At 43.1% G+C, this 114,584-nt stretch carries 128 protein-coding genes, 1 other RNA gene and 2 riboswitches (2 of these 131 cut by a window edge); of the genes, 15 read left to right on the top strand and 114 right to left on the bottom strand.

Going from position 1 to position 114,584, the window contains the following annotated elements; genetic code table 11:
• Positions 1–200, bottom strand: the 5' portion of a protein-coding gene (locus BFW96_RS09270; RefSeq protein WP_069839259.1) for a ribonuclease H family protein. It extends 481 nt beyond the left edge of the window; only the first 200 of its 681 coding nucleotides appear in the window; it begins with the start codon at positions 198–200; its stop codon lies off the left edge, out of view.
• Positions 201–282: 82 nt separating this feature from the next.
• Between BFW96_RS09270 and BFW96_RS09265 the strand changes: the two genes are divergently transcribed.
• The 3 genes from BFW96_RS09265 to sspL are packed head-to-tail and all read left to right on the top strand — an operon-like array spanning position 283 to position 1,540.
• The gene (locus BFW96_RS09265; protein ID WP_069839258.1) at positions 283–972 is read left to right on the top strand and encodes a queuosine precursor transporter; all 690 of its coding nucleotides are present in this window, start codon (positions 283–285) and stop codon (positions 970–972) included.
• Positions 972–1,370, top strand: a complete 399-nt coding sequence (locus BFW96_RS09260) for a reverse transcriptase-like protein (protein WP_069839257.1) — start codon at positions 972–974, stop codon at positions 1,368–1,370. Before BFW96_RS09265 ends, BFW96_RS09260 begins: the two co-directional genes overlap by 1 nt.
• Positions 1,371–1,411: 41 nt before the next feature.
• Complete coding sequence (gene sspL, locus BFW96_RS09255; RefSeq protein WP_003218255.1) at positions 1,412–1,540, top strand: small, acid-soluble spore protein L; 129 nt, start codon at positions 1,412–1,414, stop codon at positions 1,538–1,540.
• Between the two features lie 7 nt (positions 1,541–1,547).
• Here sspL and exnP read toward each other — a convergent pair whose 3' ends face one another.
• The 14 genes from exnP to kdgR all read right to left on the bottom strand — a co-directional run bounded on the left by exnP (position 1,548) and on the right by kdgR (position 16,184).
• Positions 1,548–2,438, bottom strand: a complete 891-nt coding sequence (exnP, locus tag BFW96_RS09250; protein WP_014664347.1) for a 5'-3' exonuclease ExnP — start codon at positions 2,436–2,438, stop codon at positions 1,548–1,550.
• Positions 2,439–2,537: 99 nt separating this feature from the next.
• Positions 2,538–2,684: a hypothetical protein gene (locus BFW96_RS09240; protein WP_003230761.1), complete on the bottom strand. Its 147-nt coding sequence runs from the start codon at positions 2,682–2,684 to the stop codon at positions 2,538–2,540.
• Positions 2,685–2,758: 74 nt separating this feature from the next.
• Positions 2,759–3,016: a YpbS family protein gene (locus BFW96_RS09235; protein WP_014664348.1), complete on the bottom strand. Its 258-nt coding sequence runs from the start codon at positions 3,014–3,016 to the stop codon at positions 2,759–2,761.
• A gap of 64 nt (positions 3,017–3,080) precedes the next feature.
• On the bottom strand, positions 3,081–6,662 hold the full coding sequence (gene dynA / locus BFW96_RS09230; RefSeq protein ID WP_069839256.1) for a dynamin GTPase: 3,582 nt from the start codon (positions 6,660–6,662) through the stop codon (positions 3,081–3,083).
• A gap of 175 nt (positions 6,663–6,837) precedes the next feature.
• Positions 6,838–6,927 (bottom strand): Fur-regulated basic protein FbpC, encoded by a 90-nt coding sequence (fbpC, locus tag BFW96_RS21010; protein WP_100069434.1) that lies wholly within the window; start codon positions 6,925–6,927, stop codon positions 6,838–6,840.
• Between the two features lie 70 nt (positions 6,928–6,997).
• Entirely contained in the window at positions 6,998–7,504 is a 507-nt protein-coding gene (gene bpsB, locus BFW96_RS09225) for an alkylpyrone methyltransferase (protein WP_069839255.1), read from the bottom strand.
• 3 nt (positions 7,505–7,507) lie between these two features.
• A complete protein-coding gene (gene bpsA, locus BFW96_RS09220; RefSeq protein WP_069839254.1) occupies positions 7,508–8,605 on the bottom strand; it encodes a type III polyketide synthase BpsA in 1,098 nt (365 codons plus the stop codon).
• A 72-nt stretch (positions 8,606–8,677) separates the two neighbouring features.
• Positions 8,678–9,994 carry a xanthine permease PbuX gene (gene pbuX, locus BFW96_RS09215; RefSeq protein WP_014664352.1) on the bottom strand — a complete coding sequence of 439 codons (1,317 nt, stop codon included), beginning with the start codon at positions 9,992–9,994 and terminating at the stop codon, positions 8,678–8,680.
• Positions 9,991–10,575: a xanthine phosphoribosyltransferase gene (gene xpt / locus BFW96_RS09210; protein WP_014664353.1), complete on the bottom strand. Its 585-nt coding sequence runs from the start codon at positions 10,573–10,575 to the stop codon at positions 9,991–9,993. The genes pbuX and xpt overlap by 4 nt, the downstream gene beginning before the upstream one ends.
• Before the next feature lie 90 nt (positions 10,576–10,665).
• Positions 10,666–10,766: riboswitch (purine riboswitch) on the bottom strand.
• Between the two features lie 140 nt (positions 10,767–10,906).
• On the bottom strand, positions 10,907–12,412 hold the full coding sequence (gene ypwA / locus BFW96_RS09205) for a carboxypeptidase (protein WP_069839253.1): 1,506 nt from the start codon (positions 12,410–12,412) through the stop codon (positions 10,907–10,909).
• A 111-nt stretch (positions 12,413–12,523) separates the two neighbouring features.
• On the bottom strand, positions 12,524–13,516 hold the full coding sequence (gene kdgT, locus BFW96_RS09200; RefSeq protein ID WP_069839252.1) for a 2-keto-3-deoxygluconate transporter: 993 nt from the start codon (positions 13,514–13,516) through the stop codon (positions 12,524–12,526).
• 44 nt (positions 13,517–13,560) lie between these two features.
• Positions 13,561–14,151, bottom strand: coding sequence for a bifunctional 4-hydroxy-2-oxoglutarate aldolase/2-dehydro-3-deoxy-phosphogluconate aldolase (gene eda, locus BFW96_RS09195; RefSeq protein WP_069149763.1), 591 nt, complete (start codon positions 14,149–14,151; stop codon positions 13,561–13,563).
• A gap of 1 nt (position 14,152) precedes the next feature.
• Positions 14,153–15,127, bottom strand: a complete 975-nt coding sequence (kdgK, locus tag BFW96_RS09190) for a 2-dehydro-3-deoxygluconokinase (RefSeq protein ID WP_069839251.1) — start codon at positions 15,125–15,127, stop codon at positions 14,153–14,155.
• Positions 15,128–15,164: 37 nt separating this feature from the next.
• The gene (kdgR, locus tag BFW96_RS09185) at positions 15,165–16,184 is read right to left on the bottom strand and encodes a pectin utilization transcriptional regulator KdgR (RefSeq protein ID WP_069839250.1); all 1,020 of its coding nucleotides are present in this window, start codon (positions 16,182–16,184) and stop codon (positions 15,165–15,167) included.
• 221 nt (positions 16,185–16,405) lie between these two features.
• On the opposite strand from kdgR, the gene kduI reads away from it, so the two are divergent.
• Positions 16,406–17,233: a 5-dehydro-4-deoxy-D-glucuronate isomerase gene (gene kduI / locus BFW96_RS09180; protein ID WP_069839249.1), complete on the top strand. Its 828-nt coding sequence runs from the start codon at positions 16,406–16,408 to the stop codon at positions 17,231–17,233.
• A gap of 1 nt (position 17,234) precedes the next feature.
• Positions 17,235–17,999, top strand: a complete 765-nt coding sequence (gene kduD / locus BFW96_RS09175; RefSeq protein WP_014664360.1) for a 2-dehydro-3-deoxy-D-gluconate 5-dehydrogenase KduD — start codon at positions 17,235–17,237, stop codon at positions 17,997–17,999.
• 41 nt (positions 18,000–18,040) lie between these two features.
• Here kduD and BFW96_RS09170 read toward each other — a convergent pair whose 3' ends face one another.
• Positions 18,041–19,966, bottom strand: a complete 1,926-nt coding sequence (locus BFW96_RS09170; protein WP_069839248.1) for an ATP-dependent DNA helicase — start codon at positions 19,964–19,966, stop codon at positions 18,041–18,043.
• A 102-nt stretch (positions 19,967–20,068) separates the two neighbouring features.
• Complete coding sequence (locus BFW96_RS09165; protein ID WP_014664362.1) at positions 20,069–20,260, bottom strand: hypothetical protein; 192 nt, start codon at positions 20,258–20,260, stop codon at positions 20,069–20,071.
• 163 nt (positions 20,261–20,423) lie between these two features.
• Here BFW96_RS09165 and BFW96_RS21005 point away from each other — a divergent pair, with 163 nt between their 5' ends.
• Entirely contained in the window at positions 20,424–20,576 is a 153-nt protein-coding gene (locus BFW96_RS21005) for a YpzG family protein (RefSeq protein WP_010327933.1), read from the top strand.
• Between the two features lie 52 nt (positions 20,577–20,628).
• Here BFW96_RS21005 and BFW96_RS09160 read toward each other — a convergent pair whose 3' ends face one another.
• The 9 genes from BFW96_RS09160 to BFW96_RS09120 form a co-directional block, all read right to left on the bottom strand.
• The gene (locus BFW96_RS09160; protein WP_014664363.1) at positions 20,629–21,786 is read right to left on the bottom strand and encodes a THUMP domain-containing class I SAM-dependent RNA methyltransferase; all 1,158 of its coding nucleotides are present in this window, start codon (positions 21,784–21,786) and stop codon (positions 20,629–20,631) included.
• A gap of 100 nt (positions 21,787–21,886) precedes the next feature.
• An RNA gene (gene rnpB, locus BFW96_RS09155) (RNase P RNA component class B) lies at positions 21,887–22,268 on the bottom strand.
• 64 nt (positions 22,269–22,332) lie between these two features.
• On the bottom strand, positions 22,333–22,629 hold the full coding sequence (gene gpsB / locus BFW96_RS09150; RefSeq protein ID WP_003225629.1) for a cell division regulator GpsB: 297 nt from the start codon (positions 22,627–22,629) through the stop codon (positions 22,333–22,335).
• 77 nt (positions 22,630–22,706) lie between these two features.
• On the bottom strand, positions 22,707–23,249 hold the full coding sequence (locus BFW96_RS09145; protein WP_069839247.1) for an SLOG family protein: 543 nt from the start codon (positions 23,247–23,249) through the stop codon (positions 22,707–22,709).
• 89 nt (positions 23,250–23,338) lie between these two features.
• Positions 23,339–23,563 (bottom strand): spore coat protein CotD, encoded by a 225-nt coding sequence (gene cotD / locus BFW96_RS09140; protein WP_040082809.1) that lies wholly within the window; start codon positions 23,561–23,563, stop codon positions 23,339–23,341.
• Positions 23,564–23,645: 82 nt separating this feature from the next.
• A complete protein-coding gene (locus BFW96_RS21440) occupies positions 23,646–23,774 on the bottom strand; it encodes a hypothetical protein (RefSeq protein ID WP_003230707.1) in 129 nt (42 codons plus the stop codon).
• Positions 23,775–23,874: 100 nt separating this feature from the next.
• Positions 23,875–25,116: a metal-dependent exonucleaseMrfB gene (gene mrfB / locus BFW96_RS09130; protein ID WP_069839246.1), complete on the bottom strand. Its 1,242-nt coding sequence runs from the start codon at positions 25,114–25,116 to the stop codon at positions 23,875–23,877.
• Between the two features lie 15 nt (positions 25,117–25,131).
• On the bottom strand, positions 25,132–27,381 hold the full coding sequence (mrfA, locus tag BFW96_RS09125) for an ATP-dependent helicase MrfA (RefSeq protein WP_069839245.1): 2,250 nt from the start codon (positions 27,379–27,381) through the stop codon (positions 25,132–25,134).
• Between the two features lie 102 nt (positions 27,382–27,483).
• Entirely contained in the window at positions 27,484–27,990 is a 507-nt protein-coding gene (locus BFW96_RS09120) for a PTS sugar transporter subunit IIA (RefSeq protein WP_024571849.1), read from the bottom strand.
• Between the two features lie 138 nt (positions 27,991–28,128).
• On the opposite strand from BFW96_RS09120, the gene BFW96_RS09115 reads away from it, so the two are divergent.
• Positions 28,129–28,548 carry an Hsp20/alpha crystallin family protein gene (locus BFW96_RS09115; protein ID WP_069839244.1) on the top strand — a complete coding sequence of 140 codons (420 nt, stop codon included), beginning with the start codon at positions 28,129–28,131 and terminating at the stop codon, positions 28,546–28,548.
• 20 nt (positions 28,549–28,568) lie between these two features.
• Here the strand turns inward: BFW96_RS09115 and BFW96_RS09110 are convergent, their stop codons facing one another.
• The gene (locus BFW96_RS09110; protein ID WP_014664370.1) at positions 28,569–28,946 is read right to left on the bottom strand and encodes a YppG family protein; all 378 of its coding nucleotides are present in this window, start codon (positions 28,944–28,946) and stop codon (positions 28,569–28,571) included.
• Positions 28,947–29,133: 187 nt separating this feature from the next.
• Between BFW96_RS09110 and BFW96_RS09105 the strand changes: the two genes are divergently transcribed.
• Complete coding sequence (locus BFW96_RS09105; protein WP_069839243.1) at positions 29,134–29,322, top strand: YppF family protein; 189 nt, start codon at positions 29,134–29,136, stop codon at positions 29,320–29,322.
• 34 nt (positions 29,323–29,356) lie between these two features.
• Here BFW96_RS09105 and BFW96_RS09100 read toward each other — a convergent pair whose 3' ends face one another.
• Entirely contained in the window at positions 29,357–29,728 is a 372-nt protein-coding gene (locus tag BFW96_RS09100; RefSeq protein ID WP_069839242.1) for a YppE family protein, read from the bottom strand.
• 45 nt (positions 29,729–29,773) lie between these two features.
• Positions 29,774–30,019, bottom strand: a complete 246-nt coding sequence (locus BFW96_RS09095) for a DUF5446 family protein (protein WP_014664372.1) — start codon at positions 30,017–30,019, stop codon at positions 29,774–29,776.
• A 197-nt stretch (positions 30,020–30,216) separates the two neighbouring features.
• Here BFW96_RS09095 and sspM point away from each other — a divergent pair, with 197 nt between their 5' ends.
• Entirely contained in the window at positions 30,217–30,321 is a 105-nt protein-coding gene (gene sspM / locus BFW96_RS09090; RefSeq protein ID WP_003225606.1) for an acid-soluble spore protein SspM, read from the top strand.
• 24 nt (positions 30,322–30,345) lie between these two features.
• On the opposite strand, the gene BFW96_RS09085 is transcribed toward sspM, so the two are convergent.
• Complete coding sequence (locus tag BFW96_RS09085) at positions 30,346–31,308, bottom strand: DUF2515 domain-containing protein (protein WP_040082801.1); 963 nt, start codon at positions 31,306–31,308, stop codon at positions 30,346–30,348.
• Between the two features lie 40 nt (positions 31,309–31,348).
• Between BFW96_RS09085 and recU the strand changes: the two genes are divergently transcribed.
• On the top strand, positions 31,349–31,969 hold the full coding sequence (recU, locus tag BFW96_RS09080) for a Holliday junction resolvase RecU (protein WP_069839241.1): 621 nt from the start codon (positions 31,349–31,351) through the stop codon (positions 31,967–31,969).
• Positions 31,970–31,990: 21 nt separating this feature from the next.
• Positions 31,991–34,735, top strand: a complete 2,745-nt coding sequence (locus BFW96_RS09075; protein WP_069839240.1) for a PBP1A family penicillin-binding protein — start codon at positions 31,991–31,993, stop codon at positions 34,733–34,735.
• 72 nt (positions 34,736–34,807) lie between these two features.
• Here the strand turns inward: BFW96_RS09075 and BFW96_RS09070 are convergent, their stop codons facing one another.
• The 18 genes from BFW96_RS09070 to BFW96_RS08985 all read right to left on the bottom strand — a co-directional run bounded on the left by BFW96_RS09070 (position 34,808) and on the right by BFW96_RS08985 (position 51,034).
• The gene (locus BFW96_RS09070; RefSeq protein ID WP_069839239.1) at positions 34,808–35,302 is read right to left on the bottom strand and encodes a YpoC family protein; all 495 of its coding nucleotides are present in this window, start codon (positions 35,300–35,302) and stop codon (positions 34,808–34,810) included.
• On the bottom strand, positions 35,299–35,958 hold the full coding sequence (gene nth / locus BFW96_RS09065) for an endonuclease III (RefSeq protein ID WP_014664377.1): 660 nt from the start codon (positions 35,956–35,958) through the stop codon (positions 35,299–35,301). The genes BFW96_RS09070 and nth overlap by 4 nt, the downstream gene beginning before the upstream one ends.
• A gap of 18 nt (positions 35,959–35,976) precedes the next feature.
• Positions 35,977–36,675, bottom strand: coding sequence for a DNA replication protein DnaD (gene dnaD, locus BFW96_RS09060; protein WP_014664378.1), 699 nt, complete (start codon positions 36,673–36,675; stop codon positions 35,977–35,979).
• Positions 36,676–36,767: 92 nt separating this feature from the next.
• Positions 36,768–38,060 carry an asparagine--tRNA ligase gene (gene asnS / locus BFW96_RS09055; protein WP_040083776.1) on the bottom strand — a complete coding sequence of 431 codons (1,293 nt, stop codon included), beginning with the start codon at positions 38,058–38,060 and terminating at the stop codon, positions 36,768–36,770.
• A 142-nt stretch (positions 38,061–38,202) separates the two neighbouring features.
• On the bottom strand, positions 38,203–39,384 hold the full coding sequence (gene aspB, locus BFW96_RS09050; protein WP_069839238.1) for an aspartate transaminase AspB: 1,182 nt from the start codon (positions 39,382–39,384) through the stop codon (positions 38,203–38,205).
• Between the two features lie 22 nt (positions 39,385–39,406).
• Complete coding sequence (gene tseB / locus BFW96_RS09045) at positions 39,407–39,892, bottom strand: cell wall elongation/penicillin-binding protein regulator TseB (RefSeq protein ID WP_014664381.1); 486 nt, start codon at positions 39,890–39,892, stop codon at positions 39,407–39,409.
• Positions 39,893–39,900: 8 nt separating this feature from the next.
• Complete coding sequence (locus tag BFW96_RS09040) at positions 39,901–40,071, bottom strand: YpmA family protein (RefSeq protein ID WP_003225588.1); 171 nt, start codon at positions 40,069–40,071, stop codon at positions 39,901–39,903.
• 143 nt (positions 40,072–40,214) lie between these two features.
• On the bottom strand, positions 40,215–43,010 hold the full coding sequence (gene dinG / locus BFW96_RS09035; protein WP_069839237.1) for an ATP-dependent DNA helicase DinG: 2,796 nt from the start codon (positions 43,008–43,010) through the stop codon (positions 40,215–40,217).
• 125 nt (positions 43,011–43,135) lie between these two features.
• Complete coding sequence (gene panD, locus BFW96_RS09030; protein ID WP_014664383.1) at positions 43,136–43,519, bottom strand: aspartate 1-decarboxylase; 384 nt, start codon at positions 43,517–43,519, stop codon at positions 43,136–43,138.
• 1 nt (position 43,520) lies between these two features.
• On the bottom strand, positions 43,521–44,381 hold the full coding sequence (gene panC / locus BFW96_RS09025; RefSeq protein WP_069839236.1) for a pantoate--beta-alanine ligase: 861 nt from the start codon (positions 44,379–44,381) through the stop codon (positions 43,521–43,523).
• 1 nt (position 44,382) lies between these two features.
• A complete protein-coding gene (gene panB, locus BFW96_RS09020; RefSeq protein WP_014664385.1) occupies positions 44,383–45,216 on the bottom strand; it encodes a 3-methyl-2-oxobutanoate hydroxymethyltransferase in 834 nt (277 codons plus the stop codon).
• 245 nt (positions 45,217–45,461) lie between these two features.
• The gene (locus BFW96_RS09015) at positions 45,462–46,439 is read right to left on the bottom strand and encodes a biotin--[acetyl-CoA-carboxylase] ligase (protein WP_069839235.1); all 978 of its coding nucleotides are present in this window, start codon (positions 46,437–46,439) and stop codon (positions 45,462–45,464) included.
• On the bottom strand, positions 46,424–47,617 hold the full coding sequence (locus tag BFW96_RS09010; protein WP_069839234.1) for a CCA tRNA nucleotidyltransferase: 1,194 nt from the start codon (positions 47,615–47,617) through the stop codon (positions 46,424–46,426). Before BFW96_RS09010 ends, BFW96_RS09015 begins: the two co-directional genes overlap by 16 nt.
• Before the next feature lie 4 nt (positions 47,618–47,621).
• The gene (gene bshA, locus BFW96_RS09005; protein WP_069839233.1) at positions 47,622–48,755 is read right to left on the bottom strand and encodes an N-acetyl-alpha-D-glucosaminyl L-malate synthase BshA; all 1,134 of its coding nucleotides are present in this window, start codon (positions 48,753–48,755) and stop codon (positions 47,622–47,624) included.
• Positions 48,752–49,462 carry a bacillithiol biosynthesis deacetylase BshB1 gene (gene bshB1 / locus BFW96_RS09000; RefSeq protein ID WP_069839232.1) on the bottom strand — a complete coding sequence of 237 codons (711 nt, stop codon included), beginning with the start codon at positions 49,460–49,462 and terminating at the stop codon, positions 48,752–48,754. Before bshB1 ends, bshA begins: the two co-directional genes overlap by 4 nt.
• Positions 49,455–49,868: a methylglyoxal synthase gene (mgsA, locus tag BFW96_RS08995; RefSeq protein ID WP_014664390.1), complete on the bottom strand. Its 414-nt coding sequence runs from the start codon at positions 49,866–49,868 to the stop codon at positions 49,455–49,457. Before mgsA ends, bshB1 begins: the two co-directional genes overlap by 8 nt.
• A gap of 15 nt (positions 49,869–49,883) precedes the next feature.
• Positions 49,884–50,687 (bottom strand): 4-hydroxy-tetrahydrodipicolinate reductase, encoded by an 804-nt coding sequence (gene dapB, locus BFW96_RS08990; RefSeq protein WP_014664391.1) that lies wholly within the window; start codon positions 50,685–50,687, stop codon positions 49,884–49,886.
• Between the two features lie 11 nt (positions 50,688–50,698).
• Positions 50,699–51,034, bottom strand: a complete 336-nt coding sequence (locus BFW96_RS08985) for a nucleotide pyrophosphohydrolase (protein ID WP_014664392.1) — start codon at positions 51,032–51,034, stop codon at positions 50,699–50,701.
• A gap of 140 nt (positions 51,035–51,174) precedes the next feature.
• Between BFW96_RS08985 and BFW96_RS08980 the strand changes: the two genes are divergently transcribed.
• A complete protein-coding gene (locus BFW96_RS08980; protein WP_003230635.1) occupies positions 51,175–52,047 on the top strand; it encodes a YitT family protein in 873 nt (290 codons plus the stop codon).
• A 41-nt stretch (positions 52,048–52,088) separates the two neighbouring features.
• On the opposite strand, the gene ypjB is transcribed toward BFW96_RS08980, so the two are convergent.
• The 36 genes from ypjB to BFW96_RS08795 all read right to left on the bottom strand — a co-directional run bounded on the left by ypjB (position 52,089) and on the right by BFW96_RS08795 (position 83,916).
• Positions 52,089–52,883 carry a sporulation protein YpjB gene (gene ypjB, locus BFW96_RS08975; RefSeq protein WP_069839231.1) on the bottom strand — a complete coding sequence of 265 codons (795 nt, stop codon included), beginning with the start codon at positions 52,881–52,883 and terminating at the stop codon, positions 52,089–52,091.
• 68 nt (positions 52,884–52,951) lie between these two features.
• On the bottom strand, positions 52,952–53,545 hold the full coding sequence (gene lhaT, locus BFW96_RS08970; RefSeq protein WP_069839230.1) for a lipoprotein heptaprenylglyceryl N-acetyltransferase LhaT: 594 nt from the start codon (positions 53,543–53,545) through the stop codon (positions 52,952–52,954).
• A 110-nt stretch (positions 53,546–53,655) separates the two neighbouring features.
• Positions 53,656–54,423 carry a menaquinol-cytochrome c reductase cytochrome b/c subunit gene (locus BFW96_RS08965; protein WP_014664395.1) on the bottom strand — a complete coding sequence of 256 codons (768 nt, stop codon included), beginning with the start codon at positions 54,421–54,423 and terminating at the stop codon, positions 53,656–53,658.
• Between the two features lie 34 nt (positions 54,424–54,457).
• Positions 54,458–55,132, bottom strand: a complete 675-nt coding sequence (gene qcrB / locus BFW96_RS08960) for a menaquinol-cytochrome c reductase cytochrome b subunit (RefSeq protein WP_003225560.1) — start codon at positions 55,130–55,132, stop codon at positions 54,458–54,460.
• Between the two features lies 1 nt (position 55,133).
• Positions 55,134–55,637, bottom strand: a complete 504-nt coding sequence (locus tag BFW96_RS08955) for a Rieske (2Fe-2S) protein (protein WP_004398062.1) — start codon at positions 55,635–55,637, stop codon at positions 55,134–55,136.
• A gap of 142 nt (positions 55,638–55,779) precedes the next feature.
• Positions 55,780–56,226, bottom strand: a complete 447-nt coding sequence (locus BFW96_RS08950) for a YpiF family protein (RefSeq protein WP_069839229.1) — start codon at positions 56,224–56,226, stop codon at positions 55,780–55,782.
• A 54-nt stretch (positions 56,227–56,280) separates the two neighbouring features.
• Positions 56,281–56,820 (bottom strand): ReoY family proteolytic degradation factor, encoded by a 540-nt coding sequence (locus BFW96_RS08945; protein ID WP_014664397.1) that lies wholly within the window; start codon positions 56,818–56,820, stop codon positions 56,281–56,283.
• A 71-nt stretch (positions 56,821–56,891) separates the two neighbouring features.
• A complete protein-coding gene (locus BFW96_RS08940) occupies positions 56,892–58,163 on the bottom strand; it encodes a tetratricopeptide repeat protein (RefSeq protein WP_069839228.1) in 1,272 nt (423 codons plus the stop codon).
• Positions 58,164–58,512: 349 nt separating this feature from the next.
• The gene (gene aroA / locus BFW96_RS08935) at positions 58,513–59,799 is read right to left on the bottom strand and encodes a 3-phosphoshikimate 1-carboxyvinyltransferase (protein ID WP_069839227.1); all 1,287 of its coding nucleotides are present in this window, start codon (positions 59,797–59,799) and stop codon (positions 58,513–58,515) included.
• An 11-nt stretch (positions 59,800–59,810) separates the two neighbouring features.
• A complete protein-coding gene (locus BFW96_RS08930) occupies positions 59,811–60,926 on the bottom strand; it encodes a prephenate dehydrogenase (RefSeq protein ID WP_069839226.1) in 1,116 nt (371 codons plus the stop codon).
• 48 nt (positions 60,927–60,974) lie between these two features.
• Positions 60,975–62,057 carry a histidinol-phosphate transaminase gene (gene hisC, locus BFW96_RS08925; RefSeq protein WP_040082777.1) on the bottom strand — a complete coding sequence of 361 codons (1,083 nt, stop codon included), beginning with the start codon at positions 62,055–62,057 and terminating at the stop codon, positions 60,975–60,977.
• Between the two features lie 10 nt (positions 62,058–62,067).
• Positions 62,068–62,871 carry a tryptophan synthase subunit alpha gene (gene trpA, locus BFW96_RS08920; RefSeq protein ID WP_069839225.1) on the bottom strand — a complete coding sequence of 268 codons (804 nt, stop codon included), beginning with the start codon at positions 62,869–62,871 and terminating at the stop codon, positions 62,068–62,070.
• Positions 62,864–64,066 carry a tryptophan synthase subunit beta gene (gene trpB / locus BFW96_RS08915; protein ID WP_069839224.1) on the bottom strand — a complete coding sequence of 401 codons (1,203 nt, stop codon included), beginning with the start codon at positions 64,064–64,066 and terminating at the stop codon, positions 62,864–62,866. Before trpB ends, trpA begins: the two co-directional genes overlap by 8 nt.
• Positions 64,047–64,694, bottom strand: a complete 648-nt coding sequence (locus BFW96_RS08910; RefSeq protein WP_040082773.1) for a phosphoribosylanthranilate isomerase — start codon at positions 64,692–64,694, stop codon at positions 64,047–64,049. Before BFW96_RS08910 ends, trpB begins: the two co-directional genes overlap by 20 nt.
• Before the next feature lie 4 nt (positions 64,695–64,698).
• On the bottom strand, positions 64,699–65,451 hold the full coding sequence (gene trpC, locus BFW96_RS08905; RefSeq protein ID WP_069839223.1) for an indole-3-glycerol phosphate synthase TrpC: 753 nt from the start codon (positions 65,449–65,451) through the stop codon (positions 64,699–64,701).
• On the bottom strand, positions 65,444–66,460 hold the full coding sequence (gene trpD, locus BFW96_RS08900) for an anthranilate phosphoribosyltransferase (protein ID WP_069839222.1): 1,017 nt from the start codon (positions 66,458–66,460) through the stop codon (positions 65,444–65,446). The genes trpC and trpD overlap by 8 nt, the downstream gene beginning before the upstream one ends.
• Complete coding sequence (gene trpE, locus BFW96_RS08895; protein WP_069839221.1) at positions 66,432–67,979, bottom strand: anthranilate synthase component I; 1,548 nt, start codon at positions 67,977–67,979, stop codon at positions 66,432–66,434. The genes trpD and trpE overlap by 29 nt, the downstream gene beginning before the upstream one ends.
• Before the next feature lie 216 nt (positions 67,980–68,195).
• Positions 68,196–68,579: a chorismate mutase gene (gene aroH, locus BFW96_RS08890; RefSeq protein ID WP_014664409.1), complete on the bottom strand. Its 384-nt coding sequence runs from the start codon at positions 68,577–68,579 to the stop codon at positions 68,196–68,198.
• Positions 68,576–69,664 (bottom strand): 3-dehydroquinate synthase, encoded by a 1,089-nt coding sequence (gene aroB / locus BFW96_RS08885; protein ID WP_069839220.1) that lies wholly within the window; start codon positions 69,662–69,664, stop codon positions 68,576–68,578. The genes aroH and aroB overlap by 4 nt, the downstream gene beginning before the upstream one ends.
• A complete protein-coding gene (gene aroC / locus BFW96_RS08880) occupies positions 69,664–70,836 on the bottom strand; it encodes a chorismate synthase (RefSeq protein WP_069839219.1) in 1,173 nt (390 codons plus the stop codon). The genes aroB and aroC overlap by 1 nt, the downstream gene beginning before the upstream one ends.
• Positions 70,837–70,910: 74 nt before the next feature.
• Positions 70,911–71,681, bottom strand: a complete 771-nt coding sequence (gene cheR / locus BFW96_RS08875; RefSeq protein ID WP_069839218.1) for a protein-glutamate O-methyltransferase CheR — start codon at positions 71,679–71,681, stop codon at positions 70,911–70,913.
• 236 nt (positions 71,682–71,917) lie between these two features.
• Positions 71,918–72,367, bottom strand: a complete 450-nt coding sequence (gene ndk, locus BFW96_RS08865) for a nucleoside-diphosphate kinase (RefSeq protein WP_010886554.1) — start codon at positions 72,365–72,367, stop codon at positions 71,918–71,920.
• A 115-nt stretch (positions 72,368–72,482) separates the two neighbouring features.
• On the bottom strand, positions 72,483–73,445 hold the full coding sequence (gene hepT, locus BFW96_RS08860; protein WP_069839438.1) for a heptaprenyl diphosphate synthase component II: 963 nt from the start codon (positions 73,443–73,445) through the stop codon (positions 72,483–72,485).
• Positions 73,446–73,470: 25 nt separating this feature from the next.
• Positions 73,471–74,172 (bottom strand): demethylmenaquinone methyltransferase, encoded by a 702-nt coding sequence (menG, locus tag BFW96_RS08855; RefSeq protein ID WP_069839216.1) that lies wholly within the window; start codon positions 74,170–74,172, stop codon positions 73,471–73,473.
• A gap of 6 nt (positions 74,173–74,178) precedes the next feature.
• Positions 74,179–74,934, bottom strand: a complete 756-nt coding sequence (gene hepS / locus BFW96_RS08850) for a heptaprenyl diphosphate synthase component 1 (protein ID WP_069839215.1) — start codon at positions 74,932–74,934, stop codon at positions 74,179–74,181.
• A gap of 163 nt (positions 74,935–75,097) precedes the next feature.
• Positions 75,098–75,325 (bottom strand): trp RNA-binding attenuation protein MtrB, encoded by a 228-nt coding sequence (gene mtrB, locus BFW96_RS08845; RefSeq protein ID WP_003230576.1) that lies wholly within the window; start codon positions 75,323–75,325, stop codon positions 75,098–75,100.
• A gap of 21 nt (positions 75,326–75,346) precedes the next feature.
• Positions 75,347–75,919: a GTP cyclohydrolase I FolE gene (gene folE, locus BFW96_RS08840; RefSeq protein ID WP_003225516.1), complete on the bottom strand. Its 573-nt coding sequence runs from the start codon at positions 75,917–75,919 to the stop codon at positions 75,347–75,349.
• Between the two features lie 187 nt (positions 75,920–76,106).
• Positions 76,107–76,385, bottom strand: a complete 279-nt coding sequence (hbs, locus tag BFW96_RS08835; RefSeq protein ID WP_003153447.1) for a non-specific DNA-binding protein Hbs — start codon at positions 76,383–76,385, stop codon at positions 76,107–76,109.
• A 374-nt stretch (positions 76,386–76,759) separates the two neighbouring features.
• On the bottom strand, positions 76,760–78,238 hold the full coding sequence (gene spoIVA / locus BFW96_RS08830; RefSeq protein WP_014664418.1) for a stage IV sporulation protein A: 1,479 nt from the start codon (positions 78,236–78,238) through the stop codon (positions 76,760–76,762).
• A 182-nt stretch (positions 78,239–78,420) separates the two neighbouring features.
• The gene (locus tag BFW96_RS08825; RefSeq protein WP_069839214.1) at positions 78,421–79,155 is read right to left on the bottom strand and encodes a hypothetical protein; all 735 of its coding nucleotides are present in this window, start codon (positions 79,153–79,155) and stop codon (positions 78,421–78,423) included.
• Positions 79,156–79,176: 21 nt separating this feature from the next.
• Positions 79,177–79,380: a DUF2768 domain-containing protein gene (locus BFW96_RS08820; RefSeq protein WP_014664420.1), complete on the bottom strand. Its 204-nt coding sequence runs from the start codon at positions 79,378–79,380 to the stop codon at positions 79,177–79,179.
• A 336-nt stretch (positions 79,381–79,716) separates the two neighbouring features.
• Positions 79,717–80,754 carry an NAD(P)H-dependent glycerol-3-phosphate dehydrogenase gene (locus tag BFW96_RS08815; protein ID WP_069839213.1) on the bottom strand — a complete coding sequence of 346 codons (1,038 nt, stop codon included), beginning with the start codon at positions 80,752–80,754 and terminating at the stop codon, positions 79,717–79,719.
• A 17-nt stretch (positions 80,755–80,771) separates the two neighbouring features.
• Positions 80,772–82,082, bottom strand: a complete 1,311-nt coding sequence (gene der, locus BFW96_RS08810; RefSeq protein ID WP_014664422.1) for a ribosome biogenesis GTPase Der — start codon at positions 82,080–82,082, stop codon at positions 80,772–80,774.
• A 153-nt stretch (positions 82,083–82,235) separates the two neighbouring features.
• On the bottom strand, positions 82,236–82,430 hold the full coding sequence (locus BFW96_RS08805; RefSeq protein ID WP_004398137.1) for a capping complex subunit for YIEGIA: 195 nt from the start codon (positions 82,428–82,430) through the stop codon (positions 82,236–82,238).
• Positions 82,427–83,320 carry a YIEGIA family protein gene (locus BFW96_RS08800; RefSeq protein WP_069839212.1) on the bottom strand — a complete coding sequence of 298 codons (894 nt, stop codon included), beginning with the start codon at positions 83,318–83,320 and terminating at the stop codon, positions 82,427–82,429. Before BFW96_RS08800 ends, BFW96_RS08805 begins: the two co-directional genes overlap by 4 nt.
• On the bottom strand, positions 83,317–83,916 hold the full coding sequence (locus BFW96_RS08795) for a YphA family membrane protein (RefSeq protein ID WP_069839211.1): 600 nt from the start codon (positions 83,914–83,916) through the stop codon (positions 83,317–83,319). The genes BFW96_RS08800 and BFW96_RS08795 overlap by 4 nt, the downstream gene beginning before the upstream one ends.
• A gap of 80 nt (positions 83,917–83,996) precedes the next feature.
• On the opposite strand from BFW96_RS08795, the gene BFW96_RS08790 reads away from it, so the two are divergent.
• Complete coding sequence (locus BFW96_RS08790) at positions 83,997–84,128, top strand: YpzI family protein (RefSeq protein WP_003225499.1); 132 nt, start codon at positions 83,997–83,999, stop codon at positions 84,126–84,128.
• Positions 84,129–84,170: 42 nt separating this feature from the next.
• Here the strand turns inward: BFW96_RS08790 and fni are convergent, their stop codons facing one another.
• The 17 genes from fni to BFW96_RS08705 form a co-directional block, all read right to left on the bottom strand.
• Entirely contained in the window at positions 84,171–85,220 is a 1,050-nt protein-coding gene (gene fni, locus BFW96_RS08785; protein WP_069149794.1) for a type 2 isopentenyl-diphosphate Delta-isomerase, read from the bottom strand.
• 12 nt (positions 85,221–85,232) lie between these two features.
• The gene (gene rpsA / locus BFW96_RS08780; protein ID WP_014477197.1) at positions 85,233–86,381 is read right to left on the bottom strand and encodes a 30S ribosomal protein S1; all 1,149 of its coding nucleotides are present in this window, start codon (positions 86,379–86,381) and stop codon (positions 85,233–85,235) included.
• Between the two features lie 232 nt (positions 86,382–86,613).
• A complete protein-coding gene (gene cmk / locus BFW96_RS08775; protein ID WP_069839210.1) occupies positions 86,614–87,288 on the bottom strand; it encodes a (d)CMP kinase in 675 nt (224 codons plus the stop codon).
• A gap of 78 nt (positions 87,289–87,366) precedes the next feature.
• Positions 87,367–87,543, bottom strand: coding sequence for a YpfB family protein (locus BFW96_RS08770; RefSeq protein WP_052438154.1), 177 nt, complete (start codon positions 87,541–87,543; stop codon positions 87,367–87,369).
• A gap of 44 nt (positions 87,544–87,587) precedes the next feature.
• Positions 87,588–88,241 (bottom strand): cyclic di-GMP receptor DgrA, encoded by a 654-nt coding sequence (locus tag BFW96_RS08765; RefSeq protein WP_069839209.1) that lies wholly within the window; start codon positions 88,239–88,241, stop codon positions 87,588–87,590.
• Positions 88,242–88,334: 93 nt separating this feature from the next.
• Positions 88,335–89,687, bottom strand: coding sequence for a germination protein YpeB (ypeB, locus tag BFW96_RS08760; protein WP_069839208.1), 1,353 nt, complete (start codon positions 89,685–89,687; stop codon positions 88,335–88,337).
• A 34-nt stretch (positions 89,688–89,721) separates the two neighbouring features.
• On the bottom strand, positions 89,722–90,639 hold the full coding sequence (gene sleB / locus BFW96_RS08755) for a spore cortex-lytic enzyme (RefSeq protein ID WP_014664430.1): 918 nt from the start codon (positions 90,637–90,639) through the stop codon (positions 89,722–89,724).
• Between the two features lie 154 nt (positions 90,640–90,793).
• Positions 90,794–91,450, bottom strand: a complete 657-nt coding sequence (gene prsW / locus BFW96_RS08750) for a glutamic-type intramembrane protease PrsW (RefSeq protein ID WP_014664431.1) — start codon at positions 91,448–91,450, stop codon at positions 90,794–90,796.
• A 119-nt stretch (positions 91,451–91,569) separates the two neighbouring features.
• Entirely contained in the window at positions 91,570–92,544 is a 975-nt protein-coding gene (locus tag BFW96_RS08745) for a YpdA family putative bacillithiol disulfide reductase (protein ID WP_069839207.1), read from the bottom strand.
• A gap of 107 nt (positions 92,545–92,651) precedes the next feature.
• On the bottom strand, positions 92,652–93,926 hold the full coding sequence (gudB, locus tag BFW96_RS08740) for an NAD-specific glutamate dehydrogenase (protein ID WP_069839206.1): 1,275 nt from the start codon (positions 93,924–93,926) through the stop codon (positions 92,652–92,654).
• Positions 93,927–94,084: 158 nt separating this feature from the next.
• A complete protein-coding gene (locus tag BFW96_RS08735; protein ID WP_069839205.1) occupies positions 94,085–94,669 on the bottom strand; it encodes a genetic competence negative regulator in 585 nt (194 codons plus the stop codon).
• A 158-nt stretch (positions 94,670–94,827) separates the two neighbouring features.
• The gene (locus BFW96_RS08730; RefSeq protein WP_069839204.1) at positions 94,828–95,607 is read right to left on the bottom strand and encodes a metallophosphoesterase; all 780 of its coding nucleotides are present in this window, start codon (positions 95,605–95,607) and stop codon (positions 94,828–94,830) included.
• A gap of 85 nt (positions 95,608–95,692) precedes the next feature.
• A complete protein-coding gene (locus BFW96_RS08725) occupies positions 95,693–96,136 on the bottom strand; it encodes a YpbF family protein (protein ID WP_069839203.1) in 444 nt (147 codons plus the stop codon).
• A gap of 62 nt (positions 96,137–96,198) precedes the next feature.
• The gene (locus tag BFW96_RS08720; RefSeq protein WP_069839202.1) at positions 96,199–96,945 is read right to left on the bottom strand and encodes a LysM peptidoglycan-binding domain-containing protein; all 747 of its coding nucleotides are present in this window, start codon (positions 96,943–96,945) and stop codon (positions 96,199–96,201) included.
• Positions 96,896–97,498 carry a CPBP family intramembrane glutamic endopeptidase gene (locus BFW96_RS08715; RefSeq protein ID WP_069839201.1) on the bottom strand — a complete coding sequence of 201 codons (603 nt, stop codon included), beginning with the start codon at positions 97,496–97,498 and terminating at the stop codon, positions 96,896–96,898. The genes BFW96_RS08720 and BFW96_RS08715 overlap by 50 nt, the downstream gene beginning before the upstream one ends.
• A 26-nt stretch (positions 97,499–97,524) precedes the next feature.
• A complete protein-coding gene (locus BFW96_RS08710) occupies positions 97,525–99,015 on the bottom strand; it encodes a RecQ family ATP-dependent DNA helicase (RefSeq protein WP_069839200.1) in 1,491 nt (496 codons plus the stop codon).
• Positions 99,008–100,066: a YpbB family protein gene (locus BFW96_RS08705; protein WP_069839199.1), complete on the bottom strand. Its 1,059-nt coding sequence runs from the start codon at positions 100,064–100,066 to the stop codon at positions 99,008–99,010. Before BFW96_RS08705 ends, BFW96_RS08710 begins: the two co-directional genes overlap by 8 nt.
• A gap of 266 nt (positions 100,067–100,332) precedes the next feature.
• On the opposite strand from BFW96_RS08705, the gene BFW96_RS08700 reads away from it, so the two are divergent.
• Complete coding sequence (locus tag BFW96_RS08700) at positions 100,333–100,581, top strand: ferredoxin (RefSeq protein ID WP_003225461.1); 249 nt, start codon at positions 100,333–100,335, stop codon at positions 100,579–100,581.
• A 37-nt stretch (positions 100,582–100,618) separates the two neighbouring features.
• Here BFW96_RS08700 and fmnP read toward each other — a convergent pair whose 3' ends face one another.
• Entirely contained in the window at positions 100,619–101,191 is a 573-nt protein-coding gene (gene fmnP / locus BFW96_RS08695; RefSeq protein ID WP_014664441.1) for a riboflavin transporter FmnP, read from the bottom strand.
• Between the two features lie 153 nt (positions 101,192–101,344).
• A riboswitch (FMN riboswitch) is annotated at positions 101,345–101,479 on the bottom strand.
• Positions 101,480–101,687: 208 nt separating this feature from the next.
• On the opposite strand from fmnP, the gene serA reads away from it, so the two are divergent.
• Positions 101,688–103,265: a phosphoglycerate dehydrogenase gene (gene serA / locus BFW96_RS08690; protein ID WP_014664444.1), complete on the top strand. Its 1,578-nt coding sequence runs from the start codon at positions 101,688–101,690 to the stop codon at positions 103,263–103,265.
• 42 nt (positions 103,266–103,307) lie between these two features.
• Here serA and aroD read toward each other — a convergent pair whose 3' ends face one another.
• From aroD to dacB, 12 genes are all read right to left on the bottom strand, one after another.
• Entirely contained in the window at positions 103,308–104,075 is a 768-nt protein-coding gene (gene aroD, locus BFW96_RS08685; RefSeq protein WP_069839198.1) for a type I 3-dehydroquinate dehydratase, read from the bottom strand.
• Between the two features lie 110 nt (positions 104,076–104,185).
• Positions 104,186–105,292 carry a GerMN domain-containing protein gene (locus BFW96_RS08680; RefSeq protein WP_069839197.1) on the bottom strand — a complete coding sequence of 369 codons (1,107 nt, stop codon included), beginning with the start codon at positions 105,290–105,292 and terminating at the stop codon, positions 104,186–104,188.
• On the bottom strand, positions 105,228–105,812 hold the full coding sequence (sigX, locus tag BFW96_RS08675; RefSeq protein ID WP_069149801.1) for an RNA polymerase sigma factor SigX: 585 nt from the start codon (positions 105,810–105,812) through the stop codon (positions 105,228–105,230). Before sigX ends, BFW96_RS08680 begins: the two co-directional genes overlap by 65 nt.
• A gap of 203 nt (positions 105,813–106,015) precedes the next feature.
• A complete protein-coding gene (gene resE / locus BFW96_RS08670; protein WP_069839196.1) occupies positions 106,016–107,785 on the bottom strand; it encodes a sensor histidine kinase ResE in 1,770 nt (589 codons plus the stop codon).
• A complete protein-coding gene (resD, locus tag BFW96_RS08665; RefSeq protein ID WP_040082743.1) occupies positions 107,782–108,504 on the bottom strand; it encodes a DNA-binding response regulator ResD in 723 nt (240 codons plus the stop codon). Before resD ends, resE begins: the two co-directional genes overlap by 4 nt.
• Before the next feature lie 80 nt (positions 108,505–108,584).
• The gene (resC, locus tag BFW96_RS08660) at positions 108,585–109,760 is read right to left on the bottom strand and encodes a cytochrome c biogenesis protein ResC (RefSeq protein ID WP_014664450.1); all 1,176 of its coding nucleotides are present in this window, start codon (positions 109,758–109,760) and stop codon (positions 108,585–108,587) included.
• A gap of 19 nt (positions 109,761–109,779) precedes the next feature.
• Entirely contained in the window at positions 109,780–111,408 is a 1,629-nt protein-coding gene (resB, locus tag BFW96_RS08655) for a cytochrome c biogenesis protein ResB (RefSeq protein WP_069839195.1), read from the bottom strand.
• Entirely contained in the window at positions 111,405–111,944 is a 540-nt protein-coding gene (gene resA / locus BFW96_RS08650; RefSeq protein WP_014664452.1) for a thiol-disulfide oxidoreductase ResA, read from the bottom strand. Before resA ends, resB begins: the two co-directional genes overlap by 4 nt.
• Positions 111,945–112,038: 94 nt before the next feature.
• A complete protein-coding gene (gene rluB / locus BFW96_RS08645) occupies positions 112,039–112,773 on the bottom strand; it encodes a 23S rRNA pseudouridine(2605) synthase RluB (protein WP_014664454.1) in 735 nt (244 codons plus the stop codon).
• A gap of 90 nt (positions 112,774–112,863) precedes the next feature.
• Positions 112,864–113,400: a spore maturation protein SpmB gene (gene spmB / locus BFW96_RS08640; protein ID WP_003223896.1), complete on the bottom strand. Its 537-nt coding sequence runs from the start codon at positions 113,398–113,400 to the stop codon at positions 112,864–112,866.
• A 4-nt stretch (positions 113,401–113,404) separates the two neighbouring features.
• The gene (gene spmA, locus BFW96_RS08635) at positions 113,405–113,995 is read right to left on the bottom strand and encodes a spore maturation protein SpmA (RefSeq protein WP_014664456.1); all 591 of its coding nucleotides are present in this window, start codon (positions 113,993–113,995) and stop codon (positions 113,405–113,407) included.
• Positions 113,983–114,584, bottom strand: partial view of a D-alanyl-D-alanine carboxypeptidase DacB gene (dacB, locus tag BFW96_RS08630; protein ID WP_069839194.1) — the 3' portion only. It continues 547 nt past the right edge of the window; only the last 602 of its 1,149 coding nucleotides appear in the window; its start codon lies off the right edge, out of view; it ends in the stop codon at positions 113,983–113,985. The genes spmA and dacB overlap by 13 nt, the downstream gene beginning before the upstream one ends.

Raw genomic sequence — 114,584 nt, 5'->3', positions numbered from 1 at the left:
TCCTCGGTCAGCTTTTCCAATTCCTTCAGCGTCCATCTGCCGCCTTTCTCGTCTTCGAACTCTAGCTCTTTCATGTATGGAAAACGTCCAAGCTCTCTGGCGAGCATACGTGCCTGCTGTGCTGTCAGCCAGTCTTCGCTGAAAAATGAGACGGATCCCGTTCCTTTTGCTTCTATTTTTAAATGCGGTCTGAGCTTCATTACGATCACCTTACCATTCATTAGTTGCCGGGCTTATGCTATAATCAAACCAATCTTACCCCGGAAAGGAAGCTTTTTCATCTTGTTTAATAATTCGTTTTGGATCTTTTTTGCGATCATTCATTTTATCATTGTTCTTTTATTTTATAAAGGATTTGGCAAAATGGGACTGTTTGTTTGGATCGGTTTTGCGACAGTCTGCGCCAACCTCCAAGTCGTCAAAACAGTGGAACTGTTTGGCTTAACAGCGACACTCGGGAATGTGATGTATGGCACAATCTTTTTTGCGACAGATGTACTGAATGAAAAATACGGACCGGCTGAAGCCAGAAAAGCGGTATGGCTCGGATTCTCAACGCTCCTGACGCTGACATTTGTCATGCAGGGCGTGCTGCTTTTCGAACCGGCTTCCAGCGACATATCACAAACAGCGCTGGAAACGATTTTTGGATTCCTTCCGCGAGTTGCGTTAGGAAGTCTGCTTGCCTTTATCTTCAGCCAAACGCTGGATGTTTATGTATATTCGGCAATCAGAAGGATATTTCCTTCTGATCGGCTTTTATGGCTCAGAAACGGCGGCAGTACAGCAGTCAGCCAGTTGTTTGATACATTCATATTCACTGCTGTCGCTTTTTTCGGCATTTATCCCGCAGACGTTTGGCTTCATATTTTTATTTCTACATATTTGATTAAGTTTGCGGTATCTTTAATTTCATTGCCTTATGCTTATGCAGCCAAAAAAATGATACCTAGTGATGAAAGGAGTTCATAATGCCTACAGAAATATATGTAGACGGCGCAAGCGCTGGTAATCCCGGGCCTTCCGGTATCGGCATTTTTATCAAACATGAGGGGAAAGCAGAATCTTTCTCTATTCCAATCGGAGTGCATACAAACCAGGAAGCGGAATTTCTTGCATTAATTGAAGGGATGAAGCTATGCGCAACGCGCGGGTATCAATCGGTTTCCTTTCGAACGGATTCAGATATTGTGGAGCGCACCGCTGAACTTGAAATGGTTAAAAATAAAACGTTTCAGCCGTTTGTAGAGGAAATCACCCGCTTAAAAGCAGCCTTCCCTCTTTTTTTCATCAAATGGATACCGGGCAAGCAAAACCAAAAAGCCGATCTCCTGGCAAAAGAAGCAATTCGGCTGAATGAAAAGAATTAAATCTTAGTCATTGGTTCATCCTAATGGCGAGGTGAACTAACATGAAAAAGAAAGATAAAGGCCGGCTGACTGGCGGCGTTACTCCGCAAGGCGACCTGGAAGGCAATACACATAATGACCCTAAAACAGAGCTTGAGGAAAGGGCAAAAAAAAGCAATACAAAACGCTAGAGAAGATCTATACGATCTCTCTAGCGTTCAGCTTTTCAAGCATGCGCTCAATTCCTTTAATTTGGTGGCGGCGAAGCATTTGAGCCGCCTGCTCCATTTGCAAAGTAAATAAAGCGTCTTTCAGTGTGCAGACCAGCGGCACAGAGCAATGAATTTCCGCAAGCTTCCTCGACATCTCCAAATCACTTAAACCTTGCTGAATTTTTCCCTGCTGTCCCTTTGGAAGAAGAGAAAGATTTTCCAATAAACGGTCAATCGTTTCATATTCACGAATCAGTTTGTAGGCTGTTTTTTCTCCAATCCCTTTGACGCCGGGATAGTTATCACTGGAATCACCCATAAGCGCTTTAATATCAATCAAAGCTTTCGGCATTACCCCTGTTTCTTCATAAAAAGTCTCTTTTGTATAGACTTTATAATTTCCGATTCCTTTTTGAAGCAGAGCAACGCTTACTTTATCCGTTAGCAGCTGGAGTAAGTCTCTGTCCCCTGTTACGACCGTAATGTCTGCTTCATTTGCAAATAAATCGGCAAGAGTTCCAATACAATCATCTGCTTCATAACCGGCAAAGCCAATATTCATGATCCCAAGCTCAGCGGCTGCTTCCTTTGCCAAATCAAACTGCGGGATCAGTTCCACAGGCGGTGCGCTGCGGTTAGCCTTATAATCTTGAAACAAGTCATTACGATACGTTTTGCTCCCCATGTCCCAGCAGCAGACGACGTGTGTCGGCTGGAATGTTTCCACGGCTGTAATCAAATGCTTTAAAAAGCCGTTGACGCCGTTCGTCGGCACCCCGCTGTCATTTATCATAAAGTTGCGATGTACGGCCGTGGCAAAAAAAGCCCGAAATAAAAGAGCCATGCCGTCAACCAGCAATAGTTTATTATTATTCATCTGATAACTCCCTTTTCTTTCATTCCTTCTATTTTAGCATAAAGCGGCCCAAAATAAAAAACAGTATCTCTCTAATAAAGAGATACTGTTTGGGTATCATCAGTCGTTGTGTCTTTTGTTGCTGGCGATCAGCTTCTCAGCTTCGCGTCCTGCGTAAGAGTCAAAATGGGTTTGAAATCCGTTTTTCTTTTTGGCATTGTTATTCGCCTGTGCATTTCTGTTTCCCAGCTTTGTTCTGCCCAACATGAATCCCCCCTTACGTCGGATGTCCATAGTATATGCATCCGGCAGGAGATTCAATCGCGGCAGGATCATCCAGCTTACACTCGGCTTACGTATTCTCTGACCATTTCTTTTGATACAAGCCGTCTTGTCGGGACGATGCCTTTTTTAGCGAGCTGATTCATTTGCTCGGTGATGTCATTAATAGCGTCTGTAGTAAAAGGCTCATCGTTTTTGCATTTCGCAACAGCTTCTTCAATGGCCATTTCACGCATATTTTCAAGACGCATAAATGCTTTGATATGCTCGTGCTGTTTTGATGAATGTGCTGAAATTGCTTTATGTACCTCTGACATTAATCGTTCATCTCGCTTTTTTCTATTTAGTCTATCATGACTTGACATACAAGCCAACTGAATTTTACATTTTTATTGCATTGTCTGAACTTTTCCAGGAGATGCACGCTTGGTACGCCATTTCAATCTCTTTCGCATGTTCTCCTTCTGCATATCCTCTGAAATACGTCTCTTTTTGATCCGTTATTTGCGCGATTGCCTTTTCAGCCATATCTTCCTGTAAGCGTCTGAGGTGAGCTGTGTAATGAGAGATCAGGCTCTCTTCTTCATTTTTTATCCATGCCTCTGTGATTTTCGTAAGTTTCAACCGTACAGCTTCGATAAAGGCCGATTTTCCTTTTTGCTCAAAAAACTGCTTCGGTGATTTGACCTCTTTTAGTTCCTTTTCAAAAACACGTTCTTCCATTTCTGGTTCAACTTCCTTCAGCTGTATGCCGCTCAAATGCTGATCACCCGCATAAATGGAAAAATAACCGTCTGCGTTTAATGTTTTTTGAAAGTTATCCAGCCATTCTTCTGTGATATGCCGTTCGATGAAACCGCTCATGCGAACATCAAGCGTTTTGATTTCCTGAATATATTCAAACTGGTATTCATGCAAGGCTGTTGTCATCGCCTTACTCACATTCTTCTTCCAATCCCCGTTTTGCAGCCCGGGATGAAATGCCGATTTTAATAAATCATTTGCAAAATACGATAATCGCTGTGTAATGTGATAAAGCTGCTCTCTTGTATCTTTTTTCACTTTCTCAATGATGGTTTCTGAGTTCCGCCGTTTCTCGATATCGGCAACTGCCTGCTCAAATGACAGCATGAGACGCTGTTTCTGCGCTTCCTTCTCTTCTATGGACTGATGCTGGGATTTGTGAAGCTGGAAAACAGTTTCGCATAGTTTGTCTGCTTCCAAACTGAGCTGTGCAGCGGACGCTTTTTTTACGTCCACTTCGATAAACCGATCTAAGTGTTTTCTTACTTTCGGGAACTGGTTATAAAATGATTCCGGTTTTCCCAGCAGCTCCTCCTTACTTGAAACGGTAAAGAGCTGCGGCTCATAAACCCCTTCTTTTACAAGCTCCGCGCTGACATAATCGGTCACTGTTTCAAGCTCTGTTTTATCTTTTGCAAGGTCTGCGGCATTAATAACGAAAAACATTTTATCCATGCTGAGCGATTCTTTCACAAGTCCGAGCTTCCGTAAAAATGAACGATCTCCTTTTGAAAAGGAGTGTTGATAATAGGTCATATAAAAAAATGCATCCGCATCTTTGATATATTGGAATGCCAGCTCTGTATGCCGTTTATTCATGCTGCTCGCGCCGGGTGTATCAACAATCGTAATTCCTTTTTCAGTGAGCGGGCATGTATAGTAGACCGTTACCTCTTTCACAGCACAGGCCGTTGTTTCCTCTGCTACATACGGCTTTAATTCAGACAGCGGAATCGTTAATATCTTCTGTTCCTCTATATACTGCTGATACCTCTCGTATGCAAGCACGAAATTTCTGATCAATTTCACGTGCTCTTCTTGCAGCCTGTTTTTTTTGACTGCCTTTTCCCACTTCTCTGCGAAGGAACGGCCTGCCGGTTCTTTTGATATTCCGGTGAGCTGCAAAATTTCAGCCGTTATGTCATCCTCCGTCTTAAATACTACATCCGCTGTTTTGTTTAGGCTGCCATTGATTGGCTTTGTAATTTTGTTAATTGTTGCTGTGGTTGGCGTTGGTGAGGATGGCAGCACTCTTTCGCCAACAAGCGCATTGGCAAAAGATGATTTCCCCGAACTGAAGCCTCCAAAAAGAGCAAGTGTAAATTTCCGTTCCTCAAGCCGTTTAACCCTTTCACGAAACGCTGAAATATGCTTTGACAACATGCTGCTTTCGCCTAAAACATCAGACAAAGTGTAAAAGCGTTTGATTTGGTCTTGAAGCGGCAGTTCTTGTTCTATATTGATTTCTGGATTCGGCATCTGCTGCTCCGCCAGCTGGCCTCGGCCTTGTTTCTGTTCTGGAGCCGCCACTCTTTTTTTCTTCAATTTAAACCATTCTGTGTCTATATGCATCGGGCATTCGGACTCTTCTTCCCAAACGGCCCACAGGCGATTGATTTTCTCGCGGGCATGATTCTCTAAACGAGCCTGTTCTTGAAGAAGGACAAGTTTTTCTGATTCGTGGGCGATCCGGTCGTTAATCGTTTGCACATCTTTGGAAACACGCTCTTTCACCATAGCGGAGAGTACCTTTATGATGTCTGCGGCCTCTCTTTTCGCCTCTTTCCGGACCAGCTCTGCCAAGTCTTTTGTATATTGCAATACATATTCAGAAGAAAAGGCTGCACCTTGCTTGACCGCGCGTTCAATGATGCTTATATCAAGCGGAGTGCGATAGGACTGAATCAGCTTTTCACTTTCAACGTTATGGACATCAAATACTTTGGCAAGTTTATGGAGCGTGTCTATTATGTGCCAATCCGCTTCGGCCTCTGTTCGTTTGGTCACATCAGAGAAAAAAACATTCCGCCTTTTATCTCTTTCTTGTGCAGTTTTCGCTTTAGAAAAGAAAAAGCCGGTTTTAAAAGAAGGCTTTTGTGACTCTAAAAATGCAGCCGCCAATTCACGCATTTCAAAAGGCGTCAGGTTGGCGTTTTTTAAAATACGATTGATTTCTTCCTGCATCCTCTTCTCTGCCTCAGCCGCTTGATTTGCAGCCTCATCCAATTGATCACGCAGCGATTGGACCAGTCCAGTTTGGATGTGAAGCTGTTCAGCGAAATTCGGGCCGTCTGTTTCGTCTTTCTTCAGCATTTCCGTATGTTCCTTCAGCAGATTATGGATCTTTTGTTCGGTTAAAGCCTGCAAATTGTTTTTTGATTGCTTTTCTATTCTTTTTAACTCTTGTCTCAAAGCCCCAATCTGATTAAACGGGTGATCCGGTTCTGTTACTGACGTAAAATAGAGCGCTTCCTTTGAAATCCCTTCATTGCAAAGCATCTCCTCTACCTGTTTTTTATAGTCTCCAAAGTTTGTCTCCGTCTCGTCATGGCGGTCAATTTGATTAACGATAAAATACACATTCGGAATGTTTTCTTTAATTGATCTGAGAAACTTTACATTTTCCTCAGCGTGTACGTGATTATAGTGAACAACGTAAAACAGCGCATCCGCCTGGTGAAGAATAGAAGCAGCCGATAGAAAATGAGCATCATCCGTTGAATCGATCCCTGGAGTATCAATATACGCAACTCCGGAATCGATCTCAGTATACCTGTCAAAAATTTCGACGCTTTCAATCTGTTCACCGTCTTTGCAATATTGCTGTACCTTGTCTTTCTGGTAAGCCCCTTCCAGCTCAGCACACGCTCCGTCTGTTGTATGAAGCCGAACTCGCTTTTCCCCGTTTCTGATCACAACAAGGTTAGCGCTCGTTGGGATCGGGCTTGTCGGCAAAATATTCTCCATTAACAGGCAGTTCAGCAGTGATGATTTCCCCGCTGAATAATGCCCCGTAAACGCGATATAAACCTCTTCATCTGCCGCTTTTTTCATGACCGCAGCCAGTTTAGCAGCCCTTTGTCCATCTTGATTCTCAATAAATTGCTGATAAAGTTCCCCAGTTTTGTGCAAAAGCTCGTTTCTGTTATGTTCTGTCATAAGCCTGTACCCCTTTGTGCCGTTTCAATTGTGAACCTTTTTCGAAAGGTCTGAATTCATTCCCTTTTCATTTTACACAAGAATAAACCAAATTTCTTTAGGAGAATAGAAAAAAGCCGCCATTACGGCAGCCTCTATAAAAGAAAATCTGCAACTTTTACAAGTTCCAGATTCATCAAACAGATTTATTAGAGATTCCTTTTAATACAAAACCAATCAAAACACTATATGTACAAACCGCTCCGAGCAAAAACAGCATTGTCATTTGATTCACCATCCTGATTGAGAATCTTTTTCATATTCATTTTAACATGAGTGAGAATGATTTTCAATCGCTATTTTACACTGTATTCCTGTAATGCCTTGTCTTCTGCGCGAATTCTGACGGTTAACAACACGGCATTTAAAATGGAAAACAGACACATGGTGACATACGCTTGATAAAGCAGCGGAATCAGCAAAATTTCAAGTATAACAACAGCATAGTTTGGATGTTTCATCCATTTATAAGGACCTTTTTTTACAAGCTCTGCACCTGGAACGACAAGGATTTTCGTATTCCAATATGCTCCCAAGGAACAGAGCGCCCAATATCGCACTGCCTGTACACTTAAAATAACTGCGGCGATACCGATCCACCAGCTTGACGGCTGTTTATTCATTAGCAGCACTTCAGCAATTAAAGACATAAAGAAAAGGATATGCATCGTAATGATATACGGATAGTGGCTCTCGCCAAATTCAATTGCTCCTTGCTTCTTTACCTTTTGTTCATTTTGTCTGGCCACTGCCATTTCTGCTGCTCTTTGAACAATGAGAATGGCGATCAACAACCAAAACATAAGTCAAGCCCCCTTTTCCCAGCTGAATAATAGCAGTTCTGATGAGAAACCCGGCCCTAATGCGCCAATCAGTCCCCGTTCAGCTTCCTTTTTATGTCCGTTCTGCAGATGGTCTTTGACCACATACAAGATTGTGGCTGAAGACATATTTCCGTGCTTTCGCAATATGCTTTGCGCTGATGAAAGCTTTTCTGACGACAGTCCAAGACTTTTAATGTATGCGTCGATCACTTTTTTTCCGCCTGGATGCGCCAAAAAAACACTGATATCACAGAATGACAGCTGATGTTTGTCCAAAAAAATCTGTACATTTGTTTTGAGCCAATTTTCTACCAAAGTTGGTATGTCTCGTGAGAAAATGACTTTGAATCCTTGATCGGTAAAGTCCCAGCCCATGACATCTTCTGATTGTTTCATCAAAACAGATTGGGAGTCTGTTATCTTCGGGGCAAGCTTCAGTTTTGACACCCTGCGGTCTGCCTTCTCTCCGCATAATAACGCTGCGGCAACGCCGTCACCAAATAGCGAGGTGCCGATCAGATTGCTTTTCGTTTTATCTTCCGGCTGAAATGTCAGGCTGCACATCTCAGCAGCAATGACAAGCACAAAAGCCTCCGGATACGCTTTGCAGTATTCGGCTGCGCGCGCAAGCCCGCTGGCCCCTCCTGCACAGCCTAAGCCCCAAATCGGAATCCGCTTCGTATATGGAGAAAACGGAAGTTCATTCATAAGCCGCGCCTCGATACTCGGTGTGGAAAGACCTGTGCTGGAGACGAAAAAAACCGCTTCCACTTTCTCATAAGGTATGGCTTCTTGAACAAATTCAGGGTGAGAGAGGCACTCACGAACAGCCTCCCTGCTGTGCTTAAGTGTTTCTTCTATGTATATTTGATTTTTTTCTTCAAAGCTGTGCTCCTCTTTATACCATTCAATCGGCTTAACAAACTGTCTCGAATGGATTTGCCCGTTTTTAAAGGAGGATAACAGCCGGTCAATATCCTTAAAGGAATGCTGAAACATATAGCGGGCGAACTCAGCCGCTTTCTCTTGATTTACATCATATACAGGAAGACTTGTTCCAATGGATAAAATAAACGCCATGCAATCACCTCTTTGCATACATTGTGCCGCAACGATCTTTTTTATATGCAAAAAAACTCCGCCGCGGCGGAGTTAGACTGCTGTTTTTTGTTCCGTAAGGTCAGCTTCTTGTTCTGTTTTTTTGGCTTTAGAAAATACGTTATATACAATATTCAGGACAACTGCAGTGAAGCTGCCCGCCACAATGCCATTCGTTGTAAGAAGCGTAAGTGCACTCGGAAGCTGTTTGAAAATATCCGGCACAACGGTCACACCGAGTCCCAAACCCACTGAGCAGGCAACAATCAGCAGATTTTCCTGTTTCGCAAATTCAATGCGGCTAAGCATTTTAATTCCGTAAGCGATCACCATTCCAAACATCGCCACCATTGCACCGCCCAAAACGGCAGATGGAATAATCGTCGTGAAAGCAGCGATCTTTGGAAACAGCCCGAATGCCATTAAGATCACACCTGTGACCACAATGACAGCATTTTTTTTGATTCCTGTGAGCTGAACAAGCCCGACATTTTGAGAGAATGCCGTGTAAGGAAAAGCGTTAAAAATACCGCCCAGAAGCACAGCCAGCCCCTCAGCGCGATAGCCTTTAGACAAATCTCTCTCTGTCAAACGGCGGTTTGTCAGGTCACCTAAGGCGAAGTAAACACCCGTAGACTCCACAAGACTGACAATTGCAACGATGGACATCGTAATGATAGGCGCTGCATGAAAAGACGGCGCTCCGAAGTAAAATGGCTGAATCATTTGTACAACTGCCGCATCCGACACATTATCAAATTGAACTTTCCCCATAAAATAAGCGATGAAGGTCCCAATCAAAATACCGATCAAAATCGAGACGGACTTGATAAAGCCTTTTGTAAAACGGTATAGAAGCACAATGATACTCAAAACGATAAAAGCAAGTGCAAGGTTGGAGAGATCTCCGAAATCTGCACTTCCTTCTCCGCCGGCCATGTTATTCATGGCAACCGGCATCAAAGTAATACCGATAATCGTAACAACAGAGCCTGTCACAACCGGCGGAAAAAACGAGACGAGCTTTCCAAAGAAAAATGAAATAAGTATGACTAGAATGCCTGAAGCAATAATGCTTCCGTAAACCGTCGAAACCCCGTATTCAGATCCAATCGCAATCATCGGCGATACCGCTGTAAATGTACAGCCAAGCACTACCGGAAGTCCGATCCCGAAAAAGCGGTTGCTCCATACTTGCAGAAGTGTAGCCACACCGCACATAAAAATATCAATCGATACTAAGTAGGTCAGCTGTTCGACAGTCAGTCCCATTGCTTTTCCGACAATCAGAGGAACGACAATGGCACCGGCATACATGGCAAGAACATGCTGAATCCCTAATGACAGCGTTTTTCCGAATCCATTTTTCATGAATGAACCTCCTGTACGAAGGACACTTTCCCTTCTTCTAAAGACCGAATTCTTGCCAAAGATTCCACTCGGTAGCCCAGTTTTACAAGTTCATCTCTTCCCGGCTGAAATGACTTTTCAATCACAATGCCAATTCCTGCAATAGAAGCACCCGCTTGCTTCACAATTGACGCGAGCCCGTGTGCTGCCTGTCCATTTGCCAAAAAATCATCGATAATCAGCACATGGTCCTGATCCGACAGGTGGGTCCCAGACACTGCGATTTGGCTTTCTGTTTGCTTCGTAAAGGAATAAACGGACGCTGTCAGTAAGTTGTCAGTAAGTGTTAATGATTGATGCTTTCTTGCGAAGACAACAGGTACACCCAGCTTCAAGCCAGTCATTACAGCTGGAGCGATACCTGATGATTCGATTGTCACAATTTTGGTAATACCGTCTTGTGCAAACCTGGTCGCAAATTCGTCACCAATTTTCTGCATAAGCAGCGGATCAATTTGGTGATTCAAAAAAGAATCCACTTTCAATACTTGATTTGATAATACGGCGCCTTCTTCCTCTATCTTCCTTTTCAGTGCTTCCATCCAGTCTTACCTCCGTTATGAGAATAAAAAAAGCATTGCCCGCTCAAATAAAGAGCAAGCAATGCTGATATAACAAAAAACCGTACATATGCGGTTCCATTGCTCACCCATAGTCGGGACATTTACGGTGCCCGGTAGAAACTTGCGTGCCATATCCACGCGATTATATGAGTGTTCCTATGATATTGTAATAAATTATATCAAGATTCTAATCTCTTGCATAGGCTGAAAGTGAAAATTTCCGAACTTTATTTTCTTTATTTTAGATATCATTCGTATTTAAAAGGAATCCGATCATAAAAAGCCTGGCGGCCGCGCCGCCAGGCTTTGATTATGCCAAATAGAGATTTGAATATTTGGTTGATAAATAGTCAATTAAATAGCGAACGTTCAGTTCTTCTCCTGTCGCATCTTTAATAATGTCTAACGGCTTTTTCCGTTTTCCATGAATATGCACCTTTTCCGTCAGCCATTGCTTTATCGGATGAAATTCCCCTCTTTCTAAGAGAGCGTCAAATTCAGGTAGGTCCTCAAGCATTTTTTGTTTCAGCTGAGCCGCATACATGTAGCCGAGCGCATAGGATGGGAAGTAACCGAAATCTCCTCCTGCCCAATGGACGTCCTGTAAAATCCCCTCTGCGTCCGTCTGCGGTGTAATCCCTAAATAATCTTGGTATTTTTGATTCCAAAGCGATGGCAGTTCTTCTACAGACACTTCATTGCTGAAAATCGCTTTTTCAATTTCATAACGGATGATGATATGAAGAGGATACGTCAATTCATCCGCTTCAACCCTGATAAATGAAGGTTTTGATTCATTGATTGCACGGACAAAATCATCCAGGGAGATGTCCTTGAACTGTTCAGGTGATGCCTCTTGAATTTTCTTATAGTACGGTGTCCAAAAATGCTTGTTGCGGCCGATAAAATTCTCGTAAAATAATGATTGAGATTCATGAATTCCCATTGATGCACCGTCTGACAAGTTCGTTCCGCTCAGTGCTTCATCAATATTTTGCTCGTATATCGCGTGCCCGCACTCATGAATGGTGCCAAAGATTGCCGTCCGAAAATCTTTTTCATCATATCTCGTCGTGACCCGAACGTCTCCCCGGTTCAGCGTAGTTGCAAACGGATGAACGGTTTCATCAAGTCTTCCGCCATCAAAATCGTAGCCAAGCTCCTGTAAAAAATACAGACTGAGCTCTTTTTGCTTTTTTTTCGGGAACGCTTTTGTAATAAAGCTTGTATCTGGTTTATTTCCGGAAGCTGTCACCTGTTTAACAAGAGGGATAATCGCTTCCTTCAGCTCAGTAAACAGCTGATCAAGCACCTTTACCGTAACACCGGGCTCAAACAAATCAAGCAATGCATCATAAGGATGCTCTTGATATCCCCAGTACGTAATAAAACGTTTATTACATTCAATCAGCTGTTCTAAATAAGGAGAAAACAAGCTGAAATCAGATTTTCCCTTCGCTTCCTCCCACGCTGTTTCTGCCTTTGAACACAGAATCACGTATTCTTTATATTCAGCCTCAGGGATTTTCTTATTCTCTTCATACTCTTTTTTCGCCAGTTCAACCGCTTTTTTCGTATCTTCTGACAAGTCATCAAATCGTTCATACAAGGCATCGATTAGCTCTTTCATTCGATCGGATGTCTGAATATTGAATATATCTGTTGAAAGCTGGCCGATGCTTTCAGCCCGGTCCTCTGAGCCGTTTTTCGGCGCGCCAGTTCTGGAGTCCCAGTGCATTAACGCGACTGCTTCGCTGTAATGTGAAATTCGTTTTAAAAGATCAAAAAATTCCTTTTCATATGTATGTATCTCCATATCCATTCCCTCCCTATTCTAGCCGTTCCATTACAGGCTAATAGAAGGGGGAATGAAAGTCAAATTGTTTGTATAAAAGGCTGCCGGTACGTTTGGCGGCAGCCTTTTTATTCAGTTGATCGTCATTTGATTTTTTGGCGGAGGTGTTCTCCTCTTTTTCTGTTTGATTTTTTTATCCACCCACACTGTTGCCAGCGGGGTTAAGAGCGAGGTGACAATAACGCTCGTCGCTATAATTGCAGTTGCCGATTCAGCAACTGGGGCAAATGAGGCATTCGCTTCCGCTAATGCGTATGGGACAGCTACAGCCGCCCCCGCCGTAGAAGAAGCCGCCACACCCGCGACACCGTCCCCCCGCGCAACAAAACGATCAAGCAAAAACAAGGAGCTGCCCGATAAAATGACGACAGAAACTCCGATAAAAATGCCGAGCAGCCCTGATTGAATCAGCATTCCAAAATTCAAGGTATTGCCGAGCGAAAAGGCGAAAAATGGAATGATCGCTGGCACAACCTTGCTGAATAAGTCCCTGAGATCATGATCCAGATTTCCAAGTATACATCCGAGCAAAAACGGGATGACTGTCGCTGCCAGCGTTTCCCATGGGAATGCGGCAAGTCCCGTCACACCAAACGTCACCATGGTCATAAAAGGACCTGATTCTGTACTAATAAAGGCGAAAGCGCCCGCATCCTCTTTTCTTCCCATATGGTTCATAAGCGCCAAATATAGTCCGCCGTTCGTCTCATTCATTACCGCGACAATTGCTAAAACAGAAAGGCCTGCAAAAAAGCCGGATTGTATGCCTTCGTCAGGTATAAATTGCGCTGTGATCACGCCGAGCAGCGCTGCAAATCCGACCTTCCCCAATAATAACGTGATTCCTTTTCTTGCGATGTAGCCTGAAGAACGAAAATCAATCGTTGCTCCTACGCAAAAGATAAAAACACCCAGTATCGGCAGCGTTCCAGTAATCAAAGCACCCGTAAAACCTCCAAAGAACTCCGCTGTTCCAGGAGCAAACGTGTTGAGCGCCGCTCCAAGAAATAGCGGAATAATCATCATTCCGCCAGGTACCCGTTCAATTGTCGCCTTGATTTTCATATTGTGGATTCTCCCATCCTCCGGTTATGAAAAAACAATTCCACTTACACTTGGAAAACAGCCTGCAAATCCTCTTTTGAACAGCTGCCCAGCTGGCTGCCGACTCCGACGGCGCCAGCTCCGGCTCTAAGCCAATCCGGCACTTCAGACGGATGTATCCCGCCTGTCGGAATAAAGGTCACCTGCGGGAAAGGGCCCGCTAAATTTTTCATAAACGGAATTCCAAACACACCGCTTGGGAACAGTTTTAATGTAGTAAAACCGCATGTCAACGCTTCCATAATTTCGCTCGGAGTCAAGACGCCGGGGATATAATGTGTCTTTACAAAAGAAAGGTGTTCAGCAAGATCAGCTGAAAAACCCGGACTGACAATAAACTGTGCGCCAGCCTCAGCAGCTTCCCCAGCTTGCTGCGCGGTGATGACCGTGCCCGCGCCAATTAAAATATCTTCCCTATTACGGAAGGATTCGATAATATCTGATGCTCTGGGCGTCGTATACGTCACTTCAACTGCACGAATCCCTTTATCTAATAAACTCTCAATCTGCTGACAGGCCTCCTGTTTATCCTTTGAGCGAATGACTGCAATCAGCCTTGCTTCTTTCAGACGGTTTTCAACGATTTTGGACTCCATATTAATAATCCCCTTTCTTTTGGTGAACCGTTCTTTGAGCAGATAAAAAAGAAGCTAATTTCTCCCTGGTCGGCAAACCGTCCATATCCCCCGGTGCCTGAACTTGCAAAGCGCCAATCGCATTTCCCCTTTGCACCGCTTCCTTGTACGACAAACCATCTAGGATACCGCTGATTACACCGACTGCAAATCCGTCTCCGGCGCCGACTGTATCAACCACCTGATCGACCCTGCAGCCTTCTAGAAATCCTTCACTTGTCTCCGTTTTAAAGTAAGCGCCTTCTTTTCCGAGTTTAATAGCAACAAAGCTGACTCCTTTTTTCAGATAATAATCAGCAATACCTTCAGGTGTTTTTTCTCCGGTCAATAGCTCTCCCTCTGTGATCCCCGGAAAAAACCAGTCTGCAAGCCCAGCCAAATCATTGATTGTGTGTATCATTGTTGCTTGATCAGGCCAAAGCGAAGGCCTTAAATTAGGGTCGAATGAAATGGTTTTCCCGGCGTTTCTCATGTCGTTCATGACATGATACGTGAAGTCTTTCATATCAGCTGATAAGGCAGGCGGAATGCCTGTCACATGCAAATGGCCTGCGCATTGAAAATAATCTTTTGGATATTCAGTAAAAGTTAATGTGCTTGCAGCTGAGTTTTTCCTATAGTAGGTAACTTGCGGGTCACCTTCCTTCACTTTTGACTTCAGCAGCAGCCCGGTGGGATTTTCGTCCTGCGAGCGGATCACGCGGGACACATCCACTCCCTCTTTTTTAAGTTCCTGTACAATAAACGTTCCGAGTTGATCATTGCCGACCTTGCTCATCCATCCCATTCGAAATCCGAGTCTGGCAAGGCCGCAGGCGACATTGCTTTCTGCTCCGGCAAGCCCTTTAGAAAAAGTGGATACTTCATGAAGGCCTCCATACTCATTTGCGTAAAACATGGCCATTGATTCTCCGAATGTCACCGCATCAAGCTTCATCTCTTCCCAACCTCCTCTTAGTTGAGGGCACCTAGGATTAAAGTGACTTTCTCATGATGACTTTTGCCTCCAATTCAATGGTTTGAGGCGCTCCTTTGTCACCTTCAATCCTTTTTAATACACGTTCCATCGCCGTCCTGCCCATATCATGTGACGGCTGAGCGATCGTTGTAATGCCTGGACCGATCAGTTTGTACCATTCCGTGTCATCGAACCCTGCAATCCCTATATCTTGAGGAATGCGCAGGCCAAGCTCTTCCATACAACTGATGATTTTCAGCATAATCAAGCCATTCAAAGCCAGAATCGCTTTTTTTTGCCCCGGCATCTCCTTGTGAAAGGAACGAAGCGCCGCCTTAAGCTGCTCCTTGTCCTTTACGTCAATTTCATACATTTTGACAAGCCCGTTCACATTTTGAACCGCAGCCATTTCCTGATACACAGCTGCTCTTTCTGCACGAGGGCTGATAGAGGAAATTGGTTCTGTAAACAGCGCGACATCAGTATACCCTTTGCTGTAAATCTTCTGAAGAATCTCTTTAGTGATCGATCTGTTGTCAGTCGTTACGGTATCCAGTTTCAAATCCGGCAGTTTCCGGTCAATTAAGATCGTTGGAATGTGCTGTTCAGCAAAAGCGCGCAGTAAATCCTTGTTTTCCCCGGTTGCATTTAAAATCAGGCCCTCAACCGAATGGGCTTCTAGCTTTAAGAGCATTTCCCGCTCTTTTTCAGGACTGTTATCTGTGTTGCACACCATAATGCTGTAGCCATATTGATCACAAACCTCTTCGACTCCCCTGAAAGCAGCGACCGAAAAAGGATTTGTAATGTCAGCCACAACAAATCCGATTAACTTGCTTTTTTTTATTTTCAAACCTTGGGCCATTTTACTCGGCCGATAATTCAATTCTGCGATTGCCTTTTTAATGTTTTTCACTTTTTCAGGAGAAATCGCGTCAATTTTCCCGTTAATATAGCGGGAAACTGTCGATTTCGAAACTCCTGCATATTCAGCTACATCTTTGATGGTCATATGGCCTGTTGTTTTCTTTTTCATTCAAGTGCTCCTGTATCTCATATATTTGAAACCGATTTCAAAACCGTTACAACAAAAGAATACCATAATTTTAACATTTGGAAAGAGTTTTTTTAATAATGTGTCAATTCATTATTTTTCCGTTGACTCTTTTCACTATTTATCCTAAAATTTTCTTTGAAACCGTTACCAAAATGTTTTCATTCAAGTGATGCTGAAATCCTAACCAAGGGGGAAATATAATGGAAAATCGTTATTCTGTACACCCTGAACAAGTAAAACGCTTTACAACAGAGGAACTTCGCAGTCATTTCTTAATGGATCCTTTATTTACGGAAAACAAGCTTACGATGTATTACTCACACGAAGACCGGGCTGTCATCGGCGGAGCGGCTCCAGGGCAAAGTGAACTAAAGCTTGATGCAGGTGACTTTCTAAAAACTGACTTCTTTTTGGAACGGCGTGAAATCGGAATTATTAATGTTGGCCAGCCTGGTGCCGTTAGGGTCGGCGATGATGAATATGTGCTTCAAACAAAGGATTTTCTCTATATTGGAATGGGCAATCAAGATGTAGCGTTTTCAAGCTTGAACGGGGAAAAAGCGAAGTTTTACTTCGTCTCCTCCTGCGCCCACAAAAGCTATCCGACACAAAAAGCCGCCCTATCTGAGCTGACACCGGACCGCCTTGGTGATGATGCAGCGTCTAATGTCAGAAGCCTGTACAAAGTCATACATCAGGATGGCATTAAAAGCTGCCAGCTGATGATGGGAATAACGATGTTAGATCAAAACAACAACTGGAATACCATGCCGGCACACGTTCATGACCGTCGGATGGAGGCTTATCTTTACCTGGATCTTGAAAAAGACTCAAAGGTGTTTCATTTCATGGGCCAGCCAGACGAAACACGCCACCTTGTGGTTGGTAATGAGCAGGCTGTCCTTTCCCCCGCCTGGTCTATTCATTCTGGCGCAGGAACATCAAATTACAGCTTTGTGTGGGCGATGGCTGGAGAAAATTACACTTTTACGGACATGGATCTCATTCCGATGGATGGGCTGAAATAAGATGGGTTATCTGCATGACGCCTTTTCACTAGAAGGAAAAACAGCGCTGGTGACAGGCCCGGGAACAGGGATCGGGCAAGGAATTGCCAAAGCGCTGGCCGGGGCTGGCGCTGATATTATCGGCACATCACATACAAGCAGTCTGTCTGAAACACAGCAGCTTGTGGAACAGGAAGGCCGGACATTTACATCTTTTACATTGGACATGAGCAAGCCGGAAGCGATCAAGAATTCTGCAGCTGAGCTGTTTGAAAACAGGCAGATCGACATTCTTGTCAATAATGCGGGTATTATTCATCGAGAAAAAGCGGAACATTTTGCAGAAGAGAACTGGCAGCACGTACTGAATGTCAATCTAAACAGCTTGTTTATTCTGACACAGCTGGCAGGCAGACACATGCTGAAAAGAGGTTATGGAAAGATAATTAATATCGCCTCTCTCCTGTCTTTTCAAGGCGGGATACTCGTTCCTGCTTACACCGCGAGCAAACACGCTGTTGCCGGTTTGACAAAATCCTTTGCAAATGAGTGGGCAGCATCGGGCATTCAGGTCAATGCAATCGCCCCAGGCTATATTTCTACTGCGAATACAAAGCCTATTCGGGATGATGAAAAGCGAAATGAAGACATTTTAAAAAGAATTCCTGCCGGCCGCTGGGGCCAAGCGGATGATATCGGAGGGACAGCAGTCTTTTTGGCGTCACGTGCTTCAGATTATGTGAATGGACATATCTTAGCTGTTGATGGAGGCTGGCTATCCCGCTGACAATGAAAAAAGCTGACGAACAAGATCGTCAGCTTTTCCTATTACATCATATGCGGTTCAACAGGCAAGACCTTTTTGACCTCATCAATGATGCGTTCATTTTCTCCGCCAGCGTAAATGTGAATCGAGCCGCTGTCATGATTCGAGCGAATCAGACGCCCGATGCCCTGCCGTACGCGTAACAACATATATGGCAGATCCACTTCTTCGAACGGATCTTTTTTCGCTCCGTTGCGTTTCGCAGTAAATACAGGGTCATGAGGCGGGAATGGCAATGACCAAATTGTAACATTCCTCAATGCGTCACCAGGAATATCGAGTCCTTCCCATAAGTGAACCGAACAAAGTACCGTTTCCTCTTCCTCTTGGAATTTCTCCACTAAGCTGCTGATTTCTTCATCACCTTCAAAGAAAATCGGATACGGCAGCTCCCATGCAGCCGACAGCTCTTTAAACTCGTTTAATTCTTCAAAAGAAGGGAATAGCACAAGGGTTCTTCCTTTGTAACGTTTGATTGTTTCAATCGTCTCAGCTGCTTTTTGTTCAGCCGCCATGTCTGTTTTTGTGTATAGATTAACAGTCATTTGCTCGTCATAATCATAAGGGGAATCAACAGTTAATGACAAATAATCATGAATCCCGAGACTGTCGGCAATATAATCAAATGAACCGCCTTCTGACAACGTAGCAGACGAGAAGATATAAGGGATTTTCTTAGAAAACACCTTTTCGCCAAGTACTTCAGCTACTGTTCTCGGCATCACGACAAAAGTGGATTCTGCTTCCTTTTTCTCCAGCCAGCTGATCGCGTCCTTTTGATATAGAGATAATGAATACGCCATTTGTTCAACATACTCTTCTACAACTGACAGCTCGTATTGATCAATCGTGTACATTTCAGACTCGAATACAAGTGCCTCACCGATTTTATCAAGTAAACGGCAAAGCTCGTCCGCCGCCTTTTTGACACGCTGGTCATTTTTTATTTCTAAACGGTGTGAACCGGCTACTTCTTTTGATTCTTCAGAAAGAACATAGAAAAATTCGTCGTTTGCAGCAAGTGCATCTTCAATCAATTCTGCAAACTCTTCTCTGATGTCATTTTGCAGCAAACGTTCTAAAAACAATTCAAGTGTAGACTGCTTCACTCTGTAGGTAAGCGCTTTTTGTGCAGCAAACTCTAGCAAATGCCCTTCATCAAATACAACTGCACTATGATCAGGCAAAAGCGGCAGCTGGCCTTCTCGTTTGCGTGATTCTTCCGTCCATACATGCTCCATATAAAAATCATGAGAACATATGATTAAGTCCGTTGACTTGCGGTAGTAATCTCTGGAAAGCGTCAGGCCGCATCTGTGTCTCATATCACAAGTCAGACAGTCCTGAAACGAGTCGTAGCTTACGTCAGACCATTCTTCATTTGATAGATTTGCGTACTGCTTACGGTCGCCATACGGATAAAAGCGCTGCATCGCCTGTGACTCATGGACAAATGACGGCAACGACTCATAAAGATCCAGCCATTTATCATCATCAGAACGCTGCATTGTTTTTTCAAGCTTCTTCAAGCATAAATATTGCTCATGTGATTTTGACAGCCTTGTATCAATTTTTAGATCAAGATGCTCAGCCAGCTTTGAAATATCGCCCTCTTTTTTCACCAGCTGTTCGATTAATGTTTCATCGGCACAAGCAATGATGGCCGGTTTGCCGACATACCTTGCATAGCTGATCGCAAACAGAAGATAAACCAGCGTTTTCCCCGTTCCCACTCCAGCTTCGGCGAACATGACTTTTTTCTCTTTAAACGCCCGCTCCAGCTGAAAAGCCATAAATACTTGCTCATCCCGAAGATCAAACCCTTTTTCGGGAAGGATATCGTAAAACACGTCACCAATCCAATTGTTCAATTCTTCATAAAAATTCTTTGTTTTCGTTAAAGAAAAAGGCAAACGTGATGTTGTCACCTAGTTCCAACCCCCAACTATTCGACATTCAGACCACCAATAATATCATTTTCCGCTGATGAATACAATAAAAAAACTTGGCATTGCCAAGTTTTTTGCAGTTTACTTGCGATTGATCACATGCGACGATAAAAAAGGATGGTCTGTTGAATAAATATGTTCTACCGCTTTTTCTAAATCATTTTGCGCATGCGACATCACAGACGGAGACGAATCAGTCCCGAGCTCCTTCAGCTCGTTTGCTGTTGCGTCAAGCGCCCTTTGAATAAGATTAAAATGTTCGCTGTTCAGCATGAGATCACCTCTGATGGAAATAATCATCATTGTATGCGAACTTTTCATTTTATATACATGCTTTACCGCATGTTATCCCCGAAACTTGCACAAACTACACTTGATATTCCGTCTTTGGATTATCCGTCTTATCAACAATATTCTATCAGGGAGTGATGTTGACATGAGTTATAGAAACCGATTAGATCAGCATTCTGAACTGTTTCATCACAATTGGACGCGGCCTAAACGTTCTAAGTCTCAAGTAAACGGTCACACTGAAATGTCCCAAACCAACATTATATTGAGAAGCAATGCGAAAGCTCACCGTTGGTAACGATAGAATATGGCTGAAAGATGAAAGAAGACGCATGCAGAGCGTCTTCTTTTTATTCGTTTTCTGTTTTCTTGCGCTGCGGTCTTACTTTTGACCAATATTGATAATAATCCGTTTTAATAAACCCGTTAAAGAGCTTGCGTTTCTTCGTTGCTTTTCTGCCGTATGCTTCCTCAAAGTTTTCATTTGATGTCAGCATATACACAGACCAAGTATCAAGCGGCTCGAACGCCTGCCCCATTTCTTTGTACATCTGTTCAACAGCTTTTTTCTCGCCGAGACGCTCTCCATATGGCGGGTTGCCGACAATTACGCCAAACTCCAGATTTGTGGTAAAGTCTTTGACCTGCATCTGCTTGAACTGGATGAAATCTCCCAAGCCAGCTTCCTCTGCATTTTCTTTAGCGATTTGAACCATGCGGTGGTCTATATCGCTTGCGAAAATCGTAAGCGGCTGGTCATAGTTTGCCTTTTCTTCGACTTCAAGCCGCGCTTTGTCCCACAGGTCTTTGCCGATCCATTCCCAATCCTCTGAGACAAAATCGCGGTTGAATCCCGGAGCGATGTTTTGGCCGATTAATGCCGCTTCAATCGCGATTGTTCCGGAACCGCAGAAAGGATCGGCAAACGGACGGTCCGGCGTCCAATTGGTTAATTGCACCAAAGCAGCTGCAAGTGTTTCTTTAATTGGCGCACCGCCCTGATCGACACGGTATCCTCGTTTGTGAAGGCCTGTCCCTGATGAGTCCAGTGTAATAAGAGCCTGATCTTTCAATAAAGAAATTTCCACTTTATACTCGGCACCTGTTTCTTCAATCCAATCATTGGCTTTGCCGGACTGCAGCTTTAGCTTTTCTACAATTGCTTTTTTGACAATCCGCTGACAGTCGGGAACGCTTGCGAGTGTTGATTTTACCGATTTTCCGATGACAGGGAATTTCCCGTTTTCAGGTATAAATGAGCGCCAGTTAATCGCTTTCGTTTTTTCAAACAGCTCATCAAATGTTTTCGCTTTAAAAGAAGCAACCTGAACCTTTATGCGGTCGGCTGTTCTAAGCCAAAGGTTTGCACGGCAGATCGCGAGCGCATCACCTTCAAAAATAACTTTCCCGTTATCAACCTTGCATTCGTATCCTAAATCTCGTACTTCCTTTGCGACAACAGCTTCAATACCCATTGGTGCCGTTGCAATTAGTGTATACTTCTTCATCGTATCACCCTGTCTTTTAAAACTTTTCTCATTTCAAGATAAAAGCTCTCCTTATACGGGAGAGCTTGTTTTCATCATTTTAAATGTAAGTGGTCTAACGTTCTGTAAGCCATGTTTTGTTCCGTCGTACTGCAAACGGCTTATCACCTCGTACTCAGGCGGCAATCATCTATCTACAGAAAGCATTCTGTCCTTCTCTCCGTTGAATTCCGTTAAGAAGGTTCCCCTACCAAAATTTGGGTTTCTCGCTCGAGGGGTTTACCGCGTTCCACTCTCACCATTTCTAGTAAGACTTCGTCACTGTGGCACTTTCAAGGATACTCAGCCATATCCAGAGGACGTAGGCTTTTTTCCTGCCGTCAGCCCCTAAAGGCTGCCCTAGCTTATGACTTCGCTAGGCACGAACACTACGGGCATCTCAGCACCGTGCGAGCATGGACTTTCCTCTACAGATTCAAGATCTGCAGCGATTACCCGAACGTTAAGAACATGAATTATTATATAACAACTGATTACAATTTACAAGCGCTATTTTTTTTAAGCGCGTCAATCATAAAGCTTGCTGCCAAAAACGTGTTTTTCTAAGTTAGACAGCCGTTTTAAAATATCAAAGTTTGTTGTGTTAGATTGAACAGGCTGTTTCTTGCTAGCTTCTTCAAGCTGCTTTTTCAGCTGCAGATTTTCCTGCTGCAGTTCTTCAATCTCTTGATGGAAGGTTTCATAATCCTTAATAATCATATCTAAAAATTTGTCAACGTCTTCTTGCTTGTAGCCTCTAACGCCTGTTTTAAATTCTTTTTCCAAAATTTCTTTCGCAGAAAGCTTTACTTTATCAGCAAGCATCTTTTTCACCTCGTATCGTGAATCATCACATATATTTTTTCAGAAATCTGTACGGTTGTCAAATTTCTCTCTCTTTGTTAGTAGCTGTCTTCCTCCACTGTCACTCTCAAGTCATCCATCGTGATAAAATAGATGGGATACCCGTCCCGTTCGCGTCTCTTTTCAGCCGCCTTAAGCATATACTTTGGAGATCCTTCCTTTTCAGGATCATATAACAGCATCAAGGCGTCTGATTTTTCTATAAAAAACTGATTTTTTTGTTTAAACTGAAGCGGGCTTTCATACGGCCTGTGAGTCAGGCTTTCTTCGTAGTCAGCCTGTGCCAGGACAGCTTCGTAAAGCTCTTTATTAGGCTCTTTCCAGTTCTTGTCCTGATCGTAGAAAGGGGTAATTACAGCTACCTTTAAATCAGGGTATTCCTCCTGCAAATCATATGCAGCTTCAGCAGCCCACAGCTCCGCTCCAAGCTGTCCCGAAATTAAAATCCATTCTAAGCCCTCATCTAAAAATCCGATCAGCCGGTTTTTAATCGCTTTTTTTATGTAATACAGCGCCTTATCATCCTGCTTAAAAATCCCCAATTCAAACGGTTTATATCCCGTAATAGCCAAAACTTTCAAGTTTTCACCTACTTTTAAAAAATGGGGTCCCCTTCAGGGCCCCATTTTTAATGTTGCGTGTTACACCAATCAGTCTGCACGATTCAATACTAATCGCAGCAAGGTTTTCCTGCCTGAAAATGCTGATGTGTTGTCGGATCATAGCTAGAGTATGTGTGTGGATAGTAGTGAACATGCTCAAAATGATGGTGATTTACATTTGTCGTATGCTGTGGATGAATATGCGGCACGACAGTATTGGAAAACGTATGGTGCTCACAGCAATGCGTAGGATGGACAATCGGCGCCATCACGTGCGGTCTGCAGTGGTACATAATAAGATCCCCTTTCCATAACTTTATTACAATATTAGGTTATGAAACATAAGGGGTACATGTTCTAATACAAAAACCTATTTTAAAAGTGTGCAATTAAGCTGTCTTTAAAGTTTGAAAACACAAAAGCAATCAAAAATACCACAACAAAGAACAAGTAAAAAACACCCTTATACATACCAACTCTCCCTTTAAAAATAACTAACGTCATTTTACAGGATTCTCCGCTATTCTACAACAAAATCACTGTGAATTCAGCAAAAAAAATTCATAGCGAAACAAGTCGTCTTTTGCGCTTTCCCGGGGAATATTTAAGAGGAATATTTCCTCTTCAGCCGGGCGATTCTCATATGCAGTTTTTCTGTTTCTTTTTCTGATAAAAATGCCGCATCGCTAAGCAGTTGTTCTGCTATCTGCAATGCTTTTTCGAATTCTTTTTTCTTATGCTCAAAATATTTCGCGAGCTCTATTACAGCAGCGTATCTGCACTTCTGATTTTGCGAGCAGGACAGTTTTTCCCAAAGCGGCACTGCATCTTCCAAGCGGTTTTGTTTTTTGTACAGGAGCGATAAATCCAGTCGTGCACTGTCCTGATCCTCAAACGGTTTTTCTATAAGCCTTTCCAGCTGTTTGATCGCTTGATCCGTCTCTTTATGAGCCATAAACCATTTGGCCATGGCATAAGCTTCACTGTGTTCTTTTGGCGCATGTGATTCTGAAAGGATTTTTTTAGACATATGAATATACAATGAAATAAGCGATAGCACATCCATTTCATTATGCTGCAGGACACCTTTTAGAAGATCCGGCTCTTGCGCCTTGATAAAATGAAAATAAAGCATCGGCGCCAAGTAGCCCGGTGTGTCTTCTAGTCTGCGGATGCCAAGCTCTTCTTTTTCAACCGTGCCGAGGGATACACTGTCCATTTTGTGTTTCCACAGGCGTCTAGCTCCATGCAAAAGGTCAAAGTGGCCAAACTCAGGAAGTTTTGGAAGTCTGTCACGGATCAAGGTATGCCTTGTTTTCACCTGCGGCCAATCAAAGGCTTTGCCGTTGTAGGTCACAAGTGATGTAATGTCAACCTCGCTTAAAAAGCTTTGATACAAGGCGACTTCGTTCCCCGGCTTAGGCAAAAGATGCTGTTTGACAGTCACTCGGTCTTCATACACTCTCGCATGGCCAAGCAAAAAAATGGTATTCCCAGCTCCGCCTCCAAGACCGGTTGTTTCTGTATCAAAGAAAAAGAGATTGTTTTTGTTATACCCTTTTGCTGACAACGTATGCGACAGGCCGCTTTGATTCCACAATGTGATCACTTCCTCAAGTTCAGAAAAATGGTATAACCCATGCCGGTGAGAAAGCGGATATTCTACTTCTCTGATAAGGCAGTATTCATCTTCGAAAAAGAAAGGCTTCATGCCAAAAGCCTCCCACTCTTCTAAAAACGGGATGTCATCAAAGTGGTTTTCTTGTTTGCCTGCTTCTATTTTTTGTTCTCCTTCGTCGAGCACCATGTGCTTTTTCATACGCTGGAGTTTCCCTTTTAATGACATATCCAACCTCCCTCCTTACGACATCTGATCTAACAGCCGCAAAATTCTTTCTTTTGCTTTTACCCCTTCTATTTCGGTACCTATACAAGACGGACAGCCGTCATCACAAGGACAATATGTAATCAGCTGTTTCGCCGCTTCATTAATGTCTGAAAAACGTTTAAAGACTTCCTCCGCCAAACCGATACCGCCCGGATAATGATCGTATAAAAATATAGTTGGCAATCCTGTATGGGCTGCTTTAATTTGAGAAACGACATGAACATCATTTCGATCACACATGATATACACAGGGACAATATGCTGAAGCACATTCGTGATGCCAAGAAGCAGCTGTTCCAATGTCTTTTCCCCGATGTCTTCGTCCGCTGTTTTGATTTCGAGCCAAGCTGCACTTGTATGCAGTTCTTCTTCCGGCAAATGAATAGGTCCAGACCCAATATTTTCAAACGTAGTCATTTTTATTTTTTTAAAAATGGTCGGCAGAGCATTGACAGTGACATCTCCGTAGTTCAATGACGTACGGCTTTTTTCTTTTGTTTGATCGATTTCTAACACCTTCAGCTGAACTGCCAGGTTTGCATCTGTATAATATTCGACATCGACTTTTCTGACATAAGCCTTTTTATGGTCCCAATCGAGCTTCTCTACTTGATACTGAACGCCTTCATGCAAATAAATGGCTTCATCATGCAAAAGCGTCATCGCACTAAAACGGTCCATTTCACCGATAATCCTGACATTTGCAATATCCGACTGATCAACTATGACGACATTTTCCTGTGATGCGGAACGCAAACTGATGTTTGAAGCAGGGAACGACTCACTTGCCCAATGATACCGTTCGCCGTTGCGGTGAAGAACGGCCTCTTCCTGAAGATACTCAAGAATATCACTTACATCCATGGGCCCAAATTCTTCATCAGCTCTAAATGGAAGCTCATAAGCAGCACACTTTAAGTGGTCTACTAAAATAATCAAATTCTCCGGATTGATTCTTGCAGATTCCGGCGAACGATTAAAGAAGTATTCAGGATGCCGTACAATATACTGGTCGATCGGCGTCGAATTGGCTACCATGATAATTAAAGATTCACCGTGTCTTCTGCCGGCTCGTCCCGCCTGCTGCCAAGCACTTGCGACACTTCCGGGATAACCCGTCATCACGCACACCTGCAGCTGGCCGATATCAACACCAAGCTCTAAGGCATTTGTACTGACCACTCCTAAAATGTCGCCTTCTCTCAAGCCTCTTTCGATTTCTCTTCGCTCTTTAGGCAGATAGCCTCCCCGATAGCCTCTGATTGATTTTGTTCCAATTTCTTTTTTCACGAGCTCCTGAATATGGCTTAAAATAATTTCCACCCGGACTCTGCTTCTGGCAAAAACAATGGTCTGCACTTTGTTTTTTAGAAACTCTTTCGCCAGTTCATTCACTTCTGCAGTTGCGCTCTTTCTAATATTCAGCGGTTTGTTTACAATTGGCGGATTATAAAATACGAAATGCTTGCGTCCGCTCGGGGCACCGTTGTCATCGACCAGCCGCATCGGTTTGCCTGTCAGCTGCTCTCCCAATTCCTTCGGGTTGGCAATCGTTGCAGAAGTGCAAATAAAAACCGGATCACTTCCATAAAACCGGCAGATCCGCTTCAGTCGACGGATCACATTTGCCACATGGCTGCCGAACACCCCCCGATACGTATGAAGCTCATCAATGACGATATACTTAAGGTTTTCAAACAAACTGACCCATTTCGTATGATGCGGAAGAATGGCAGAATGCAGCATATCGGGATTTGTGATGACAATGTGACCTGCTTTTCTCACCTTTTGCCTGATTGCCGGAGACGTATCCCCGTCATATGTAAAGCTTTTAATATCAATGCCCATTTCATCGATGATTTCATTCAGCTCGCTCTTCTGGTCTTGTGCCAGCGCTTTAGTCGGAAATAAATATAACGCTCGGTTTGTTTCATCCTGAGCGATGGACTGCAGGACTGGGAGGTTGTAGCATAACGTTTTTCCTGACGCGGTTGGCGTAACGGTAACAATGCTTTCTCCTTTTTGCACATATTGAAAAGCGGAATATTGGTGGGTATATAGTTCATCAATGCCCCTTTTCGAAAGGGCAGCTTTGATTCTCTCATCTATACTTTCAGGCATGGGCCTTGTTTTTGCTTCACGAGGCTCAATTTCATGCCAATTCACAACGTTTTCATTTCCTTTCAAATCAGAAATGAGTTCAGTCAGTGATTTCTTTTTCATTCTTTACACCTCTTTGTCAAGTACAGTTTACCGAATATTTGTTTGCATGGCTAGGTGCAAATTTTATACAGTTGAATAAAAAAAGCAAGGCATACGCCCTGCTTATTTCGCTTTGATTGTAAGGAGCTTTGATTCGCCTTTACGGGCAGCCTTTTCGCCTGCCGGCACAATTGATCCTACAGCCTCACCATTCATTATAACGATCGGGATGACGGTGCTGCTCGCTTTTTCTTTTATTAATTCCAAATCACATGTAATCAGCGGGTCACCGACCTTCACTTTATCCCCTTCTTTAATGTGGGCAGTAAATCCTTCTCCGTTCATATTGACTGTCTCCAGCCCGACATGAATTAACAGTTCAATTCCCGAGCGAGTCCGAATGCCAACGGCGTGTTTGGTGTGAAAAATCTGAATGACTTCACCTTCAGCAGGTGAAACGATTTCACCGTTAGAGGGCTCTACCGCTATTCCTTCTCCCATCATTTTCTGTGAAAAAACTGGATCCGGCACATCTGACAGGTCCATTACTGTACCGTCTGCCGGAGAATAAATAACCTCTTCTGTCACTTTTTCTTGTGTTTTGCCCATTCCGAATAATTTTTTCAGCAATGTGTTTTCTCCCTTCTCATTCACTTCAACCGTTATCCCTTCATTCACCACTATTTAACCACACTTTCAATTTTGCTTCAATTTATAACAACATCTGGCATAGACGCATAATCTGGTTAAAAAAAGGCGGTGGCAGAAGTGGAATTCTATGATGACAAAAAGAACGAGCTGCAAAAGAAAGAGGAAATTATAACGGAGGCAATAGACACTCTTTTTCAATCCTCAGCATTCGGCAACCTTATAAACGGATTTCAGAACCTGATCAATTCGAGTTTAAAGGATGTGCAGACAACCATTCATGTCAGAGAAAGAGATACTGGGCTTTATGTCGATATTACCATTCCGGCGACGTTTCGAGATGGCGAAATCGTCGTTGATGTCAAATCGAGGTATCTCCATGTCACACTCCAAGAAAAACAGAAACACCAATATGAAGCTACTTTTACAAGCATGACAAGAACGGTGCAGCTTCCTTATGAAGTTTGCCAAGAAGAGATGGAAACATCTTGGAACGAGCAGACAATGACACTATTCTTTCCAAAAAATAAGCATGAATGAACGATTCATTCATGCTTCTATCATTTAAAAAAGCTGGTAAATCCCTTTATTAAAGATCCGACCTGATTCATTGCACTCATCACTTGGCCTGTCGTATCCATCATTTTATTAAAATCAAATTGCCCATTGGCTTTTTTGAACTGCGACATAATGCTTTGAAATTGCGAAGGCTGCTGTTGATTAGGCCTTGGAATAGGATAAGGGTTGGAAAATACAGGCGGCTGCATAGGCATAGGCTGGATCGGAGCATAGGGCTGATAGTAATCCTGCTGTCCATAATGCTGCTGAGGCAGATGTTGCTCCAAATAACCGGGTGCAGCCTGCTGATAATATCCTTGCATTTGCTGAGGATCATAATAGCCCATTTGCCGAGGATAGCTTCGAGAGCTCCTGTTCATTGCGATTCCCCCTAAACTCAACATATTTCTCTTCTATATATGTATGAATGACTTCTATTGTTTGTGTCACGAGTGAAGATTAGCTTTTTGTCAAATTGTGTCGAAAGTTTAAATTTTTTAAAAACAGAAAAAAGTCGAATCATTATGGTACCATATTTTCAATACAGATGAGAGGGGATGCACCATAATGAACGTATCATACTTAAGCAAACGTTTTGCAGAAATGAAGAAATATGAAACAGACTGTATGAATAAACTGATGGACTTTGCCAAGTTCCTCTATATTCAAGGACATCTCAGCATAACTGAGTTTCGTAACAGTATGAAGGTTCTCGAAGCAAATGGAGCACAAAGCCCGGCTTATGAGATGAATTAACGTCCGGCCCCCTATAACGAATTAGAAGACAGCCTTATCGGCTGTCTTCTCTTGCAATTTCATCCTTTACTGCTTGCAATGTATAAAGGACTGATTCAGTGATGTCCTTGAATCGTTTTTTATGAATATGATGAACATATGATTGAAGGACCAATTCCAGGAAATTATCTTTTGCGGTCTCAATTTGCTCTTTATGCACATATTTAGGGCGACGGGCTTTTATCAATTTAAGAGCACCCTCAGCCCAGCGAGCCGCCAGCTCATCATTCTCTTCAACTGCAGGCTTTATCGTCTCAAAAAAATCATAAGAATGATTACTGCTTTTTCCTTCCTGATACCGATCAGCGCCTTTTTCAGCAACTTCAATCATTTTCTCGGTCATTTCCAGCAATGTTTGTGATAGCAATACCTTTCACCTCAATGCCTATCGTACCAAATTTCACTCGTAAATTCAGCCGATGCGGTATACCTTCTCAAACGCATACCTGTGTTCAGGCGATTGATACAGCTCATTTATACAAATATGAAGATCTATGATTTCTTCTTCCAGCACACTCAGGCGATCGTTTTCCGCTTCCCGCATCTCAGCCTCTAATGCATTTACAGAATGATTCAGGCTTTGCTCAGCTCGCGTTAATTCATCTTCTATATCAGAAAGCATACGGAGAATATCTGTCTTGCTTACATAACCGGACATTCGTGTACCTCCCTTTCCTCGTCTCTCCGGTTAACATTCTTTGCTCCCCAGGCTCTTTCCTTCTTCATGACAAAACTAGAAGCAAATCGCCAAACAAACAGGTATTCCACGAAAAGCTGAAGTTTTCGACAAAAACACCTGCAAAAATTGTATGATCCTCCTCCTTAATGCAAACGATACTTGTGAGGAGGTGCCGTATGAAAACTAGACCGAAAAAAGCCGGCCAACAAAAAAAGACTGAATCAAAAGCAATCGATTCTTTAGATAAAAAATTAGGCGGCCCGAACCGCCCTTCTACGTAAGAAGCAAGGAATTTCCTTGCTTCTTTATTTTTTCAGCCAATGTTCCACCGCAAAAAGCGCATGAAGCTGGCGCTTTTTATGTAAATACCAGTCTGTCAATTCAATCTGCTTCGGCAATTCCTCGCGCCTAAAGAACGTTTTCTTTATCTTTCCATGAAACCAATCTGTTTTCGTTCCGTCTAATGAGTGGATTACCTCAGGGTAGCATGTCCTTAGCATAGGAGATGTTCTCTTTGTAATCCCGATTATCTTTTCCATATCAAAACGGGAACCTGTGTGCGGCACTGTGTGCAAAAAGTGATAAAAAGCGGAAAACAATTCTGGCTTGAACAGCAATTCAGACAGCTGCTTTCCCAGCCTTATCCTTTCCTCCGCCTTTGAAAAGCGTTTCACTGAAATGCCGTAAAGAAACCCGTCTGAGGAAGGAAAAATAACGGTGTTAAAATGAAACCAGTCACTTAAATAAAAAGGAATCGTGTCAAAAACATTCTTTTTAAACGAAGGATTTTGTATAATAGGTGTTTGGATAGTGTTTTGTTCATTTATAATGAGGGCATACATTAGCCGCTCTGTGTTTCGCTCATGCCAAAAACGGGCCCATTCTTCCGACATAAATTGTGAGACGCCAAACACATGCAGAAGATGAAACAGCGGTTTCCCGACTTTTTTGGACCAGTGGTACAAAAGAAGCTGCGGATAGGCATCCGAAAAAATAAGCCAGTTCGCTCTTTCGTAGGCTAAAAAGAACCATTTTTGCTGTCTCTCACGGAGTCCAAGCTGAAACAGACTGCCTTTTAAGTCAGTCATTGACCAGCCGGCATTACGAGAAACGAAAGAAGCTAAGAGTGACCATTTAATTTCCGGATGACGGTCATAAAATGCTTTATATGCATTTGTTCTTGAAATGTTATCTGCGTTTTTTGTTTTTGTTTGCCGCTCAATCCGGCTCAGAAGCTTTCTGATGGTCTGTTGTTCTTGCACGTTCATTCACTTCCGTCATGAATAGTTTAATAAGGAGGATGAGAAAGTGATTCGGTATCCTAATGGAAAAACATTTCAGCCGAAACATTCGGTTTCATCCCAAAGCAGTCAGAAAAGGGCCCCGTCATACAGTAATCGCGGAATGACCCTCGAAGATGACTTAAACGAAACGAATAAGTATTATCTGACAAACCAAATTGCCGTTATACACAAAAAGCCGACACCTGTTCAAATTGTAAATGTCCATTATCCAAAAAGAAGTGCCGCAGTGATTAAAGAAGCTTATTTTAAACAATCATCGACAACAGACTACAATGGGATTTACAAAGGACGGTATATTGATTTTGAGGCGAAAGAAACGAAAAACAAGACCTCTTTCCCCCTGCAGAATTTCCATGACCATCAAATCGAACATATGAAGCAGGTAAAGGCTCAAGACGGTATTTGTTTTGTTATTATATCCGCTTTCGACCAGGTTTATTTTTTGGAAGCCGATAAGCTGTTTTATTTCTGGGACAGAAAAGAAAAAAACGGCAGAAAATCAATTCAAAAAGACGAGTTGGAAGAAGCGGCTTATCCGATTTCTCTTGGATACGCACCTAGAATTGATTATATTAGTATTATTGAACAGCTTTATTTTTCGCCATCATCTGGTGCGAAAGGTTGATTAACGAAAGGTTGAGATGTTATGTCAGATCAATTTAACAGCCGTGAAGCTCGACGAAAAGCGAACAGCAAGTCGAGTCCTTCACCAAAAAAAGGAAAGAAACGAAAAAAGGGCGGATTGTTTAAAAAGACCCTTCTCACTTTACTCATTCTGTTTGTTTTAGGCGTTGTCGGCGGTGCCGTTACATTTGCCGTCATGGTTTCAGATGCGCCAAAACTGGATGAAAGTAAATTGAAGACGCCTTATTCATCAACAATATACGATAAAAACGGAAAAGAAATCGCTGAAGTCGGCGCCGAAAAACGGACCTACGTGCCGATAGATCAAATTCCCGATGTTGTGAAAGAAGCCTTCATCGCGACAGAAGACGCTCGTTTTTATGAGCACCACGGGATTGATCCTGTCCGTATCGGCGGCGCCTTAGTTGCAAACTTTACAGACGGCTTCGGAGCTGAAGGCGGAAGTACGATCACCCAGCAGGTCGTCAAAAACTCCCTTCTTTCACATCAGAAGACGTTAAAACGGAAGGTGCAGGAAGTATGGCTTTCGATTCAGCTGGAGCGCAATTACTCTAAAGATGAAATTTTAGAAATGTATTTAAACCGGATTTATTTTTCTCCTAGAGCATACGGAATCGGAAAAGCAGCGGAAGAGTTTTTCGGCGTCACAGATTTAAGCAAATTGACTGTCGAACAGGCTGCCACCCTGGCAGGCATGCCGCAGAGCCCAACAGCATACAACCCGGTTAAAAACCCGGATAAAGCGGAAAAAAGACGGAACATCGTCCTCAGTCTGATGAAAAAACAAGGATTCATTTCTGATTCTCAATACAACAAAGCGAAAAAAGTGGCAGTGAAAGACGAAGGCATTGTGTCACAGAAGGAATATGAAAAAACAAACTCAAATAAATACAGCGCGTTTGTTGAAGAAGTCATGAAAGAAATTGATGAAAAATCTGATGTCGATCCATCTGCTGACGGATTAAAGATTTATACGACATTAGATACAAAAGCACAAGATAAACTAGATGAATTAATGGACGGAGACACTGTCGGATTTACTGAAGGTATGCAGGGCGGTGTTACGCTTCTCGATACGAAAACCGGAGAAGTGCGGGCGATTGGCGCCGGAAGAGATTCTACGGTTGGTGGTTTCAACTATGCTACTCAAGGAAAAACTCAGCCTGGTTCTACTATTAAACCGATTTTAGACTATGGTCCAGTTATTGAAAACAAAAAATGGTCTACCTATGAGCAAATAGACGACTCGGCTTACACGTACTCAAATGGAACACCTATCCGTGACTTTGACCGCAGATATAAAGGACTCATGTCTATGCGCCAAGCATTGGCACAATCTCGTAACATCCCGGCTTTAAAAGCATTCCAAGCTGTAGGAAAAGATACTGCTGTAGACTTCGCCAATGATTTAGGGCTTGGTTTAGTCAAAGATGATGTTACTGAAGCATATTCAATAGGTGGCTTTGGTGATAGCAATAAGGGTGTCTCTTCTTTAACTATGGCCGGAGCATACAGTGCATTCGGAAATAACGGAACGTATAATGAACCGCATTTTGTAAAATCTATCGAATTTAACGATGGCACGAAGCTTGATTTAACGCCAAAATCAAAGTCAGCCATGAGCGATTATACTGCGTTTATGATTACAGATATGCTGAAAACAGCTGTGAAGACAGGTACTGGTCAGCTCGCTCAAGTACCAGGAGTGGAAGTCGCAGGTAAAACAGGTACAACAAACTTTGACGATGCGACAATGCAAAAATACAATATCGCACAAGGTGGTGTACCTGATTCATGGTTTGTGGGATATACTCCTCAATATACCGCTGCCGTGTGGACAGGTGTAGACTCAGGGAACAAGATAGGGAAAAAATCTTTAAATAAAACAGAGCAGCAAGTCGCAAAACGTCTATTCGCCCAACTCATCGCCGATGTCGATGACGGAAGCGGATCATTTGAGAAGCCTGACAGCGTAGTGGAAGCCACTGTAGAAAAAGGCTCTAATCCGGCAAAACTGGCAGGGCCAAATACGCCAAGCGATAAGAAGCTCACAGAGTACTTTGTTAAAGGCACAGCTCCTTCTACTGTTTCTAAAACATATGAGAAAGAAGAAAAAGAGGAAACAGCTAAACTGTCTGGTTTAAACGTGAAATACGATAAAGACAATCAATCTTTAACGTTAAGCTGGAATTACGACGGAGATGCGACCTTTGCTGTTAAGCAATCTGTTGATGGCGGCAGCTACTCGGAAATTCAAAACAGCTCTGCAAAAGAAGCAGTCATTTCGGGTGTGCAGCCAGGATCTGTGTACAAATTTGAAGTAACAGCCGTCAGTGATGATGGCAAAAGCACAGCTTCCACATCCTATGAGGTGCCAAAAGCTGAAGATGATGAAGATAAAAAAGACCAGCAACAAACGGATGATGAAAAACAAGATGATGAGAAGACCCAGGATGATACACAAACTGATGATTCTCAAAAAGATGACGGTCAGACGGATCAAGATCAGACAGATGATTCAACAAACGATCAAGACAATAAACAAGACAACACGAACACAAATCCGTCCGACAACAATAACCAAGACCAATCAAACGATAACGACAACAGTAACAACCAGGATACGTCGGATGGTGATTCGAACTCTGGTAAAAATGATTCATCAGGTTCTGACACGAATAAAAATAAAACAGACACATCTAATAAAGCACAAACAAACTCATCATCAACTGAAAAAACAAATTAAACAAAAAAGCCGTCACCCTTCGGGTGATGGCTTTTTTGTTCATAAAAAAACCTCCCCTTTTAAGAGAAGGTTTTATCGATTCATCGCATGATATTTATAAAAATGCTTTTTCATTTCAGTAAACAGCTCATCAAGCTGAATAAAGCAATGGTATTGGGTCGGCTTAAGAAGAATAAATTCCACTCGTTCAGCCCAATTTATCGGCTTTGCAGGATACGTTTTCTCCCTCAGTTCTTGCCAATCGAGCGATTTCACCGGCTCGCCTGCTGTCCAGTGTAACGAAGCCAGCAAACACACAATGCCCTTTAGCATTTCGTTTTGGTCACATCTCGATTTTCGTGTTTGAAAGACAGGCAGAAGTGATTCTTTAATGTCTTCCCACACATTAAATAAAAGCGGAACATACTTGCCTCTGTCCTCCCATGGCAAAACACCTTGAGATTCCGTGCTGAAATCAAAATACACAGGGTTAACCAGCAAGACATCTTTCATATCCGAGGAGATCACCGGGCCAAGACTGCGCAAGTATTGCTCATAGGAAGCCAACACTTCTTTCGCTTGCGTCATCGTTTCACCAGTCCTTTTTTATCTCTCTTCTGCCCTTCTCTGCATAAAGAAAGCAGCGGACATTCCGCACAGCGCGGAGATTGGGCTTTACAGTGATATCTGCCGAAGAAAATAAGGCGGTGATGCGTAACGGACCAGTCTTCTTTTGGAACCTTGCGCATCAGCGTCTTTTCAACCTCCAGCACTGAGTCCTTCCACCGGCAGATGCCCAACCGTTTGCTGACCCTCTCCACATGGGTATCTACGGCGATGGCCGGCACGCCAAAGGCAACCGATACCACTACGTTAGCAGTCTTTCTTCCGACCCCTGGCAGCTTAACAAGCTCATCGCGGTCCCTCGGTACTTCTCCGCCGTACTCTTCAATAATCATTTTACTCAGTTTTTGAATATTTTTCGCTTTATTACGATATAAACCGATTGATTTAATATCTTGCTGAAGCTCTTCCAGCGGGACAGCCAAATAGTCTTCCGGCCGTTTATATTTTTGAAATAATGTTTTGGTCACTCTGTTTACAAGTGCATCTGTACATTGAGCAGATAAAGCGACAGCCACCACTAATTCAAAAGGATTGGAATGAACCAGTTCACACTCCGCATGAGGAAACATGTCACCTATCTTGTCCAAACAGAATTCAATTTGTTTTAGATTTAACACGATTGTCACCTTTTCACTTTATTGTTCAAGCCAATTGTAAAAAGGAACCTGCCTTTTATACTCTTTTTGCGGTTCATTCTGCTTTGCTTGTACCCGCCGGAATTTTTGGCTGTGTATTTTTGCCTGCTCCACAGTTTTCAGCCCGTTTTTCTTCCATTCAAACAAAATCCGGTCAATGTAGCGGAAACTGAGTTTTCCTGACAGTACAGCTTCTTTTAACGCGTGTTTGATCAGTTGTGCGTCATGCTGATCCTGGTCCTGCCAGATCGCCAGCGTTTCACACTCTAAAGGTGATAAGGGCCTTGCGAATTCTTCCTCAAAAATGGTATAAAGGCTTTTTTGTTCCCCTTCTGCTTTTCTTTCCTGTGTTTGATTCTGTACAAGCTGGATATACTCGTACAGCTTGCCCCATAAAGGCTGGAGAGAATACTTCTCAAATTTGATGCCGTTTTGATCCTCGCATTCTTCAATAAACAGAAAGCCTTTTTGAATAAACATACGCAATCTGTTTGTACATTCCTCGACAGAAATTGACATACCTTCCTGCAGCTGATTCGGTGTAGGAAAATATGATCCTTTTTCTAAATGCATTTTAATTTTTAACAGCAGAATAAGTTCTGTTTCATTAAGCCCAAGCTGTTTATAATGCGTGAGCAGAAGATTGGGGATTGTTGATGTTCCATGCTCCTGCATATCAATAAATTGCTGTTTTTTCATCGTCACACCTCTTACTGTAAAGGATTGTGATTTCCCCTTTACTGTAAAAAGTCTCCCTTGCAGGAGACTCTTTTTTGTTTCATTTGAATGTATTACGGATACAGACGGTTTAACAGTCTTGGGAACGGGATCGTTTCACGAACATGAGGCGCTCCGCTAATCCAAGCTACTGTCCGCTCTAATCCAAGGCCGAAGCCTGAATGAGGAACTGATCCATATTTTCTAAGTTCAGCATACCATTTATATGCGTCAGAATCCAGTCCATGTTCTGTAAGACGCGATTCCAAAAGTTCCATATCGTGAATCCGTTCAGATCCGCCAATGATTTCTCCATAGCCTTCCGGTGCAATCAAGTCAGCGCAAAGCACGACGTCCTCACGGTCAGAAGCCGGCTGCATATAGAACGGTTTTAAAGACGTCGGATAGCGAGTGATGAATACCGGTTTGTCATAGTGTTCAGCAATTGCTGTTTCATGAGGCGCTCCGAAATCATCTCCCCACTCGATATCGTCAAAGCCTTTTTCTTTCAGAAATTCAATCGCTTCATCATACGTGATTCTTGGGAAAGGAGCTTTGATTTGCTCAAGTTTTGACGTGTCTCTTCCCAATGTGTTTAATTCAATTTTGCAATTCTTAAGAACGGATTGCACGATGAAAGATACGTAATTTTCCTGTACTTGAAGGTTTTCTTCAAACTCTACAAACGCCATTTCCGGTTCAATCATCCAGAATTCGATTAAGTGGCGTTTTGTTTTAGACTTTTCCGCTCTGAATGTCGGTCCGAAAGAGAATACTTTTCCTAAAGCCATTGCCGCAGCTTCCATGTAAAGCTGGCCGCTTTGAGACAGATACGCATCTTCATCAAAGTACTTTGTCGCAAAGAGCTCTGTTGTTCCTTCAGGTGCACTTCCAGTCAGAATCGGCGGATCCACTTTTACAAAGCCTTCGTTATTAAAGAATTCGTAAGTCGCGCGAATGATTTCATTACGGATTTTCATGATCGCATGCTGGCGCTTTGAACGAAGCCATAAATGTCTGTGATCCATCAAAAATTCCGTACCATGTTCTTTTGGTGTAATTGGATAATCAGTCGCTTCGTGAATGACTTCAATATCTGTCACAGCTAGTTCATATCCAAGCGGGGAACGCTCGTCCTCTTTGACAATCCCTTTTATATAGAGTGACGTTTCTTGAGTCACTGATTTAGCTGTTTGGAAAATGCTTTCTTCCACTTCCGCTTTTACTACGACACCTTGAATAAAACCAGTACCGTCCCGAAGCTGTAAAAATGCAATTTTCCCGCTTGAACGCTTATTAGCGACCCAAGCTCCGATCGTTACTTCCTCACCTACGTGCTTGTACACTTGGTTGATTGTTGTTTTCAACATATTTCCCTCCAAAACAAGAAAGACATTCGGAAGCTCATTGCCTCGCGAACTCTTTTATCATCACTTTATTATACCCGCTCTTAACTAACCGGGTCAATGCAGATAAAAAGCGGCTTTCTGTCAGCCGCTTTTTTCACTATTAGCTATGTTTTTCGACAAAACGTTTGATTCTTTCAATCGCTTTTTCAAGAAGATCTAGCGAGGTGGCATAAGAAAGTCGGACATTTTCAGGAGAGCCGAATCCGGATCCAGGAACAATCGCAACTTTTTCCTCCTCGAGAAGCGCTTTAACAAATTCATCTACATCTTTGAAACCGCAAGATTGAGCCGCTTCTTTTGCATTCGGGAACAAGTAAAAAGCACCCTCCGGCTTCACACAGCTGAACCCAGGGATTTCTACGAGCTTTGCATAGATCGTGTTTAATCTATGTTCAAAGGCTTCTCTCATTTCTTCCAATGGCTCAGAAGGTCCGTTATAAGCAGCAATCGCTCCGTACTGTGCGATTGATGTCGGATTTGATGTGCTGTGGCTAGCAAGGTTCGTCATTGCTTTTATAATGTCTTCAGCTCCAGCTGCATAGCCAATTCGCCAGCCCGTCATGCTGTGTGACTTCGATACGCCGTTTATAATGATCGTTTGCTCTTTCAGTCTGTCAGACAGCTGTGCAATGGAAACATGTTTCTTTCCGCCGTATGTAAGTTTTTCATAAATTTCGTCAGACACAATTAGGATGTCATGTTCAAGGCATACTTCACCAAGCGCAGACAGTTCTTCTTCCGTATACATGACTCCAGTCGGATTGCTTGGAGAGTTAATAACGATTGCTTTTGTTTTTTCCGTAATCGCATTTTTTAGCTGCTCAGGCGAAATTTTGAAGTGATTTTCTTCAAGTCCTTGTACATAAACAGGCTTTCCGCCAGCGAGTTTCACCTGCTCTGGATAGCTTACCCAGTAAGGAGTCGGAATAATGACTTCATCTTCTTCATCCAAAATCACTTGGAAAAGGGTGTACAGAGCATGTTTGGCACCAGTGCAGACAATAATTTGAGACGGTTTGTATTCAATATTCTGGTCGCGTTTAAATTTCTCTGCAATGCTGTTTTTCAGTTCAGCCAAGCCACCTGAAGGCGTGTATTTCGTATGGCCCTCGTTCATCGAACGCACAGCGGCATCTATAATGTGCTGCGGTGTATTGAAGTCCGGCTCGCCTGCGCCTAAACCGATGACATCATGGCCCGCGGCTTTCAGTTCTTTCGCTTTCGCTGTGATTGCCAGTGTGGTTGATGGTGTTAATGCGGATACTCTTTTTGCCAGTTTCAACTTGAACTCCCCCTAATTCGTCTTAAGGCGTGATATTTTTAAGAATCTTTCCAGTTGTAAAGTCCACATAACTTAAACTGTATTGCCCTTCTTTGTCTAAGTACGTCACTTCCCATAGCAGAACGTTACCTTCTCTTGCCAGATGAACCTCTTTTTGTTTTGAAACCAGCCCTTCATCCTGTATGATTTTCGCCGCTTTGTCTTCCGAGATTCCCTCTTTTGCTTCTTTTGAGAGAATTTTTGCTTTTTTATTAGCAGGAACCCAGACATATAAGGCAGTGCCTTTTTTATCCGTACCCTTGACAACATAATATTTTTCTTTTCCGACAAATGTTTCGACTTGATCAACATTGGCGAGATCGGTTTCTTTTTTAGCTTCAGCAGCTGCTGCTTCGTGCCCCTCTTCCTTTTGTGCCATGGCTGATTTATAAATGCTTGCCGAGACAAGAAGTACTGCTAAAAAAATAATACCAAAAATGACGGTAAATATTAATGCTTTTTTTCTCATCTTCTCACCTACGTACGATAAATGGTAAAAACGGCTTGGTTTTTGTTTTCTTCATCAAGTGCAAGACCGAACATCAGATTGTCTCTTTTCAGTGTCCGATTCAGTGTGTCCACAATTTTATACAGATCATCAGAATGCTCTACATTAATTGTTGAAAGAATCTCGATTTTACTTTCCATTTTTTCATCCTCCAGTTTGAACAAATATTGTTAGTCATACTCCATTTCAGGACACGCCATACTAGTATCACAGAGCGGGAATAACCGCTTTTAAATAAAACATCATCCTACTCCCACACCGCAAAAGCCGCTTTATGCGGCTTTTATTTATTTTTCCCTGCAACATAAGCTTCAAGCTCGCTGTCAGTCATTTCGAATACTGAGGTTGTCGGCAAGGCATCAAGAAACAGCCGGCCGTATCCAGCGGTTTTAATCCGTCTGTCCAATATCATAATCGTTCCTTTGTCTCCCGCAGTACGCAGCAAGCGTCCGACCCCTTGCCTGAAGGTCAGTACAGCCTCCGGTAATGACACTGTTTGAAATGGATTCTTTCCTTTTTTGCGGGCAAGCTCACATTTTGCAGCATGAAGCGGGTGATCTGGGGATCGGAATGGGAGCCTCACGATCATTACTGTTGTCAGCTCATCACCAGGGAAATCAACGCCTTCCCAAAAATGATTTGTTCCAAGCAGGATCGCCTGATTGGATGTTTTAAAAGTTTTCATCAGTTTGCCGGGACTTCCGCCTGTAATCCCTTGTGCCAAGAGCTGAATGCCGGAAGCACTCATGATATGCTTAAGCTCCTGATGGACCTTTTTCAGCATCTCATGGGATGTAAACAGCACAAGGATTTTGGGCTGTTTTTCCTTTGCCATCAGTTCGATATAACGAGCCGTATCCTGGATAAATTCAGTTTGCCCTGTATCCTGAATTGACTTCATTTCCTTTGGAATCATCACCTGCATACGCTCATCATAAGAAAAGGGCGACTCAATTCTCATTGTCCGCGGGAAAAAGTCACTCAGTCCCAGTCGTTCAATCATAAATTGAAAAGAGCCTTCGACTGTAAGGGTTGCAGACGTTAGCACCACACTATTTTTGCGCGCGAAAAACGAATCAGCCAGTAGTTCCCCCGGTTCAAGGGGCTGTGCGTAAATGGCCACTGCATTTTTCGCACCTTTAGCATCTATTTCAATCCAAACCGCTTCATCGTCATCGCACCCAAAGAACAGCTTCTGCAACGTCTGACAGTAATGCTGCAAGCCTTTCATGCTTCTTTGGTATTCATCGGCCAAAAAGACAGTTTTGCTCTTCATACCCTTCAGATGTTTTTCTATCAGGGACGACTGTGCCTCAAAAAGCTGCTGCAGGTGTGTCAGCATGGAACAAAGCCTCTCCGCACCATCCGTTAAGATCGACCAGCTTTTATCCTGGCTTTCTTTGTTCACCTTAAAAACTAGACGGTTTAAGTCCTCTTTAGGTTTTCTTCGTTTGACAAAAGAATGAACAGAGCTGAAGAAAGCATCACTTTCTGCTTGAATGTGCTGAAGCCACTCTTCCAATTCGAAAAATGAATCAACCGGCAGGCTGTTTCGCTGGAATAGCTGTCTCATTTTTTTTAGAAGTCCCTGCTCCTTCAGAGTGCCGATTCTGCTCAATTTCGTATGCAATTCTATGTACGTGGCTCTTTTTCCTAAATGTTCACTTGCCGCTCGTTCAAAGTGATGTGCTTCATCAATAATAAATGTGCCGCTTTCGGGGAGCCTTTTTTTCTGGCTGCCTTCATCGGTCAGCAAAAGGGAATGATTGGTGATCACCAAATCGGAACGCATAGCGATCTGTTTGGCCCGCTCGTAAAAGCCGGTCACATGCTCATTGCGGCTTCTTTTATAGGAGTCATCGTCATAAGCCAATCTGTCCCACAGCAACTTTCCGCCTGAAGGCAAATTCAGTTCCGCTACATCCCCTGTATTTGTCTCTGTCAGCCAAACGAGAAGCTGTGCCTTTGTCAGTACCGCATCATAATTATCATCTTCTTCATGAAGCACCTGCTCGAATTTATACAGGCATAAATAATGCGATTGCCCTTTTAAAATCGCCGCTGTTACCGTAAATGGAAACAGTTCTTGGACAATCGGCAAATCCTTTGTTAGAATCTGCTGCTGTAAAAGCGTCGAATACGTGCTGATAATGACCGGCTTTTTTGATTTCTTGGCAAAAAGCGCAGCCGGAATAAGATAGCCAATCGTTTTTCCGATTCCCGGAGGAGCTTCAATCAGCGCATGCTCACGATTGGCAAACGCTTCAGCCACCTCTTTCATCATCATCATTTGGCCGTCTCTTTTTTCATACCCGGGCATTAACTCTGACAGCGCTTTTTCATTTTCCGCTTCCCATCGTTCGATCTCAAATGAAAAGTTCCCGTCCTCATTCATACGAACATCGATCGATTCAGGTTCTCTGACAGAAAAGGAAGAAAAGCGTGTATAGCCCGGTATCTCGGTTTGTCTGTTTTCATTAATGAACATATCCAACAAATGCGTCAGATCACTGATGAAATGCTGCGAAAGCCTTCTTAACTGCTTTAATGTCGGATAAGGAAGCTGCCGCAGCTTTTCAAGGATTTCCAAAAAAATAAGCCCTGTCACTTCAGCATCGCTGTCAGCCCGGTGCGGCTGATCATGCCGCAGCTGAAGCTCTTCGCTTAATTCCGTCAGCTTATACCCTTCCAATCCCGGAAAAACAATCCGTGAAAGTTCGACAGTATCCAGCACTTCACAATCTGGGAGCTGAAACCCCGCCTTATGCAGCTCATACTTGACAAATCCAAGGTCAAAATGAATATTGTGAGCGACAAAATAAGCGCCCTCAAGCAATTGGAAGACTTCTTCAGCGACTGCTTCAAATGGCTGTTCATTCTCTACCATTTGACTAGAGATCCCAGTAAGCTGCTCAATAAAAGCAGGGATTGGTTTATTTGGATTAATGTATTTTGAAAACCGCTCAGTAATTTGTCCATTTTCAATTACAACCGCTGCGATTTGTATGATTTTATCGCCTTTCTTCGGCGAATTCCCTGTTGTCTCTACGTCTATTACAACGAACCGTTGCTTATTCATTAAAATGGACACCTCAATTCTTGCATACGACAAAAGTGTAACACGTTTTGTACGGAAATGGAGCGGCAAAACCGTTTTACTCTCAAAATCTTAAAAGAAAACCCCCGATAAAGGGGGCTTTTCTTCTACAAAATTGTACGGGCTGGTTCGTTCCCCAGCATTTGTTCAATTTTGTTTTGATCATTGAGAACAGCCACTTTTGGCTCGTGGCTTTCCGCTTCTTGATCAGACATCATTTTGTAGGAAATAATAATAACCTTATCTCCTTCCTGTACAAGGCGTGCGGCTGCACCGTTTAAGCATATGACGCCGCTTCCCCGTTTACCAGGAATAATATACGTTTCAAGACGTGCTCCATTATTATTATTCACAATTTGCACTTTTTCATTAGGAAGCATTCCCACCGCATCAATGAGATCTTCATCAATTGTAATGCTTCCCACATAGTTCAGGTTTGCTTCCGTAACAGTTGCCCTGTGAAGCTTGCCGCTCATCATTGTTCGATACATATTATATTCTCTCCATTTCTCGAATATCAATAATGATATTATCTATTAAACGCGCTTTTGAAAAAGCAACTGCAACAGCGAGAATCATCTTTCCGGCAATTTCATTCACAGGTACGAGTTCCGGATAGGAATAAAGTTCTATATAATCTATCGCTCCGCTTGTCGTTTCAATGATTTCTTTTGCAGCTTTTATCACCGCTTCCGGGTCTCTTTCACCGGCTTGGATCAGCTCCGCACTGGTTTGCAGGGCCCGATACAGCTTAGGCGCTTCCTTTCTTTCCTCAGCTGTTAAATATACATTGCGGGAGCTTTTGGCTAAGCCGTCTTCCTCTCTCACCGTATCGACAGCAACCAATTCAATATCCATGAAAAAGTCGCTGATTAAGCCATCAACAACAGCTACCTGCTGCGCATCCTTTAAACCGAAATAGGCACGGGTCGGCTGAACAAGATTGAACAGCTTCGTCAGTACGATCGCAACACCGTCAAAATGTCCCTCTCTTGAGCGCCCGCATAACACGTCTGTGCGTCTTTCTACATGAATCGTGACATTCTTTTCACCGGGATACATATCATGAGCATCCGGCGTAAAAAGAATATCGACTCCCGCGTTTTCCGCAAGAGCTGCATCCCGCTCAATATCGCGTGGATATGCTTCAAAATCTTCATTAGGGCCGAATTGTGCAGGATTGACAAAAATACTCATAATAACAGTGTCGTTTTCTTGTCTAGCTTTGTCTGCTAAGGTTAAATGCCCCTCATGCAGAAACCCCATCGTCGGAACAAATCCGATTGACCTGCCCTCTGATTGGTATTGTTTTATCGCTTCTTTCAGCTGTGAAATATCAGTAATCTGTCTCATCTTATTTTCCCCCGTACAAGCCGTTCAGAACTGTCTGGTTCATTTGAAAGGAATGCTTTTGTTCAGGGAAAGCACGATGTCGTACATCCTGAACATATCCGCTGATTGCTGTTTCGATGGTTTCGTCAATGCGCGTATATTGCTTTACGAATTTAGGTGTTCTCTCAACACCGTGGCCGATTATATCATGATAAACGAGAACTTGTCCGTCCGCTTTCACACCAGCCCCGATTCCGATGACCGGGATGCTTAGCGTCTCGGCAATTTTGGCTGTGAGCTCCGCCGGTACACATTCCAGCACAAGCATCATAGCTCCTGCCTCTTCGCATTTTATACTATCTTCTATTAATTTTTTGGCGCTTTGTTCATCTTTGCCCTGTACTTTATATCCGCCCAATACGCCGACTGACTGCGGAGTTAAACCTAAGTGACTGACTACTGGAATGCCTCCAAGCGTCAATGCGCGAATGGATTCAAATACGCCTTCTCCGCCTTCAAGCTTTAGTGCATCTGCTCCGCTTTCCTGAACGATAGCCGCTGCATTTTTCAGCGTATCTTCCTTGGAAAGATGATAAGACATAAACGGCATATCTGTCACAATAAAGGTATTCGGCGCTCCCCTTTTAACGGCTTTTGTATGATGAATCATGTCCGCTACTGTCACACCGACAGTTGAATCAAGGCCGAGAACGACCATTCCGAGTGAATCACCGACTAAAATCATATCAACTCCCGCTTGTTCAGCAAGCTTAGCTGCCGGATAATCATAAGCGGTCAGCATGACGATCGGTTCTTCAGACTCCTTCATTTTTAGAAAATCCAGTTTTGTTTTCATGTTTTCTCCTCCTCATGTTTAGAGGAGATGAGCTGCCGTTTTCTTCTGCAAGCCAAAAAACCTTCCGTTACAACGAGAAGGATCCTTCACTTTCTAAAGTTCGGCGAGTTTCATCCCTCTGTCCCAGTCCTTTTTTGGATCAAGGCAGACTGCTGCAATGTCTATCTATTTTAATAATAGGTGCAGTTCGCAGGCGATACTGCCCAATGGAAGTATACCAAAATCAACGGGCTTGTACCAACACATTAGCCCAATTCAATATCGGCAGAATAGATTTTTTTCATGCCTTCATTCGTTTCTAAAAGCAGAACGCCTTCATCATCTATACCTAACGCCTTCCCGTAAAAGGTTCCGTTTAACGTTCTGGCTCTCATATTAGCGCCAATTCCGAGCGCATAGCTTTCCCATAAAAGCTTAATCGGCGTAAATCCGTGTGTCATATAATCCCGGTACCGTTTCTCAAAGCAAAGTAAAATTTGCTGGATGACGCCAGCCCGATCGACTTTTTCTCCAGCGGCTTGGCTGAGGCTTGTCGCGATGTCCTTCAATTCATCTGGAAAATCATCGGGCTGCTGGTTAACGTTAATGCCGATTCCAATGATCACTGAACGTACGCGGTCTTCTTCAGCCTGCATTTCTGTTAGGATGCCAACTGTTTTTTTTCCGTTAATTAAAATATCATTAGGCCATTTAATATCCGTTTGGATGCCTGCTGCCTCTTCTATTCCCTGCACAACAGCTACTGCAGCAAGCAGTGTGAGCTGGGGTGTTTTTTGGAGCGGGATATCTGGACGCAAAATCAGGCTCATCCAAATGCCGTTCCCTTCTTGAGAATGCCATACCCTAGACATTCGGCCCCTTCCGGCTGTTTGTTTGTCAGCCACCACGAGGGTGCCTTCCGGTGCATTATTATTCGCAAGCTCATGAGCCGATTTTTGCGTGCTTGAAAGAACGTCATGATAAATAAGGTGCTGCCCCATCATTTCCGTTTTTAATCCAAAGCGAATTTCGCTTTCACTGAGTTTCCCGGGCTTTTTGATGAGCCGATATCCTTTTCTTCTTACGGCTTCTACTTCATAGCCCTCTTTTCGAAGCTCTTCAATATGCTTCCATACAGCAGTTCTAGAACAGCCGAGTGCATCACTGATTTTTTGGCCGGAAATAAATTCTTTGCCGGCCTGAGCAAATAATTCAATAAGGTCTTTTCTTAATGTTGACCGCATGTCTTCAGCCACTCCTCTATGTGTTTCTTTTGATTGGAGAGCTTTCCTGTCACAACAGCCTGCTCGATCCTCTGTAATTCTTCCGACACCCATTTTCCGGCCGGCCGGTTTCGAAGCGCAAGCAAATCCTTACCCGTGAGATCAAGATCCTTAAGGCTTTTGATCGGCAGGTTTTGATAAGCGTATTGAATGTCCTTCAGTTTTTTTTCATCCAGTGTTTTGTTTTGCCGCAGCTGCGATATTCTGGCCGCTGAGAGCAGTGATTTTTCCCCAGCTCTGTACATTGACATTGCGTCAAGGCTCTGGCCAACCGTATCGGCAATGTGAATGGCTTCCTTCATCACTTTTCCCGGGAGCTTCCAGGCTTTCAGGAAAAGAGGCGCGTCTTTCAAGACGATGTCGAGGTCAATTAAAAGAGCTGCCCAAAGCTCCTCACGTGATGTTAAAGAGAAGAATGGAAACTCACTCGCTGAAATCAGGTTTTCTCGTTTATGATACAAACCAGGCAGCTCTTCATACAGCCTCGTTTGAATAAGCGTTTGAAGCGCCTGGCGGGAAGCTCTTCCCTGCAGCAATTTCTCGAACTCTATTGTTTTTCGTTCGAATGAAACATGGGAGAGGAGAGATTTTTCTATCGAAATGGCTTTTTCTGTTTCTGGCGAAAGCGTAAAGCCAAGCTGGCTCATAAAGCGTACGGCTCTCAGCATACGAAGCGCATCTTCTTGAAATCTGTCCTCGGGCTTTCCAACGGTTCGAATCACTTTCTGATCAATATCATTCCTGCCGCCAAAATAATCAAGCACCTTCCCGTCGGCTGTCATGGCCATCGCATTGATCGTCAAATCTCTGCGTTTTAAATCCTCTTCTAATGATGAGATAAATTGCACTTCTGAAGGTCTTCTGTAATCCACATAATCAGATTCAGTCCGGAATGTCGTGACTTCATAGGTTTCATCTTCCCAGAGCACAATGATGGTCCCGTGCTCTTTGCCTACATCAACAGTCCGCTGAAACAGCCGTTCTACTTGATCAGGTGCCGCATCTGTCGCTATATCAACATCTCCGATCGTTCGTTTCATATAACTGTCACGAACTGCGCCCCCGACAAAATAAGCCTGATGGCCCGCTTCGATTAAGGTGCGGAGCACGGGAAGTGCTTTGATAAAAACTTTTTCCATGTGATCACTCCGGTTCTGCTAAATCGGCATAAATCTGTTCATACTGGCTGACAATTTTCTTGGAGGAAAATTCATTTTCAAGCATCTCTATTGCCGCCTTTGTAAAACGACTGCTTAGCTGTTCATCTTCTAAAATGCTCATCGCGCGGGCTGTTGCGCCTGCAACATCACCGACATCCACCAAAAATCCGCTCACATTGTTTTTAATAACCTCCGGGATACCGCCAATGTTCGTTCCGATACAAGGCACCCCGCAAGCCATCGCTTCCAAAAGGACAAGGCCAAAACTTTCTTTTTCAGACAGCAGCAGCTTCAAATCGCTAATAGAATAAAGTTCTTCAACACGGTCTTGATTACCAAGCATTAAGACTTGGTCTTCCAAGCCATATTTTCTGATAAGCTCGCAGGCTGTCGATTTTTCCGGACCGTCTCCGACTAAAAGCAGCTTCGCTTTCGTTTTACCGGCGATATTACGGAACACACGAATGACATCCTGCACGCGTTTGACCTTTCTGAAGTTGGACACATGGATGACGACTTTTTCATCTGGTAAGATTCCATGTTTCTCTTTAATTGTTGTTGTGTTTTTCTTCAGATACACGCGCTCGTCTATAAAGTTATAAATCGTTTCGATTTTTTTCTCCGGTTTAATTAAATCATATGTTTCAGCTGCAAGCGCTGAAGAGACGGCAGTTACCCTGTCTGATGACTCGATGGCAAAACGGATCAGATCTTTTAGAGACGGGTCATAACCTAATACCGTGATATCCGTGCCGTGCAAAGTTGTGACGATGCCGATATTGCGTTTCAGCATCTGTTTTGCAAGATAGGCGCAAACAGCATGCGGGAGAGCATAGTGAGCATGGATAATGTCTAAATTCTCCCGCTCCGCCACCTCAGCGATTTTGCTTGCCAATGTCAAATCATACGGAGGATACTTGAAAACAGCATATTGATTAACCTCAACTTCATGAAAATGAATATTGGGATGATATGTATTCAGTCTAAACGGAATGCTTGATGTGATGAAATGGATTTCATGTCCCTTTTCAGCAAGCTGCTTCCCCAGTTCTGTCGCAATGATACCTGAGCCTCCGACGCTCGGATAGCATGTGATCCCTATTTTTAGTTTTTTCATTGTTCGCCCCCAAGAACATCATGATCTAGCATCAGCATCCGTTTGGAAAAGAAACCTTCGGCATACTCCACGCCCGCTTCTTTACCGTAAAGCTTTTCTCTCGCTTCGACGATTTCGATATAACCATTCGTCAGTGGAGTAGAAACTGAATCCTTTGACGGGATAAACTGGCTTTTATAGGCATTGAGGCTTTGTTTTTTTGCCTCTATTGTATCCGAGATATCAATGACAAAATCCGGCTGATGAAAACCATTTATCATATAATAGTAAACCTTGCTGACTTTATGCGCCGGAAGGCTTTTTTCGTCTTTATATTTATGGATTCCAGCGGAAAAAATCGCTTCTTCCACCAGTGCAGCCGCATTGCCGTGATCCGGATGGCGATCCTTTTTATACGGCATAAAAACCGCTTTTGGCCGGTTGGTTCTGATCACTGTAACAATCGACCGAATTGCCTGATCGCTCATCATTAGGCCGCGGTCCGGAAGCGTCAGCTGAATTCTTTTATCTGCGCCTAATATGCGTGCTGCTTCAGCTGCTTCTTCTTTACGCAAACTGACCGTACCGTTAGAAGAGAGTTCCGCTTCTGTCAAATCGCATATCATTACTTTTTTTCCCTGTTTGACAAACTTCGCTATTGTGCCGCCCATTCCGATCTCGACATCATCACTGTGGGCGCCGAAAGCAAGAACGTCAGCATTATACATTCGGCTCTTCTCCCCGAAGAAGGTCGCGGAATTCGAAAACACCTTCATCAAGTGTCCGGACAAGAATTTCCGCAGTACCCATATTTGTGGCGAGCGGAATGGAATACACATCACACAACCGGATTAATGCCGAGACATCCGGTTCATGCGGCTGCGCGGTCAGCGGGTCGCGCAAAAAAATGACAAGATCGAGTGCATTAGCTGCGATCAGTGCTCCGATTTGCTGGTCTCCCCCTAGAGGACCGGATTGAAAACGTTCAATTTGAAGGCCTGTCGCCTCTTGAATTTTCAACCCTGTGGTTCCGGTCGCGTACAGATCATGATGCTTCAAAATATCCCGATAGGCAGTCGTAAATTGAACCATATCCTGTTTTTTCTTGTCATGCGCGATTAAAGCAATTTTCATCGTTTCTCCCCCCGTCTAATCAATGATATTTTCTAGTCCGTACACAAGCTGATCAATCTTCATGACTTGTTCGACTGACAGCTTAACACCTGACATGAAAGAAGCGCGATTATAAGAATCGTGTCGGATCTGAAGCGTTTGGCCATCCATGCCAAACATGACCTCTTGATGTGCGATCAGCCCCGGAAGACGGACGCTGTGCAAGCGAATACCGTTTTGCTCCGCTCCTCTAGCTCCTGGGAGAATTTCTTTTTCATCTGGATGTCCTTGCTGCTTTTCTTTACGGACTTCTGAAATCATTTCCGCTGTTTTAAGCGCAGTTCCGCTTGGTGCGTCAAGCTTCTGGTCATGATGAAGCTCAATAATCTCTACATCTTCAAAATAGTTGGCAGCCATTTTTGAAAATTTCATCATCAGCACCGCGCCCAGCGCAAAGTTTGGAGCAATGATGGCTCCGATCCCCTTTTCTTCTGTTAAGGACGTGAGCTCTTTTAAATCAGCTTCTGAGAAACCGGTTGTTCCGACAACTGGACGGACGCCGTGCTCTAATGCGATTTTTGTATGTACTTTTCCGATTTCAGGCGTTGTTAAATCAATCAAGACATCAGGTTGTGTTTCTGTAAAGCAGGCATGGATATCTGTGTAAATTAAAGCATCTGACTCAACAGGCATCACATCAGATAATTTTTGCTGATCGTATGTATGGTCTATAGCACCGACAAGGTCAAAATGAGGTGTTCGTTCTGCCAATTTAACAGCTTCCTGCCCCATTCTTCCACGCGGCCCTGCAATGACTACTTTAATTGTTTCGTTTGACATCTTGATCTCCTCTACTTTCCTTCTTCTTTTCTGGTCCAGCGATCTTTATCTCTTGTATTAAATTTATGCATGACTCGGTCGTGGGCTTCCTCTAAAGAGATATCAAGAGAGTTGGCTAAACAAACCAATACAAATAGCACATCGCCCATTTCCTCTTCCATGCTTTTATCGTCTTCAGTCGCTTTTTTTGGTTTTTCTCCGTAGCGGTGATTGACTTCTCTGGCAAGCTCGCCCAGTTCTTCAGTCAGCCTTGCCACCATGGCTAGCGGGCTGAAATATCCTTCTTTAAACTGGCCGATGTAACGGTCTACTTCAGCCTGTATGTCTTTCATTGTTTTATCACTCACTGAAACGAAACCTCCTATCATCCTCTTACATGTTAGCTAATTCAGATACGTTTGACAAATGTTTAAGCACGTTTGCTGTTTTCTTTTTCATCCACTATAATATAAACGCTATCTAATGGAAGGAAAAGGGGTTTTGTGTGATGCTTGGAGAAATTAGATTAAAAAACATATTTTTCATTTTAATCGGAGCGGCAATTTTTTCATTTGGCTTGGTTCATTTCAATATGCAGAACAATCTGGCTGAGGGCGGTTTTACAGGTATTACACTTTTGCTTTATGCTCTTTTCCACATCAGCCCCTCTATCTCGAACCTGGTGTTAAACATTCCGATTTTTTTTATTGGCTGGCGTTTGCTCGGCAGGACAATGTTTGTTTATACCCTTGTCGGCACTGTGGCCTTGTCTTTGTTCCTCAGCATCTTTCAGCGATATGAAATCCATATGCCCCTTCAGCACGACTTAGCGCTCGCCGCTTTATTTGCCGGCGTATTCATTGGAGCCGGACTGGGAATTATTTTCAAGTTCGGCGGTACGACAGGCGGCGTTGATATCATCGCACGTTTAGTGAATAAGTATTTTGGAATCCCGATGGGCAGAACGATGTTTGCTTTCGATGCCTGCGTCATCATTTTGTCTTTGCTTACTTATCTCTCCTATAAAGAAGCGATGTATACGCTGGTAGCTGTATTTGTAGCGGCAAGATTAATCGATTTTATTCAGGAAGGCGGATACGCTGCTAAAGGCGCTACGATCATCTCTTCGAAAAACGACCTGATTCAGAAAAAGATCCTTGAAGAAATGGAACGGGGTGTCACCATTTTGAAAGGACAAGGTTCCTACACAAAAGAGGATATAGATGTACTTTATTGTGTGGTGCCGAAAAACGAATTGGTGATGCTGAAAAGCGTGATTAACTCCATTGACCCTCATGCCTTTGTAGCCGTAAGCGATGTCCACGATGTGCTCGGAGAAGGATTTACGCTTGATGAAAATAAAAATCCGCTTCCACGCTGACATGTAATAGAAAAAAGGCGGCTGACCGCCGCCCCTCATCCTTATTTAGGGTAGTCCCGTTTTTTCAGCTTGTTTTTTTCCGCCTTGTACTTTCTGTAGCCGACATAGGTGAGAGCTGTAATGATGATACTGCCGGTTGTAATCATCACCCACAGTAAAGACGGATCGGCATCATCCTCCTCCGCCCTGTCAAACAAATTTTTCAAGTCATGCTGAAGAAGGGAAAGCCGTTCAAGCTTCGTGCTCTCTGTCATTTGTTGAAATTCCCCTTGTTCAATAACATCTATATGTTTTCCGACTGTTTCCAGCTTTTCCTCTGATACATCGATTGTAAGACTTGGGTAAATCAAATCATATAAACTGATAAATTCATTCCATTTTTCATGGAAGCTAGTGCTTTCATTCTTTTGGACATCTCGCTTCAGCTCAGTAAAGGCTTCCATAATCGGTTTTTCCAGTGAACCCCAAAGCGGGTCAGACCGGTTGTCAACCGCATCCATCAGCATTCTGAACTGCGCGGCTGCTCTGAGTTTTTGCGTGTCTGAGGTATCAGCCTGCTTTAAATTTCGAACCATATCATTATAGCCCAGTGTGATTTGACGGATTTGGGCTCCTGTTAGCATGGAATCTTGCTGTTTTTTCTCAGCGGATTTTAATGTTTTCTCAAAATAACCCAGGACTTGCAGCGCCTCTTCATATTTCGACTGACGGGTCATTTGAAAGACCGTATCGGATAAATCATTCAATTCCTCGAGGCTTCCCCGCTCTGCAGCCTTGGCATTTCCATTATAAAAAATAAGAGCAATCAACAAACAGATCGTCAGCTTTCGTTTCATGCAGGTCCCTCCCACTCTCTCTCCTTACAGAATATGAAGAAAGGGACAAGGATAGACCAACATTGTCTTCACATCAGCTCAAGCTTCGTTTGCTTTTTCGAGATCACAAGGAAGTAAGCAAGCCCGATTGAAAAGATGCTTAGCCAAAATGTTCCGTACCCTATTTCAGTCATATAATTAGAAAGCATAGAGTACTGCGGCATCATATTAAACAAGTAGTCAATGACATCGTTATGCAGTGTCCAGACTGCAGCAATTGAAAGATGCCAAAATGAAAAACGAAAATACGGACTGTATAATACGCCTTGCACTGCCATTGCAAAATGCGAAGCAATTAGCATGTAGCCCTCCCAAGGCAAGTCACCAGTTACTGCAAGCACAAGAAAATTCATAGCGACCGCCCATAGGCCATACTTTACGAGAGTAACTAGCGCAAGCGCTTCAAAGAGCGGAGCATTCCGTTTCATGATAAAGGCAAGCAGCACAAACAGAAAGAAAAACGTTGCTGTCGGACTATCTGGAACAAAAACCAGGAAACGGGCCGGTGTCTCTAGGAGCTGCGGCAAGTACCAATAGTAGCCGTAAACCGTTCCCAGAAAATTAATGGCTAAGACAAGAATAAGCATCGGCCGCTGTCCTAATACATATTGAAACCATTTCACATCAAATCAACTCTCAGTCTGTAAAAATAATGTGTCCATATAAAAAAGCTGACGCCGGGTCAGCTTTTGATAATAAAAGTATATCCTTCCATTTGACAATTCACAATACGTTATTTTGCGGTTGTTTCAGAAATAAATTTCGCAAGTTCTTCGAGCTGCTTATCATTTCCTTTGAACACACCCGCCGGCATTTTGCCTTTCCCTTCTACTGCGATCTTTTTGATTTCTTCCGGTTTCAGCCCGCTGTCAACCAATGAAGGTCCAGCCGCTCCTCCCTGAAGGTTATCCCCATGGCAAGAAATACAGCCTTGTTCCTTAAAAATCTTATATCCTTCTGTATTGGTGTCAATGTCGGCCTCTTTTGTGATTTTCCCCTGTTCCTCTGCCTTGGCCCAGTCATGAGTAGCCACTGACTGCCACGTCAAAAATACAGCTGCGGAAATGGCCAGAAGCATCATACCGACAGCGACCGGACGCTTCCACGGCCTTCTTTCTGCCCCTCTGTCTAAGAATGGAGCCAAAAGCAGGGCTCCAAAAGCGAGACCTGGCATAATCATGGCGCCGACCACTGTAAAGCTTCCGGCGGCGTATTCATACTTCAACAGCTGGTATAAGAAAAGAAAATACCAATCCGGCAGCGGAATATAACCAGTATCAGTCGGGTCAGCCATCCGCTCTAAAGGCGGCTGATGCACAATCGTCAAAACAAGAAAACCGATGAGAAAGACAGCTCCAACCATCCATTCCTTTAACAAGAAATTTGGCCAGAAAGCCTCTGTTTTACCGGGATACTCCGAATAATCCTTCGGTATATTCGGCTTTTTTTCAGCCGGTATCCTTGAGTCGCCTACAAATTTCATCCCTTTGCCCCGGTGCATGTCATTCCCTCCCTTTTATTCGCAGATCAAGAGTTTAAAGCGGTCCTGAAATCCCCTGCTTCCGGATCATAATAAAATGTGCTGCCATCAGCCCGAACAATGCGGCAGGAAGAAAGAATACATGGATCGCAAAAAATCTAGTCAGCGTTTGGGCGCCTACAATATCCGGATGCCCTGCAAGGAGCGTTTTAACTTGCGTCCCGATCAAAGGTGTGGCTTCGGCGATCTGCAGCCCGACTTTTGTTGCAAACAGTGCCTTCATATCCCAAGGAAGCAAGTAGCCTGTAAAACCAAGACCGAGCATGACAAAAAAGATCAGCACACCGACAATCCAGTTCAGCTCGCGCGGCTTTTTGTACGCACCTTGGAAAAAGACCCTCAGCGTATGTAAAAACATCATCACAATGACCAAGCTCGCACCCCAATGGTGCATCCCCCTGACAATCTGGCCGAAAGCCACTTCATTTTGCAAATAATATACCGATTCCCAGGCATTTTTGATATCAGGCACATAATACATCGTTAAAAACATTCCAGATAATACTTGGATAACGGTTACAAAAAACGTCAGTCCCCCAAAGCAATACACAAACGCAGAGAAATGATGGGCGGGATTCACATGTTCCGGTACTTCGTGATCGGCAATATCCCTCCACATCGGTGTAATATCAAGCCGCTCATCTACCCAGTCATAAATTTTGTTCAGCATGTCACCCTTCCCCCTTAGGCTTTGCTTTTCCAAGATACAGGAAGCCGTCTTTTACTTCTTGCTCGTAATGATCAAGAGGCGAAAGCGGCGGCGTGCCAGGGACATTGGTGCCGTCCTTTTCATAGAGTCCGTAATGGCATGGACAAAAGAATTTATTCGGGTTTTTAGGATCACTATTCCAGTTCACCGTACACCCTAAATGTTTACAAATTGGCGAAAGTGCTACAATTTCATCCCCGTTTTTGAAGACCCAGGCTGATCTTGACTCTTCGGACTCATACCAGGCATCGACTTGATTAATTTTGAAATCAAAGCGCTGCGGCTCTTTTGTCAACTCATCAACGCTGACAACCTGAACCATGTCCTGCTTCCCTGTCGATTTTAATACCGGGTCGAGTGCAAAGCGAACCATAGGCATGAGCATACTAGCCGCCATAAAACCTCCTACGCCTGTGAGCGTATAATTCAAAAATTGACGTCTGGATATATCATGTTTTCCGCCCATCTCTTCTCCCCCCTCTAGGTCACCCCTGCAAACTGACTAAAATAGAAAATATTGCAATAACTCTAGACACCCTCATAATATATGAATCTCTCAGCAAGGTCAATATAGCCAAAATATTGTTTATGAGGAAATGTAAGTGTTTTTATGAAGTGCTCCATAACTGTAACAAAACGTTCAAAATTTCAGCAGTGCGTTCATCCAATATTTTTCTTTTTAAAGAGTCATTTAAATGCTCTAATGGAACAGACGGTGTTACAATCATTTTGCCTAACGTATCCTCAGTTCTCCAATTTTCGTCAGATGTGAGCAGGACAACATGCGAAAATTCCGTTAGCAGCTCTTCCCGCAAATCCTTAAGCCCTTGAACGGTTATGTCATTTCTATCAACATATGTATAAGGAGGCAGTAAATATACCCGTCCCTTTAACTGCCTTTCCAATTCCTCTGAGAGAAGCTGTGTAAACTCGCCTTTCTCCGCCGCCATTTTAAAATGGTTATCCACCTTTATGTTAATTAATGGAATAACAGCGGTATCAATGTAATCCTTAGCTTGTAAATAGTCCTTGGCATCAGTGATTCTCCACCTCATTGTTCTCCCCCTTTACGGCAACAAGCCTTGCAATACGCTGCAAGGCTGGTCATATTATGTGAGCTGATTCAATTGGCGCGATAATTGTTCAAATGCTTCTTTATCATGACGATCTAACGCGTCGTCAATGTCTTTTAATAATTTTTCTCTTTGGAAGGTGGAAATGGCGTGCTCCAAAATCTGTTCCGCCAACCCCTGGTCTTTTTTATTCTCAAAAAGATCTTTCGGCATATGCGGATTGGACTCCAGCACCGCCGCATACTCAGGTGAGCTGTAGGCCGAACGGAAATTAAGCTGGATAAACAAATCCTGCTGTTTATTTAATCTAATATCATGAAAAGATTTTTCCGCGTCGGTAGTCATGACATTCTCTTTATAGAACCGAAACGGAACTTCTTCAACACAATGTGTTGACATTATAATGCCTCTCGGGCAAAATTCAGCCTGCTCCACAAAATGAACCTTTTCCATGAGAGAATCATGGCTCATTAAGTAGTTCAAGATCCAAACGCACTCTCGGCGCTTTAACTGATAATGGTTTAAAAACCAACGGATAAAATCCTTTTTCTCATTGACAGAAACAGGGGTCTGCATGTAATTCCCTCCTCTATCGTTCGTATAATCTATATACTTATATGTTCCACATGAACGGTTAATATTCCTGCTTATCTCGAAAATTCATCCTCGATTCGCAAAATCGTTTCTTCCAGCTCTTCATTGGCTCCGTCCATTTCAAGAACCTTTTTCAAAAGCGGCAGCGCTTCTTTTTGAAGGCCTTCTTCTAATAGGAAGCTTGCGTATTCATATAAGAAATCTCTATCCTCCCGGTAATGAAGATAGGCAGCCTCAAAGGATTGTTTTGCTTCCTCGTATTGCTCTAATTCAGTATATGCGCTTGCAAGATACCAATTGTATTTCGGATCTTCTTCACCGTAGCTGCGAACCTCTTGAATAAGATCAATGATCTGTTCATAATCCTCTTCTTTATGATACACGGCAAGAAGTGTATGAAGCGCTTCGACGAATCCCGGATCAAGCGCAAGCGCCTCCTGAAGCAGCTTTTTCCCCTCTTCTGACTTCCCGATTTTCAGGGCCATTTTGGCGGCATAAAGGAAAAGTTCTTTGTTATATTCATCATATCTGATACCCTCTTTTGCCGTTTTTAATGCCTCTTCATACATTCCTTCAGCTTCATAGCTTTTTGAGAGCGGCATATATAGTGAAGAATAAGATGGATCAAGCTCCTTTAAATCAGACAGCTGCTTAATAGCCGTTTTTACAAGCCCCGCCTGTAAGGCTGTAAACCCATAGCCGAAAATCGTATTAGGATCAGGACTCTCATCAACAGCTTTCTCGTACCATGGAATGGCATCCTCAAATTCACCTGAGGCACTTAACGATTCTGCCAGTCTTTGATGGACATTAACGCCTCCGATCTCATTCTTCTCCTCAGCCGTTGTTTTAAAATATTGAACCGCTTTTGCATAGGCTCCCTGAGTAAAGTAAAGTTCCCCCAGTGCAAAATCAATAACGGGTTCATTGGCCAGAATGAACTTTGCCTGTAAAAGCTTTTGTTCACTGACTTCGAATAATCCCTGCATCTGATAAAGATCCGCCATAAGCAGCAAACTTTCCGGATATGATGGATCTGTTTCCGGAATAGTCTCCAGCACAGCAAGAGCTTTTTCTTCTTCGTCAATATCTATTAAAAGTTCAGCGTAGAAATTCGTCAGTTCTGTTTCATTTGGGTATAAATCATGTAAATCACTAATCAGTGAAATGGCTTTTTCTACATCGCCCCACTCGTAATAAAGCTGGGCTGCAATCGCTTTATCTTCATCATGCAGCTGTTTTTCGGCTTTCGAGAGCGTATTGAGACCTTTTTCTGTTTCACCTGCTTCAACTAATTTTATGGCTTCTTGAATTAATGTATTCAAATCGGACCGGTCCTTTCTTTTCCTATACAACATCAACCATACAAAAAAGCTTTATTTGTTCGGGTTAATCTTATCATAATTCAGACGAATGCCCCCGGCAAATAAGATGCTTGCTGTACGGAAGGGAATTATTGAGTCTTATTAGTTTACCAAAAGATCTTGAGATAGAAAATGAAAAAAAGGAAGATCGCCCTCTGTACAGTAAAGCAGCTCTTTGACCTGCCGGCTTGTCAGTAAAGCGCATCCCCCCTTTTCGTTTTTCTTTCCTCTCTATAAGACAAGCTATGTTTTTTTGCCTCGAATTATGATTCTTCCAGTCAATCTGCAAAAAAAATCCTGAAGTAAAACTTCAGGATTTTTTGGAAAGCTTATTTAAATGTTCGAAGAAGGTTGGATAAGAAACGTGAATGGCATCCGTGTGCTCGATGTCAATCGGCTCCTCTGTTATACAGGAAGCAATACCAAGCATCATTCCGATTCGATGATCTCCGTGGCTGGACACTGCTGCGCCGCCTTTCAGCGTTTGTTTGCCATAAACCTTCATTCCATCTGCTGTCGGTTCAATTTCAGCACCTAGCTTGCGAAGTTCAGAAACAACAGTGTCAATGCGGTTTGTTTCTTTCACTTTAAGCTCTGCCGCGTCCTTAATAACGGTCGTTCCTTCCGCCTGAGTCGCAAGAAGCGCGATAATAGGGATTTCATCAATTAAACGCGGAATGATATCTCCTCCGATTTCAACTGCTTTGAGAGATGACGTTTCTATAATCAAATCTCCATAAGGCTCTGCACTGCTGTCAGCAGATGGTTTAATTTCAAGTTTTGCCCCCATGTTTTGAAGGACATCAATAATACCTGTCCGAGTCGGATTTAACCCAACGTTTTTCAATACAATTCTGCTGTTTGGAACCATTGCGCCAGCAGCAAGGAAAAACGCGGCTGAAGAAATGTCTCCAGGAACAAAAATATCAGCAGCTGTCAGTTTCTGGCCTCCATCAATGGAAACACTTGTTTGATCTTCAGAAAGCTTAACGCCAAAAGCAGAGAGCATCCGCTCAGTGTGGTCGCGGGATTTATGGGGCTCTGTGACAGTTGTTGTGCCCGCAGCCTGTAATCCGGCCAGCAAAACAGCAGATTTAATTTGCGCGCTTGCAACAGGTGATACATACTCAATGCCTTTTAATGAGGCGCCGCTCACTGACAGCGGTGTAAATTCTCCACCGGCTCTGCCGTCGATTTTAGCCCCCATTTTTTTCAAAGGCTCAGTAACACGCTTCATTGGGCGCTTCGCAATGCTCTCATCTCCGGCTACCACGCTGTAAAAAGGGCGACCCGCCAATATTCCGAGCATCAGGCGAATTGTTGTACCTGAATTTCCGACATCCAAAAGGCTTTCTGGCTCTTTCAGGGCATCGATTCCTTTTCCGTGAATCACGACATCGCTGCCGCTTTGCTCAATTTGAACACCCATTTTTCTAAAGCAATCGATTGTGCTCAGACAATCTGCTCCCGGCAGAAAGTTTTTAACTGTTGTTGTGCCTGTCGCTAGCGCGCCAAACATAACAGAGCGGTGAGAAATGGATTTATCACCGGGAATATGTATTTCTCCGTGTAAGGCCTGCACCTTTTCTTGTTTCATTTTTTTCCACCTCAATCAGCATAAAAAGTTTCATATTCCGCTCGGGCTTCAATGCATTGTTCTGCCCGTTTGCGATCGTCATCAGACTGAAAACTGATCCTTAAAATCCCGTTAATATCCTCTCGTGTTTCAATAATACGGATATTCGTGATGCTGATGCGCTCCGCAGCTAAGATCGCCGTTATTTCGGATATCACACCCGGATGATCGGGAACATCCACATATAAATCATAAAATGCCGGTATCGCTCCCTTCTGCCGAAGCGGCAGCCCGTCGCGATAATCCTTAGCTGTTTTAAAATAACGAAATAGATTTTCCGCATCTTCTTGTTCTACATATGTACGGATCTTGTCAATTTCACGAATCCACTCATCAAAACGATCCAAAATTTTTTCTTTATTATGTAGTAGAATATCCCGCCACATGGCCGGGCTGCTCGATGCAATCCTTGTAATATCTCTGAACCCGCCGGCAGCAAAACGCTTAACAAGCGGATAAAGGTCTTCCGAATGATGAGTTTGGTGAACAAGGCTTGCTGCAACAATATGCGGAAAATGACTAATAACACTCGTGACGCCATCATGTTCCTCTGGTGACATTTCCACAAAATGGGCATTTGTCCCCTTCAGCAGGTTTTTCAATTGCTCTACCGCTCGTCTATCCGTTTTCTGGCCTGGTGTTAAAATATAAAATGCATTTTCAAATAGGAATTCTTTCGCAGCGGCCACCCCTGATTTATGTGAACCCGCCATCGGATGCCCTCCGACAAATTGGTAGCGGCTAGGCAGCACTTGATCAGCATAATCAACCACTTTTTGCTTTGTGCTTCCCACATCCGTAATCAAAAGCTCGTGTTCAATTCCTGAATGAGCCAGCTCTTCAAGCATAACCAGCGTTTGTTCGACTGGTGTCGCAATGATGACTGTAGACGACTCTTTCGCACCGCTAATAAACGAATCAGCACGATCGTCTATCACACCTAACTTTAATGCGGCAACCGCCTGTTCATCAGAGATGTCGATTCCGATAATCCGTTTGCCGGGATGATTTTTTTTGATCGCTAGCGCAATCGAACCGCCTATCAATCCGAGACCGGCGAGCAATATTGTATCTTTCATTTGATTCATACGTCATCACCTGGTTTATAGACTAAAGAGGTGACATTTGATCACCTCTTATAAAATTTCAGCTAAAATGGCAAGTATTTCTTCGTTTTGCTCTTTTGTTCCGATCGTAATCCGGAGTGATGTCGGGAAACCTAACGCATTTCCTGACCGGACGATATAGCCTTTTTCAAGCAGAGCCTGAAACAGTTCATCAGCAGGGCGTTTAAAGTCCATTAACACAAAATTTGTCTGTGAAGGGTAGCACTTTAAACCATGAGTCTTCGCAAAATCATAATACTGCTGAAGGCCTGCATTATTTTGCTCGACACAGGAAGCAATAAACGCTTGATCATCAAGCGCTGCGATCGCCGCAGCCTGGCCCAGACGGCTCGTATTAAACGGCTCTCTCGCCGGCTCAATCTGGCGAATCAGGTTCTCGTCAGCAATTCCGTATCCGACTCTGAGCGCTGCCAGACCATATGCTTTTGAAAATGTGCGCAAAATCATCAAATTGGAATACTTGCTTAAGAGCGGCACGGTTTCCGGGTAATCCTCGGCTGTTACATATTCATAATATGCTTCGTCAAGAACGACAAGGACACGTGAAGGAACACGCTCCAGAAATGCGAGTAATTCTCCTTCAGATGTATAAGTGCCAGTCGGATTATTCGGACTGCATATCCAAACGACTTGTGTCTGTTCGTCGATCGCTTCTAACATGGCGTCTAGATCATGTGAGCCGTCCGGACGAAGTGCGATTTCACGTACTTCAGCACCTTCAATGACCGCATTATGTTTATATTGCGGAAAAGTGGGGGCAGCAGTTACCGTGTTTGTTTTATCGTTTAAAAATGCCCGACAAATGATTTGAATGATTTCATCAGAACCGTTGCCGAAAATAAGTGATGTTTCGCTGACATTAAGGTGCTTACTGAGCCTTGTCCGCAAAGCGGCGCTATACCCGTCTGGGTAAAGGGCAAGCTGTTGAATTTCATGATGAAGCGCCTCTTTTGCAGCCTCCGAACAGCCGTACGGATTCTCGTTTGAAGCAAGCTTCACAACTTTATCCAAGCCATATTCTGATTTCACTGCTTCGATCGGCTTACCAGGCTGATAAGGCTTCAGCTGTTTTAAATGTTCTTTGATACGCAAATCAGTCACCTCATTTTAAACTGTACAAGCCGCCAAACGCCATTGCGTACTCCTCAAACTCCTGCAGCGCTTGTTTTCTCGTTTCAGCGTTGGTGAGCCGGTCCTTTAATTCTTCTATCTTTCTGACGAGCGCACTTCCCACTACGACACCGTCACAAATTTCATTCATCTTTAGGACCTGTTCACGGTTTGATATACCGAACCCTACAGCGACCGGAACAGTGCTGAGATCCTTCACAGCCCGAATGAACGGGTACACGGATGAATTGAACTCATTGCGGACACCGGTCACACCCAGAGAAGATACACAGTAGACGAAGCCCTCGGCTTGTTCAATAATGGTTTTCAAACGGCTTTCACTTGTCGGCGCAACCAAAGAAATATACGTCACCTCATGGCTTTTACATTCCTCTTGAAGGCTGGCGCTTTCTTCTAGTGGCAGATCCGGAACAAGCAGACCGTCAATATGATTTTCCCGCAGTAAAGCGAAAAAGTATTCTTTGTTCAATTGTAACACAGGATTATAATACGTAAAGAGGATAATCGGAATATTCACTCCGTTTTTTTTCATTTCTCCGCCTAGTTCGATCGCCTTTACGATATTCATTCCTTGAGCAAGCGCTCGCTTTGAAGCCTGCTGGATCACCGGGCCGTCTGCAAGCGGGTCAGAGTATGGAACACCAAGCTCCAGTGCTGTGGCGCCTGCTTTTTGGAGAGACTTCGCCAGTTCAATCGAAACCTCAGGCACTGGATCGCCAGCCGTAATAAACGGGATAAACAATTTTTCTGATGGTTGAAGATCTAATTTAAACATGGGCTTTCACCTCATTTTCCAATACATTCATTAATGTGTTGACATCCTTATCTCCCCGTCCTGATAAACAAACGAGAATGATTTGACCGCGATCCATTCCTTTGGCGAGTTTGAATGCCTTCGCTAACGCATGGGCAGATTCGATTGCCGGCAAAATCCCCTCTTTTTCTGACAAGAGCTTTAATGCATTCACCGCTTCTTCATCTGTGATACTGTCATAAGTGACACGGCCGCTCTTATGCAAGTAAGCGTGCTCCGGACCGATTCCCGGATAGTCGAGACCTGCTGAAATAGAGTAAGGCTCAATAATCTGTCCGAACTCATCCTGAATGAGATAAGTCAATGAACCGTGAATAACCCCTACGGTACCTTTCGAAATAGTGGCGGCATGAAGAGGAGTATCTATTCCTTTTCCTGCAGCTTCAGCTCCGATCAGTTCAACATCTTCGTTTAAAAATGCCTGAAACATCCCCATCGCATTGCTTCCTCCGCCTACACATGCCACTACTTTATCAGGCAGAGTGCCTTCAATACGTTTCAGCTGATCCTTCGCTTCCTCTCCGATCATTTTTTGAAATTCGCGGACCACTTGCGGATAAGGGTGCGGACCGACAACCGATCCAATCATGTAAAAATGATCCTCGCAATGCTGAACCCAGTAACGGATCGCCTCATTTGTAGCATCCTTCAATGTTCCGTTCCCGCTTGTTACAGGCACTACTTCCGCACCAAGAAGCTTCATACGAAAAACGTTCAGAGACTGGCGGGCAACATCCTCTTCGCCCATAAACACAATGCACGAAAAACCGAATTTGGCTGCGACTGTTGCAGCGGCAACGCCGTGCTGTCCGGCGCCCGTTTCAGCAATGATTTTCGTTTTGCCCATTTTTTTAGCAAGCAGTGCTTGGCCTAACGCATTATTGATTTTATGGGAACCTGTATGGTTTAAATCTTCTCGTTTCAAATAGATTTTCGCACCGCCTAAGTATTCAGTGACTCGATCAGCATATGTTAATGCAGTCGGCCGTCCGGAATAGTCCTTTAACAGCTTATAATATTCTTCACGAAAAACAGGATCATCCTTGATTTGTTTAAATGCTGTCTCTATTTCATCTAACGGCTGCATGAGTGTTTCCGGAACAAACTTCCCGCCAAAATCACCGTATCTGCCTATTTCATTCGGATATGGATACATATCGGTTCATCCTTTCTTCTAAAAGCCTCATCAGATTTTTATCTTTTTGCCCGTTTTTTTCAATTCCGCTGGCAAGGTCAATTCCTGCCGGCTGCCATTTCAATAGGCCTGTGACGCTATCCGGATTCACCCCGCCAGCGATAAAGCAGCGTTTACCAATCACCGCCCGCTGATATTCCGGCACACAATCCCATGAAAATGCAACACCAGTTCCGCCTCTAGCCCCTTTTACAGATGAATCAATCACAAAGCCGTCCACATTATCTATAAAGCGGGTTATTTCTTGAGTTGTATTATGATGGTGGTGAAGCGCCTTCCAGATTTCACAATCTGTCAGCTTGCGAAGCGCATCAGCCACCGCCGGGTTTTCATCACCATGAAGTTGAATGACGTCAAGCTTCAATTCCTTCGCAATGCGTGACATCCTCTCTATTGATTCATTAACAAAAACACCTGCAACTTTTTTTTCGACACGAACCTGGTTCAGCCACTTTTTCACATCTTGCGGAGATACTTTTCGTTTGCTTTCAGCAAATATAAAGCCAAGATAGTCAGCCTGTGATTGCGCCGCAAGCTGCAAATCCTTTAGTGACCGAATACCGCAATATTTTAATGCCGGTTTCTCCACAACTTCACTCCCCAAACAAAGCATGGATTGCTTTTCGCTGAGAAGTTTGTCTCATCAATGATTCACCGATAAGTACAGCTCGCGCCCCATGTTCGTTGACAAATGTTAAATGTTCTAAAGAACCGATTCCGCTTTCGCTGACAAGCAGAGATTCTTTCGGAACGAGAGATGCGATTTGTTCTGTCTGCTTTACAGATGTTTCAAACGTCTTTAGGTTTCGGTTATTTACGCCGAGAATATCAGGTGTGAACACTTTCAATATTTGTTCTAGCGTTGATGCATCATGAACCTCCACTAACACTTCCATCCCCTTTTCGCCTGCTTCAAGATATAATTCATAGAGGTGTAAGGGGTCAAGCACCTCGCCGATTAACAATATGGCATCCGCACCGATTCTTCTTGATTCCTCCACTTGAAGAGAATCAATAATAAAATCTTTTCTGAGTACAGGAATCGAAACAGCGCGCTTTACATCTGATAAATAGCTGTTTTCCCCTTGAAAAAACGGGGTGTCTGTTAAAACGGAAAGCGCATCTGCCTTCACAGCTTCATAGTCTTTTGCAATCCGCACAGGGACAAAATCCTCTTTAATCAGCCCTTTTGACGGTGATGCTTTCTTCACTTCGGCAATCAGCCCGATAAACCGATTCGGGCTTGCCAACGCATCTTTAAATGAACGTTTTTCGAAAGGCTGCTCTACCGGCAGAACCAGCGTTTTCACTTCTTCTTTCTTTTGTTTGATGATATTTTCAAGCATAGATCTCTTCCTCTTTCTGTTTTAGTCGTTCAAGCTGCGCAGCAGCGCCTCCGCTTGTAATCGTCTCTAACGCCAGCTCCGTTCCTTCCTTCAGTGAGTCGGTAATTCCCGCCGTGTAAATCGCAGCACCCGCATTAAAAGCCGTTATAGATAAAGCGGAACTGCTGCTTTTATTTTCAAAAATATTCTGAATGAGACAAGCGCTCTCTTTCGGTGACTGCACCTGTAAATCTTCAAGTCTGCCATTTGCGAAACCAAAATCTTCGGGTGAAACCGTATATTCCCGGCGCTCTCCATCCTTTAATTCAATCACGTCAGTCGGTGCTGTAATTGAAAGCTCATCTAAACCGTCACGGCTTGATACGAACATGACATGCTTCGGCTGAAATGACTCTAGTGCGCTTGCCATCAGTCCAGCTTTTTCAACGGAATAGACCCCGATCACCTGACGCTGCGCCTGCAAAGGATTGCTTAGCGGTCCGAGCAGGTTAAATACCGTTCTGAAACCTAGCTCTTTTCTAGTACCTGCTACATGTTTCATAGACGAATGATAAAGCGGCGCAAATAAAAATCCCATGTTGTTTGTTTCAATGCTTGTTTTGACCTTCTCAGGAGTAGTTTGAATTGAAACCTCTAGCTCCTCTAAAACATCAGCGCTCCCGCTTTTAGAAGAGACAGAGCGATTGCCATGCTTAGCGATTTTCGCGCCAGCTGCCGAGGCAACAATTGCCGATGCCGTTGAGATATTAAAAGTGGAAATACCGTCTCCCCCGGTTCCGCATGTATCAACGACATCAGGAAGTCCATCGACTGTAAGAGCGTGTGCACGCATTGCCTTTATAAAACCCGTAAGCTCTTCTGGCGTCTCTCCCCGATGAGCAAGAATAGACAATATACCGCCCATTTCAGAAGGAGTCATTTCCGCTGCCATCATCATATTCATCAGCGCTTCAGCCTCACCGGCTGTAAGGGTTTTTCCGTCAACGCACAATTGTAGAAATTTGTTCATCAGCTTTATCCTCCTTGCTATGAAACATGTCTTCTGCAATATGAATCGTTTTCAGCAGCGCACCGGCTTTATTACAGCTTTCTTCGTATTCGGTTTCCGGGACAGAATCAGCAACAATGCCGGCACCTGCCTGTATCGATGCAACACCGTTCTTTACACTCATCGTGCGAATCGTAATACAAGAGTCGATATTCCCGTCAAATCCAATGTAGGCAATACACCCTCCGTATGTCTCTCTCGGTGTTGGTTCGAGCTTTTGCAAAAGCTGCATGGCACGAATTTTAGGTGCTCCTGTTAAAGTCCCCGCCGGGAAAGCAGACATCAGTGCATCAACGGGATGGACCCCTTTTTTCAGTTGGCCTGTAACCACCGAGATAATGTGCATGACATGTGAAAAGGAGACAATTTTTGTGAACTCCGGCACAGAAACAGACCCATACTCTGCTACTCTGCCGATATCGTTTCGTGCAAGATCAACGAGCATGTAATGCTCCGCCTTTTCTTTTTCATCCTTCATCAGTTCAACTTTCAGTCTCTCATCTTCGGCTTTGTCTGCACCGCGTTTTCTCGTACCGGCAATCGGATGGATTTCCAAGTGCCCGTCCTGAACGTGGATTAACCGTTCCGGAGAACTGCCGACTATTTCTCTGTCTTGCAGTTTCATATAATACATATACGGAGAAGGATTGACGATCCTAAGCACTCGGTATAACTCAAAAGCATCTGCTTTTATCGGAACCTCAAATTTTTGTGACAAAACGCCCTGGAAGATATCTCCTGCTTTTATATAGCCTTTGATTTTTTCTACATCAGCCATAAAAGCCGATTTTTCATAATTAGAAGATACTATCTCAAAGCTGGGTGTCTTGTATGAATCAACAGAGAGAAACAGCTCTTTTATGTTTTTTTGGTCCATCATTTTTTCGACGAGATGTTGGAGCTCTTGATGATTTTGATGGAACACATCAATTTTTTCGTTTTCTGTTTCCTCTCCATTGAGCCTTGCATACTGGATAAAGTGGACGTTTTTGGTTTCATGATCATACGCAATTAATGTCCGGCAAACAAACAGCATACACTTTTCCATTTCTGTTTCTTTTGTATGCGAAGGAACAGAAGGCTCAATCAGCGGGATCATATCATAACTTAAGTACCCGACAGCTCCGCCGACAAAAGGAATGCCAAGCTCAGGTGTTTTGATTTTGTATGTGGCATTCATCCAGTTCAGTACGTCTTTTAGTTCATTTCCCGTGTAAAGAGATTTGCTGTCCTGATCAGCGGCAGCAAAACGGCACTGCTCTTCTTTAATTGTGAGAAATGGATTCAGGCCGATAAACGAATATCTTGACCAAGCGGATGTATCGTCCTTGCTTTCAAGAAGATACGTAATCTCCCTGTCAAGCTTCTCTATCATTTGAATGGGTGTCAGTGTATCGACTGTGAAGGTCTCCACAATCGGTATCGTGTGGTGGGACAAGCTGTCCTCTAAAAATGCGGAAATGTTTGATTGGAAATTCAATGTTCTCACTCCTTATGGCAAGGAGAATGAGAAGATGGCATGAGAGGATAAAATATTATATAACAAATAAACCCAAAAGAAAGACTTCTTTTGGGTAGAATAAACATGCATGTCTCAGCTCAACTAAACTCATTCTCTGCTACCCTATTCTCTAACTCAACTCATTCTAATCGCTTTATACACACTCTTGTGTATTTCTAAGCTGTTCTTATCGTATTACAATTCAGTATTTTTTGTCAATGATAAATCAGGCCTCAATACGACGGCTTTTTCTAAATATACATGTCTGATCTGATCCTGAGGGACATCTGTCTGGACCGTCATCATAACTCTTATGCACTTTTTCAGACCGCCTGTTACGTCCATTTCCTGCATACATGTTACCGGTACATACTGCCATCCTGAAAGCTCGCGAACAGCTTTTGCCGGGAAAACAGAGTGCAAATCAGGTGTAGCCGAAAGAAGCATTTGAACAACATCTTCCGGTTTTGTTTGATTTTCTTCTATGATTTTCTCTAACAGCTGTTTTGTTTTTTGTAAAATTTCTTCTTCGGTATCCCGTTCAACTGTAGTTGCTCCGCGAATTCCGCGAATCATCATGATGTCTCCTCCAATCGCCATTTGTTCAGCCAGCTCTCAAGTTCATTTCTTGAAAATGTGTGATCAGCAACTTTCCCTAATTCGTTGAGCACAATAAACTGAATCTTGCCGCCTCGGGTTTTCTTATCATTCATCATACGGTCCAAGAGAACCGAAGTTTCCGTCTCTATTCTGATTTGACTTGGATAACCCAAACGTTTTAGCCAGCTGACCAAACGTTTTCTGTCCATTTCACAGCCTGCAGTCTTTTCGCTTATATATAAAGCAAACTGCATTCCGAGGGCTACTGCATCACCGTGAGTGATTTGCCCGTAGCCATATTCCGCCTCAACGGCATGGCCGAGCGTATGCCCAAAGTTTAAGTAAGCTCTTATCCCCTCTTCTTTTTCATCCTGCTGAACGACAGACGCTTTAATTGAAATGCCTTTAAAAATCATGTCATTCAGCTGATCATTAGTGATATCAAGAAGTGAGCGGACATTCAGAAGCTCTTCCAGAAACGCTCTGTCATAGATAAAAGCGTGTTTTATCACTTCTGCCATTCCGGACCGAAGTTCTTTTTCAGGCAGAGAACGCAGGAATTCTGTATCGTAGAGCACGGCTTTCGGCTGGTAAAACGCACCGATTAGATTTTTTCCAAGCGGATGGTTTACGGCTACTTTTCCTCCGACTGCGCTGTCATGCGCCAAGAGCGTCGTAGGCATTTGGATGAAATCAATGCCGCGCATAAAAGTGGCAGCCACAAAACCGGCAAGATCCCCTACAACACCGCCACCGAATGCGATGATACAAGAGGAGCGATCCAGATGAAAACGAATCGCTTCACTCTGCAATTTCGTATACATGTCCATGGATTTCGCCTGCTCTCCACTCGGTACCGTCACTTTTTTCACAGGCCACTTTTCTTGCAGCAAATGAAGCATTTCATCGCCATACAGGCGGTCCACCTCTTCATCCGTAACAAGCATGATCCTTGTTAAAGGCCTGTTTAAGGAGGTTAATAGATCGCAAGCCTTTTTTCTGATGCCTTGTCCGATAAAAACAGGATACGACGAAGAAGCAGTTTGAACATGCAGTGTCTTCATTAAAATTCCCTCGACAGTTTTCTCATATTCTCCACATTTTCTCTAATGCGGTCGATTTGATCTAAGCCGAATTGTTCAACGACTGCGTTCGCAATTTCCCAAGCGACAGCCGCTTCAGCTACTACACTTGCCGCAGGAACAGCACAGCTGTCAGAACGTTCAATGCTGGCGGAAAACGGTTCTTTCGTTTCAATATCGACACTTTTAAGCGGTTTATACAAAGTCGGAATCGGCTTCATGACTCCGCGGACAACAATCGGCATCCCTGTTGTCATGCCGCCTTCCAGTCCTCCAAGTCTGTTGGTGGCACGGGTGTAGCCTTTTTCCTCGTCCCAAATGATCTCGTCATGGACTTCACTTCCATTTCGGCCTGCCGCCTCAAATCCGATCCCGAATTCAACACCTTTAAATGCGTTAATTGACAGTACAGCTGCAGCAAGCTTGCTGTCCAGTTTGCGGTCATAATGGACATAGCTGCCCACACCTACTGGCATTCCCTCGACAATGACTTCCACAATTCCGCCGATCGAATCTCCGTTTGCCTTCGCTTCATCAATGGCAGCCATCATTTTTTTGCCTGCCTCTTCATCGTAGCATCTGACAGGAGACTCCTCCGTTACACGCTGCAGGTCTTCAATTGACGTATATGCTGTTTTTTCAGCTTTAACTGCGCTAATTTGCAACACGTGGCCCGCCACCTTAATGCCGAGCTCAGAAAGAATCTTTTTAGCAACAGCCCCTGCCGCCACTCTGACAGTTGTTTCCCTTGCTGAAGAGCGCTCAAGCACATTTCTCATATCACGATGATTATATTTAATCGCGCCATTTAAGTCAGCGTGCCCAGGTCTCGGTCTGGAAATTTGGCGCTTCATTTCCTTCTCTTCATCTTCTGTAATCGGAGCGGCACCCATGATTTTTGTCCAATGCTTCCAATCGTTATTTTCAACAACGAGAGCAATTGGTGAGCCGAGTGTACGCGCATGGCGCACCCCACTCATAATTTTGGCCTGGTCTTTTTCGATCTGCATGCGACGGCCGCGCCCGTGGCCTTTTTGGCGTCTGGCAAGCTCAAAATTGATATCTTCCTCCGTTATGTAAAGCCCGGCAGGCACACCTTCAATAATGGTTGTCAGTTGGGGGCCGTGTGATTCTCCGGCTGTTAAATATCTCATGACTTCTTCTCCCTTCATCGCATTAACGCTTTTAAGTAAGACTACTATAACATATTTTTCAGCAAAAAGTCAGTCTATCTTTTTTGATAAAAGAATGTATCGGCTGGAGCCAGACCGAATTTCTCAGGGTTGAAGATTTGTTCAGTGCTGCCGACAAAAAGAACTCCATTCTTTTTCAAGCTTTGTGCCATTTTTAAATAAAGCTCTTCCTTCGCGCTTTCTGTAAAGTAAATAAATACATTGCGGCACACGATTAAGTCAAAGTCTTGTTCATAACGATCCGCCAGTAGATTGTGCTTTTTGAATGTAATATTCTTTTTGATTCCCGGTTTTACTTCATAACTTCCATTTGCGTTTTGAGTAAAATAACGATCCTTCACTGATAACGGCACTTCCTGTAAAGACCGCTCCTGATAAACGCCTTTTTTCGCTTTTTCCAATGCTTTTTCATCAATATCCGTTGCCAAAATCTGATAGCCCGGAAGACCTTTTTGCTGGTCCAAAAGCATGGCAAGCGTGTATGGCTCCTCACCTGTTGAGCAGGCGGCACTCCAAATCTTTAAAGGTCTAGAGGTCTTGATTAACGGCAGAATTGCAGTCTCAAGAACTTCCCATCTTTTATAATTACGATAAAATTCTGAAACATTGATCGTCATTCTGTCCAATGTTTCATTTAAGAGAGCTTGATCCTTTTCCAATGCCGCCGCAAAGTCCTTAAAGCTTTGGAACCCCTTTTTCTCATAAAGTGATGTTAGCCTTCTCTTCATTTGTGACTCTTTATATAGTGTCAAATCGACTCCGGTTAATTGTTTCCATTTCGTTGTAAAAACGCTGTATGTATCCATCTCTACTCTCCCAGTCTCGCTGTCTTTTTGTCCTAGTATAGCTTGTTTTATCAGGAAATTGTATTAATTCAATAAAAAAATCAGCTTTTCAGCTGATTTTAGATCATTGGGAAAGGCAGAGGTCTGATGCACACTGCCATTGAACCCTTTATTCACTTTAATGTAAACCTTTACAAAAAAGTTCAAAAACCGGCGGCGTTCAATAATGCCGGCTCTGTTACATATTTTCACAATGATTAATAGATCCAGCCTGCCATAAGCTGCTGATATGACACTAATTCTTCATTCTTAAAGAAAATGTTAATCTCGCGTTCTGCACTTTCGAGAGAATCAGAGCCGTGGATGATGTTTTTCCCGACAAACATGCCATAATCTCCCCGAATCGTACCAGGTAAAGCTTCTTTAGGATTTGTCTTTCCGATCAGCTGTCTCGTCACTTCAATGACATTTTCGCCTTCCCACACCATTGCGAATACAGGTCCTGAAGTAATAAACTCAACGAGCTCTCCGAAGAAAGGCTTCCCTTGATGTTCGGCGTAGTGTTTCTCAGCCATTTGTTCAGTCACTCTCATTAACTTGGCACCAGCTAATTGTAAGCCCTTACGTTCGAATCTAGATAAAATGTCCCCAATGAGCTGACGTTGGACACCGTCTGGTTTCACCATGATAAAAGTCTTTTCCATCATATTCTCCACCCCATCATTATGTATGTATAGGCTTTCACACTGCACACCGAAATCGTAACATCTTTCTGATAATTAATCAATCCGGGGCGGAGAAATTTCTTAATATCTACAAAAATTAAAATTTTCTTTTACCAATATATTTTGCGATGGCTGCAAGAGACGAGCGCGCGCGGCCTCTGGGAAGCGTATTTAATTTCTGGAAAGCTTTCTGCAAATACATTTCGCTTACTGCCATAGATGCTTCAATGGCATCCGTTTTTTTGATTTCTTCAATGATTGGTTCAAGCTGTTCCTGCGTTGTCTCACTGTTAATCAATTTAAGCTGGTTCTTTAATGTTGGATTTTTCAGGGCATACAGCACTGGCAATGTGACGTTCCCTTGAAGCAAATCTCCTCCAACGGGTTTGCCCAGCTCTTCTTCAGTTGAAGTGAAATCAAGAATATCATCAATAATTTGGTAAGACATACCGACGTAATATCCAAACCAGTACAGCGCCTTATGAATCTTCTCATCAGCGCCAGACGCAATGGCACCGAGCTGGCAGCTGACCGCGATCAAGAGAGCCGTTTTTCTTTTGATACGGCGGAGATATGTTCTGAGATTTTGTTCCATGTTGTATTTGTCTTTGATCTGCTCGATTTCTCCTAGACAAACTTCAACGATCGTCTGCGATAAAATCCTATGGGCTTTCGGTTCGTTAATTCTCGTCATCATTTCAAGAGATCCCGCAAGCATATAATCGCCTGTGTACATCGCAATACGATTGTCCCACTTTGCTTTGATTGTCGGTTTCCCTCGGCGAAGCTCCGCATCATCAATGACATCATCATGAACCAGAGATGCCATGTGAATCATTTCCAGAGTGACAGCCACATATTTAATCTTATTAATATCGTAATCGCCAAACATGCCTGAAAGCAGTACGAAAACAGGCCGAATACGTTTCCCTCCGGCCTGCAGCAGGTGAAGCCCCGCCTCGCTTAAAAGCGGATAATCGGAACGTACGGTTTGTTCAAGTTCTCTTTCGATTACATCAATATCGTCATTTAAAAAAGAGTAGGCCATTTTAAATTTCATATCATTCACCCAAACATCTGTGTTTTCATTTCCATCCGATATGCGTGGCAGCGACTCCGCCAGTAAACGAATGATATTTAACATTTTTCAAGCCCGCCTCTTCAAACAGGCCTGCCAGTTCCTTCATTCCAGGGAATTCTCTGGCTGATTCTTGAAGCCAAGAATATTCTTTATAGCTCTTCGCAAACAGTTTTCCGAAAAACGGCATAATGTACTTAAAGTACATAAAGTAAGCCTGTCTGAATCCGAACATTTCCGGTTGAGACGTTTCCAGACATACAACCTGGCCGCCCGGCTTCACTACACGTCTCATCTCTTTCAATACAGTTAAGTAATCAGGGACGTTGCGGAGTCCGAAGCCAATGGTGACATAATCAAATGTATCATCATCAAAAGGAAGCTCCATCGCATTTCCATGCAGCAGTTCGATTTGGCAGAATCCGCCGTCTTTTACTTTCTGCTGGCCGACACTCAGCATATTTTCACTGAAATCCAAGCCCTTGATCTCGCCGCTTTTGCCGGCCGCTTTTGCAAGAGCGATCGTCCAGTCAGCCGTTCCGCAGCATACATCGAGTGCTTTGGCGCCTTCTTTTACATCCATGATGCGCATCGTTTTATCGCGCCATTTTTTATGCTGCTGAAAACTGATGACAGAGTTCATTTGGTCATAGTTTTTATATATTTTTTCAAATACTCCGTGTACGCGCTGTTCTTTTGAGTCCTGCATAATGGTTTACCCTTCTTCCACTTTCTGATGATAGGTTTGATCTTGGCTGATTGTCTTCAGACGGTTTAATAAAATGTTCTGAATAGGAGAATTTAGAGGCAAAAGTGACTCAACGCTGTTTTTCGCTTTTTTAAAACAATCTTCTAATATCTCTTCTTTTGTTTTTCCAAGCTGTATAAAACTGCCGATCACGTCCAGAAATGTATCATTCCCGTTCATAAGCCGCTTAAATACAAAAAAATCACTCGCCAGCTTTTTCCAGCGCGGAAGGTTGAAGTGTTCTGCCACACGATGGAATAAAGCTGATTCAACGATGCCGACACTTTCGAAAAAATCGTTTTCGTCCTTGAAAGAACGGTCATATAGGCGGATTTTATGTTCATTGATTTCTTTGATAGCTGTAGCAAGCGTCCGAATCATGTAGATATCCTTCATTTCAGATAGTAAAGAGTAGTACAGCCCGCTGAAATAATCGCCCGCGAGAACAGTCAATTGGCGGTTTTTGTTTTCGTCTCGTTTTATGACTCTAGCTGTCGTCACTTCATCATGGGTATCAAGGGCGCTTTGTACAAGCATCGCTGTTACAATATAATTTTCTCTGTCGTTGTTTTTTATGTCTGCTTCTTCAAATAAAGCATGAAAAAGAAGAAGCTTATCCTCATCAATTTTCGGCGCAGAAATATGCTTCGCTAAATAAGGATGAGACAGCTTTTGTTTTAATTTTGTGTTCAAATTGGCTAAAGTTCCGTAGATGTCTTGCAAAAATATCACCCTTGTCCCCAAATTCACATTTATTTCTTAATCTATGTAAGAGTCTTATCTTTTCATTCGCTTACGCAGATATCATTATAGCATAAAAAAAAGAAATTGGCTGTATCCTCCCGCTGTTTGCGAGCATTTGCTTTTAACAGCGGGGACAGCCAGCTTATTTTTTTTCGCTTTTCATTTCTCCGTACGCGGTTTGAATCAGTGCCTCTCCTCTGACTTTGATGGCAGAAGTATGTTCTGTAAACTGAGCGATGATCACTTCTCCCTTGTCGAGTTTTTCGGAATGGTGAAACTTTGTGTCTGTTCCTCTTGTCAGGCCGATCACATTTACTCCATCCTCAACCGCTTTAATGACGACAAAATCACTTGAATGCTTTTGATTCATTTATAGCACCCTCTATCTTTATTAGTCCTGACGTTTAATATGCTCCAGTACTTCTGCACGGGCAGCGGCATCATCTTTAAAAACGCCTCTGACTGCTGAAGTGACAGTTTTTGCACCCGGTTTTCTTACACCGCGCATCGTCATACACATGTGTTCTGCTTCAACCACAACCATTACGCCATGCGGGTCAAGCGTTTCTACGATGCTTTCCGCGATTGTCGAAGTGATGCGTTCCTGAAGCTGCGGACGCTTTGCAACGGCTTCAACGGCACGTGCCAGCTTGCTGAGTCCTGTGACCTTTCCGCCTCGCGGTATATATGCAACATGTGCTTTTCCATAAAAGGGAACCAGGTGATGCTCACACATAGAATGAAACGCGATATCTTTTACAAGAACAAGCTCCTCATGGTTTTCACCGAAGATAGTCTGGAAATGTTCTTTTGGATCTTCATTCAAGCCGGAGAATACTTCGGCATACATCTTTGCGACTCTTTTCGGAGTATCAAGAAGCCCTTCTCTATTCGGGTCTTCTCCGATCGCTTCTAAAATTTGACGAACAGCTTGTTCGATTTGCTCTTTATTAACTTCTTTCATGTTCTATGTCCTCCACCAATGAATACATTTAATTTCGATTCTAGCACACATGCCCCGCTAAAAGCAAAGTGAATGCCCTGTCAGGAAGCCCATGCTCTTGAAATATGAAAAGCCCCTTAGAAAGGGGCTTTTCTGTGAAGAAATAAAGTGTATGTAAGCTAGATGCATACACGATCTATATTCACAATTATTTTCCGGCAACTGCGTCTTTAAGCGCTTTACCTGGTTTGAAAGCAGGTACTTTGCTTGCAGGAATTTCGATTTCTTCACCTGTTTGAGGGTTGCGTCCTTTACGTGCAGAACGTTCACGCACCTCGAAGTTACCAAAACCGATCAGTTGGATTTTATCACCGTTTTTAAGTGCATCTAAGATCGTATCAAAAACAGAGTCAACTGCTTTTGTAGCGTCTTTTTTAGACAATTCGCTTGCTTCTGCAACCGCATTGATAAGTTCTGTTTTGTTCATGCCTTTCACCTCCTCCCAAAAGGAATACATTCAGTTCGTTTATTATCATTTCTTCACAGTTCAGTCTGATTCTAAACCTGTCTCAGAAAAAAATAAGAGCAGGCAAGAGAAAGACAATTAAACGGCTTTTTAAGAAAAACTACACTCTGAGGAATGTTTGTCCAACAAAGTGAAGAATTTCTGTATGTAGAGTAACACATATAAAAAGCCATATCAAGCATTTTAAAGCGTCAATCCCTTGCTCGTCAAGGATTTAACGTGATTTATCGAACAAATATTCCTTTTTTTACTTTTTTCATCCTATTCCTTGATCCTTTTCCATTATTAAGAGCAAAGAAAAAAGACCTCCCATTCTATAAAGAGGTCTACCGGTATTACAGGATAATGGCGATTAAGCCGCCAGAGCCTTCGTTGATGATTCTTTCTAACGTTTCTTTTAATTTATACCGTGCGTTTTCAGGCATGAGTGACAGCTTCGCCTGAATCCCTTCTCTCACAATTGAGCTCAGTGACCTTCCGAATATATCGGAATTCCAAATGGAGAGCGGATCATCCTCAAAGTCCTGCATTAAATAACGTACAAGCTCTTCACTTTGTTTTTCCGTTCCAATAATCGGGGCGAATTCGCTTTCGACGTCAACTTTGATCATATGGATCGACGGAGCGACAGCTTTCAGCCTCACACCGAATCGCGAGCCCTGTCTTATAATTTCCGGCTCATCAAGACTCATATCAGCTAAAGCAGGCGCTGCGATGCCGTATCCCGTCTGTTTGACCATTTTTAAGGCCTCAGACACTTGATCATATTCTGTTTTCGCATGGGCGAAGTCTTGCATGAGCTCAAGCAGATGGTCTCTTCCTCTGATTTCAACGCCCACAACTTCTTTCAGGATTTGATCATATAGATGATCAGGCGCATACAAATCAATTTCTGCCACCCCTTGGCCCAGCTCAATTCCGGCTAAGCCGGCACTTTCAATGAACTCAAACTCGCTAAATTGGCCGACAACCCTGTCTACGTCCCGGAGCCGTTTAATATCCTTAACCGTTTCCTTCACGGACTCCTGATAGCTTTCACGCAGCCAATGGTTTTCTTTCAGCACCATTACCCAGCTTGGGAGATTGACATTCACTTCAAGCACCGGAAACTCGTAGAGGGCCTCTCTGAGCACACTCAGCACATCTGATTCCCGCATGCTCTCTACACTCATTGCCAATACCGGGATATCATATTTTTCGCTTAAATCCTGGCGCATAGCCTCCGTTTCCGGGTGATATGGCCTGACTGAGTTGATGACCATAATAAAGGGTTTGCCAACCTCTTTCAGCTCTTCAATGACTCTTTCTTCAGCCTCTATATAGTCACTTCTGGCGATATCTCCAATGGTGCCGTCTGTCGTAATGACAACTCCTATGGTCGAGTGTTCTTGAATGACTTTTCGTGTGCCGATTTCAGCAGCCTCATGAAATGGGATCGGTTCTTCGTACCAAGGCGTGTTGATCATCCGCGGCCCGTTTTCATCTTCATACCCTTTAGCGCCGGGCACTGTGTAACCTACACAATCTACTAATCTTATATTCACATCGAGTCCGTCTGACACATGAACAGACATCGCCTGATTCGGAACAAATTTAGGCTCTGTAGTCATAATTGTTTTGCCGGCTGCGCTTTGCGGCAGTTCATCCTGCGCTCGGGCCCGGTCTGCTTCGTTACTGATATTCGGGAGCACCACAAGCTCCATAAATTTTTTAATAAACGTGGATTTTCCTGTACGGACAGCACCTACGACTCCTAAGTATATATCGCCTCCTGTTCGTTCAGCGATATCCTTGAAAATATCGACCTTTTCCAAGTGATCCCCTCCCGGACTTCCTATCCTTATCAATTTTATTAAGCTCTTTCAATCAAACACAGGACACTATATGTGTATGACGTTGTCCTATTTGAATATGACATCTTTAGAAAATTTCTCATCCTCAATCTATTAAAGTATAAAAAAACCTTTCTCCCTATTTGTATGCAAGGGAGAAAGGTTCATTCCTTTTTCATATCATTTTCTAAAAAAACAGGTTCCTGCTTGTCATTTACCGTATATTTCACAGAAAACGCGGGGACAAAGGGGGTTTCTTGCCAAATTATATCCTGGATTTCAGTCCCGGGTTTAAACGTTTTTTTGTTTTTTTTCAGGCAAGAAGCCAGCTCAGTCCGGTAATCGGCATATATTTCTCCGTCTCCATCAATCATAAGCGGCAAGGAATCCCCTGAGATTGGGCTTGTCACTGTAAGAGAGCTTCCATCCCCCAGCTTCTTCTCATCGAGTGTAAATAAATCATGTGATAGCACATCCTTGTAAGGCGGATATTGATGCTCCTGACGGTACATTTGGATACGCAATTTCACATCGCGAATTTTTTCAGCCATCTTCAGATCAATTAATTTAACAGTCGGATCGTTCTCTACGTCAACAAGCACGTATTGATAGTCTCCCCCGCTTTCATATGCCGTACTCGGAGGTTCAGCTATGTATCTTGGCGCTAACCGGTTAAAGTCTATCGGATATTTTTGATATAGCGGTGTCGACATATCTTTGGTTTGAATTGGAAGCAGCCCTCCATTTGCCTTTTGAAATTCATCAACAGCAGACTGAACCTGCTGCAGCTGGTCTTGATAAGGAATGGCATGCACACTGCTTTTCCGTTCATCCGGATACAAACAACCGGATAAAAACACGACTGCCGCAAAAATGATAGCGCACTTCAGTTTACCCATACAGCACTTCCTTTTACAGCTTTATTCATTGACAGGGCCGCTAAAAACCACGACAAACACAATAATTCCAGATATGAGCATACACATGTAAGCGAATGATGAAATCGTAATCTTCAAAAAACGGTTTTGGCACTTAAAGCGACTGAAATAGATGGAAGCGACAGCCAGAAACATCAAACCCATGGACCCTAGAGCAAACCACATTTTCATCAATGCCAGATTCAATGACGTGCGCCTCCCCGATATGTATGATGTAAGCGTTATATTTTATTTTAATATACAGCACCGGAAAAGATCAACCAGATTTTCCATCCTTTGATAGAACAAAAAACTGAAGCAAAGAGGGGGACCTTCGCTTCAGTCAACTTGACTATATTCACCTGCACGTTTAAGAAACACTCTCTTGGACTTCGATGCTATAGTATGCGACTTGGCATACAGATGCATCCTCTATTGCCTAAATCGGCAAAATGTTTCAGGAGATCCCAAGACTTGGGTATTCTTCTGTTTTTCGGGCTTTCGTTCAATTAAGATATGCGATTCATTATACGATTGACACTTTTACTTCACTTGATTTTCAAACGTATTTACTAAATCCTCCATCTCGTGGGTTTTCCCTCTCGCCATTAAAGATTCAACAGCGGTTTCCACTTTTTGTCCGTTGAATAGAACCTGATGGAGCGCCTCTGTAATCGGCATTTTGACATCATATTTCTTCGAAAGCTGGTAAGCCGCTTTCGTCGTTCGGACGCCTTCGACTACCATTCCCATCTCTTCAAGAACGTCTTCAAGCTTGTACCCTTTTCCGAGCAAATTGCCTGCACGCCAGTTTCTGGAATGAACACTTGTGCATGTCACAATTAGATCGCCTACTCCTGTCAATCCAGAAAACGTCAAGGGATTCCCGCCCATTTTCGTTCCGAGTCTCGCGATTTCGGCAAGTCCGCGTGTAATCAAGGCAGCTTTGGCGTTGTCACCGTACCCTAAACCGTCTGTAATTCCTGCAGCAAGGGCGATAATATTTTTTAAAGCCCCTCCGATTTCAACTCCGATAACATCAGGATTTGTGTACACCCGAAAATTGTGATTAATAAATAGATCCTGCACCTCTTCCGCTGCTTTCATGCTTTTTGAAGATGCAGTAACAGTTGTGGGGTGCCGCAGCCCTACTTCTTCCGCATGACTCGGACCGGAAAGGACAACGATATCTTTTCTGGCATCACTCGGGAGCTCTACTTCCATAATTTCAGAAATGCGCAGGAGTGAATCCGGCTCTATCCCCTTGCTGACATGGACAAAGACTGCCTTTTTCGTTATAAAAGGGACAGCCTGCCTCAGCACTTCCCGAATCGCTTTTGTCGGAACCGCAACGATAATGACATCTGCGTCTGCCACAGCCTCTTTCATATCTGTTGTTCCTTTAATGGATGTAGACAGCTTAACATTCGGCAAATAATCCTTGTTTTCATGCAACTCATTAATTTGATGAATTAAATCTGCACGGTGAGCCCACACACACACTTCATTTCCATTATCAGTTAGAACTAAAGCCAGTGCTGTTCCCCAACTCCCCGCTCCAAGCATTGTGACTTTTTTCATGTTTGATTCACACCTTTTTATTTTCTAGCTCTTGCAAATATTTTGATTGGTGTCCCCTCAAAACCGAACGCGTCTCTGATTCGGTTTTCTAAAAACCGTTCGTATGAAAAATGCATCAATTCCGGATCATTTACAAACACAACGAAGCTTGGCGGCTTCACCGACACTTGGGTCGCATAGTAAATTTTCAAACGCGAACCGTTATGAGTCGGTGTCGGATTCATTGCCACAGCATCCATGATGACATCATTTAAGACATTCGTTTGAACTCGAAGTGAATGATTTTCACTTGCTTTGATAATCGCAGGCATCAGCGTATGAATCCGTTTTTTCGTTAAGGCAGACATAAATAGGATTGGCGCATAATCCAAAAATTGAAAATGATCGCGAATATTTTCTTCAAATTCTTTCATCGTGCTCTCATCTTTGTCAACAGCATCCCATTTGTTTACGACGATTACGACGGCCTTGCCCGCTTCGTGTGCATAACCGGCGATACGCTTGTCCTGTTCAATAATGCCTTCTTCGCCATCAAGCACAACCGCCACGACTTCTGAGCGGTCAATCGCTTTCAGCGCCCGCAGTACACTATACTTCTCAGTCGTTTCATAGACTTTCCCTTTTTTTCGCATACCTGCAGTATCGACAATGACAAACTCCTGCTGGTTGTAAGTAAATGACGTATCAACAGCATCTCTTGTCGTTCCAGCCACGTTGCTGACAATAACGCGTTCTTCGCCGAGCATGGCGTTCACAAGTGAGGACTTTCCGACATTCGGACGTCCGATCAGACAGAATTGAACAACTTCCTCATTGTATTTCGTTTCTGGAATGTTTTTAAAATGCTCTGCAACGGCATCCAGTAAATCACCCAGTCCGAGTCCGTGTGTTCCCGAAATTGGATATGGCTCGCCAAAGCCTAGCGAATAAAAATCATAAATATTCGCTCTCATTTCTGTGTTATCCAGTTTATTAACCGCTAAAACAACAGGCTTTTTTGTGCGGTACAAAATTTTCGCTACTTCTTCATCAGCAGCTGTCACGCCTTCACGGCCGTTCACCATAAAAACGATCACGTCCGCTTCATCCATGGCGATTTCAGCCTGCTGGCGAATTTGAGCTAAGAACGGCTCATCACCGATATCAATACCGCCCGTATCAATCAAATTAAAATCATAATTCAGCCATTCAGCCGAGCTGTATATCCGATCCCTTGTCACGCCAGGGGTATCTTCTACTATTGAAATTCTTTCTCCCGCAATCCGGTTAAAGATTGTGGATTTTCCTACATTTGGTCTCCCGACAATGGCTACGACAGGTTTACCCATAGTACCCTTCCTTTCGATCCAGCCGCTTTCATTTTTACATAAATTTTCAACCGGTTATTAAAATCATTTTATTCACTTTTATGAAAAGAAACCCTTCTGAGGAAGGGCTTAACTCATTTATTATATCAGTTTTTACTGGGATCACAACTATTCTTAAAAATGTTTCACGATCAAATACACGTCATCTCCGATTCTATGCGCTATTCCATCAAGGATCGCCTCAAGATTTTTAGCGAAAAGCTCCATCTCCTTTTGGTCATTGCAAAAAAAGACAGGCGCTCCCCCTGCAGCCCGGTTTCGATTTGTCGTAATCACAGACAAAATCACTTTCGTGAGAGATTCACTCATCCTATCACCTTATCCTGATTCTTGATAAACTCTGTCGGCATTCTAATCGCATTTTCCAGGGTTGGAACATTGCTAATAATCTGTACTGCCGTTTCGGGGTGGTGAATTTGCGGCAGAACAAAAACTGCCACTCTCCCGTCATTTAAATCCCGTTTTGCAATTGGGGTCAGAGACGGCTCTCCTGAATCTCGATAAACCCCGAGCACATTGGAAACATCAAATAAAATCGCCTGACGCTGCCCTAAATTGGCTATCGTCGCTGCTGAATTAAAGTTTTTTGGCGTTAAAATAAAGCCCATGCCATGCTTTAAAATCATCTCCTGTTTCTCTGGAAGCCCGATATTCATCATATAAATATTATCAACAAACAAGCCCGGACCGTCAAAGCGCGGCTTTATGTACTCGATGTCTACAATATCCTTTAACACACTGCCAGACATAAATTTCATGGCCAGTAAGAAACAAACGACAGCCGCTATGACTGCAGCCCAGATGGATAAAAACACATACGCGGAAGTTGTCAAAAGTGCTGTAAAGATCACAATATAATTTCTGCTTTCAAACGCAATAGCAATCCCCTCAATATATGTGCTTCCCCTCGAGACAAGTTCATACGAATCCATTTGCGTCAATGTGTTCCGCTCCATGTTTCGAACATCTCTAAATTGCGTCGCTGCCAACGTTAAAAATGTGATGGCCGTAAATTCCTGCTGCAAAAGCGCCGGCATAATAATTGCACCTAAACCAGCCGCTATCATCCCCAGAGCGATATGAATCACTTTCCCATGAATATAAGTCGGATACTGGCGATAATCCGTTTTCAGCATATAAAGCCTTGTTGCAATACCGGCGATGACCCCCGCAATAATCGGATAAATGTAATCACTCATGACATTTTGGTAGCTCCTTTGTTGGATCTTTTGCTTTTCTGACCAATCTGGCTTGCGAGCTGTTCGTATTTAGATATGCCAAACAACAATATCATCCCCGCAGAACACGCATTCAGCCATTGAAAGCCGCCGACAGCCAAAGCCCCGGCCAACTTTTGAATCACAAATGAATACACAAGTTCGCCTTGGCACATTCCGAGGACAAATAAGGCAAGCTGCTTCTCAAAATCCCTTTCAACAGAAGCTGTCAAAAGCACTATTAATATAACGGCAGCCCACTCAGGTTTTATGATGAACCAAACCGGGTCATATAATGCAAAAAGATAAACAAACGCATACGCGGCAACAAGCGTCAGACAGACTAGAATGTAACGGAAACGATACACTCCCAAATACCCGGCATAGACACACCCGCAAACGAAAAACATCATATATGCAGCATTAAGGGAAAAATATAAAGCGATGTCATGTATGCTAAGAATAATATTAGTTAAAATAAAGACAGAGACGGCAAATCGTCTTTTTGTCTTTTGGATAATAAATGTTGTCAGAACCCACAGAAACCACATTGACCAATAGTAATAAAATTGTTCCATTTTACACTTCCTCCATATTTACAGTATGGAGTCCAAGCGCATTTTTTAAACAAACTCTCTCACAATTAAGGAGTATGATCATGGGAAAAGACAGACAGGAAAAAAAACTCAAAGCTTCAGGAAGAGTCGAATCAGACCGCGACCAGTCCATTCACTATGACGGAGCGACAAGCCTTGAACAAAACGGAAGATTCAAAAAACGAAAATCGTAATACGAAAAGCCCAAACCACATATGGTTTTGGGCTTTTATCATTTATCGCACACTATAGCTTGATGTATTGACCCCTCTTTCTGTGAGCCAATGATGGGTTTCACCTTTGATCACAAGAGGGGCCTTTTGTAAATCGGCAATCGTACTGGCGCCCAGCACGGTCATAATCATCTTTAATTCCTCAAGAATCAGCTGAATCTCCTCAAGCAGTCCTTCCTCACCACTGTCAGTCAGCGCTTTTAAAAAATGCCCTGCCATTCCGGTACAAGAGGCTCCCAGCGCAATTGCCTTTGCCACGTCAAGTGCATCCTGCAGGCCGCCAGAGGCGATCATGGTGCTTGCGGGAAACTCAGAGCGGATTTCCGCCAAACTTGCAGCTGTTGAAATGCCCCACGAATTAAAAAAGGTGATTTGCCGCTGCCTTCGGAGATTTTCAATTTTGGAGAAATTCGTCCCCCCATAACCGCCAATGTCAACAGCTGCAGCACCAGCTTCATACAGCTTCCCTGCTGATTCTTTGCTCATACCGAATCCGACTTCTTTCACAATGACTGGTACACTGACATGACTGCAAATTTGTTCAATACGTTCCAGTGCTCCACTAAAGCTTCTGTCTCCTTCAGGCATCACAATTTCCTGAATCACGTTGAGGTGGATCTGCAGTGCGTTTGCTCCAATCATCTCAACTGCTTCCTTTGCCTGATCAGCCGTTGCCTCGCTTCCCAGGTTGGCAAAAATCAGCCCGTTTGGGTTTTCCTTTCGAACTATTTCATAGGAAAGACGCTCTGATGGATCTTTTAATGCTGACATTTGCGATCCCACAGCAAGAGGAATTCCAGCCTGAGAAGCCGCTCGCGCAAGCGATTTATTAATCTCATATGTAAGTTTTCCGCCGCCGCCAGTCATTGCATTGATAAAAATCGGCGAACTGCTTGAAAGTTCGCCGATTTTTGTGGAAATATCTACTTGTTCTAATGCAAGATCGGGCAGACTGACGTGAACAAACGTAATATCATCAAGACCTGTTTCCCGCTTTTGGCCGGTGGACAAGGCATGATTGATGTGTTGTCTTTTTCGTTCTGCTCGAGTCACGTTTATCACCAGTTATTTTAGTTTATTCAGCTTATCTCCGATCAGATCTCCAAGCTGGAAGCCAGTGCTTGTTTCTTCCTTCGCTTGATATTGACGGTAATCTTCCTGATCAGCTTTAGGCGTTTCTTCAAGTTCACGCATGCTTAATGAAATGCGCTCCTCATTTTCATTCACATCAAGAACCTTCACTTTTACAGTCTGTCCTTCTTCAAGGACTTCATGCGGCGTGCCGATGTGTTTATTGGAAATTTGAGAAATATGAACGAGACCTTCAACACCTGGAAGGATTTCAACAAAGGCACCGAAGCTTACAAGACGCTGTACAGTTCCTTCAAGCACATCGCCAGGCTTCACTTTTTCGCCGATTTGGCTCCAAGGTCCAGGCAGTGTATCTTTGATTGATAATGAAATACGTTCATTATCGCGGTCAACCGATAGCACTTTCACTTTTACTTCTTGTCCCTCTTCAACAACGTCAGACGGTTTCTCTACATGAGAGTGAGAAAGTTGTGAAATGTGCACAAGTCCGTCGATGCCGCCGATATCAACAAACGCGCCAAAGTCAGTCAGGCGCTGCACTTTGCCATCAAGTACACTTCCAACTTCAAGAGACTGAAGAAGTTCCTGTTTTTTATTCGCTTGTTCACTTTCAACAACGGCACGGTGTGAAAGGATCACGCGGTTTTTATCACGGTCAAGCTCTACAACGAGCAGAGACAGTGTTTTTCCTTTATAGTCAGTGAAATCTTCAACGAAATGTGCTTCAACAAGCGATGCCGGAATAAAACCGCGAACGCCGATATCAACGACAAGGCCGCCTTTCACGACATCTTTTACTTCAGCTTCAAACACTTCTTTTGTTTCAAATTTTTTCTCAAGGTCTTCCCAAGCGCGGTCTGCATCAACAGCACGTTTAGATAAAATCAAAGCATCGTCTTCCACTTTTGTTACTTTCAGGTCAAGCTCGTCGTCTACTTTAACAACATCCGATGCTTTCTCTACATGAAGACTTGATAATTCACTGATTGGAATAATACCGGATTGTTTAACATTGATAATTTCTACATCTACATGCTTGTCCTCTACCTTTGTGACAATCCCTTTAACTACATCTCCAACCTCTGGCACTTGAACATCAATTTGATTCATTTCCTCTGTCATTTGAATAACCTCCTTGGTCCAAACCTACACAGCTTAATTAAAACGGTTTGAAAGCTGAACATATAACATGCCCGCTTTTAGCCGAATATGTATTAAAGAATCATCCAAAAAAGTTTTTTGAATGATCAATAAAAAGTTTTATTAGTATTAACTTCTAATAAAAGGACAGGTTTGTCAAGCAATAACATTCTATCTTCGTTGAAAAATTCAAAAAAAGTGGCATTTGCCATCCTCAGCGGGACTTTTGCTCCACCGCATCGAGGATTTTATCAGCTACCTCTTGAATGGAAAGCGATGTCGTGTCGATTTCAAGAGCGTCTTCTGCTTTACGCAGCGGAGATACTTCACGCTCAGAATCAAGCTTGTCTCTTCTTGCAATTTCCTCAATTAATGTTTCGTAGTTGACATCAAAGCCTTTTTTCACATTTTCTTCATAACGGCGTTTCGCTCTCTCTTCAACAGATGCCAAAAGAAAGATTTTCACCTCTGCATTTGGCAGCACGTGAGTTCCAATATCACGACCATCCATGACAACGCCGCCTTTTTCCCCAAGCTGCTGCTGGCGTTTCACCATTTCTTCTCTGACACTTCTATGCTTGGCCGCAATTGAAACCTGGTTGCTGACTTCATCTGTTCTGATCGCCTCAGTTACATCAGTGCCGTTTACAAGCACTTTTTGTCCTTCTTTTGTCGTAATCAGTTCAATGTCAGTCCGCTTTAATAGCTCAGCCAATTTTTCTTCATTTGTCAGCTCAACGTTTTCTTGTAAAGCCGCGTACGTTATCGCCCGGTACATTGCTCCTGTATCAATATATATGTACGATTTTTTCTCAGCCACAATTTTGGCGACAGTGCTTTTCCCTGCAGCTGCCGGGCCGTCGATTGCAATCGATAATTTCTTTTCCATAATTCCTCTCCTTGCTCTTTTCTCCTCTATGGATTGTATCATGAACTTTATGAAAAAGGGTGAAAAATTGATGAATAATTAATGTTTGAACGTTTCAATCCTATTGTTTTCCGCCATTTTATCCACCCCTTCATATTGAATCACTTTTGATACGTATGGTTCAATATGCTGATAGTGAAAAAGAAATTGGACACCAAGTAAAATGATGGCCTGAATGAACACTAATTTGATCAGCAGCCGTTCAAATGTTTTCATTGGAGCACCTCCATTACTAATAGTATGGAAGTGTTTGACGATGTTTATTCCATTCGGGCTTTTCTTCTCTTTTTTAACTGGCGCCGAATGCAGTATTGAAGCAGAGCCTGCTGGTCACTTGCTGCAATTTCTGAATACTCTAAAGTCATTTTGCGTTTTCCTGACTTTGGGTCATCAAAGAGACGTCTGACAACCGCTTCTGTTTCTATTTGACGTGTGTGCTCCTCTTCAGAAAGACAGATGATCAGGCGCAATGATTCCCCGGCTTGAAAAGAACGTCCATCAGCTAAAACCACGGCGATGCCGCCTGCACTAATGTTATAGGATAGTGTGCGGAATTCTTCTTCATTTGCCGGCTGAATTTGCACATCTAATACCGCATCAGTTCTTACATACTGGCGGCGCTGGATTCTTTTCAGTTTTTCACGGGGAGGCACTTCAAGACAGATCATTTGAAGTTTGTCCTTCACTTTGCCTTTTATACGGCTTGTAAAGCGGTAAGGAACTTCGTCTTTCCCCACAAACTCTACCGTTACTTCCATATCATTATGTAAAATCACAGTTCGCCCTGTAACTACATCAACCGGATACGCGATCAAAAGCTCATTGTTTTCGATGCTTACCGCCTTAGTTTTTGCCTTTTTCAATTCATTTTCTTCTATATATTCTAAAAGTACATTTTCTCCAATCTCTATCATTGACTTCACTCTTTCGTATTCATTATACTCACGTTTTTATTAAAGCACGTAATGAAAAAAAGGAAAAGACTTTTAGTCCTTTCCTCCTGTTTTTTATAGGTCTTTATATATAGGTTCTGCATTTTTTAATTTTTCAACCTTTTCTTCTGTGCCATCATTGGCATTTATATACATTCTAAATGTGTCATTTTCAATGGTTCCGAGCATTTCATAGCATAACACTTCTTGACCAAGTTCATTTGTAATTAAAGCGAGCCTTGTTTCTCTCACTTGTACATTTTTATTTAATTTAGATTTTGCCTCTGCTTCAGTAATTGCCGGCTCAGGTATAGTTCTTTTTCTGTGGGATGTTAGGAAGTCTCTTGCTGAAAAACCGACAACCTCACCGTCATCCAAGGCCACTTTCATGCGGATTGCCTCCGGGTACATCCGGACTTTATTTTCAACAGGGACATATGAAAATACGCCGATTTTATCATATTGGGCACTTTCATCAATTTCCAAATCATCTGTTTCAAATCCGTTTTTCTTTAAAAATGCGAGCGCTCGGTTCGATCCGTCATTCAAACTGATTTTCTGGTTTTTCACTTCTCTGTTTTGGATCAAATATACCGGATGCCCGCCCTTCTTCGTGATATCCATATAAATCGCTGCTTTATGGTCTGGGTCTTTCATGCTGATGCTATATACATCGCGATTTGTTTTTTTTCCGCTCTTTACCACCTTAATTGAATAATTGTCATCAGGGGCAAAGCGCTCAGCAATTTGTTTTGCTTCCTGTTCGGAAATTTGTTTTCCCTTCAGGTGGCTGAAACCCTTTTCTTCTTTTTTCGTGCTGGTGAAACTTGGGCCAAGGTCAGTGCCGGTGGAGAATGCACCAACATTCTTTTCGACAGTTTTAAAGCTGTTGATAATTGTATTGTCACTTTGTTTTTCGTCTGAAGCCAGTGCCATTTCTACGTCCATCCAGCGAAGGTTTTTGCTCATGACAAGGTGCTGAACATGGCGCAATTCATTTTGGATATCTTCAGACTGCTGATAAAGCTTATTTAGTGATGTATACTCGTTTTTATCAAGCGGCTTCTGGTCCAAATCTCTGACTGACGTTTTATAGCTGAAATCACCGATCTTTGATAATAGCTCTTCCGTTTTATTAAACGGCATTAATGTAAGCGGCAGCTGACTGACGCTATTATGTGCTTCAGAAGTAATTCTCCACACATCAATCAATGCAGGCGACAGTGATTTTTGGCTGTTCATGGCAAGTGTTGTTCCGATTTTATCATGAAGCTGATCCACCTGATAGGTAAGCTCATGAAACGCCCGCTGATAGTTATTTTCAGCATGAAGAAGAACTGCGTCTTTTTCCTGGTGTTCTTTGTATCCCCAGTAGCCTGTACCGACTATTGCAATACCAAGCACGGCGATTAAAATTCCTCTGATCATTTATCACACCTCTTTTTATGCTTTCTCATATCTGCTACTCACAGAAAATGTGTTTACCGATTCTTTTAATCTGCGGACGCCCCCAAATCCACGGACTTGTAGCCGTATCCGGATTAAAGTAGTAAAGTGCTTCCTCTGACGGGTCCCAGCCATTGATAGCATCCAGCACCGCTTCTCGGGCCGTTTCATTCGGCTGCATGTAAATTTGCCCGTCGGCTACTGCTGTGAAGGCAAGCGGCTCAAAAATAACCCCCGCCACTGAATTTGGAAATAACGGGCTGTTCAAACGGTTCAAAATGACTGCTGCAATCGCAACCTGCCCCTCGTATGGCTCGCCCCGGGCTTCGCCATAAACCGCTTGAGCAAGCAGCCTGATATCGTTGTTGGAAAATCCACCAGGCATGTTCGCTGCTACTGCATCCTGTTTTCTTGCTTTTGCTGGTGTATTGTTTTGCTGTTTATTCGCATTCGCTTTAGGCTGCTGCGTTGTTTTTTCCGCAGGCTGTTTCTGCCTCGCTTCCGCTTGCTGTCTTGCTTTTTGTGTTGCTGCTTTTGACGGTTTCGTCTGATACTTCAGCGGAATTTTTCCGTAATGCGTGAATGTGTTCCCTTTATTGAGCTGTTCCATAACATATTCACGATAATACTTAGATTTACATATTAAGGTATGCTTTGTTTTAGCCCCGACAAGGCCGTCAACCTCTTTTAACCCGAATTGATCCTGAAAATTTCGAACTGCCCAGTATGTTCCCCATCCATAAACCCCGTCAATTTTTCCGTTATAATATCCGTTGTATTGAAGACGCGCCTGAAGCTCGACCACATCATCCCCTGTTGCCCCTCTTTGAATGACCTGATTCGAAAAGGCAGAGATCGTTTCAGTATTAATAAACGTCGTTATTGTAAAGGAAAAAAGGATGAGACATGCCATAATCGATCCTTTGGACTTCATCTTTTCAAGCCTCCTACAGCAAATTTTTAAGTGTAATCGTATTTTCTGTAACGAGGTTATTTTTATACACTCTTTCCTTGTTATCCCTCACAGAACATAAAATCTCTTTTGTAAAAACTGCACACAAAAAAGCCGCACGATTGCTGTGCGGCTTCTATACTTGCATCATATTAACGGAACGGGCTTTTTTCGCTTTACGTAAACCAAACCACCATAAAAATACCATAAATGGAAGCATGTAATAAATCCAATTACTAAGCGCTGTCAGGATAAAATCATATGATCCATGCAAAAGGGATGGGAGAACTAAAGAAAGAACAAGCCACTTCACACGCGCCTTATCAGCGGAAAAGCGCGCTTTTCCGAGGTAAAATCCCATTATCACACCAATCAAGGCATGGCATGAAACAGGCAGGAGCGCTCTGACAAACGCATGCTCCACACCGTGTCCAATTAAATAAAGAATATTTTCGAGGGTTGCAAAACCGAGTGATACACTTGCACCGTACACAATCCCATCATAATGCTCATCAAAATGGGCGTGCGGGTAAACACTGATCATCAGTATAAACCATTTTAATGATTCCTCTAAAAACCCTGAAGATAAAAAAGAAACGAAAAAGCTTCCGCCTCCTACATTCTCTTTTTCAAGTACATACTGGATAAACATTGTGGGAAATACAAGAACAACCCCGAGAAAAAACGACCGAAGCACCATATGTACAGGTTCATTATCATACTGATCTTTTAAATAAAAATAACTTAACAGCGCGATGCCGGGGGCAATTCCTGCAGAGATGATTGCAAACATCAGGCAACCTCTTTCCTTTATATTCCTACGTCTATCCTACCATGTTGTTTATCATTTTACATCTGTCTGCACGTAAAAAAACAAAAAGAGCATACGAATGCATCATATGCTCCTCATCTTTAGTGGTTTTCTCTTTTGGCGATTTCCGCTGCGATTTGCCCTCCATGAAACCTGCCGTTTTCAATAAATATTTCATTTGCATTGTTTCCCGCAGCAATAACCCCGGCAATAAAGACACCTTCAACGTTCGTTTCCATTGTTTCTTCATTGAAAAATGGACGTCCTGTTTCTTTATCAATCTCCACACCAATTTTTTCAAGAAATTGATGGTCAGGATGATAGCCTGTCATGGCAAACACAAAATCATTTTTAATGGTAATGAGCTCTTTCTCTCCGGAACGAAACACAACTTCATCCTCGGTGATTTTTTCGACACAGGCGCCAAATTCCATACGGATTGTACCGTTTCTGACGAGCGCTTCAAATTCGGGCAGAATCCACGGCTTAATGCTTGGCGAATACTCATTGCCCCTATATAAAACTGTGACACGCGCTCCAGATTTCACGAGTTCAAGGGCGGCGTCCACGCTTGAATTTTTCCCGCCGATGACCACAACATCTTTATCAAAATACGGATGGCCTTCTTTAAAATAATGAAATACTTTCGGCAAATCCTCACCGGGTATATTCATATAGTTTGGATGATCATAATAGCCTGTGGCGATGATACAATATGGCGTCGTGTAGGTCTCTTTTGACGTCTCAATAACGAATGCGTTATTTTCTGTTTTCGTCACTTTATGCACCATTTCAAACGCATTAACACGGATGTTTTTCCGTTTAACGACTTCCCGGTAATACGATAAAGCCTGAATTCTGACAGGCTTCCTGTTTTCTGTAATAAATGCCACATCTCCGATTTCGAGCTTTTCACTTGAGCTGAAAAAGGTTTGATGTGTCGGATAATTGTAAATACTGTTAACGACATTGCCTTTTTCGATGACGAGGGCATCAATGCCAATTTGTTTTAGATGAATGGCAGCAGATAGTCCACAAGGTCCTCCGCCTATAATAATTGCTTTTTCTTGAATCATTTCTGTCAACTCCTGCGATTGGCATTTCACTTCATATTTTCTATTTCCGAATAAAAAATCTCCTATTTTATCATAGGAGATTTTTTATTTTTATGCAAATCATCAACTTATATCCAGCCTCTAAAACGCGAAGCTTCAGCCATTTTGCGTACGCCGACCATATATGCAGCTAGCCTCATGTCAATTCTTCGGTTATTAGCCATTTCGTAAATATTGTTAAATGACTTGATCATCATTTTTTCTAATTTTTCTTCTACCTCTTCTTCACTCCAGTAGAAGCCTTGGTTATTCTGAACCCATTCAAAATAAGAAACTGTTACGCCACCGGCACTTGCCAGCACGTCTGGTACAAGCAGAACGTCTCGGTCTGAAAGAATTTTTGTTCCTTCAAGCGTTGTTGGCCCGTTCGCCGCTTCAACGACAATTTTAGCCCGGATATTATGGGCATTTTCTTCTGTAATTTGATTTTCAATCGCAGCAGGAACGAGAATATCACAATCAAGCTCCAGCAGCTCTTGGTTCGTAATGGTATCGTTGAAAAGCTTTGTTACAGTACCGAAGCTGTCGCGTCGGTCGAGTAAATAATCGATATCAAGGCCTTCCGGATCATAAAGTCCGCCATATGCATCTGAGATGCCGACAACCTTTGCTCCCGCATCATGCATGAATTTTGCCAAATAGCTTCCCGCGTTTCCGAAGCCTTGGACAACGACACGCGCACCTTTAATATCGATGCCTTTTTTCTTGGCCGCTTCTTTAATACAGATGGTTACACCTTTTGCTGTCGCAGATTCTCTCCCGTGAGATCCGCCAAGCACAAGCGGCTTGCCTGTAATAAATCCAGGCGAATTAAATTCATCAATTCTTGAATACTCATCCATCATCCAAGCCATGATTTGTGAGTTTGTAAATACATCCGGCGCCGGCACGTCTTTTGTCGGGCCGACAATTTGGCTGATCGCTCTGACATACCCTCTGCTCAGACGCTCCAGCTCTCTAAACGACATATCCCTTGGATCACAAACAATTCCGCCTTTACCACCGCCATATGGAAGATCAATTATGCCGCATTTTAAACTCATCCAAATTGAAAGCGCCTTCACCTCTTTTTCTGTTACGTTCGGGTGAAAACGTATCCCGCCTTTCGTCGGACCGACAGAGTCATTGTGTTGCGCACGATAACCTGTGAAAATCTTTACTGAACCGTCGTCCATACGAACAGGTATTTTTACCGTTAATAGTCTCATCGGCTCTTTTAACAGTTCGTATACCTCTTCGGGATACCCCAATTTTTCCAGAGCCTTATGTATTACGGTTTGGGTTGATTTTAATACATCAAGTTTGTCCTCTTCTGTATGACCGGTGTTTCGATCGGCTGCCATTTGAGTTAACCTCCTAGAATCTTCTGTTTCTCACATGCTCCCTTTCAGAGAATAGTATACACCTTCATCTGATCTGTGCATAGAATAAACGTTATGTTTTTCCATGTTTTTTACCGAAAAAAAAACTGCTGTGAAATCAGCAGTTTTCCGTTGCATTCTTATGAAAAATGAGTTTGTATCATCTCAACGGCATTACCGTCCATTATGAGCTTACCATACTCTTGCAGGCGATAAATCGTTAAAGTTGTCGGATTGCCGTATTCCGCCAGAACCGCCACAACCCCCTCAGCCGTATGTGACCCCAGATCTTCAAGGCTTAAAAAGTACTGCCCGTCATAGTGGTAGACAGTTCCCCCTGTGATACCGATTCGCTGTAAGCTTTCTGAAAGCTGAATGATATCTTCAAAGGAATGGAATTGATATATGATGTCCGCGCTTTCATCAAGCTTGACTTGCATTTCGATGTAATCATCATCATACTCATCGTCTTCTGAATCGGCGTCTTGGTTCTTTGTTACGATCACGACCATCCCTTGTGCTTGGAGAGAATACACTTCCACTGCAATCGGTCCATTCGCTTCAAAGCCGAGCTCTGTATTTGCTTCATTCATCATATCTTTAAATAACTGGTGGACTTTAAATGAGTCCTTCCAGAGGTCTTCTTTTGTCAATCCCCGGTCTGTCAAATCATCGAGGGTTAAAAAGATTTTGATCTTATTATAATTCAGACGCTCAAGCCGCATAACGTTCCCTCCTGCCTCTACTTGCACACAAATCATATAACACATTATATGAGATGATGAGTCATAGGTTCTTAATTGTTATCAGTTTACACTGAGTTCACTAGTAAGACAAGCACAATGCAGTTTTTATTGCCATATGGACTTTTGCTTTTTAGAAGTTACTCTGGTCCGCAAAGAGTCACAATGTGTGTTTCAGGCTCAGCACCTAAACGCAGAGGCACTTTTGTCGTGCCATAGCCGTTGCTGATCAGATAAGCCGCATTTTTAACAATGCCTGTTTTCCCCAGTTCATAAGGGCCAAATTTCCCAAACCTGATCTGACCTCCATGGGTATGTCCGCTGAATATCACATCAATACCGTCCCCTTCATTGATTTGCTCATGAATCTCCGGATTATGACAAACTAGAATATTCAGCTGGCTTTTGTCGAGTTCTTTAATGGCTTCCTCATAATGATCCATCTCCATCCTGATATCATCAACCCCGGCAATCGCAATCGTATGGCCGTTGTACGAAAACGGAACTGACTCATTCCTCAGAATGATGACACCGTGCGCTTTGAATATGGAATACAGCTTATGCTGTTTGACTTCATAATCATTATTCCCCCACACAAATACAACAGGAACTCCTAAATCAGCGAGCCTTTTGATGTTTTCCTCAATTCTCGCAATAGGCACCCCGCCCTCAGCTAAATCTCCGCCGATGATTACGAGGTGAGGGGCATGGCTTCGCGCTTTTTCCAAAAGGTCTTGATCGATAAGACGTTTGTGAATATCCGAAATAAAAAAGATGGTAAGTGGCGGCTTGCCCTTCATTTTTGATAAAGGAAACGTATGTGTTTTTAAATGGTTGCCTTTTGCAGTTGAATACATTTTTGCCGTCATTGCCGCTGCCGCAACAGTCAGCACACTGGCAATTTTCACTGATAGCTTCATAAAAACTCTCCATTCTTTTTTAGAACTTATCAATAAGACGGACAATAAAAAAAGACGTTTCTACCGTTTGAGAAAACGCCCGATTTTATTTACTTTCAAAATATAGATTAATGTCATATCTGTGCTTCATCATTTGAAAAACAGACTCTCTCGCCTTCCATTTATCCGGCTGCGGCCAAAGATCAGTGCTTTTCTGAATAATTTCGCATCTCAGTTTATGGAAATCACCCTCAGCTTTTTCTTCCTTTTTCTTAAAGTAATATGAAGTGCAGTATGCAAAAGCAGTTGCCATCATCCAAAATAAATAAAAGGTATGGCTGAGCATTTCTTGAAGTATGAGCTGAGGCGCCGGGCTTTTGACCATAATCATAAGACATAATAAGCCTAAGCAAATAAGTGAAGCCCATCGCCATCTGCGGCATTGCAACGCATAATTTTCAAATTTTTGTTTTCGCTTCACCAGTGCATGGAGCATCTGTTTGGTCGGCGCGTCTGTAAACTGATCCAGCTGATTCCATAAGGATTCCATACGCTTCACACCTTGTCCATTTTCATTGCTACAATATATGAACGTAAAAGAAAAAAAATGCCCTATTCATCCATTAAGGGGATGTCCAAAACTTGTCCGGTGTAAACATCATTTCCATTCAGATGATTATACGCCCGAATTTTTTCTTCTCCTGTCCGGCTTTTATAATACTTCATGGAAATGCGGTATAGCGTTTCTTTCTTTTGAACGGTGTGCTTGACAATGCGATTCGGCTCAGGTTGAGCTGGCTCAGCCGGCTTCTGTTGCTGTTCTTGCCGTTGTACTGTTGATTGGGAAGAGGAAGCAGCCGCGGCGGTTGCTTCCTCCTTATTTGCCGAGTCTTCTTTTTCCGCTACAGCAGTCTGTTTTTGATCAGCAGCTGATTTTGCCGGCTCTTTCGCCTTTGAATCCTCAAGCTTTTTTTTTGACTCCTTTTGCAGTGCTGTCTCTTTGGTGTCTTTAGTGTCGGCATTTTTTTTATCCTCTGATTTCGGGACAACCTCGTATTTGCTTTGGCTGCTGTCGATAAAAACATCTTCATAATCGTCATGATTATCCGGGTGGCTCTTTAAATAAAATAAGGTAACTAAAACGATAACCGGCACAAATACAAATAGTACAGCGAGTACTGTAAATAATGGCGTTTTTGTTTTGCCTTGCTTTTTTTTCTGTTCTCTTTGATTTTTTACGGATTGTCTTGTCGGGAGGCTTTCACCATCATCATCGACATAATCGTCCGCCAATGCGGCGTTTTGATCTTCATAAAGATTCTGGGCTTTTCTTCTCTCTACTCTCGACATGTTCGTCATGTTTATCCCTCCTCACATGTTCAAAACGAATCTGACAGGCAAACACGGCATCAATGATAAAATGTGCCGTCATCGGAACAAATAAGTTACCGGTCCATTCATACATCAGACCAAGTAAAAAGCTGATTGCTGTCACCATAATAAATAACAGCCATTTTGACAAATACCGAAAGTGCAGAACGGCAAAGATAAGGCTGGCCGCCCATAAACCGATATGAGTCTGCAGCACTCCTCTGAATAACATTTCTTCCGCGAAAGCAATCAGAAGCGTTAAAAATATAATATGAGGGATTGACCTCTTACTGAATATTTTTTTATTGATTCCGCCGTCATCATATAAATGATGTGGGCACCATTTCATTATTGCCATATCGGCTAAAATAACAATAACCGCTATAGAAACACCATACCAGATGATTCGCATATCGTGAATGTCCCAGAGCTTTAATACATTCCGTATATCCTCAAAAAAGAACAGCCCTGCTGCAGCTGCGGCAAAGATGATGAGTAGCTGCGTCAAATATAACTGCTTCAGCATATCACGGTCAGACATATGCTGAATATAATCTTTTTGCTGTTTCAGTTCAGCTCACCTACAGTCTGCAAGCTGAATATCCGGTGCAATTCCGAACTCCAGCTGTTTAATGGCGCCCTTTTACTCCGTTCCCCTATTTGTTCATACAAGGATAAATCAAAACCGCAATGAGAACAGCACGGGAAGTTTCCGGCATCTGGCTCGTACGATTCATCAAAGTAGGTTAACAGTGACTGCCTTAAACAGCCCTCACGCTGAAGCAGAAAAGATACACGGCGCATTTTTTCCAGCTTCAGCTCCATGCGATATGAAATTTCTTTCTTCATCAGTTCAACTGACGTTTTCCCCTGCATAAAGAGATGAATCATCATACGGGCCTGTGTCTCTCCGGCGCCATACTGCAGTAATACGTCACGCAGCCTTCTCTCATCCCGCTCCTCCGTCTTCTCTAGCACACGGATCACGTCGGCTATTTCTTCAGCTGTGACACTCTCCATTTGGATAATCTGCTCCTGCAATTCAAAATCCCCTGGCGCCCGCAGCAAAATGCTGACACTCGGCTTTCCATCGCGGCCCGCTCTGCCGATTTCCTGCATAAAAGCTTCAGCCGTCTGCGGGAGGTGAAAATGAATCACATATCTGATATCAGGTTTATCGACACCCATTCCAAACGCATTCGTACAACATATCACATCAAGCTGGTTATGAATAAACTGCTGCTGAATTAAAATCCTGTCACCCGACTCCAAACCGCCATGGTAAAAGTCTGCTCTGCTGCTCGTTTTGCTTTTAATTTCACCAGCTAATTCCTCGGCCCATTTCCGTGTCGGACAATAAACAATTCCCGGACCTTGCAGGTTTTCAACCAGCTGAATGACCCTATCTATTTTTTCGGCCGCATCCGCCGCATTTTCAACCCTAAGTGCGATATTCGGGCGGTTGACTGAGTTGAGATGCTGGTCAGCATCCTGCAGCTCCAGCAGGTTCATGACATCTTGCAGCGTATCCTTTGTAGCCGTAGCAGTCAATGCCAAAACGGGCGGGTGTCCCAGTATTTTTCTCAGCTGTCCGAGCTTTGAATAATCAGGCCTGAAGTCGTGGCCCCATTCAGATATACAATGTGCCTCATCAATAACAAATAGGCTGATCGGGACGTTTTTCAATTTTTCCAATACATATGGAGACTGCAGGGCCTCAGGGGACAAGTACAAAAATTTATAGCGATGAATATGTTCTAAAACAAATTGTCTTTCCTGTCTGTTAAGCATGCTGTTCAAAGCGGCCGCACGCTTTTCTCCTCGGGCTTTCAGCTGCTGCACCTGATCTTCCATTAAAGAAAGCAGTGGAGAAACGATTAATACCATGCCGTCAAGCATATAACCAGGCAGCTGGTAGCAAAGCGATTTCCCTCCCCCAGTCGGGAGCATTGCAATGGTATCCTTCCCGCTGAGAATACTTCTAATAATGTCCTCCTGCCCTTTTTTAAAGGAAGTAAAACCAAAATAATGATGTAACGTTTGCTGTAATCTACTCATATTGCTGCACCTGCTTTGTCAATGCCAGTCTGATTTGAAAGTAGCTGAACCGCTGCCCCAGACCGTCACGAATTTGTTTGATTTTGTTCGTCCGCATCCGTTTGGCAAACGCTGCAATTTGGATTTGATCTTCTGCTGATACATAGTCATTAATTATAAACGCAGGCTCGTGAAGAGAAATCTCAACAATATGGTCTTCGATCGTCGCTGTTTTCAGCTTTCTGATTTCGGCAATTCGATGTATCGGGAACCCTTGTTTGACCATCTGCCATGTTTTCCTCGTTGACTCTGTCAGGGCATTATCTAAATGCACATCAGAAAGTAGATCCTTTAACAATGCATCTTCACACTCGGGAAGAGAATGAATAAAATAATGTACCGAAGCCCAAAACATGATATAGACATACCATTCATCTTCTTTCAGCGTGTCAGCAAGCTGCCTGCTCGTATAACCGATCCGATCGTGCGAGGTTAAGGAGTAGACAAAAATTTGCGCTGCTTTGTCTTCGATCTTTTTCAAATGCGCCTCAAGCATGGCAAAAAGGCTCCTTGCCATCTCTTTATGATCCGTATGCCGGGACAGGTATTTCTTTACCCAGTGAAGTGTCTTGTAATCCTTTGTGACAGGAATATATCGCCTGCTCCCTTTCTGCTTATGGGATAAGACCTGCACAAGCAGCGAAAGCCTTTTCCAAAGCACGCTGGCAGCCTGCCGATAATGAGCACCGTGGCAATGAACGGGCCAAGGCCGCTCACAAAGGGCATGCCTCAAAACTCCTTCGCCGCTGGCTGTTACTTTGTATGTATCTGTTTCAGACAAAGGTGCGAGATATGAATGCTTTTCAAGCTTGTCAAGCGACGCAGAAATATCGTTTCTCGAACATTGCGCCGCCATTCCAAAGTATTTTGCAGTCTGAAATAAGCCAGCATCTTGAATGGTTTGTGACGATCTCTTGCCTTTGAATAGGTGAAAAACAGCGCTTCCTGACCGTTCCCCGTTTATTTTGCAAAGGCAATCGAGAACCATAATATCGAAGTAATTTAATGACAACCTATTCACCCACATTCTTCCTGACAAAAATCGTTGATTTGCTCTTTTTATTTTAACAGATTTCAAACAGAAATCGACGTTTAAAGTCATCATTAAGGGGGATGTTATGTAGATAACCCCTTATGTGATAAGCATTCTCAATCATTTTTCTGTTGAAATGTGGCAGCAACATCATTACAATAAGTAAGAGGAATAGGTGTTAAATTGATTAAATTATAAAGATTGATCCATTTGTTCCACCAAGAACAATCTGGGAGGTTTTATTCATGGCAAAGTACACAATCGTAGACAAAGATACATGTATTGCATGCGGCGCTTGCGGAGCTGCTGCACCAGACATTTACGATTACGATGATGAAGGCATCGCGTTCGTAACGCTTGACGAAAACAAAGGTGTTGTCGAAGTTCCTGAGGTACTGGAAGAAGATATGATTGACGCATTTGAAGGATGCCCTACTGATTCCATCAAAGTGGCGGATGAGCCATTTGAAGGCGACCCGCTTAAATTTGAATAGAAGTAACAAAAAAAGCTCCCGGCGGGAGCTTTTTTATTTAATGGATATGTGCACTTCGCTGCTGCTCAATCCATGGCTTAAGCTTGATAAAAATAAGTGAGAAAACAACCGTAATCACAATACCTTTTATCATGTTAAACGGCAGGATACCCGCGACGACTGCTGTTTTCAGCGCGCTGTCGGATAATGCCGGTGAATGTAAAAACCACGTGTATGCAGGAAGAATCAGAACATAATTTAAAATACTCATCAAAATGGTCATCGCTGCAGTTCCCAAAAGCAGGCTGACAGCCAAGCCCTTTGCTGAGTTGAGCTTTTTAAATAAGAAAGCAGTCGGCAATATAAAGAGTGTTCCTGCAATAAAATTCGCAATTTGCCCTACAGGAACTCCTGCCATGCTTCCCTGAATGATATACTGAAGAACATTTTTTATCGCTTCTACGGCAATACCCGCCAAAGGTCCGTAAATCAGAATGGCAATAATAGCAGGAACGTCGCTAAAATCGATTTTCAAATAATCCGGAAGACCCGGAAACGGGAAATTTAACAGCATCAAAACAAATGCAATGCTGCTCAGCATACTGACCACAACTAATTTTTTTACTTTCACTTCACTCTCTCCTTTTCGATCACATCTTACTCGAAAACGGAAAGGTCCTTTTCCAGCCAATAAAAAAACCGCTTCATATATAAAAGCGGGGTTTCGAAAATTAGGCTAGGCAAAGAAACGTTTGAAAACTTTAATTTCAAAACGCTTATGAACCTCCATCTTCTCCCATCCAGACTGTACTGTCGGCTCCGGAATCTCACCGAATCCTGCTGTAAAAACAGCTCGCGGGCTTAGAGCCATTGGCTCATCACCGCCGGTAGGGAATTTCACCCTGCCCCGAAGATTGATCATATGAAATTTAGTTCCATTATAAACGATAACTGGTTGGCTGTATAGAGAATTGCTTCAAATTATAAATATTGCCTGTAAGCTGTCAGAACATTGATATATTAGGCTTTACTTTTATCCTTTACTGCGTCAATACACATTGACACTCTTTTGAGAATATGTTAAATTATCAGATATTTAGTTTGTCAATTTAGGAGGAAATCTAACGATGTTTCGAGTATTGGTCTCAGACAAAATGAGCAACGACGGTTTACAGCCACTTATTGAATCAGACTTTATTGAAATCGTTCAAAAAAACGTAGCAGATGCAGAAGATGAATTACATACTTTTGATGCTCTTTTGGTGCGAAGCGCGACAAAAGTAACAGAAGACCTTTTCAACAAAATGACTTCTTTAAAAATTGTCGGAAGAGCCGGTGTCGGTGTCGATAATATCGATATTGATGAGGCAACTAAACACGGGGTAATCGTGATCAACGCTCCGAACGGCAACACCATTTCAACAGCTGAGCATACATTTGCGATGATCTCTTCTTTAATGAGACATATTCCTCAGGCTAATATCTCAGTGAAATCCAGAGAGTGGAACCGTACAGCTTACGTCGGTTCAGAGCTTTATGGAAAAACACTTGGTATTGTAGGATTAGGCCGAATCGGAAGCGAAATTGCACAGCGTGCGAGAGCGTTCGGTATGACTGTGCACGTTTTTGATCCTTTCTTAACGGAAGAAAGAGCGAAAAAAATCGGCGTAAACAGCCGTACATTTGAAGAAGTGCTAGAAAGTGCGGATATCATTACCGTTCACACGCCTTTAACAAAAGAAACAAAAGGCTTATTGAATAAAGAAACGATTGCAAAAACGAAAAAAGGTGTTCGCTTAATTAACTGTGCGCGAGGCGGTATTATCGATGAAGCAGCACTTCTCGAAGCTTTGGAAAGTGGGCATGTTGCCGGAGCGGCGCTTGACGTTTTCGAAGTTGAACCGCCAGTTGACAACAAACTCGTTGATCATCCATTAGTCATTGCCACTCCTCACCTGGGAGCATCAACGAAAGAAGCACAGCTCAATGTCGCGGCACAAGTGTCAGAAGAAGTTCTGCAGTTCGCAAAAGGTCTACCTGTTATGTCAGCTATTAACTTGCCTGCTATGACAAAAGATGAATTCGCTAAAATTAAACCCTACCATCAAATTGCAGGAAAAATTGGCAGCCTTGTATCACAGTGCATGAAAGAACCGGTACAGGATGTTGCCATTCAATATGAAGGCACAATTGCCAAACTTGAAACATCGTTCATTACAAAAGCCCTTCTATCAGGCTTTTTAAAACCGCGCGTTGACTCTACTGTTAATGAGGTCAATGCCGGGGGTGTCGCAAAAGAACGCGGCATTAGCTTCAGTGAAAAAATTTCCTCTTCTGAATCTGGATATGATAACTGCATCAGCGTAAAAGTGACAGGAGACCGAAGCACCTTTACTGTAACGGCTACGTATATTCCTCATTTCGGGGAACGTATTGTCGAGATCAACGGATTTAATATCGATTTTTATCCGACAGGTCACTTGGTATATATCCAGCATCAAGATACAACAGGTGTTATTGGCCGAGTAGGACGTATTCTCGGGGATAACGATATTAACATTGCAACCATGCAGGTTGGCCGTAAGGAAAAAGGCGGAGAAGCCATCATGATGCTTTCCTTTGACAGACATCTGGAAGATAAAATTGTGAAAGAACTAACAAATGTCCCTGATATTGTGTCTGTGAAGCTCATTGATCTGCCATAATCAAAAAAACTCAAGCTATATAGCTTGAGTTTTTTTATTGTTCTATTCTCGTGTGTTTTTATGCAAAATGTCTAAGACACTCCTTAGCTCAGAAACAGGTATTTGGCCTGGTGCCGACGCCTCTTCTCCCGCGCCAAAAGTACAAGCCGATCCAAAAATCTCACCGCTCAGCCTGCTGATGAGCCCTGTTGCAGCCATTGACATTGTAATAATGGGACGGTCTGCATATTTTGTTTTCATTGTATACGTCGCATCAAGAAGGGTTAAAAGATCTCCAGTATCATTCGGCATGACAGCCATTTTTGGAATATGCGCGCCTAAATCCTGCATTTTTCGAAGTCTGGAAAGAATTTCATCTTTTGCAGGTGTTTTTTCAAAGTCGTGATTTGACATCACCACATAGACGTTGTTTTCTTCCGCCAGCGACACTAACGATTTTACATGTGCATCTCCTGTAAATAATTCGATGTCTATCAGATCAATGTCTTTTGTTTGGATTGCCGATTCCAGCAAAGCAAGATAGGAGCTTTCGTCTATTTCCAGGCTTCCTCCTTCTTTATGGGTTCTGAATGTAAATAGAAAAAGCTCGTCCGCTAAAGACTTACGAAGCTTAGAAATCATCTTTGTGACCGCTTCTCTGTCATTCCCTTCTTCAAATACGTCAACTCGCCACTCTACAATATCCGGATTCAGAAGTTTTACAGCTTCTGCTTCATTCAAAATTTGTTCTTCCGTTTTTCCCATCAGCGGAACGATGATTTTCGGCATCCCTTCTCCGATGGAAACTCCTTTAATCGTTAACACGTTCACTCGTCTCAAATCCTTTCAATCGTTACCTTGTTTTATTATACACGCACAACTTTTTTTTGAAAATTTCTATTATATGAACAGCAACTAAAAAAGAGCCCAAAAGGCCCTTTTTAGTTTAAGAAAATCGGATTTGGAGCAGCTGGCACCGGTATTGCATCTGATATGTCATATTTGCCGATTTTTTTCGTTCTGGTTTCCGTAAAGGTCACTTCTGTGAAACCAAACTCTTTTGCAGTTAAAAGTAGTCCCTCAATCATTAAAATACCGGCAATAGAATCATCAACTTCTGAGTCCTTTGAGAAGCGGATATATAAGTGTTTCTGTTTCTTCGTTACAGATTGGACAGCACCCGCTTGAATAAGAGGTCTCGTATCTTCTTGACTGCTCGAGTCCATTTCCATAATTGCTTCTTTTACTGTATCAAAAGAATTTTTTGACGGAACGAGAAAGTCTTGTCCCTGTTTATTTTGGTACAAGTAGTAGGATCGTTTTGACTGTTTGGGAATCGAAATTTCCGTAAAAGTGCCATATGAGCCAAGCCGAACCCCAGGCTCATTTTGATCCGAAAGAAATTTTATTTTTTCATAAGGACTCCATTTTAAGGATTCTTTCAGCAATTTTTTTAATAGTGTATCATCTTTTACAGAAAAAGCCGTAATAGGCTGATGGACTCGTACACTTAATTCCTTCTGCTTTGGGTTTTCCTTTATTTCTACTTCATCTATGAAGGATGGAATCGTAATGGCATGATCAAAGATATCCAATTCACTACTTACAAACAGCATATCCTGTATCGTTTGGTATGCATTTGTTTTTTGGATGCTGATGGGTATGATTGCGGATGTATCGGCATCAGCAACCGCTACAGTGATGTAATTGTCTTGTTCCTTTTCAGGTACAACATACGATGTCTGATCCAGGGATGATGTAGCTTTTGGGCTGTCTTCTGTCTCAGTTTTCGTTACTGCGTGCTCTTGGGACGCTTCTTTTTGTTGAGGCTGTGCCTGATCAAAGAAATGAGGAGAAATAATGAAGGCGATATAAACCGCAATTGCAGCGGCACACGCGGGGCCAATCCACCTGACAGCGGGCTTTTTTTTACGCTTTGCCATCGTCAGCCGCTTGTAAATATCCTGAGGCGAACGATGGTCTTTAACTGCCGGAAGTTGACTTAGCAACTCCTTTATCTGTTCTTCGTTCCATTCTGACTTCATCATCCATTAGCTCCTCCCTCAAAAGCTCCATATGTTTCCGAAGTACTTTGAGCCCTCTGTGTTGGGTCGTTTTTACTTTGCTTTCCGAGAAGCGCAGAGCTTTGGCTGTTTCCTGTATTGAATATCCCTGAATAAACCGCAAGATAATCACAGCTCTTTGATCGATCGTACATTGATCAAGTGCAGCATAAATTTCCCGGGCATTTTCATGTTGAACCGCAAGTTCGTCCGGAAGCAATTGCTGATCCCTGACATCCTGTGTATCCCAGTCAAATGTGCCAAGTATACGCTGTCTGATCGTTTGCTGTTTACGGAACCAGTCTATCGCTACATGGCGTGCGATAGACAAAAGCCATGTTTTTTCACTGCTTCTTCCTTCAAACGTATGATAAGAATTTAATACACGGATATAAACCTCTTGAAGAAGATCTTCTGTCTGGTTTTTATCCTTTACCATATAAAATAAAAATTGGTACAAATCTTGATGATATGTATCATATAATAATTGAAAGGTTTCTTCCATTTGAAACCCCTCCGTTCACTTTTTTGTCGTATGAATAGCTTGAAAAGTTACATTACAACTATATTACGAGAAACTGGAATTTGGAAGGGAATTTATATTAACATATCCTTAAATTTTATTAATGTTGGCTATTAAAAAAACACCCGCTCAATCAGCGGGTGTTTCTTATGGAACAAGATTCTTCGGCAAATTCAGACTCGATTTTACCGTTTTGTCGGAATATAAAAAGTAAATGTTGTTCCTTTATCTATTCGGCTGTGCACAGTAATCGATCCGTTGTGGGCTTCCACGATATTTTTAACGATAGCCAGCCCTAGACCGGTTCCTGCTCTGCCCCTTGTCCGCGCTTTATCTGCCTTATAAAACCGCTCAAAGATGAATGGCAGATCTTCTTCTGGTATGCCGGATCCGGAGTCTTTGATATCAACTTTCAATCCATCCTTTACAGAATGGACCGTAATGGAGACGCTGCCGCCAGATGAAGTATGACGCAGCGCGTTATCGATCAAATTGGTAAATACCTGCTCCATCTTGTCTTCATCAAACATAAATTCCTCTTCTGTGAGAGAAATGTCATGATGTAAAGCAATATCTTTTTCTTTAGCAACACCGGAAAACTTCCGAATAATCTTCTCTAAAAATTCATTGACATTGATTTTTTCATAATGCAAACCTGTATGGCCTGATTCCATTCGGGCTAAATCAAGCAAATCATTAACTAGTCGGCCCATTCGGAGCGATTCGTCATAAATGATTTGGGCGATTTCTTTCCGGTCTTCTTCAGAGCTTGCAATGTCATCAACAATCGCTTCACTGTATCCCTGTAGCATAGAGATCGGTGTTCTCAGCTCATGACTGACATTTGCGATAAAGTCCTCCCGCAGTTTATCAAGGCGGCGTTCTTCAGTCATGTCACGCAGTACGGCAACTGCTCCTCTGACGTGCGATTCCGCGTAAAGCGGCGACATCAAAAGCACCCATGATCTGCCTTGCAGCGTCATCTCAATCATTTGTTCTTTTTCAGTGCTGACAGCATTTTGGAACAGTTCTTTTGCTTCAGGCGGAAGGTTGTCGCCTTCTTTGATATTCATGTTCTGCTCATAATACCAAGCCTGAAGAAAACGTTCAGCCGGCGGGTTGGTCACAAGAATCGTACCGTCAATATTAATGGTAATAACCCCGTCAGCCATACTGCTCAAAATGTTAGAAAGCTGCTCTTTTTCTTGATTGAGCGCATTGATATGAAAGTTAAGCTGCCGGCCCATTTGATTAAAAGCGGTCGCCAGTTCACCGATTTCATCCTGAGTTAAGATCGGGATTTTTGTATCGAACTTGCCCTTCGCCAAATCCTGCGCGCCTTCTCTCATTTTTCGGAGCGGGTACGTGACCCTGCTTGATAAAAAGAATGCGAAAAATGTGGTCAGCACTATCGCGATCCCCGCGGCAAGAAAAATATAGCGGGTCGTATGTTTTGTTGTATCTTTCACGGCAAGCAAAGACTGGGATAAAAAGACCATGCCTTTCTTTCCGTCTTTTTCATACGGGACACCTACAATCAAGCGTTCATTATCCGTATCTGTATCACTCAGTCCCGTTCGTTTGCTTACTTTTTTATGGTCTCGGAGAGCTTTATTTAAGTCTTTGTCATGCTGTATTTGCTCAACCGTAATAGACGACAGGCGATTTTTGTCATTGGGAGAATACCAGTACTTTTTCTCATCCTGGATGATGGCAATGCTTGTTAAGTTATCAGCGAGCTCCCAAGTGATTGATCGTGCCAGTGCCTGGTCCTCGTGATTTTCCAAGATGACAGCTACTTTATTCGCAAGCTGTGTTAAATCATTCTCAGCTTCTTCCACATGGTAGTTTTCAATAAACTCCAGCAAAAGAACCGTTAAAATGAACAATACGATCAAGACGAGTGAAAGGATCGTAAACCACAGCTTGCCTACTACGCTTTTCCAAAATTTCATTCAGCGCCGACCTCAAATTTATAACCTACACCCCATACGGTGACAATTTTTTTCGCAGCTTCCGGAGATACCTTGTTCAGCTTCTCTCTCAGGCGTTTGACGTGAGTGTCCACTGTCCGTAAATCACCAAAAAACTCATATTGCCACACTTCTTTCAGAAGCTTTTCCCGATCATACACCTTGTCAGGCGTTTTCGCTAAGAAGTATAGAAGTTCATACTCTTTTGGCGTCAGGCTTACTTCCGTTCCATCAGCCGTTACGCGGTGAGCATCATGGTCAATCGACAAATGTGAAAACACGAGCACATTTTTCGTCGGTGTATTGGCATTGAAATAAGAGGTTTGGGATGCTCTTCTCAAAAGAGCCTTTACCCGCAGCACGACTTCTCTCGGGCTGAATGGCTTAACAATATAATCATCTGTTCCTGCTTCAAACCCCTGCACCCGGTTTGCTTCTTCTCCTTTTGCGGTCAGCATGATAATGGGTGTCGCTTTTTTTTCGCGAATTTGCCGGCACACTTCAATTCCGTCAGTTCCCGGCATCATCAGATCAAGCAAAATCAGATCATAATTGGCTTCAAGCCCTTTGGCAATGGCTTCATCACCATTTTCCGCTTCATCTATAACATAATTTTCACGTTCAAGATACATTCTTAAAAGGCGGCGAATTCTGGCTTCGTCATCAACTACTAATATTTTTGTTTCGTTCGTTTGGTCCATGTTTTCCCCCTGCTTTCCTTCTGTTACTTTCATTTTATCAAATCGTGAGAAAGTTTGAGAACTGTGTCGCTTTCAAAGGACTATGCATAAGAATGAAGTCCGGCAAGCACTAGATTTACGAATATTAAATTAAACATAATAATAGCAAAACCGATTACGGCCAGCCATGCTGACTTCTCACCGTGCCAGCCTCTTGACAGTCTTAAATGCAAGTAAGCCGCATAAAACAAAAACGTGATCAGCGCCCATACTTCCTTAGGGTCCCAGCCCCAAAATCTCGTCCACGCGAGCTGAGCCCAAATCATCGCAAAGATCAGTGCGCCGAGCGTAAATACCGGAAACCCGATTGATACGGCCCTGTACCCAACCTCATCCACCAGATCAAGATTGACGTTTTTCACAAGCGGATGTAAAAGAGCGCTGATTCTTTTTCTGATGATCAGACGAAGAGCCCCATACAACACAAGACCTGCTCCAAATGACCAAATGACAGTGTTCACTTTTCTTCCTGAGAAAAGCGCGGGAAGATCAACAAGCGGTTCCATTCTCCCCTCGGTCAAAAGCTCTCCCTGATGCGGACCGACAAGCGCAGGCATTTCGTACACCATCACGCTTTTCTCTTTATTTTTATCCACCCAGTTAAACTCCGCTTCATAGCCCGCAAGACGAAATGCTGATGTAATCGCAATAAAGGCGACGGTTGTGACCAGGATAAACATAATCGCTTCAAGCCAGAAGGTTTTTTTGCTTGGTTTTGTCTGGTCTACATGCTTTAAAAGAAAGATGACACCAGCGACAAAGCTGATGGCAAGTATAGCTTGCCCAAGCGCGGCCGTTGTTACGTGAATATACAGCCAATTGCTTTGGAGCGAAGGAATTAAAGGCGAGATATCTGTCGGAAACATGCTGGCGTAGGCAATCAGCAATAAAGCGATTGACAGCGTAAACAGGCCTAATGAAGGCAATCTATAAATAAAATAAAGAATAATAAACGCCAAAACAAGCATCATGCCAAAAGCGGTGGTGAATTCAAACATATTGCTGACCGGCGCATGGCCGCTGGCAGCCCACCTTGTGATGAAATACCCAAGGTGGCAAATAAACCCAACAACAGAAAGGGTGATTCCAATGTTGGCCCATCGGTTTTGCCTGCCCTTTTTATCTTTATTTCCTCGTATGGCCCCGCCGAAAATCGGGACAGCGATTAAATACACAAGAAAGGCCGCATAAAGAAAATTTCCGCTCAGCTCTGCCATGACATCACTCCCTTTTCGCCTATTTCTGTGTTTTGATTAATTCTTTTTGGTCCGCCGGTTCAGTCAGTCCGGAATCATCCAATATAAATGCTATATCCTTCTTCAGGCCAAACCAGTTTTTATTGGTATGCCCCGCCACCATGACTGCGCCGTCCTGTGAGTGCAGCCAGATTCTTCGATGCTGCCAGTACATACCTTGAATGACACCGATCATAAAAATGGCTCCGCCGACAGCAAGCACCCAGAGTGTCAGATCCTTTCTGACTGTAAGTCCAGTAATGTTTTTCGTTTCGACATGGTCAAATTTCAGCTTGTATTTATTGCTGCCTGATCCTTCGATGGTTTCTTGGATGGCGACAAAGCTCTTTTCACCCTTTGGTTTATCCGGCGTTATGATATTAAAGACAAAAGCCGGGTTGTTAGGGATCTTTGTTTTCGTGCTTGGTTCTCCGTCCTGATTAAAATAGAAGTCTGGCAGGTAGCTGGCGATTTCCACTTTGTAACCGTTGCCAAGATCATAGACCGAATCTGGATCCAGGAGGTTAATCTTCAGGCTTCCAAAAGATTTTTTTGTTTTTTTATCAATCAGCTGGAACACCATTTGGTCAAGCTGATTTTCTTTATAGTCCACCTGGTAAACGGAAAAAGAATCAAAGCGCAGCGGCTGATTGACACGGATGTCTTCTTCTGTTACTTTTTTCAGCTTCGGCTTCTCGCCATAAACAATTTTTCCTTCTCTCTTGTAGAGAACGGCATCGGTTTGAAAGTTCTTTGCCACCCTCCCGTCCCCGACTCTGTCAATGGCATCTGCAAATACCTTTTTTTCCGTTTTGCTGTTATAGGTCTCTACGCTGAATTGATTGTTTTTCAAGTAGTATTTCCCGTCTGTACCCGGAATTGCTGCGGTTTCGCCTTCTCTGACCCAAAGCGTCTCATCGACGTACATGCCTGGCACAAATCTCAGCATCGCACCAATCAGAAAGATGATCAATCCAATGTGGTTGACATACGGGCCCCAGCGGGAAAAACGCCCTTTTTCAGCAAGAATGCTGCCCTCTTTTTCTCTGATTCTATAATGTTTTTTCTTTAATAGGGCAACTATCTTTTCTTTTGCTTCTTCGGTCAGTACAGTAGCCGTTTCACTGAACAAGCGCTGTCTTCTTAAAAAAGCTGGGTTCCTTCTGATGCCCTGGTTTTTTAATGCTCTGTACAACGGAATGACACGGTCAAGGCTGCAAATCACGAGCGAAATGCCGATCGAGGCAATGAGCAGCAAATACCACCAAGAACCATATAAATGATGAAACCCGAGCAAATAATAAAGCTGGCCAAACACGCCGTACTGCTCCTTGTAATAAGTCTCGGCCTGTGCGCCCGGAGGCAGATAGGCTTCCTGGGGAAAAATGGTGCCGAACGCTGATGCAGCAAGGGTTATGACAATAAGCCATATTCCCACTTTAACCGAAGAAAAGAAATTCCAAATTTTATCGATAATTGTTTTGTTATAGGTTTGCGAACGTCTTGCGCTTCCGTCATATCTCATATCAGCGAGCGGAGGCTGGGTTTCCTGGAGAGCCCTTCCGCATGATTCACATAAAACGGTTCCGACCGGGTTTATATGTCCGCATTCACATTTGACTTGCTTCATCCCGAAGCTTCTCCGGGTTTTATGAGATTCATATAATCGTGTATCATGCTTTCTGTCATAGTGCCGGTCACCACCTTGACAACTTTTCCTTCCGGATTGATCAAAAAGGTTGTCGGAAGCGGAGATACGTCGTAGGCATCAAGCACTTGGCGATCTGTATCCAGAACAACCGGGAAATTGACTCCGTAGGATTTCATAAAATTATGTACTGCTATCTTTGACTCCCCAACATTTACAGCGACAATTTCAACACCTTGGTCTTTAAAATGCTTATATTGGTTTGCCATATAAGGAAATTCTTTTTTGCATGGTTCACACCATGTACCCCAGAAATTCAAAAAAACACCTTTCCCTTTTAAGTCACTGAGCTCGATACGTTTCCCATTCGTATCCTCAAGGACAAAATTCGGTGCGTCGGACCCTTCGGATATACTCTCTTTGTCGGCAAATACAGCGTTGTAAATGGTATAGCCAAGTGCGCATATTAAAACGAGAAGGATGCCGGTCCGAATGAATAATCGCCTTTTTTTCTTCATTGTCCACTGCCCCCTTCCCCCTATTGCAGATCCATTCAATTATATCATTGCAAGTTCATTTCACATTTCTTACTTTTTGAAGGTTATGTGAAATTTAGAAAGCGTTTTTACCGTGCTCCGCCAGCGCTCTGAGTCTTTTTACTTCATGAGGCGTAAGTTCTCTGGCATCTCCCGTGTGCAGGCCTCGCAGGTTTAAAAACGCGTATTCCTCACGCTTCAGCTTGATTACCTCATGTCCAATCGCTTCAAACATGCGGCGCACCTGTCTGTTGCGTCCCTCATGGATCGTCAGCTGAATAATGCTTGTCTGCTTTTTCTTATCCAAAGACAATAGCTTCGCTTTAGCAGGCGCTGTTTTGCCTTCTTCCAGCCTAATTCCGCGCTCTAACTTTCTGAGCAGCTCTTTAGGCGGGATTCCTTTTACCTTCGCCACGTATGTTTTGTCTATTTCATACTTAGGGTGCATCAGCTTATTGGCGAATTCGCCGTCATTGGTTAAAAGCAAAAGACCGCTCGTATCATAATCCAGACGCCCAATCGGATAAATGCGCTGCGGAATATTTTTAAAAAAGTCCGTCACCACTTTTCGTCCTTTATCATCTTGCGCTGCAGAAATAACGCCTCTCGGTTTATATAAGAGAAAGTAAACCGGCTCTTCGCGTTCAACCTTTAACCCGTTTACCTCAATCTGATCAGAACCGGTGACCTTAACACCAAGCTCTGTTACTACTTTGCCGTTCACCTTTACTTTTCCTTCTTTAATCAGCTCTTCTGCCTTTCTGCGCGACGCAACTCCGGCATGAGCAATTACTTTTTGCAGTCTTTCCATGTCTTTCACCTCAAGTATTATCTTACTTTTTTCAACCATAACAAACAAGCTTTTTCAAATCCCTATACCAAATCTAAGAAAACGCCGTTTTCAGGCGCTCCCAAATAATAACGTAACGATGATGATTGATGCAACTACGCCGATTAAATCAGCAAGAAGTCCCACCTTTAATGCATCACCCATTTTTTTAATACCGACTGCACCAAAATACACTGTCAGTACGTAAAGCGTTGTATCTGTAGATCCCTGCATGACGGAAGCCAGCCTGCCGATAAAGGAATCGGGCCCGTATACTGCGATTAAATCGGTCGTCATTCCGAGTGCGGCCGTACCGGAGATCGGGCGGATCAGAGCAAGCGGTACCACCTCAGCAGGGATGCCGATAGCGGAGAAAACCGGTTTTAAAAGATCCATTATAAAATCAAGCGCGCCTGATGATCGGAAAACAGTTATCGCGACAAGCATTCCGACTAAATAGGGGATAATGGAGAAGGCGATTTCTATCCCCTCTTTGCCTCCTTCGACAAACGATTCATATGTGGGAACCTTTTTGATTGTCCCATAAAGAAGTATGCCGGCAATAATGATCGGAATCATCGCTAAAGACAGCCAGTTGATGATTTCCATCCGCTTACCTCCCCTTCTTTTTGCGGCGATAATAAAAATACCGGTCAATGATAATAGCGCCGATTCCGGAAATGAGCGTTGCCAAAATGCTTGGTCCGACGATATCTGTCGGTGTTTTGGAGGAATAAGCCATCCGGACAGCGATCACCGTTGTCGGAATGAGAGTGATGCAGGACGTATTAACAGCTAAAAACGTAATCATCGACCGGCTTGCTTCCGATCGGTCTCCATTCAGCTTTTTCATTTGCTCCATTGCTTTAATGCCAAGCGGAGTTGCTGCATTTCCGAGGCCGAAGAAATTCGCCATAAGATTAGATAAAATGTAGCCCATCGCCGGGTGGTCCGGCGGTATATCAGGGAACAGTTTAGATATAAAAGGCCTGCACATCCGGCTGAAAATATCCAAAAGCCCTGACTGCTCAGCTATTTTCATTAAGCCAAGCCAGAAAACAAGCACGCTCATCAATCCAAATGAGATCGTAACGGCTTCTTTCGCACCCTTAAACACGGCTTCATTTACATCTTGCAGAGTTCCGTTGCACATCGCAAAAACAAGTCCGATCACAGTTAAACTGACCCAAATTATATTGACCATTTTGCTCCGCCTGCCGCATTCAGAAAGATTGACTTAAACGTTTCAAAAAATTGTTTCTTCGGTTTTTGATGACGTTCATTTTCATAATAGATTGGCACTTTTGCGATGGTTTCATTGTTGAACATGATCTCCATGTGCCCTACGATGTCAGGAATTTTTGAGGCGTCTTTTTCCCATGCTTTTTTTGGCTTGAGCAGCGTGGTATTAATTTTCACATCTTCTTTTTCCTCTTCGTTCAGCAAATAGGTGATATCTCGTTTGATAAAAGCCTTCGATTCATAAAATGTGCCTTTCAGCTTTGGAATGTCCCCTTTTTTTGCAATTAAATAGGTTTGATAGTGATCAAACACATAATTAAACATTTTCATATGGTCATCCCAATCATCAGGGTCATTAATGGTGACGGCTATCAGGTTAATGCCATCCTTTGAAGCCGTTGAAACCAGTGTCCGTTTTGCAAGTTTTGTATAGCCTGTTTTTCCTCCTGTGCTGTATGGATAAAGCATGGTAAGCAGTTTATTTTTGTTTTTCCATACGCTTTCCATCGTTTCCGCTTTATATATTTTTGTGCCTGAAATCTTTTGATAGT

This window comes from Bacillus sp. F56, from assembly GCF_001748205.1.
Taxonomy (GTDB): domain Bacteria; phylum Bacillota; class Bacilli; order Bacillales; family Bacillaceae; genus Bacillus; species Bacillus stercoris.
Note: the sequence above shows the minus strand (reverse complement) of the source record. Positions and strands in the feature narration are given on the sequence as shown.

Bases quoted from the DNA above. Each gene is read 5' to 3' on its own strand.
- BFW96_RS08710 (WP_069839200.1), bottom strand. From the start codon at position 99,015: ATGAGTAGATTACAGCAAACGTTACATCATTATTTTGGTTTTACTTCC.
- BFW96_RS09240 (WP_003230761.1), bottom strand. From the start codon at position 2,684: ATGTTGGGCAGAACAAAGCTGGGAAACAGAAATGCACAGGCGAATAAC.
- aroB (WP_069839220.1), bottom strand. From the start codon at position 69,664: ATGAAGACACTGCATGTTCAAACTGCTTCTTCGTCGTATCCTGTTTTT.
- BFW96_RS09095 (WP_014664372.1), bottom strand. From the start codon at position 30,019: ATGTCCGGTTATGTAAGCAAGACAGATATTCTCCGTATGCTTTCTGAT.
- BFW96_RS08765 (WP_069839209.1), bottom strand. From the start codon at position 88,241: ATGATAGAGATTGGAGAAAATGTACTTTTAGAATATATAGAAGAAAAT.
- BFW96_RS08735 (WP_069839205.1), bottom strand. From the start codon at position 94,669: ATGCGGCTTGAGCGTCTGAATTATAATAAGATCAAAATCTTTTTAACC.
- BFW96_RS09075 (WP_069839240.1), top strand. From the start codon at position 31,991: ATGTCAGATCAATTTAACAGCCGTGAAGCTCGACGAAAAGCGAACAGC.
- dapB (WP_014664391.1), bottom strand. From the start codon at position 50,687: ATGTCAAACGAAACAATTAAAGTAGTCATTGCAGGGCCGCGTGGAAGA.
- BFW96_RS08770 (WP_052438154.1), bottom strand. From the start codon at position 87,543: ATGAAAACATTTGAACGGCTGCTGATCAAATTAGTGTTCATTCAGGCC.
- panD (WP_014664383.1), bottom strand. From the start codon at position 43,519: ATGTATCGAACAATGATGAGCGGCAAGCTTCACAGGGCAACTGTTACG.
- bshA (WP_069839233.1), bottom strand. From the start codon at position 48,755: ATGAAAAAACTAAAAATAGGGATCACATGCTATCCGAGCGTCGGAGGC.
- gpsB (WP_003225629.1), bottom strand. From the start codon at position 22,629: ATGCTTGCTGATAAAGTAAAGCTTTCTGCGAAAGAAATTTTGGAAAAA.
- qcrB (WP_003225560.1), bottom strand. From the start codon at position 55,132: ATGCTGAACAAAATTTATGACTGGGTAGATGAGCGGCTTGATATTACA.
- BFW96_RS09165 (WP_014664362.1), bottom strand. From the start codon at position 20,260: ATGCTGAACAGCGAACATTTTAATCTTATTCAAAGGGCGCTTGACGCA.
- BFW96_RS08945 (WP_014664397.1), bottom strand. From the start codon at position 56,820: ATGCAGACCCCTGTTTCTGTCAATGAGAAAAAGGATTTTATCCGTTGG.
- BFW96_RS08745 (WP_069839207.1), bottom strand. From the start codon at position 92,544: ATGATTCAAGAAAAAGCAATTATTATAGGCGGAGGACCTTGTGGACTA.
- trpD (WP_069839222.1), bottom strand. From the start codon at position 66,460: ATGAACAAATTTCTACAATTGTGCGTTGACGGAAAAACCCTTACAGCC.
- BFW96_RS08680 (WP_069839197.1), bottom strand. From the start codon at position 105,292: ATGATGAAGTCAGAATGGAACGAAGAACAGATAAAGGAGTTGCTAAGT.
- mrfA (WP_069839245.1), bottom strand. From the start codon at position 27,381: ATGAAAAAGAAATCACTGACTGAACTCATTTCTGATTTGAAAGGAAAT.
- aroH (WP_014664409.1), bottom strand. From the start codon at position 68,579: ATGATGATTCGCGGAATTCGCGGAGCAACTACAGTTGAACGGGATACC.
- kdgR (WP_069839250.1), bottom strand. From the start codon at position 16,184: ATGAAAAAGAAAACAACAGGCCATATGACCATCAAAGATGTAGCTGAA.
- BFW96_RS08700 (WP_003225461.1), top strand. From the start codon at position 100,333: ATGGCAAAGTACACAATCGTAGACAAAGATACATGTATTGCATGCGGC.
- sleB (WP_014664430.1), bottom strand. From the start codon at position 90,639: ATGAAGTCCAAAGGATCGATTATGGCATGTCTCATCCTTTTTTCCTTT.
- hbs (WP_003153447.1), bottom strand. From the start codon at position 76,385: ATGAACAAAACAGAACTTATCAATGCGGTTGCAGAAGCAAGCGAATTG.
- resA (WP_014664452.1), bottom strand. From the start codon at position 111,944: ATGAAGAAAAAAAGGCGATTATTCATTCGGACCGGCATCCTTCTCGTT.
- cheR (WP_069839218.1), bottom strand. From the start codon at position 71,681: ATGGATACATACAGCGTTTTTACAACGAAATGGAAACAATTAACCGGA.
- kdgT (WP_069839252.1), bottom strand. From the start codon at position 13,516: ATGAAAATCAAGGCGACAATTGAACGGGTACCTGGCGGAATGATGATT.
- resE (WP_069839196.1), bottom strand. From the start codon at position 107,785: ATGAAATTTTGGAAAAGCGTAGTAGGCAAGCTGTGGTTTACGATCCTT.
- dinG (WP_069839237.1), bottom strand. From the start codon at position 43,010: ATGAATAAGCAACGGTTCGTTGTAATAGACGTAGAGACAACAGGGAAT.
- BFW96_RS09105 (WP_069839243.1), top strand. From the start codon at position 29,134: ATGAACGTATCATACTTAAGCAAACGTTTTGCAGAAATGAAGAAATAT.
- BFW96_RS08980 (WP_003230635.1), top strand. From the start codon at position 51,175: ATGCTTGGAGAAATTAGATTAAAAAACATATTTTTCATTTTAATCGGA.
- BFW96_RS09160 (WP_014664363.1), bottom strand. From the start codon at position 21,786: ATGAAGAAGTATACACTAATTGCAACGGCACCAATGGGTATTGAAGCT.
- ndk (WP_010886554.1), bottom strand. From the start codon at position 72,367: ATGATGGAAAAGACTTTTATCATGGTGAAACCAGACGGTGTCCAACGT.
- pbuX (WP_014664352.1), bottom strand. From the start codon at position 9,994: ATGAAAAATGGATTCGGAAAAACGCTGTCATTAGGGATTCAGCATGTT.
- BFW96_RS08805 (WP_004398137.1), bottom strand. From the start codon at position 82,430: ATGAGTGAATCTCTCACGAAAGTGATTTTGTCTGTGATTACGACAAAT.
- BFW96_RS09015 (WP_069839235.1), bottom strand. From the start codon at position 46,439: ATGCGGTCAACATTAAGAAAAGACCTTATTGAATTATTTGCTCAGGCC.
- cotD (WP_040082809.1), bottom strand. From the start codon at position 23,563: ATGTACCACTGCAGACCGCACGTGATGGCGCCGATTGTCCATCCTACG.
- BFW96_RS08955 (WP_004398062.1), bottom strand. From the start codon at position 55,637: ATGGGCGGAAAACATGATATATCCAGACGTCAATTTTTGAATTATACG.
- sigX (WP_069149801.1), bottom strand. From the start codon at position 105,812: ATGGAAGAAACCTTTCAATTATTATATGATACATATCATCAAGATTTG.
- sspM (WP_003225606.1), top strand. From the start codon at position 30,217: ATGAAAACTAGACCGAAAAAAGCCGGCCAACAAAAAAAGACTGAATCA.
- spmB (WP_003223896.1), bottom strand. From the start codon at position 113,400: ATGGAAATCATCAACTGGCTGTCTTTAGCGATGATTCCGATCATTATT.
- aroC (WP_069839219.1), bottom strand. From the start codon at position 70,836: ATGAGATATTTAACAGCCGGAGAATCACACGGCCCCCAACTGACAACC.
- prsW (WP_014664431.1), bottom strand. From the start codon at position 91,450: ATGTTTGCAATCATCTCTGCAGGAATTGCCCCCGGCATCGCGCTGTTA.
- eda (WP_069149763.1), bottom strand. From the start codon at position 14,151: ATGGAGTCCAAAATCGTTGAAAACCGTCTGAAAGAAGCAAGGCTGATT.
- sspL (WP_003218255.1), top strand. From the start codon at position 1,412: ATGAAAAAGAAAGATAAAGGCCGGCTGACTGGCGGCGTTACTCCGCAA.
- dnaD (WP_014664378.1), bottom strand. From the start codon at position 36,675: ATGAAAAAACAGCAATTTATTGATATGCAGGAGCATGGAACATCAACA.
- BFW96_RS09040 (WP_003225588.1), bottom strand. From the start codon at position 40,071: ATGGAAAGTAAAATCGAGATTCTTTCAACAATTAATGTAGAGCATTCT.
- ypjB (WP_069839231.1), bottom strand. From the start codon at position 52,883: ATGAAACGAAAGCTGACGATCTGTTTGTTGATTGCTCTTATTTTTTAT.
- mrfB (WP_069839246.1), bottom strand. From the start codon at position 25,116: ATGTCATTAAAAGGGAAACTCCAGCGTATGAAAAAGCACATGGTGCTC.
- BFW96_RS08950 (WP_069839229.1), bottom strand. From the start codon at position 56,226: ATGAGGTGGAGAATCACTGATGCCAAGGACTATTTACAAGCTAAGGAT.
- exnP (WP_014664347.1), bottom strand. From the start codon at position 2,438: ATGAATAATAATAAACTATTGCTGGTTGACGGCATGGCTCTTTTATTT.
- BFW96_RS09010 (WP_069839234.1), bottom strand. From the start codon at position 47,617: ATGGAAAAAGTTTTTATCAAAGCACTTCCCGTGCTCCGCACCTTAATC.
- BFW96_RS08930 (WP_069839226.1), bottom strand. From the start codon at position 60,926: ATGAATCAAATGAAAGATACAATATTGCTCGCCGGTCTCGGATTGATA.
- resD (WP_040082743.1), bottom strand. From the start codon at position 108,504: ATGGACCAAACGAACGAAACAAAAATATTAGTAGTTGATGACGAAGCC.
- resB (WP_069839195.1), bottom strand. From the start codon at position 111,408: ATGAAGCAAGTCAAATGTGAATGCGGACATATAAACCCGGTCGGAACC.
- folE (WP_003225516.1), bottom strand. From the start codon at position 75,919: ATGAAAGAAGTTAATAAAGAGCAAATCGAACAAGCTGTTCGTCAAATT.
- BFW96_RS08815 (WP_069839213.1), bottom strand. From the start codon at position 80,754: ATGAAAAAAGTCACAATGCTTGGAGCGGGGAGTTGGGGAACAGCACTG.
- cmk (WP_069839210.1), bottom strand. From the start codon at position 87,288: ATGGAAAAGAAATTATCGATTGCAATCGACGGCCCGGCAGCTGCAGGG.
- aroA (WP_069839227.1), bottom strand. From the start codon at position 59,799: ATGAAACAAGAAAAGGTGCAGGCCTTACACGGAGAAATACATATTCCC.
- spmA (WP_014664456.1), bottom strand. From the start codon at position 113,995: ATGGTCAATATAATTTGGGTCAGTTTAACTGTGATCGGACTTGTTTTT.
- BFW96_RS09070 (WP_069839239.1), bottom strand. From the start codon at position 35,302: ATGACGCAAGCGAAAGAAGTGTTGGCTTCCTATGAGCAATACTTGCGC.
- trpB (WP_069839224.1), bottom strand. From the start codon at position 64,066: ATGTATCCATATCCGAATGAAATAGGCAGATACGGTGATTTTGGCGGG.
- BFW96_RS08965 (WP_014664395.1), bottom strand. From the start codon at position 54,423: ATGCACCGGGGCAAAGGGATGAAATTTGTAGGCGACTCAAGGATACCG.
- dynA (WP_069839256.1), bottom strand. From the start codon at position 6,662: ATGACAGAACATAACAGAAACGAGCTTTTGCACAAAACTGGGGAACTT.
- trpA (WP_069839225.1), bottom strand. From the start codon at position 62,871: ATGTTTAAATTAGATCTTCAACCATCAGAAAAATTGTTTATCCCGTTT.
- trpC (WP_069839223.1), bottom strand. From the start codon at position 65,451: ATGCTTGAAAATATCATCAAACAAAAGAAAGAAGAAGTGAAAACGCTG.
- BFW96_RS08720 (WP_069839202.1), bottom strand. From the start codon at position 96,945: ATGACGAACATGTCGAGAGTAGAGAGAAGAAAAGCCCAGAATCTTTAT.
- mtrB (WP_003230576.1), bottom strand. From the start codon at position 75,325: ATGAATCAAAAGCATTCAAGTGATTTTGTCGTCATTAAAGCGGTTGAG.
- kdgK (WP_069839251.1), bottom strand. From the start codon at position 15,127: ATGAAGCTTGATGCGGTGACATTCGGAGAATCAATGGCCATGTTTTAC.
- BFW96_RS08715 (WP_069839201.1), bottom strand. From the start codon at position 97,498: ATGTCTGACCGTGATATGCTGAAGCAGTTATATTTGACGCAGCTACTC.
- BFW96_RS09235 (WP_014664348.1), bottom strand. From the start codon at position 3,016: ATGTCAGAGGTACATAAAGCAATTTCAGCACATTCATCAAAACAGCAC.
- menG (WP_069839216.1), bottom strand. From the start codon at position 74,172: ATGCAGGACTCAAAAGAACAGCGCGTACACGGAGTATTTGAAAAAATA.
- BFW96_RS09260 (WP_069839257.1), top strand. From the start codon at position 972: ATGCCTACAGAAATATATGTAGACGGCGCAAGCGCTGGTAATCCCGGG.
- kduI (WP_069839249.1), top strand. From the start codon at position 16,406: ATGGAAAATCGTTATTCTGTACACCCTGAACAAGTAAAACGCTTTACA.
- gudB (WP_069839206.1), bottom strand. From the start codon at position 93,926: ATGGCAGCCGATCGAAACACCGGTCATACAGAAGAGGACAAACTTGAT.
- tseB (WP_014664381.1), bottom strand. From the start codon at position 39,892: ATGAGAAAAAAAGCATTAATATTTACCGTCATTTTTGGTATTATTTTT.
- BFW96_RS09110 (WP_014664370.1), bottom strand. From the start codon at position 28,946: ATGAACAGGAGCTCTCGAAGCTATCCTCGGCAAATGGGCTATTATGAT.
- bpsB (WP_069839255.1), bottom strand. From the start codon at position 7,504: ATGTTTTGGTTGTTGATCGCCATTCTCATTGTTCAAAGAGCAGCAGAA.
- BFW96_RS21005 (WP_010327933.1), top strand. From the start codon at position 20,424: ATGAGTTATAGAAACCGATTAGATCAGCATTCTGAACTGTTTCATCAC.
- xpt (WP_014664353.1), bottom strand. From the start codon at position 10,575: ATGGAAGCACTGAAAAGGAAGATAGAGGAAGAAGGCGCCGTATTATCA.
- ypwA (WP_069839253.1), bottom strand. From the start codon at position 12,412: ATGGAGATACATACATATGAAAAGGAATTTTTTGATCTTTTAAAACGA.
- rluB (WP_014664454.1), bottom strand. From the start codon at position 112,773: ATGGAAAGACTGCAAAAAGTAATTGCTCATGCCGGAGTTGCGTCGCGC.
- hepT (WP_069839438.1), bottom strand. From the start codon at position 73,445: ATGAAATTTAAAATGGCCTACTCTTTTTTAAATGACGATATTGATGTA.
- bshB1 (WP_069839232.1), bottom strand. From the start codon at position 49,462: ATGTATAATGCTGACGTTCTTGCTTTCGGCGCCCACAGTGATGATGTC.
- bpsA (WP_069839254.1), bottom strand. From the start codon at position 8,605: ATGGCGTTTATTTTATCCATTGGAACAAGTCTTCCTGTATATGATGTA.
- BFW96_RS08730 (WP_069839204.1), bottom strand. From the start codon at position 95,607: ATGAAGCTATCAGTGAAAATTGCCAGTGTGCTGACTGTTGCGGCAGCG.
- BFW96_RS08795 (WP_069839211.1), bottom strand. From the start codon at position 83,916: ATGGAACAATTTTATTACTATTGGTCAATGTGGTTTCTGTGGGTTCTG.
- ypeB (WP_069839208.1), bottom strand. From the start codon at position 89,687: ATGATCAGAGGAATTTTAATCGCCGTGCTTGGTATTGCAATAGTCGGT.
- panB (WP_014664385.1), bottom strand. From the start codon at position 45,216: ATGAAAACAAAACTGGATTTTCTAAAAATGAAGGAGTCTGAAGAACCG.
- BFW96_RS09085 (WP_040082801.1), bottom strand. From the start codon at position 31,308: ATGAACGTGCAAGAACAACAGACCATCAGAAAGCTTCTGAGCCGGATT.
- resC (WP_014664450.1), bottom strand. From the start codon at position 109,760: ATGGCAGAGCTGAGCGGAAATTTTCTTTATGCGGCCTTTCTTGTGTAT.
- der (WP_014664422.1), bottom strand. From the start codon at position 82,082: ATGGGTAAACCTGTCGTAGCCATTGTCGGGAGACCAAATGTAGGAAAA.
- fbpC (WP_100069434.1), bottom strand. From the start codon at position 6,927: ATGACAATGCTGTTTTTGCTCGGAGCGGTTTGTACATATAGTGTTTTG.
- panC (WP_069839236.1), bottom strand. From the start codon at position 44,381: ATGAGACAGATTACTGATATTTCACAGCTGAAAGAAGCGATAAAACAA.
- BFW96_RS08800 (WP_069839212.1), bottom strand. From the start codon at position 83,320: ATGAGTGATTACATTTATCCGATTATTGCGGGGGTCATCGCCGGTATT.
- BFW96_RS08790 (WP_003225499.1), top strand. From the start codon at position 83,997: ATGGGAAAAGACAGACAGGAAAAAAAACTCAAAGCTTCAGGAAGAGTC.
- BFW96_RS21440 (WP_003230707.1), bottom strand. From the start codon at position 23,774: ATGACGTTAGTTATTTTTAAAGGGAGAGTTGGTATGTATAAGGGTGTT.
- kduD (WP_014664360.1), top strand. From the start codon at position 17,235: ATGGGTTATCTGCATGACGCCTTTTCACTAGAAGGAAAAACAGCGCTG.
- mgsA (WP_014664390.1), bottom strand. From the start codon at position 49,868: ATGAAAATTGCTTTAATCGCGCATGACAAGAAAAAACAGGATATGGTT.
- BFW96_RS08725 (WP_069839203.1), bottom strand. From the start codon at position 96,136: ATGGAATCCTTATGGAATCAGCTGGATCAGTTTACAGACGCGCCGACC.
- serA (WP_014664444.1), top strand. From the start codon at position 101,688: ATGTTTCGAGTATTGGTCTCAGACAAAATGAGCAACGACGGTTTACAG.
- BFW96_RS08825 (WP_069839214.1), bottom strand. From the start codon at position 79,155: ATGGGTAAACTGAAGTGCGCTATCATTTTTGCGGCAGTCGTGTTTTTA.
- rpsA (WP_014477197.1), bottom strand. From the start codon at position 86,381: ATGACAGAGGAAATGAATCAAATTGATGTTCAAGTGCCAGAGGTTGGA.